Genomic DNA, 110,915 nt, shown 5'->3' with positions numbered 1-110,915 from the left:
GAACCTCGTGGCCAAGCTGCTCGGGCGGCTGAACTACGGGCTGTATGCGAGTCCGCAGTACCTGGCGCGCCGCGGCACGCCGTCGTCGCCTGAAGAGCTGGCCACGCACCAGTCCATCGTGATGAAGGAGCCTTCGGTGCGTTCGCAGGTGCTGCTGGTGTCGGGCGCGTCGAGCTTTGCCTTCCAGCCCGAGCCCGCCTTCGAGACCAACGACCACTGGGTCATGAAGACTTTCTGTATCGACGGCCTGGGCATCGCGCTGCTGCCGGCCTTCTTCGTGCGGCCCGAGCTGGAGCAGGGCGTGCTGGTGCCGGTGCTGCCGCAGTGGCAGCCCGAGCCGCGGCGCATCTACTGTGCCTACCAACGGCAGCGCTACATGGGGCAGAAGCTGCGCTCGTTCGTCGACCTGATGGCGCGCTGCGTGGTCGACATCGATTCGTACAACTACTACGTCGGATCGTCCACGGCGCGGCGCCGCAGGACGGCCGCGAGACCATAATTGCAGTCCGCCAGACCCTCATCCATCATGAAGAAAATCCTCGTCCTCAACGGCCCCAACCTCAACCTGCTCGGCACGCGCGAGCCCGAACAGTACGGACGCGACACGCTGGCCGACGTCGAGCGCCTGTGCAAGGACACGGGCGCGAAGCTGGGCGTGGAGATCGAATGCCGCCAGTCGAACCACGAAGGCGTGCTGATCGACTGGATCCAGGAAGCCGGCCGCGAAGTGGCGGCGGGCAACATGCTCGGCGTGGTGATGAACCCCGGCGCCTACACCCACACGTCGATCGCGCTGCACGATGCGATCAAGGGCGCGAGCGTGCCGCTGATCGAGCTGCACATCTCCAACGTGCACGCGCGGGAAGAATTCCGCCACCACTCGTACATCTCGCCCGCGGCGAAGGGAATCATCGTGGGGCTGGGCGTGAAGGGCTACACCTTGGCCATCGCGGCCCTGGTGCCCTGACCCTCGTACTTCTAGTAGAGCTGCTTCGGCGCCGTGGCCTTCCAGCTGCGGCTGATGCGCCCGGCGCTGTCGATGCTTTCGAGGTGTACGTCGAAGCCCCAGAGCCGCGCGACGTGCTTCAGCACTTCTTCCGCCCCGTCGTGCAGCGGCAGGTTGTTGCGCTGCGTGTGACGCAGCGTCAGCGAACGGTCGCCGCGCGTGGCCACGCTCCATACCTGGATGTCGGGCTCGCGGCTGCTGATGTCGTACTGGCGTGACAGCGATTCGCGCAGCGCCTGGTAGCCGCTGTCGTCGTGGATGGCGGATACCTCCAGCTCGGCCTCGCTCTGGAAGTCGCGGATCGAGAACAGGCGGAAGTCGCGCATCGTCTTCGGGCTCAGGAACTGGCCGATGAAGCTCTCGTCCTTGAAGTTGCGCATCGCGTAGTCGAGCGTCTTGAGCCAGTCGCTGCCCGCGAAGTCGGGGAACCAGCGGCGGTCTTCCTCGGTCGGCTTCTCGCAGACGCGCCGCAGATCGGTGTACATCGCGAAACCCAACGCATACGGGTTGATGCCGCTGTAGGCGCGGTGTCCCACCGGCGGCTGGAAGATCACGCCCGTGTGCGAACTGAGCCATTCCATCATGAAGCCGTCGGCCAGCTGGCCGCGGTCGTACATGGTGTTGAGCAGCGTGTAGTGCCAGAAGGTGGCCCAGCCTTCGTTCATCACCTGGGTCTGGCGCTGCGGGTAGAAGTACTGCGCGATCTTGCGCACGATGCGCACCACCTCGCGCTGCCAGGGTTCGAGCAGCGCGGCGTTCTTCTCGATGAAGTAGAGCAGGTTCTCCTGCGGCTCCGACGGAAAGCGTTTTGACGAATCGGACTCGGCCGCCTGCTCGCTCTTGCGCGGCAGCGTGCGCCACAGGTCGTTCACCTGCTGCTGCATGTGGCGTTCGCGCTCGGTGCGCTGGGCGCTTTCTTGCGCCAGCGAGCGCTTCTGCGGGCGGCGATAGCGGTCGACGCCGTAGTTCATGAGCGCGTGGCAGGAGTCGAGCAGTTCCTCGACCGCATCGAGGCCGTGACGCTCCTCGCATTCGGCGATGTAGTGCCGTGCGTAGACGAGGTAGTCGATGATGGACGACGCATCGGTCCACATGCGGAACAGGTAGTTGCCCTTGAAGAAGCTGTTGTGGCCGTAGGCCGCATGCGCGATCACCAGGGCCTGCATGGCCATGGTGTTTTCTTCCATCAGGTAGGCGATGCACGGATCGGAGTTGATGACGATCTCGTAGGCCAGCCCCATGTGGCCCCGGCGATAGTTTTTCTCGGTGGCGATGAATTGTTTGCCGTACGACCAGTGGCGATAGATCATCGGCATGCCCACGCTCGCGTAGGCGTCCATCATCTGTTCGGCCGTGATGACCTCGAGCTGGTTCGCGTACACGTCGAGGCCATAGCCCTTGGCAGTCTTGGCGATCTCGGTGTGATATGTCTCGATGAGGTCGAATGTCCAGTCGGAAGGGCTGGGCAGGCGTTCGAGCCGGGGGGGGACGATGATGGCGCTCATGACGTGACCCCTTCCTTCTTGAACAGGTCGCGGAAAACCGGATAGATGTCTTGCGCGTCGGACACCTTGCGCATGGCGAAGTTGGGCGCGACGCCCTCGAGCTGCTGGTACTCCTGCCACAGGTTCTGCTCGGTCTCGGCCACCTGCACGTAGGCGTAGTAGCGCACCACCGGCAGGATGTTCTCGACCAGCAGCTCGCGGCAGCGGCCGCTGTCCTGGTGCCAGTTGTCGCCGTCGCTGGCCTGCGCGCCGTACACGTTCCATTCGCCGCTGGGGTAGCGCGCCTTGATGATCTCGTCCATCAATACCAGCGCGCTCGACACCACGGTGCCGCCGGTTTCGGTGGCGTGGAAGAACTCTTCTTCAGTCACCTCCTGCGCCTGCGTGTGATGGCGCAGGAACACGAGGTCGATGGTCTCGTAGTGCCGCGTGAGGAACATGTACAGCAGCATGAAGAAGCGCTTGGCCATGTCCTTGCGCGCCTCGTCCATCGAGCCCGACACGTCCATGAGGCAGAACATCACGGCCTTGGCACTGGGCACCGGCGTCTTCACGCGGTTGCGGTAGCGCAGGTCGATGGGGTCGATGTAGGGCACGTGCCGCATGGTGCGGCGCAGCTCGGCGATGCGCTCTTCGGTCTCGCGAATTTCCTTCTGGATGAGCGCTGAAGTGACCTGCGGATGCAGCTTCAGGTGTTCGAGGTGCGCTTCCAGGCGCTTGAGCTCCTTGCGCGGTTCGCCGCCCAGCGCGATGCGGCGGGCGAGCGCACCGCGCATCGAGCGCACCACGTGCAGGTTGTTGGGCGAGCCGTCGCTGGTGAAGCCGGCGCGGTGGCTCTTCCACTCGGGCACGTCGGCGATCTGCGTGCGAATGAGGTGCGGCAGCGCGAGGTCGTCGAAGAACACGCGCATGAACTCTTCGCGCGTGAGGCGGAAGACGAAGTCGTCCTCGCCTTCGCCGCTGTCGCTGGCCTCGCCGCTGCCGGAGCCACCGCTGCCCCCGCCTTCGGGGCGCTTGATGCGGTCGCCTTTCAGGTACTCCTGATTGCCTGGGTGCACGTACTCGCGGTCGCCGCCGCGTGCATGGCCGAACACCGGTTCGGACACGTCGTGGCGCGGCAGGGTCACGTCTTCGCCTTGCTCCAGTTCGCGGATGTTGCGGCCGCTGACGGCGCGCCTCACCGCTTCCTGGATCTGCCCCTTGTAGCGCCGAAGGAAGCGCTCGCGGTTGCCAATGGACTTGTTCTTGCCCGATAGCCGGCGGTCGATGATCTGCTGCAGGATGGCCACGATGTTGTCAAAGCTCCTTGCAAAGAGAGAACGAACGAAGGGTCGTCTTTTTATGAACTCTTGCGCACCCGCAGATACCACTCGCAGAGCAGGCGAACCTGCTTGGCCGTGTAGCCCTTCTCGACCATGCGGGTCACGAAGTCTTCGTGCTTCTTCTGTTCGTCGGCGCTGCTCTTGGTGTTGAAGCTGATCACCGGCAGGAGCTCTTCGGTGTTGGAGAACATCTTCTTCTCGATCACCGCGCGCAGCTTTTCGTAGCTGGTCCACGCCGGGTTGCGCCCCGCGTTGCCGGCCCGTGCGCGCAGCACGAAGTTGACGATCTCGTTGCGGAAGTCCTTGGGGTTGCCGATGCCGGCGGGCCGCTCGATTTTTTCGAGTTCGCCATTGAGCGAGGCGCGATCGAACACTTCGCCGGTGTCGACGTCGCGGAACTCCTGGTCCTGGATCCAGTAGTCGGCGTAGGTGACGTAGCGGTCGAAGATGTTCTGGCCGTACTCGCTGTAGCTCTCGAGGTAGGCGGTCTGGATCTCCTTGCCGATGAACTCGGCGTAGCGCGGCGCCAGCAGCTCCTTGATGTAGCTGATGTACTTCTGCTCGATCTCGGGCGCGAACTGCTCGCGCTCGATCTGCTGTTCGAGCACATACATCAGGTGCACCGGGTTCGCGGCCACTTCCGAGCTGTCGAAGTTGAAGACCTTCGAGATGATCTTGAAGGCGAAGCGCGTGGACACACCGCTCATGCCTTCGTCGACGCCCGCGTAGTCGCGGTACTCCTGGATCGACTTGGCCTTGGGGTCGGTATCTTTAAGGTTCTCGCCGTCGTACACCTGCATCTTGCTGAAGGTGCTCGAGTTCTCGGGCTCCTTCAGGCGCGTGAGCACCGAGAGCTGGGCCATCATGCGCAGCGTTCCGGGTGCGCAGGGCGCCTGGGCCAGCGACGAGTTGCGCACGAGCTTCTCGTAGATCTTGATTTCTTCCGAGGCGCGCAGGCAGTAGGGCACCTTGACGATGTAGATCCGGTCGAGGAAAGCCTCGTTGTTCTTGTTGTTGCGGAAGGCCTTCCACTCGCTCTCGTTGCTGTGCGCGAGCACGATGCCGTCGAACGGGATGGCGCCGAAGCCTTCGGTGCCCTTGAAGTTGCTTTCCTGCGTTGCCGTGAGCAGAGGGTGCAGCACCTTGATGGGCGCCTTGAACATTTCCACGAACTCCAGCAGGCCCTGGTTGGCCAGGCACAGGCCGCCGGAGTAGGCGTAGGCGTCCGGATCGTCCTGGGCATAGGTTTCGAGCTTGCGGATGTCGACCTTGCCGACCAGCGAGGAAATGTCCTGGTTGTTCTCGTCGCCGGGCTCGGTCTTGGCGACGGCGATCTGCCGCAGCACCGACGGGAAGCGCTTGACGATCTTGAACTGGCGGATGTCGCCGCCGTACTCCTCGAGCCGCTTGACGGCCCAGGGCGAGAGAATTCGATTCAGGTACCGGCGGGGGATGCCGTATTCTTTTTCAAGGATCTCGCCGTCTTCGAGCGTGTCGAAGAGGCCGAGCGGGGATTCGTTCACCGGCGAGCCCTGGATGGCGTAGAAGGGCACGTGCTCCATCAACTGCTTCAGGCGTTCGGCGATCGAGCTCTTGCCGCCACCGACCGGGCCCAGCAGGTAAAGGATTTGCTTCTTTTCTTCCAGCCCCTGGGCTGCGTGTCGGAAATAGGACACCACCTGTTCTATGGCGTCTTCCATGCCATAGAACTCCTTGAACGCCGGATAGATCTTGATGACCTTGTTGGCGAAGATGCGCGAAAGACGGGGGTCGTTGCGCGTGTCGACCAGCTCCGGGTCGCCGATGGCCTTGAGCATGCGCTCGGAGGCAGTGGCGTAGGCCGTGGGGTCACGCTTGCAGATATCCAGGTAGTCCTGCAGCGAGATGACTTCCTCGCGGGTGCGCTCGTAGCGGGCGGCAAAGTTGCTGATCACATCCATGGTCACGCCTCCATCAAGTCAGTGGGCTTTTAGCCCGATGGCGTGCAGCAAAGGCCTTGCGCAACATTTAAAGGTGTGCCTGCCCATGGCTGCATGCCGCGGAAAACTCCCTTACAACAATCTGCTAACAATCAGCATAAAGCAAAGATTGAACCCGGCAAATCATTTGTTAATTCAGAACCACACGGACGAGTAAAGTTCAACGAAAAACAAGGAACAAATTTCCGGATTTCAGTTAAATTCAAAGGCTCGCTTTCCCAATTCTCCCCGGGTGAAAACACCTATGCCAAATGGCTATCGTCCGTTTTTGCCTTTTCTCCGGGAAAGCATCGCCTATTGAGCCTCGGGGCTCAAAAAAACGGGCGTCTCCTGCAATAACGCGCGGTCTGTCGTTTGGTTTATTGCACAGCCAAAAAAAATATAAAAGCAATCCTCGCGCCACTTTTTGATGGGCCGCTTGCGCGTGTTGGCGTGGGAAGGAAGCTTGGGCGCGGGTCGGCATGTACCGCAGAGGTGCAGGACGCACTGCCAATGTGCCTGCTACGGGCCTGGGAGGCCTGGATGCACCAGTCCGGCGACTCCAGCATGACAAAGGGCCGCTAAGCGGCCCTGGTTGGAGGTGGTGGCATCCACTGAAGTGAAGCCCCCGGCGTTACATATCTCAGATGGAGAACAGGTCCGACCTGTAACGCTGGCGCCGGATGAGGCAGGGATTCAGGCAGCCGGCCAGTCCCTGCACGCCTTTGGTGCTCACAAGCCAGCTCAGCTGAAGAATTCCTTCGCCTTGTCGAACCAGCCCTTGTCGGTCGGGCTGTGCTTCTCACCGCCCTTCTTGAGCGACTCGTCGAGGTCCTTCAGCAGCTTGCGCTGGAACTCGGTGAGCTTCACAGGCGTCTCGACGCGCACGTGGCAGTAGAGGTCGCCGGGGTAGCTCGAGTTGACGCCCTTGATGCCCTTGCCGCGCAGGCGGAACTGCTTGCCGCTTTGCGTGCCTTCGGGAATGTCGATGGCCGCCGCGCCCTTGAGCGTGGGCACGTTGATCTCGCCGCCCAGCGCCGCCGTGGTCATGCTCACGGGCACCACGCAGTGCAGGTTGTCGCCGTCGCGCTCGAAGATGTCGTGCTTCCTGAGCCGGATCTCGATGTACAGGTCGCCCGGCGGGCCGCCGTTGACGCCGGGCTCGCCGCTGCCGGTCACGCGCATGCGCTGGCCGTCGTCGATGCCTGCGCGGATCTTCACTTCGAGCGTCTTGTTGCGCTTGATCTTGCCCTGGCCGTGGCACACGGTGCAGGGCTCGGGAACGATCTTGCCGCTGCCGTGACAGGTAGGGCAGGTCTGCTGCACGCTGAAGAAGCCCTGGCGCATCTGCACCGCGCCCGCGCCGTGGCAGGTCGTGCAGGTGATGGGCTTGGTGCCGGGCTTCGCGCCCGAGCCATGGCAGGTGTCGCACTCGTCCCAGGTGGGGATGCGGATCTCGGTGGTCTTGCCTTCTGCAGCCTCTTCGAGCGAGATCTCCATCGCGTAGCTCAGGTCGCTGCCGCGGAACACCTGGCGGCCGCTGCTGGTGCGGCCTCGGCCGCCGCCGCCGAATACGTCGCCGAAGATGTCGCCGAAGGCTTCCGCGAAACCGCCGAAGCCTTCCGCGCCCGGGCCGCCGCGCATGTTGGGGTCGACGCCGGCATGGCCGTACTGGTCGTAGGCCGCGCGCTTCTGTCCGTCGGACAGCATTTCGTAGGCTTCCTTCACCTCCTTGAACTTGGCCTCGGCCTCCTTCGAGGTGTCGCCGTGGTTGCGGTCGGGATGGTGCTTCATCGCAAGCTTGCGATAAGCCTTCTTGATTTCTTCCTCGCTCGCGTTCTTGGGGACGCCGAGGGTTTCGTAGTAGTCGCGTTTGGTGGCCATGGCAGGTCGATCAGCAGATCAGGGAAGCAGCGGGAACTCGGGTAACTTGAAGCGAGAAAGGCTGGAGCACCTTTTCAGGTGTTCCAGCCTTGCTCAAGGGACTGAAGATCAGCCCTTCTTGACTTCCTTCACTTCGGCGTCGACCACGTTGTCGTCGGCCTGCGCGCTTGCAGCAGCTTCCGCGCCACCCGGGCCGGAGGCGGCCGAGGCGCCGGCCGCGGCCTGCGATTCGGCGTACATCTTCTCGCCCAGCTTCTGGCTTGCGGTCATCAGCGTGTTGGTCTTTTCCTCGATCGCGGTCTTGTCTTCACCCTTGAGGGCTTCTTCCAGGTCCTTGATCGCTGCTTCGATCGCGTCCTTCTCGGCGGCTTCGAGGCTTGCACCATGTTCGCCCAGCGACTTCTTCACGCTATGCACCATTGCCTCGCCCTGGTTGCGCGCCTGCACGATTTCGAGCTTCTTCTTGTCGTCTTCGGCGTTGAGTTCGGCGTCCTTCACCATCTTCTGGATCTCGTCCTCGGACAGGCCCGAGCTCGCCTTGATGGTGATCTTGTTTTCCTTGCCGGTGCCCTTGTCCTTCGCGCCGACGTGCAGGATGCCGTTGGCGTCGATGTCGAAGCTCACCTCGATCTGCGGCGTGCCGCGCGATGCCGGCGGAATGCCTTCAAGATTGAATTCGCCGAGCGCCTTGTTGCCCGCGGCGATGTCGCGCTCGCCCTGGAACACCTTGATGGTCACGGCCGGCTGGTTGTCTTCGGCGGTCGAGAAGGTCTGCGCGAACTTCGTCGGGATCGTCGTGTTCTTGGCGATCATCTTCGTCATCACGCCGCCCATCGTTTCGATGCCCAGCGACAGCGGGGTCACGTCGAGCAGCAGCACGTCCTTGCGGTCGCCCGAGAGCACCTGGCCCTGGATGGCGGCGCCGACAGCCACGGCTTCGTCGGGGTTCACGTCCTTGCGCGGCTCCTTGCCGAAGAAGGCCTTCACCTTGTCCTGCACCTTGGGCATGCGGGTCATGCCGCCGACCAGGATCACGTCGTTGATGTCGCCCACGCTGATGCCGGCGTCCTTGATGGCCACGCGGCAGGGAGCGATGGTGCGCTCGATCAGCTCGTCGACCAGGCTTTCGAGCTTGGCGCGGGTGAGCTTGATGTTCAGGTGCTTCGGACCCGAGGCATCGGCCGTGATGTAGGGCAGGTTGATGTCGGTCTGCGCGCTGTTCGACAGTTCGATCTTGGCCTTTTCAGCGGCTTCCTTCAGGCGCTGCAGGGCCAGCACGTCCTTGCTCAGGTCGACGCCCTGGTCCTTTTTGAACTCGCCGATGATGTAGTCGATGATGCGCTGGTCGAAGTCTTCGCCGCCCAGGAAGGTGTCGCCGTTGGTCGACAGCACTTCGAACTGCTTCTCGCCGTCGACGTCGGCAATTTCGATGATCGACACGTCGAAGGTACCGCCGCCGAGGTCATACACGGCGATCTTGCGGTCGGCCTTGTCCTGCTTGTCGAGGCCGAAGGCCAGGGCAGCAGCGGTGGGCTCGTTGATGATGCGCTTGACGTCCAGGCCCGCGATGCGGCCGGCGTCCTTGGTGGCCTGGCGCTGGGCGTCGTTGAAGTAGGCCGGCACCGTGATCACGGCTTCGGTCACGGTTTCGCCGAGGTAGTCTTCGGCGGTCTTCTTCATCTTGCGCAGGATGTCGGCGCTGACCTGTTGCGGGGCCATCTTCTTGCCGCGCACTTCCACCCATGCGTCGCCGTTGTCGGCCTTGGCGATGGTGTAGGGCATCAGGTCGATGTCCTTCTGGACTTCCTTTTCCTCGAACTTGCGGCCGATCAGTCGCTTGATCGCGTACAGCGTGTTCTTGGGGTTGGTAACGGCCTGGCGCTTGGCCGAGGCACCGACCAGCACTTCACCGTCTTCCTGGTACGCGACGATCGACGGCGTGGTGCGCGCACCTTCCGAGTTCTCGATCACACGCGTGGTGTTGCCTTCCATGATCGACACGCACGAGTTGGTGGTGCCGAGGTCGATGCCGATGATCTTTGCCATGTTCTTTACTCCTGAAAGCCTGAAAAATATGTTGTTATGAACTTGTGGATAACCCGTCGCGATTCAAGGTATGAAGCGGGGATTTCCTGTGGGAATCTTGTGTGCCGGCGAACGCTGGTGTGCGTTGCTTACTTCGGCGCGCTGACCGTGACCAGCGCCGGGCGCAGCACGCGCTCGTTGATGGTGTAGCCCTTCTGCAGCACGCTCACCACGGTGTTCGGCTCCTGGTCGGCGGGCACCACCGAGATGGCCTGGTGTTGGTGCGGGTCGAACTTGGTGCCGGGTGCGGGGGCCACTTCGATCACCTTGTTGCGTTCGAGCGCGCTCTTGAGCTGGCGCAGCGTGGCTTCGGCGCCTTCGCGGATCTGCTCGGGGGTGGCGTCCTTGATGGCCAGGCCGGCTTCGAGGCTGTCGGTCACCGGTAGCAGGCTCTCGGCAAAGGCCTCGACGGCGAACTTGCGGGCCTTGGTGATCTCGTCGTCGGCGCGGCGACGGGCGTTCTGCACATCGGCCTGGGCGCGCAGGTACTGGTCGGCCAGTTCGGCATTCTTGGTCTGCAGGGCGGCGAGCTCGCCTTGTGCCACGGCCAGGGCGTCGAGCGCCTCGGCTTCATTGGCGGCGTGCGCAGCCTCCAGTTCTTCGGGGCTTGGCTCGCCTTGCAGCATTTGAGAATTCTGTGCGGATTGTTGCGGGTCAGACATTTTTCAAAGAACCGGCGTGTGCCGGAAAACAAACGTTAGCCAGCCACATGGGGCTGGCCCAAAGCATTTCAAGCGAAAAAACGCGGCCAAAAGGGCCGCGGAGGCATGAAAAAGGCCCGGAATCGGGCCTTGGAGCCGTCGGCTCGAATGCTCAGTGTGCGTCCAGGAGCTCGACGTCGAACTTCAGCGTGGCGTTCGGCGGGATCACGCCGCCGGCGCCGCGAGCGCCATAGCCCAGCGATGCGGGAATGATCAGCGTGCGCTTGCCGCCGATCTTCATGCCGGCCACGCCTTCGTCCCAGCCCTTGATGACCTGGCCCGCGCCCAGCGAGAACGCGAACGGGTCGTTGCGGTCGCGGCTCGAATCGAACTTGGCGCCTTGCACGCCGTCGTTGTAGAGCCAGCCGGTGTAGTGCACGTGCACGTGCTGGCCGGCCTTGGCTTCGGCGCCGGTGCCGACTTCGGTGTCTTCGTATTGCAGGCCGGAGGGAGTGGTGGGCATGAGAAACGCTCCTTGCGTCGATGTGAGATCAGTGGATCGAAGGCGCGGAGTTTACCGATGCCGGGCAGGCAGGCCTGTGGTCCGTCAGCTCTGGCTGGTGTCGTCGGAAGGGGGCGCGGGTGTGGACGCAGGTGCCGCCACCGGGGCCGGAGCGGGTGCGGCCGCTGGGGAAACCGGCGCGGCGGGCGATGCGACCGCTGCGGGTGCCGCTGCTTTCTTGAGTTGTCCCAGTTGCCATTTGCCGGCAAAAGCCTGCAGGTCGGAAAGGCGCTTGAGCAGGTCCTGGCCGCTGAGCGTGAGGCTGTAGCCGTCGCTGCCGTGGCCGACGATGCCGGCTTCGCGCAGTTCCTTGATGCGGGTGTTGAGCGTGTTGGGAGTGATGCTGCCCACGCTGTCCTGAAGCAAACGGAAGGTCTGCGCATGGCCGTCGCGCAGGGCCCAGAGCACGCGCAGCGCGTAGCGGGCTTCGAGCAGGGCGAGCAACTGGCTGACGGCTGCGTTTTCCTTGGTACTCATCGACATCATCTCCTCGAAGCGTTCTTGTGGTTGGTATGAACCGTCTCGTTGGCCGGCGACTATAGCGCAATCGATGAGGATGCTACTAGTTTTATAGCTGTCAGGGCATGCTGCATGCGGGTTGTGAGACAAACACTCACAAATTGGTGTAGTTGGCCATGGCTTCGCCCAGGCGGATCGCGCGGGTGGGCGACCAGTCCTGGTTGAAGGCCAGCGCGGGCGCCGGGAACAGCATGACGACCGTCGACCCGAGCAAGAAACGGCCCATCTCGTCGCCCTTGCGGATGTCGATCTGCTGGTCGGTGTAGTGCCACTCGCGCAGCTCGCCCACGCGCGGCGGATTGACCACGCCGTGCCATACGGTGGCCATGCTGCCGACGATGGTGGCGCCCACCAGCACCAGCACGAAGGGGCCGTGCGCCGATTCGAAGACGCACACCACGCGCTCGTTGCGCGCGAACAGGCCGGGCACGCCGCGCGCCGTGGTGGGGTTCACCGAGAACAGGTCGCCCGGCACATGGATCATGCGCACAAGCCGCCCGTCGCAAGGCATGTGGATGCGGTGGTAGTCCTTGGGGCTCAGGTACAGCGTGGCGAAGCTGCCGTGCGCGAACTTCGCGGCCAGCGTAGCGTCGCCGCCGACCAGTGCGGTGGTCGTGTAGTTGTGGCCCTTGGCCTGGAAAATCTGGTCGCCCTGGATCGCGCCGAACTGGCTGATCGCGCCGTCCACGGGGCAGACCAGGTCGGCCTGCGCGAGCGGCCGCGCACCGGGCTTGAGCGCGCGCGTGAAGAACTGGTTGAAGCTCTTGTAGTGCTGGATGTCCGACTCGAGCGCCTCGCCCATGTCCACGCCGTACTTGGCCACGAAGCGCCGGATGATCCACGTCGTCACGGCGCCCCGTTCCTTGCCCGCAACCCAGCCGGCGAAATTGGTCAGGGCCTGCTTGGGGAACAGGTATTGGGGCAGTACGGCAGAGCGGTCGGACACGTGGGGAAGGCCTGGAATGCGGAATCGGAGGGGCATTCTATAAAGCGCTTCTTCCTCGGGGCGTAGGAAGCTTCCCTTGGTTCGCCCGGCCCGCAGTCAGCCGGTCAATCGGCCTTGATGCCTGCCGCCTTGATCACCTGCGCCCACTTCTCCACCTCGGCCTTCTGGAACGCCGCGATCTGCGTGGTGCTCAGGTCGGTCGGCTCCATGCCGAAGCCCTTGAGCTTGTCCTGCATCTCGGGCGTCGCGAGGATCTTGCGGATCTCGGTGTGCAGCCTGTCGACGACCGGTGCAGGCGTGCCCGCAGGCACGAAGATCGCCTGCCACGACACCACCTCGAAGTCTTGCAGGCCCGGCACGCCCGACTCGGCCACCGTCGGCACGTCGGGCATCGAGGCCAGGCGCTTCGACGATGTGACGGCAATCGCGCGCAGCTTGCCGCTCTGGATGTGCGGACCCGCGACCACCGTGGTGTCGAACATCATGTCGACCTGTCCGCCGATCACGTCCTGGATCGCCGGGCCGCTGCCCTTGTACGGAATGTGAGTGAACTTCACGCCCGACTTGAAGGCCAGCAGTTCCAGCGCCAGGTGCTGCGAAGTGCCCGTGCCGGCCGAGGCCGACGAGAGCCCGCCCGTTTTGGCCTTGCTGGCCGCGATCACGTCCTTCAGCGTCTTGTACGGGCTCGCCTGGTTCACCACCAGCACCACCGGGTTGGTGCCGATCAGCGTCACCGGCGCGAACGACTTCTGCGGGTCGTAGCCGATCTTCGGATACAGGCTCACGTTGATTGCGTGCGAGCTGATGGTGCCGCCGATCAGTGTGAAGCCGTCCGGCGCCGCACGCGCGCCGACTTCCGAGCCCACGCTGCCGCCGGCGCCGCCCTTGTTGTCGATGATCACGCTGGTGCCCAGCACGGTGCCGAGCTTCTGCCCGATCAGCCGGCCCAGCACGTCGGTGGTGCCGCCCGCGGGAAAGGGCACGAGGTAAGTGATGGCCTTGCCCGTCGGCCAGTTGTTGCTGCTCTGCGCGAAGGCCACCGGAAGACCGGCGGCGAGCGAAGAGGCGAGGGCGGTGCGAATGAGTGTGCGGCGTTGCATGCGAAGGTCTCCTATTGATGTGTGGTGCGGCGCCCGTCAGGGCATGTCGACGATCTCGATCCAGTTCGGGTTCTTGCCCACGTCCAGGTGCTGGGGCTTGCCCAGCGCACCGGTGGCGGCGTCGATGGCGTAGAGCGAGATGCCGTTCGACTCCTGCCCTGCGGCAATCAGGTAGCGGCCGGTGGCATCGATGGCGAAGCCGCGCGGTGTTTTCTCGGTCGGGGTCTGCCCGAGCGGCTGAAGCTGCCCCGTGGCGGCATCGACCTTGAATGTCGAGAGGGTGCTCGACGTGCGCTCCGACGCGTACAGGTAGCGCCCGTCGGGTGTCAGGTGCAGGTCGGCGGCCCAGGGCTTGCCGGTGAAGCCGGCGGGCAGCGTGGTCGTGCTCTGCTCGAGCTTGAGCGTGCCGCGCGCGGCATCCCACGCGAACACGTGCAGCGCCGCGTCGAGCTCGTCCAGCAGATAGACGTGCCGCTGCGCCTTGTCCCAGACGAAGTGGCGCGGGCCCGCCTTCGCGGCGGTGGTGGTCAGCGGCGGATCGTTGGGCGACAGCAATCCTTTCTCCGCATCGAAGCGCCAGCTCGACACGTTGTCGCCGCCGAGGCTGGTGGCGAGCACGAAGCGGTTGCTCGCGTCCGCATGGATCGCATGCGCATTGGGCCCGGTCTGGATCAGCTGGTGAATGGGGCCCACCGCGCCGTCCTTGCCGATGGCATTGACCGTGATCTTGCCGCCCTGGTACGAGGCCGCGAAGAGCCACTTGCCGCTCGCGTCCAGGTCGATGTTGGCCATGCTGTCGGCCAGCGGCGCTTCGCCGAGCTTCTGCAGTTTTCCGGTGGCGCCGTCGATCGACAGCGCGGTCACGCGAAACGGCTGCGAGCGCAGCGCGGCATACAGCATGCGCTTGTCATGGCTCACCACCATCGGCATCACGGTGCCGCCGACGTTCAGCGTCTGAACGGGCTTGAGCGCGCCCTGGGCCCGGTCGAGTTCGAGCACCGAGATCTCCTGGCTGTCGGCGTTCGACACATAGACCCAGGTCGCGGCCGAGGCCTGGCCGATGGCGGCCAGCCACAGCAGCGATGCGATGGTTGTTTTCTTCATGGCTGTGCGGCTCAGGGCTTGATGTTGAGCTTGGTGATGAGCTGCTTGAAGTACACGTTGTCCTTCGCCAGCGTTTCCTTGAACACAGCGCCGTCGGTGTAGACATAGCCGAGGTTCTGCTTGTCCATTACCTCGTGCATCAGCGGCTCGGCGGCGGTCTTCGCGGTGATCTCGCGCAGCTTCGCCATCACTTCGGGCGGCGTGTTCTTCGGCGCGCCGAGGCCGCGCCAGGTGCCGATCGACAGGTCGATGCCGCGCTCCTTGGCGGTAGGCACTTTCTCGAAGCCCTTCACGCGCTTGTCGGCCATCACCATCAGCACCTTGAGCTTGCCGCCCTGCACGTGCGTCGTCACCTCGGCCGGGCTCACCGCCACGGCTTCGATGTGGCCGCCGAGCAGCGCCAGCACAGCGGGTGCTGCGCCCTGGAACGGAATGTGGCCGAACTTGGCGCCGGTCTTGTCTTCCAGTGCTGCGGCGGCAAGGTGCCAGATCGAGCCGTTGCCCGAATTGCCCACGCGCACGCTCTCCGGTGATTTCTTCGCGGCGGCGAGGAATTCCTCGATGGTGTTCCATGGCGCATCGGCCTTCACCGTGATCGCGGCCGGGTCGGCGTTGAGCTGTGCGATGGGCTGGAAGTCGTCGTAGTTGAACTTGGCCAGGCCCAGGTGCGGCAGCGTCAGCAGCTCGACCGTGAGCACCGCGAGCTTGTAGCCGTCGGGCTTGGCGTTGATCACTTCCGTCCAGCCGATGGCGCCGCCCGCGCCGGGGCGGTTGACGATCACGATGCTCTGCGAGATGTGCTTGCGACTCGCTTCGGCGAATGCGCGCGCCAGGCCGTCGGTGCCGCCGCCGGGCTGGTAGGGCACCAGCAGCTCGATCGTGCGGTTCGGAAAATCGGCCTGCGCCGCGGCCGGCGCGGCCAGCCCGAGCGAGAGCGCGGCCGTGGCCGAGAGGGCGGCGATGCCGCGAAGAAGTTGGCTTCTCTTCATGATGTCTTTGTCTCCGTTGTTGATCTGATCCTTCAGCCCCGGGGGTGTTTCCTCTGTGGGCTTCCTCACTGTCCTCGCGCGTCAGGGCATGTACTGGCCTCCGTTCACCTCGATCACCTGCCCGGTGACATAGCCCGAGAGCTGTTCCGAGGCGAGATAGAGGAAAGCGCCCACGCATTCCTCGGGCTCTCCGATGCGGCCCATCGGAATGCTGGCGCGGAAGTTCTCCAGCATCGCGGGCGTCGAGAAGCGGTCCTGGAACGGCGTCTGGATGACGCCCGGTGCCACCGCGTTCACGCGGATGCGGTCACCCACCAGTTCCTTCGCCAGGCCGTGCGTCGCCGTGCTCACGAAGCCCTTCGAGCCCGCATAGAGGTACGCGGCCGGCCCGCCGCCGGTGCGCGCCGCGACCGAGGTCACGTTGATGATGTTGCCGCCGCCCTGCGTGCGCATCAGCGGAACCACCTCGCGGCAGAACGCGAGCACCGAGCGCGCGTTGATGTGCATCACCTCGTCGAACAGCGCATCGTCGAACTCGGCGATGGGCACGCGCTTGACCAGGCTGCCGGCGTTGTTCACCAGCACGTCGATGCGGCCGAACTGCGCCGCGGCCTGCTTCACGCAGTCGCGGATTGCGGCCGTGTCGCGCACGTCGGCCTTCAGCGCGAAGGCCGTGCCGCCGGCCGCACGGATGGTGTCGACCACGCGGTTCGCTGCGTCGGCCGAGCTGTTGTAGTGCACCGCCACGCGCATGCCGCGTGCGGCGAATGCGATGGCCACCGCGGCGCCGATGCCGGTGCTGGCACCGGTGACGAGCGCGGTCTTGTCCTTGAGGTCTTCCATGTCGTCGCTCCGTGTCTGAAGGGAATGAAAAGAGTCAGGTGACCGGGGCCGGGTTGAACAGCACCAGCGCGTTGTGCAGCTTCCAGTGCTCGGCCCAGGTTTTCTTGCGGCCGCTGGCCACGTCGAGCATCAGGTGGAACATCTCCCAGCCGATGTCCTCGATGGTGGCGTCGCCATCGGCGATGCGGCCCGCGTTCACGTCCATCAGGTCGTGCCAGCGGCGCGCGAGGTCGCTGCGCGTGGCGACCTTGATCACCGGCACTTCGGCCAGCCCGTAGGGCGTGCCGCGGCCGGTGGTGAACACGTGCAGGTTGATGCCGGCCGCCAGCTGCAGCGTGCCGCAGATGAAGTCGCTGGCTGGCGTGGCGGCGTAGATCAGGCCCTTCTGCGATGCCTTCTCGCCGGGCGCGAGCACGCCGGTGATGGGGGCCGAGCCCGACTTGACGATGGAGCCCATCGCTTTCTCGACGATGTTCGACAGCCCACCCTTCTTGTTGCCCGGCGTGGTGTTGGCGCTGCGGTCGACGCGGCCCTTCTCCAGGTAGGCGTCGTACCAGGCCATCTCGCGGATCATGGCCTCGGCCACCTCGGGCGTGGATGCGCGCGAGGTGAGCTGGTCGATGCCGTCGCGCACCTCGGTCACTTCCGAGAACATCACGGTGGCGCCGGCGCGCACCAGCAGGTCGGTGCAGAAGCCCACGGCGGGGTTGGCGGTGACGCCCGAGAAGGCGTCGCTGCCGCCGCACTGCACGCCCACCACCAGCTCGCTGGCGGGCACGGTTTCGCGCCTGCGCTTGTTGAGCCGCGCGAGGTGCTCCTCGGCCTGCCGCATGACCGAATCGATCATCGACATGAAGCCGACGTGCTCGTCGTCCTGCAGGCAGACCACGTCGAGTTCCGCGTCACCTTGCTTGCCTTCGGCTTCGCCGCGCTTGTCGACGATGGGAATGCTCCCCGGCGGCAGCAGGCGCTCGGGCTGCAGCTTCTCGCAGCCCAGGCTCACCACCATCACCTCGCCGCCGAAGTTCGGATTGAGGCTGATGTTGCGCAGCGTGCGAATCGGCACGATGGCATCGGGCGCATCGATGGCCACGCCGCAGCCGTAGGTGTGCGCCAGCGCCACCACGTCGTCGACGTTCGGGTACTTGGGCAGCAACTCGGCCTTGATGCGCTGCACCGCGAAGTCGGTCACGCCGGCCACGCACTGCACCGTCTGCGTGATGGCCAGGATGTTGCGCGAACCCACCGAGCCGTCGGCGTTGCGATAGCCCTCGAAGGTGTAGCCCTCCAGCGGCGGCAGGGCAGGGGGCTTAACCGTGGCGATGGGCAGGCCGTCGAGCTCAGGCGCGGTCGGCATGCGCATCACGCGCTCGTGCACCCAGCTGCCGCGCGGCAGCGCCTTCAGCGCGTAGCCGATCACCACGTCGTAGCGGCGGATGGCGTCGCCTTCGGCCAGGTCGACCAGCGCGACCTTGTGGCCTTGCGGCACGTTGTCCGCCAGCCGAAGGCCGTCGGCGAACTCCGCGCCGGCCTTCAGCCCGCCGTCGTTCGCGACGATGGCCACGTTGTCTGCCGCGTGGATGCGGATGTAGAGCGGTGGGCGGGTGGGTTCGGACATCGTGGGCTCCTTGCTTACTTCACGACCATGAACATGCTGGGCAGCCAGGTCGAGAACGCGGGAACGAATGTGACTACTCCCAGCGCAAAGATCAATGCCCCGTAGAACGGCCAGATGGTCTTCATCACCGTGCCCACCGACACCCCGCCGATCGCGCAGCCGACGAACTGCGTCGTGCCCACCGGCGGCGTGTTCAGGCCCAGCGCGCAGTTGATCAGCATCACGATGCCGAACTGCACCGAGGTCATGCCGTAGTGCTGGGCGATGGGCAGGAAGATCGGCGTGCACAGCAGGATGGTGGCCGCCATGTCCAGGAAGGTGCCGAGCACGAACAGGATGATGTTGATCAGCAGGAAGATCACCCATGGCGTGCTGGTTACCTGCGACAGCATCTCGCCCGTGAGTTCGGCCACGCCGTACAGGCTGATGAGGTAGCCGAAGGTGCTGGAGATGCCGATCAGCAGCAGGATCACGCCCGTGGTGCGCACCGCCTTCGAGGCCGCCTTGATGAAGTGTTCCCACTTCAGCGTGCGGTACACGAAGATCGTGAGGCCCAGCGCATACAGCACGGCCACCGCCGCAGACTCGGTTGCCGTGAACACGCCCGACAGGATGCCGCCGAGGATCAGCACTACGATGAACAGGCCGGGCAGCGCCGCCGCGAACGAGCGCGCCACGATGGACCAGCCCGGGAAGCTGCCGGCCGGATAGCCGCGCTTCACCGCCACCAGGTAGGCGGCCGCAAGGTTGCTGATGGTGAGCACGGCAGCCGGCAGCAGCGCCGCCAGGATCAGCGCCGCGATCGACACCTTGCCGCCTGCTGCCAGCGAATAGATGATCAGGTTGTGGCTGGTCGGCATCAGCGCGCCGACCAGTGCCGCATGGGTCGTCACGTTGACTGCGTAGTCGGCGTGATAGCCCTCCTTCTTCATCATCGGGATCATCACGGCGCCCATGGCCGAGACGTCGGCCACAGGCGAGCCCGAGACGCCGCCGAACAGCGTGCAGGCCACCACGTTCGACATGCCGAGGCCGCCGCGCACGTGGCCCACGAGGTCGCGCGCCAGGTTGACGATGCGGTCCGCGATGCCGCCGTAGAGCATCAGCTCGCCGGCGAAGATGAAGAACGGAATGGCCAGGAACGAGAAGATGCCCATGCCGGAGGTCATCTGCTGGAAGCCGACCGCCAGCGGCAGGCCTTCATAGAGCAGCGTGGCCAGGGCCGACAGGCCGATGGAAAAAGCGACCGGCACGCCCAGCAGCAGGAAGAGCGTGAACGAGATGCAGAGAATGAGCAGAGGAATGGTCATGGTGGCTCAGGCCCAGGCAGGTTCGACTTCGCGGCCTTGGGCGAGCGCGATGATGTGTTCGATGGAGAACATCACGATGAGGACGCCCGACACGGCGGCGGGCACGTACTTCCAGCCCTCGGAGATCCAGAGCGTGGGCAATCTGTAGTCCCACACCGATTCGGCGAGCGAGGCGCAGTTCCAGGCCATGGCAATGCCGAACAGCAGGATCAGTGCGTGGATGAGGTATTCCATCTTCAGCCGCAGCCAGTCGGGCGCGAGCACGAGGAAGGATTCGAGTCCGATGTGGCCCGCGTCGCGCACGCCCACGGCCACGCCGAGCATGGTGACGTAGAGCACCAGCAGCAGCGCGAGGCTTTCGGCCCAGGTGGGGGTGTTGTTCAGCACGTAGCGGCCGAACACCTGCCAGCTCACGGCGCAGATCACTGCGACGAGGCCGAAGATGCCCAACCACATGCAGGCACGTGCGAGGGTGCGGCAAAGTTTGGTGTACATAGATTTTCTTTGCCCTTCCCCCGAGGGGGAAGGAGGGGAGCGGGTCGAGTCGACGAGGGCGGGCTTACTTCGTGTCCTGCACGCGCTTGACGAGGTCCTTCAGCTTCGCGTCGGTGATGAACTTGTCGTACACCGGCTTCATTGCTGCCTGGAACGGAGCCTTGTCGACTTCGATGATCTCGGCGCCGCCGGCCTTCACCGTGGCCAGCGACTTCACTTCACGCTCTTCCCACTGCTTGCGCATGTAGGGCACCGATTCCTTGGCGGCCTGGCGGATCCAGCCCTGCTCTTCGGTCGAGAGCTTGTCCCACACGCGCTTGGAGAACAGCAGCATCTCGGGCGCCATGGAGTGCTCGGTCTTGCTGTAGTACTTGGCCACTTCGAAGGCGCGCGCGCTTTCATACGTGGGGTAGTTGTTCTCGGCGGCGTCGATCAGGCCGGTCTTCAGGCCCGTGTAGACCTCGCCCATCGGCATTGGCGTGGCGTTGGCGCCCATGGCTTCGAGCATCGACACCCACAGGTCGGACTGCTGCACGCGGACCTTCAGGCCCTTCATGTCGGCGAAGGTGCGTACCGGCTTCTTGGCCGTGAACATCGAACGCGCGCCGCTGTCGTAGTAGGCCAGGCCGATGAAGCCCTGCTTCTCGCACGACTTCAGGATCTCTTCGCCGATCGGGCCGTCGAGCACCTTGTGCAGGTGGTCGACCGAGCGGAACAGGAAGGGCATGGTCGGCACCTGCGTCTCGGCGCAGATGTTGTTCATGGGCGCGATGTTCACGCGCACCATCTGCAGCGCGCCGATCTTGGTCTGCTCGATCGTGTCTTTCTCGCTGCCGAGCGAACTGTTGTTGAACACCTTGATGCTGTGCTTGCCGCCCGACAGCGCCTTCAGGCGCTCGCTCATGAACTTCACCGCGGTCACGGTGGGGTAGTCGTCGGGGTGGATGTCGGCCGAACGGAACTCGGTGGCGTGTGCAGCCAGTGTGGTCAGCGCGGCTGCGGCGCACGCGGAAAGTGCGATCAGGGTCTTGGTGAATTTCATTTGTCTCATCCTCTGCTTGGTGGTTGTCGAAAAAGGTTCTTCAGATGCCGAAGGCCGGTTCGGGAACGCCCGTGATGCCGGTGCCGGGCCGCAGCGCGAACACGCCGCCGGCCAACGGCTGGTCCGACAGGTCGATGCCGCCGGGGCGGATCGAGGTGACGAACAGGGTGTCGAGGGCCGAGCCGCCGAAGGCGCACATCGCGGGCTTCTTCACCGGCACTTCGAGCGAGCGGTCGAGCCGGCCGTCGGGCGTGAAGCGGTGCACCAGGCCCGCGTCGTTGCCGCAGACCCAGTAGCAGCCGTCGGTATCCATGGCGGCGCCGTCGGGGCGGCCGGGCAGGGGCTTCATGTCGATGAACAGGCGGCGGTTGCTTGGCGCGCCGGTTTCCGTGTCGTAGTCGAAGGCCCAGACGGCCTGCACCGTGGGGTGCGAATCCGAGAGATACATCGTGCGGCCGTCGGGGCTGAAGGCCAGGCCGTTGGGCACGATGAGGTCGTCCAGGCGCAGAGCGGCGCTCTTGTCACCCTTGCCGTAGCTGTAGAGGCGGCCGACGCGTGCGCCCGCCGCCATGTCCAGCAGCATCGTGCCGGCCCAGAAGCGGCCCTGGCGGTCGCAGCGGCCATCGTTGAAGCGCGTGGCCGGGGCTGCGTGTTCGACCGGGGCGAGCGAGGTGGCGGCCAGCGTGCCGTCGGCCTTCGGCTTCAGCGAGAACAAGCCGCTTTCCATGCCGGCGATCCATTCGCCCGGCGCATCGGCGCGCGGCGCGATGCAGGCGATCATTTCGTTCGCCGTCCACTGCGCGTGGCCTTCGCTCGCGTGCCAGCGGTTCAGTGTGCGCGCGGGAATATCGACCCAGTAGAGCGCCTGTTCGATTGCGTGCCACACCGGGCTCTCGCCGGTGCCGTTGCGTGCATCGAGAACGAGCTCAGCTTGCATCGCCGAAGGGGCCCTGTGCGGTGAAGGCGCCGCCCTGGTAGATCGCGTTCGGATCGGTCGGCGCGACGGGCGGCTGTGCCTCGACCTTGTCGCGGAACACCTCCGAGCTGTCCTGCGGCACGAAGCCCAGGTGCGCGGCCGCACTGTTGTCCCACCACACGTCGCGGTTGTTCGACATGCCGTAAACCACGGTGTGCTTCACGTCAGGCGTGAACAGCGACTTCTCGATCAGCGAGGTCAGGTCGCGGTAGCTGAGCCAGGTGCTCATCATCCGGCGGTTGGCGGGCTCGGGGAACGAGGAGCCGATGCGGATGCTCACGGTCTCGATGCCCCAGCGGTCGAAGTAGAACTGCGCCATGTCCTCGCCGAAGGACTTCGACAGGCCGTAGTAGCCGTCGGGCCGGCGCACGGTATGCGCGTCGATGTGCTCGCTCTGCTTGTAGAAGCCGATCACGTGGTTGGAGCTGGCGAACACCACGCGCTTCACACCGTGGCGGCGCGCGGCCTCGTAGACGTTGAAGATGCCCTTGATGTTGGCTTCGAGGATTTCCTCGAAAGGCCGCTCGACCGAGACGCCGCCCAGGTGGACGATGGCGTCGCAGCCTTCGAGCAGCGCATGCACCGCGGCCTTGTCGGAAAGATCGCAGGGCACGACTTCCTCGTGCGCATCGGCGGCCGGGGCCAGCGACGCGATGTCCGACAGGCGCAGCACGTTCGCATAGGGCTTGAGCCGCTCGCGCAGCACCTTGCCCAGGCCGCCGGCCGCGCCGGTCAGGAGGAGGCGGTTCATCTTGTTGTCGTTCATCGTTGCCTGTCCATACACGGAAGAGTCATGGTTTCCGAGGGCCCGCCGTCACGGTGCTTTTCTGAAAGCGGCCGGTACGATGCCGACGGAGCAAGGTCGAAAGGGCGCTGCATGTCGGTGCCGTGGAGACCGGAAAGCCGCTGGCGGAATGGCCGGCGGCGCCGGGAGTTGAGTGATAAGTTATCTGTTGTCGTACAACTAGTTTGAGGATTATCATCGTGGCCATGGTTCAGACGACTGCGGGTAATCCCTTGATATCGGAAGCGGAGGCGCCGGCGGAAACGGCGTCTGCTGCTTTCGTGGGCCGTCCGCGCCAGCGCGCACGCGGCCTGGCGCATGGGCTGGTGGAAGACCTGGGCGAGAAGATCCGCAACCAGTCGCTGCGGCCCGGCGACAAGCTGCCGACCGAGTCGGCCATCATGCAGGCCTATGGCGTGAGCCGCACCGTGGTGCGCGAGGCGCTGTCGAAGCTGCAGGCCGGCGGGTTGGTCGAGACGCTGCACGGCGTGGGCACCTTCGTGCTGCAGCCGCGGGCCGGTGGGGTGTTTCGCCTCGATCCCGGCGAGATCGCCGCCTCGGTCGACGTACTGGCCGTGCTGGAGCTGCGCATCAGCCTGGAGACCGAATCGGCCGGCCTCGCCGCCACCCGCCGCACCGACGAGCAACTGGTCGCCATGCGCCAGGCGCTCGACGACTTCGAGCACAACGTGGCAGTGGCGGGGGACACGGTGGCGCCCGACTTCCGCTTTCACCTGCAGATCGCGCAGTCGACCGGCAACCCGTATTTCGCCGACATCATGCGGCACCTGGGCACCACGCTCATTCCGCGCACGCGCATCAGCGCCATCCGAACGCACGAGGGCGGTGGCGCGCCTTACCTGAGCCGCGTCAATCGCGAGCACGAAGAAATCTACGCGGCCATCGCGCGCCGCGATCCCGAGTCGGCGCGCGCTGCCATGCGCATCCACCTGACCAACAGCCGCGAGCGGCTGCGCATGGCGCAAGAAGCCGCGCAGCAGAAGGCGAAAGCCGATGCGGCTGCCGGCACGGGTGCGGCCGCACCGTCGCCTGACGACGCTCCCTCCCGCTGAGTTTTTCTTGTCTTGCCCGCTGGACAAGTTGTTTTTCTAGTTGTACGATGACTGATAACTCGCACGACCAGCCGTGCGCAGCCATGACGACCATCGAACAACAGGAGGCAGCATGTCCATCAACCGACGCGGCGCACTTGGCGCCGCACTGGCCACGACGCTGGCCGCCAGCCTGCCCCTGCGCGCCATTGCGCAGGGCACGCAGGGCGGCACCGGCAACTGGCCCTCGAAGCCAATCAGGATCATCGTTCCGTACCCGCCGGGCGGCTCGTCCGACATCATTGCGCGGGCCATCAGCCAGCCGCTGTCGGAGGCGCTGGGCCAGTCGGTAATCATCGACAACCGCGCGGGCGCCAACGGCAACCTCGGCGCCGACCTGCTGGCCAAGGCGCCGGCCGACGGCTACACGCTGATGCTGTGCGACCTCGGCGCGCTGGCCATCAGCCCGTCGCTGTACCCCAAGCTGCCTTTCGATCCGTCGAAGGACCTGCGCAGCGTTTCCATGCTGGCCTACTCGCCGCACCTGCTGGTGGTGCACCCCTCGGTGCAGGCCAGCACGCTGAAGGAACTGGTCGAGCTCTCGAAGAAAAGCGATCTCAACTTTGCCGTTACCGCCAGCGGCAGCACCGCGCATCTCGCGGGCATCGAACTGCAACGCAAGGTCGGCGCCAAGTGGGAATACGTGCCCTACAAGGGCGGCGTGCAGGCAGTGCTCGACACCGTGTCTGGCCAGACGCAGGTGCTCATGAACGGCATGCTCGCGACCTACCCGCAGGTGCAGGCAGGCAAGCTCAAGCTGATTGCCGTGTCCAAGGCCACGCGCATGCCGCTGATCGGCAGCGTGCCCACCATCGCGGAGCAGGGCGCGCCCGGCTACGAGTCGGGCACGTGGCAGGGCGTGGTCGCGGCGCGCGGCGTGCCTGACGCGGTGATCGCCCGGCTCAACAAGGAACTGGTTCGCATCATCCGCACGCCCGACATCCGGGCCCGCCTCGCGGGGCAGGGCGCCGAGGTAGTGACCATGACCGCGCCCGAGCAAGACCAGTTCTTCGCCAAGGAGCGCGCGCGCTGGGCGCAAGTCATCAAGGAAGCCAACGTCAGGCTCGACTGACCGCCTGCTTCACCCCTTTTTTCTTTTCTCAAATCTTCACTGGACGATTCCCGATGAACCCGCAAGAACTCAAGACCATCATGGGCTCCGGCCTGCTCTCGTTTCCGCTGACCGACTTCGACAGCAACGGCGACTTCAACCCGGCGGGCTATGCCAAGCGCCTCGAATGGCTCGCCCCCTACGGCGCGAGCGCGCTGTTCGCGGCCGGCGGCACGGGCGAGTTCTTCTCGCTCACCGGCGAGGAGTACCCCGGCATCATCAAGACCGCAGTGGACACCTGCCGCGGCGTGGTGCCGATCATTGCCGGCGCCGGTGGTCCCACGCGCTTTGCCATCCAGTGCGCGCAGGCCGCAGAGAAGGCCGGCGCGCACGGCATCCTGCTGCTGCCGCACTACCTCACCGAAGCCGGCCAGGAAGGCCTGGCCGCGCACGTCGAAGCCGTGTGCAAGAGCGTGAAGTTCGGCGTGATCGTCTACAACCGCGCCACCAGCCGCCTGAAGCCCGACACGCTGGCCGGCCTGGCCGAGCGCAACCCCAACCTCGTCGGCTTCAAGGACGGCGTGGGCGACATCGAAGCCATGGTCGCCATCTATCAGAAGATGGGCGACCGCTTCGCCTACCTGGGCGGCCTGCCCACGGCCGAGGTCTATGCCGCGGCCTACAAGGCAATGGGCACGCCGGTGTATTCGTCGGCCGTCTTCAACTTCATTCCGAAGACCGCCATGGATTTCTACAAGGCCGTTGCCGCCGACGACCTGCCGACGCAGCATCACCTGCTGAAGAACTTCTTCATGCCCTACCTCGAGCTGCGCAACCGCGTGCCGGGTTATGCGGTGAGCATCGTCAAGGCCGGCGCAAAGATCGTCGGCCACGACGCAGGCCCCGTGCGCGCACCGCTCACCGACCTGAAGCCCGCGGAGATGGAACAGCTCAAGGCGCTGATCGACGCGCTCGGCCCGCAGTAAGCCTGCAGCGTCGAACACCACAAACAACAACGGAGACAAGACGCCATGTTCCTCAAGAAGTTTTTCCTGATCGCCGCTTCGGCAGCCCTGTTCTCGGCCTGCTCGATGATGCCCGCGGGCAGTGCGGCACCGGCCGCACCCGAAGTGGCTGCCGCCGCTGAACGCCTGCGCATCGCGATGGTCGACCCAACCCCTGCCGCACTCGGCGCGCTGGTGTCCGACGACCTGAGCTACGGCCACTCGGGCGGCAAGGTCGACACCAAGGCCAGCTTCATCAGCGACCTGCTCGACGGCAAGTCGGACTTCGTGTCCATCGCCATCACCGAGCAGACCGTCAAGGTGGTCGATGCCAACACGGCCATCGTGCGCCACACGCTCACGGCCGACACCAACGACTCGGGCAAGCCCGGCAAGGTGGCGCTGAAGATCCTCGGCGTCTGGCAGAAGCAGGGCGGAAGCTGGAAGCTGCTCGCCCGCCAGGCCGTGAGGATCTAGTCCGCATGAAGAAGAGACTCCTTCTTGCCGCGGCCCTCGCAGCTGCCTCGACCGCGCTGCTGCCCCTGCATGCCTCGGCGCAAGCCGATGCATGGCCGCAGCAGAAGCCGGTGACCATCATCGTGCCGTTCCCGGCCGGCGGCTCCACCGACATGGTGGCGCGCGCAATCGCGCTGCAGATGCAGACCAAGCTCGGCGGCAGCTTCGTCGTCGACAACCGGCCTGGCGCCACAGGCACCATCGGCACCGGCTTCGTCAAGCGCGCGGCGCCTGATGGCTACACGCTGCTGGTGTCCTCGCTCGGCGCCTTCGTCGTCACGCCGCACCTGCAAAAGAGCGTGCCCTACGACGCGACCAAGGACTTCGACTACATCAGCGTGCCCGTGCAGGCGCCCAACGTGCTCGTCGCCAACGTCGCGCGGCCCGAGCACACGGTGGCCGACGTGCTGGCGCTGCTGCGCAAGACGCCGGGCAAGGTCTCGTTCGCGAGCTCGGGCAATGGCTCGTCCGACCATCTCTCGGCGGAACTCTTCTGGCAGCAGACCAAGACCGAAGGCGTGCACGTGCCCTACAAGGGCGGCGCGCCGGCGGTCAACGACCTGCTGGGCAACCAGGTCGACTTCTCGTTCCAGAACGTGAATGCCGTGCTGCCGCACATCCGCGCGGGCAAGCTGCGCGCCATTGCCGTTACCGGCGACAAGCGCTCGCCCGTGCTGCCCGACGTGCCCACGCTGGCCGAAGCCGGCGTGAAGGGCGCGGAGGTCTATTCGTGGCAGGGCATGGCCGCACCCAAGGGACTGCCGCCTGCCGTCAAGAAAAAGCTGAGCGACGCCGCGATTGCCGCCATGCAAGACCCCGAGACGAAGAAGCGCATGCTCGACCAGGGCCTGGAGATCGTCGCCAGCACGCCCGAAGAATTCACCGCCTTCCAGTTGCGCGAATGGGCGCGATGGAAGACATTGATCGACACCCGCCACATCACCGCAGACTGAGGCACCGAGCCCGAAGATGACAAGTCCTGAATCCGTTGTTTCCAAAGTCGTGTCGGGCGCCCCCGTCGTCACCGGCATGCGCGTGGTTCCCGTCGCGGGCCACGACAGCATGCTGATGAACCTCAGCGGCGCGCACGGCCCGTTCTTCACGCGCAACCTGCTGATCCTGACCGACAGCGCCGGCCACACCGGCGTGGGCGAAGTGCCCGGCGGCGAGAAGATCCGCCAGACGCTCGAAGACGCGCGCGACCTCATCGTCGGCCAGCCCATCGGCCGCCACAACGCGGTGCTCAACAGCCTGCGCAGCGCCTTTGCCGGCCGCGACAGCGGCGGCCGCGGCCAGCAGACCTTCGACCTGCGCGTGACCATCCATGCGGTGACGGCCGTCGAGGCCGCGCTGCTCGACCTGCTCGGCCAGTTCCTCGAAGTGCCCGTGGCGGCCCTGCTCGGCGAAGGCCAGCAGCGCGACGCGGTGCAGATGCTCGGCTACCTCTTCTACGTGGGCGACCGCAAGAAGACCGATCTGCCGTACGAGACCGACCCCAACGCCGACAACGACTGGTTTCGCCTGCGCCACGAAGAAGCGATGACGCCCGAAGCCATCGTGCGCCTGGCCGAGGCCACACATGCGCGCTACGGCTTTACCGACTTCAAGCTCAAGGGCGGCGTGCTGCGCGGCGAGGAAGAGGTCGAGGCGATCCGCGCGCTGCACGAGCGCTTTCCGAAGGCGCGAGTCACGCTCGATCCGAACGGCGGCTGGCTGCTGCAGGACGCGATCCGCCTGTGCCGCGACCTGCACGGCGTGATGGCCTATGCAGAAGACCCGTGCGGCGCCGAAGGCGTGTTCTCCGGCCGCGAGGTGATGGCCGAGTTCCGCCGCGCCACAGGCCTGCCCACCGCCACCAACATGGTCGCCACCGACTGGCGCGAGATGGTGCATAGCCTCTCGCTGCAGTCGGTCGACATTCCACTGGCTGATCCGCATTTCTGGACCATGCAGGGCTCGGTGCGCGTGGCGCAGTTGTGCCAGGCCTGGGGCCTGACCTGGGGCTCGCATTCGAACAATCACTTCGACGTGTCGCTGGCGATGTTCACGCACGTGGCGGCGGCTGCGCCGGGCAAGGTCACGGCCATCGATACGCACTGGATCTGGCAGGATGGCCAGCGCCTGACGAAAGCGCCATTGCAAATCGAAGGCGGCTTCGTGAAGGTGCCGACGCGTGGTGGCCTGGGCATTGAACTCGACATGGACGAAGTCGAGAAGGCGCACCAGCTGTACCTGAAACATGGCCTCGGCGCGCGCAACGACGCGCAGGCGATGCAATATCTCATTCCCAACTGGACTTTCGACAACAAGCGCCCGTGCATGGTGCGCTGAAGGAAACGACGCAATGCAGAACTTCGACAACCTCATCGCCGGCGAATGGCGTGCTGGCGCAAGCTACAGCCCCAACGTCAACCCGAGCAACCTGTCCGACGTGCTCGGCCAGTACACGCAGGGCGATGCCGCCCATGTCGACGCCGCAGTGGCAGCCGCCACCGCAGCGTTCCCGGCCTGGGCCACGGGCAGCGTGCAGGCGCGCTCCGACGCGCTCGACAAGATCGGCAACGAGATCCTGGCGCGCAAGGAAGAGCTGGGCACGCTGCTGGCGCGCGAAGAAGGCAAGACCAAGGCTGAAGGCATTGGCGAGGCCACGCGCGCGGGTCAGATCTTCAAGTTCTTCGCGGGCGAATGCCTGCGCCTGTCGGGCGAGTTGCTGCCTTCAGTGCGCCCCAACATCGGCGTGGAAATCACGCGCGAGCCGGTCGGCGTGGTCGGCCTCATCACGCCGTGGAATTTCCCTATTGCCATTCCCGCCTGGAAGATCGCGCCGGCACTGGCCTTCGGCAATTGCGTGGTGCTCAAGCCTGCCGACCTCGTGCCGGGCAGCGCCTGGGCTCTCTCCGAAATCATCAGCCGCTCGGGCATTCCGGCCGGCGTGTTCAACCTCGTGATGGGGCGCGGCAGCGTGATCGGCGAGGCGCTGGTCAACCACCCGGGCATTCATGCGATCAGCTTCACCGGCTCGGTGGGCGTGGGCCGCAACATCGCGATCCAGTGCGTCACCAAGCACAAGAAGGTGCAGCTCGAAATGGGCGGCAAGAACCCGCAGGTGATTCTTGACGACGCCGACCTCGCGCAGGCCGTTGAGCTCAGCGTGCAGAGCGCGTTCTACTCGACCGGCCAGCGCTGCACGGCGTCGAGCCGCCTCATCGTCACCGAAGGCATCTATCCGAAGTTCATCGCCGCCATGAAGGAACGCATGGCGAAGATCAAGGTGGGCGACGCACTTGCGCAGGGCACTGACGTGGGCCCGGTCTCGTCGAAGTCGCAGCTCGAGCAAGACCTGAACTACATCGAGATCGGCCAGAGCGAAGGCGCCACGCTGGCCGCCGGCGGTGAACGCCTGAAGCTGGAGACCGACGGCTACTACATGTCGCCGGCCCTCTTCAGCGAATCGGCCGCGGCCATGCGCATCAATAAGGAAGAAATCTTCGGCCCGGTGGCGAGCGTGATCCGCGTGAAGAACTACGAAGAGGCGCTGGCCACGGCGAACGACACCGAGTTCGGCCTGTCGGCCGGCATCGCCACCACCTCGCTGAAGTACGCCACGCACTTCAAGCGCCACAGCCAGGCCGGCATGGTGATGGTCAACCTGCCGACGGCAGGCGTGGACTATCACGTGCCGTTTGGCGGTCGCAAGGGCAGCAGCTACGGTCCGCGTGAGCAGGGCCGCTATGCGCAGGAGTTCTTCACGACGGTGAAGACGGCCTACACGCTGGCCTGATCGCTCTTCAGGCGGGTGGCAGCGAGCTCGGCGGGGCTCGCCGCCTGCGCCGCATCAGGTACTCCACGAGCTCGAAGATCCCTTCGCTCAGCAGCGCCAATGCGGCTGCCGGCAGTGCGCCCGCCACGAGCAGCTCGCGGTCGTTGAGCGCCAGCCCCGTCACGATGCGCTCGCCGAAGCCGCCCGCACCAATGAAGGCCGCGATGGTCGCCGTGCCGATGGCAATCGCAGTGGCGGTGCGCACGCCCGCCAGCAGCGTTGGCAGCGCCAGCGGCAGCAGCACCAGCTGAAGGCTCTGCGGCGGCGTCATGCCGAGCGCGGTGCCGGCGAGCCGCAGGCCGTTGGGCACTTCGGCCAGGCCCGTCACCGTGTTGCGCATGATCGGCAACAGCGAATAGAGCGTGAGCGCAATCAGCGCGGGCAGCGCGCCGATGGCGCCCAGCATCGAGATCAGCACGGCCAGCAACGCGAGTGACGGCACGGTCTGCAGCAGGCTCGCAAAGCCCAGCACCACAGCGCGCAACCGCACATGCGGAAACACCAGGATCGCGATCGGCACGCCGATCAGGATGGCGATGCCGACCGACAGCGCCACCAGCACCAGGTGCTGCCGCGCAAGCTTCCACAGGTCGGGCCCGAACAGCTTGGCCATGAAGCCGCGGCGCGCTTCCTGCGGCTGCGCCTTCGCATCCTTGCCTGTGCTCGCCAGGAAGTCGCGCGCGATCACGTCGAAGGGCACGCTCAGCAGCTCGGCGCGCGCGTTCATCGCGATCATCGCGTGCTCGTCGACCTTGCCTTCGAGCGTCTGCAGCGCGGCCCAGGCCCTGGGCAGTCGCGTGGGCAGGTCGAGCTTGTAGAGCACCACGGCGTCGTAGCGCGGAAAGTATTTCTTGTCGTCTTCCAGCACGCGCAGGCCGAGGTGGTCGATCTTGGCGTCGGTGGTGTAGATGTCGATCACGTCGATCTGCTTGGCGGCCACGGCGTCGTAGGCCAGTCCGTGGTCGAGACCGGTCGGCACCTGCGTGAAGCCGTAGCGGTCGGCCAGGCCCTTCCAGCCATCCGCGCGGCCGATGAATTCGTTCGACAGGCCGAGCTTGAGTTCGGGGTGTTTCGCCAGGTCGCTCAGCGTGCGCAGGCCCAGCCGCTCTGCATCGGGCGCGCGCACCGCGAGTGCGTAGCCGTCGTTGAAGCCCAGCGGAATCGCCACGCCCAGGCCCATCGGCGCGAGTGCCGCGTTCATGGCCTCGCGCGTGTTGGCCGGCGAGCCCTTGAGGATTTCGAGCGCGATGGTGCCGGTGTATTCGGCGTACATGTCGATGGCGCCCGAGCGCAGCGCCTCGTAGACGATGGCCGTGTTGCCCAGCCCCTGCCGCACGACGGGGGGCGATGCAGTGTGTGGCGCCGCCGTCTGCGCCAGCAGCTCGGCCAGGATGTACGACTCGGTGAAGCGCTTGGAGCCGACGCGCAGCGTCTCGTCCGCGGCCCGAGCGGCGCCGGACGCGGCAAGCCAGGCAAGGGCGAACAACAGGGCGGCGCGCCAGAGGCTGCGGGGCAGATGCATCCGGGCCAGTGTATAGACAACGCCCCGTTCGGCGTACCCGTCAATCTCCTACACGCCGTGGTGCGCGGTGCCGATGCGGCGGGCCGCCGATCGGCCCCACAGTCGATGGCCATGAAGACCCAACCCAGGAAAGACAAGCTCCCCGGCCCCGACGTCCACGGCCTGCGCGAACTGCCGGGTGTGCAGGTAGACGGCTACAGCCTGCAACTGCGCGACAAGGACGGCTTCGTCGGCGACCAGGCCAGCCAGACGGCCTTCCGCGAACTGCTCGAACGCTGGCGCAAGCGCCGCCGCAGGAAGGGGAAAGACCCGCTGGGCCTCTCGCATTCGCGCGACCTGAGCAAGAGAGAGCTCGACCAGGCGCTGCAGGAAAAGAAGGCGTCCGAAGCCACCGACGTGATGCATGCAGCCATCGAGGAGTTCGCGCAGGAGCTGGCCTTCGTGATCCAGCGCTTCATGCGCCAGCCCTCGTGGCAGAAGGTGCAGCGCATCGTGATCGGCGGCGGCTTTCCCGAGAGCGACGCGGGCGAGCGCGCCATCCTGCAGGCCGGCGCCATCCTCGAAGAGATGGGCCTGCACGTGCAGATCGGCCGCCTCTCGCACGATGTGGACGACGGCGGCCTGATCGGCTGGGCGCATCTCGTGCCGCCCCACATGCTGAAGGGGCACGACGCGATCCTCGCGGTGGACATCGGCGGCACCAACGTGCGTTGCGGCATCGTGAAAACGCGCCACCGCAAGGCGCCCGACTTCTCGCTCGCGAAAGTGGTGCGGCGCGAGAAATGGCGCCATGCGGACGAGGACCCCAACCGCGGCGGCATGGTCGATCACATCGCCGGCATGCTCGAGGACATGGTGCTCTACAGCGAGCGCAAGAAGATCCGGCTGGCGCCCTTCATCGGCATCGGCTGCCCGGGCCTGATCCGGCAGGACGGCTCGATTGCGCGCGGTGCGCAGAATCTGCCGGGCGACTGGGAAGGCCACGCCTTCCACTTGCCGAGCCAGCTGTGGCGCCGCATGCCGATGATGGGCTCCGGCCCGACGCTGGTGTTGATGCACAACGACGCGGTAGTGCAGGGCCTGAGCGAGCTTCCCTTCATGCGCGACGTGCGGCACTGGGGCGTGCTGACCATCGGCACGGGGCTGGGCAACGCGAGCTTCACCAACCGGCCCTGAGGCCGGGTCGCATTACAGGTCTTCGGGCCGCAGGCCTTCGATGCGCATGCTTGCGGAAGCGGTGGCGACGTTGCCTGCCGCATCGATGGCGCGCACTTCGATGTTCGCGGCGCCGGGCCTCTTCGGCGTCCACGTGCAGATGTACGGCGCGGCGTGCAGCGTGCACGCGGTCTTGCCGTCGACGACGAACTTCAGCTCGGCCACGGCCACGTTGTCGGATGCCGTGGCGGAAAGCCTTGTCGCCATGCCTGCCGCGGCGGTTGGCGGCGGGGCCAGCGCAACTGTCGGCGCCACCGTGTCGGAAGGCGCATTGACGATCACGTTGGCGGAGGCCACGGCGGCGTTGCCAGCCGCGTCGATCGCGACCACGCGGATCGTCTGGACGCCGGGCGCGGTCGGCGTCCAGCTGCAGGTGTAGGGCGGGGCGGTGAAGGTGCAGATCGGGATGCTGTCCCGGCCCAGCACCTTGACGCCCCATACGCCCGCGTTGTCCACCACGGCCGGCGCGATGGTGGTGGGTTGGCCCACCACGGCCATGGAAGGCGCGGCCAGCGAAACGGTCGGCGGCGTCGCGTCGGTGCCGCCGAGAGCCAGGTCGATGGTGAACATCGGCTGGCCCTGCACGGCCTTCTGCTCGAACGCATCGAAGATGGTGAACCAGCTCGCACCGGGGGCGCGGTTGGCGGCGCGCGCCTTGACCAGCAGCGTCGTCTTGCCGACGGCGAAGCAGCTGAAGCCGCAGTTCCAGTCGAACACGAAGCGGCCCGACGCATCGGCCACGCCGGTCACCAGCATGACCAGCGGCTTGCCGGCCCCGGGGTCGCGCCACACCGACACCTGCGCGCCGGGCAGCGCGGCGCCGGTGTCACGGTCGGTCACGCGCACCTGGGTGCCGGTGGTGGCCGCCATGAACTTCGAGCTGCCGAGCTTGGGCCAGTCGGTCCAGTCGGTGTCGATGTTGGCCTTGGTGCCGGCCGTGAAGCGGATCATCTCCAGCGTGGCGATGCGGTTGGCCGCAGGGTCGCGGCGCTGCTCGAAGACGGTGCCCAGCAGCGGGTCGAGCCGCCAGTGCTGGCGCGTCCACCAGTAGCGGTCGTTGTCGTTGGCCAGGGCGAGGTCGACGATGGGCGCGACGCCGGTGGTGTCGGCCACCGCAACGCCGTTGTAGTACTCGCCCGCGCCGGCGCCGAACACATGCTCCAGCTCGTGCAGCAGGGTCTTGAGCTGGCGGGCGAGGTAGTCCTTCTCGGTGGACTCGGGCGCGCCGGGGCTGGGCGCGCGCGACAGGCGCAGTGGGTCGTGGATGGCGATCCAGTTCAGGTTCCAGGTCACGCCTTTCTGCGGAAAGGTCCAGCTGGTAGACAGCCCGCCGTGGCTGTAGCCGCGGGTGGACTTCGATATGCACACCACCACTTCGCCGTTGACCAGGCCGTTGTAACTGCACTGCGGCGCGGTGGCGGGGGCTGCGAGCTGCAGGTCGGCGGCGGGGTCGAAGGCAAAGCTGCGCACGGTCTCGCGCGTGAACACCGTGTTGACGTCGGCCACGTACTGCGCGAGCCGGCGGGCGGCTTCGGCGGGGCCGATGTCGGTGACCAGCTCGGGGTCGACGATGAACTTCAGGCGATGGGTGCTGGAGGCGGCCCGGCCGACTTCGTCCATTGCGGCGAAGGCGGGCACCATTCCAGAAAGCGCGAACAGAGCTGGTAGCACGAACGCCAGACTCGCGAATGCACGCAGCGAGAAGAAAGCTCGCATCGGTTTTCCCCCGGGGCAGGGGCGCAGGACTCAAACGGATGACGCCTCGGTCGGCCTTTTCAGGGGCCGGGCCCAGGCGAGCTGCCCCGCGATGCAGGGGGTGCCGGAAGATCCGTTCACGCTTGCCCGATGACGAATCAGTGGGCAGGCAGGCTTGTCAATCCCGGAAACCGGTGGGTATTTTAGTCTGCATGTTCAACTTGTTTCAATTGTGTTGCATTTGTGCTTCTGACGCCACAGTGTCACCACCCAGCGCCTTGTAGACCGCCACCAGGCCCACCGAGAGACGGCTGGTGCTCTGTGCCTGGTCGCGCTGCGCCTGCAGCAAGGTGCGGCGCGCATCGAGTTCAACGCCAAAGTCGGTGAGCCCGCCCTTGTAGCGAGCCGCCGCCAGCACCAGCGCATCGCGGCTGCGGCGTTCGCGCTCGGCCAGCTCGACCTGGCGTTGGCCCTCGGCGGCGTAGGCGTTGAGGGCTGAATCGATCTCGTGCCAGGCCTTGAGCACGGTCTGCTGGAACGCCACGGCCGCTTCCTGCTGCTGCAGTTCGCGCAGTTCGATGGTGGCGCGGCGGCGGCCGTTGTCGAAGATCGGCAGGCTGATCGACGGGCCCACGTGCCACTGCCGGCTGCCCCAGTCGCCGAAGCGCTCGCTGCCCACCGATTCGTAGCCGAAGCCGGCGCCCAGCGTCACGCGTGGATAGAGGTCGGCCACGGCCACGCCGATGCGGGCTGTGGCGGCGTGCAGCTGCGCCTCGGCGGCTGCGATGTCGGGGCGGCGGCGTGCGAGCTCGGCGGGCAGGCCCAGCGTGAGTGCGGGCAGCGCGGGGGCGTCTGGTGTGTCGCCAGTGGCGGTGTCTGCCAGCTCGGTGTTCAGTGCGCCAGGCGCGGCACCGGCCAGCAGCGTGATGCGGTTCATTGCATCGGCCTCTTGCTGCAGCAGCGCGGGAATGCGTGCGCGCAGCTCGGCCACCAGCGCACGCTGGCGCACCGGGTCCATGTCGGTGACGAGGCCACCGTCGGCGCGTGCCTGCACCAGTTCGAGCGACTCGGCGGCCGCTGCGATGTCGGCGCGCGCGATGCGCAGTTCGCGCTGTGTGCCGCGCAGCTCGAAATAGTTGCGCGCCAGTTCGGCCTGCACGCTGAGCCGGGCCTGCTGCAGCAGCGCAGCCGATGCGCTCGAGTCGGCATCGGCCGCCTCGATGGCGCGGCGCACGCGGCCCCACAGGTCGATTTCCCACGAGGCGTCGAAGCCGGCCTGATAGAGGTTGTAGGGCTCGCTGAGCGTGCGGATGAGCTGGTCGCGGTTGGAAACCGACGAGCCCAGCGCGTCGATCATCCGTGTGGCGGAGCCGCTCTCGCTCTGGCGCTGCCGGGTGACGCCGGCGCTCGCATTCAGCTGTGGACCCTGCTGGGCCGCGGTGGTGGTGCGCTGCACGCGGCTTTGCGCGAAGCGCAGGGCGGCGGTCTGCAGGTCGGGGTTGCTCGCGAGCACCATGGCCTCGAGGCGGTCCAGCACCGGATCGTTGAAGGCCTTCCAGTCGCCAGATGCGACGCCGCCAAAGGAACCTTGCCGCTCCGCACCAAGCAGCGCGGGCGAACCGCCATGCCATGCAGACCAGTCGGCGGGAGCGCGGGCTTCGGCCGGCTTGTGGTCGGGTCCCACGGCGCAGCCGACAAGAATGAAAGCGAGAGAGAGCGTGGCCGCGACGGAAGAATGAGGAAATGGAAGGGGCATGACGTGCTCCCGTTATCAGACAAGACGATTGCGGAACAGCCACGCCGCCAGCGGCAGCGTGATGGCGGCGATGACGGCAAGCGGAATCAGGTTGTGCCAGACCGTGCCCAGCCCCACGCCTTCGAGGTACACGCGCTGCACCAGGTCGATGGCAAAGCGCAGCGGGTTGGCCAGCGTTGCCACCTGCAGCGCGTGCGGCATGTTGCGCACCGGCGTGGTCAGGCCCGACAGCAGCATCAGCGGCATCAGCAGCACGAAGGCATAGAGCATGGCCTGCTGCATGTTGGCCGACACAGCGGAGATCGACAGGCCGATGCCCACGCTCGCCACCGTGAAGAACAGCAGCCCTGTGTACAGCGTGACGAGCGAGCCCGCCATCGGAATGCCGAACCAGAAGAGCGCCACCAGCAGGATCAGCGACGACTGCACCAGTCCCACCAGCACCGGCGGCAGCGCCTTGCCGATCATGATTTCGAGCGGCGACATCGGCGTTACCAGCAACTGGTCGAAGGTGCCTTGCTCGCGTTCGCGCGCCACCGACAGCGCGGTGAGCAGCAGCGTCTGCAGCATGCTGAGCGCGGCGATCATGCCGGGCAGCAGGTTCCAGCGCGTTTCGAGATTCGGGTTGAACCACGCGCGCGATTCCACGACCAGCGGCGACGGCGGTGCGCCCACGCGCGCGCGCAGCTCGGCGTTGTAGCGCTCGACCACCGCACTCACGTAGCCGGCCGCCGAGCCCGCGGTGTTGGAGTTGCGCGCATCGAGGATCAGCTGGATGGCCGCCGTCTGCCCCGCGCTGAGCTGCTGCTCGAAGTTGGCGGGTATCTGTATGACCAGCAGTGCCTTCTCGGTGTCGATCACCTCGCGAATGTCGGCCTGCGAGCGCAGCGTGGCCACGCGGTGGAATACGCCGGTGCTGTCGAGATGCGCAATCAGCTCCGTCGAGGCGCCGTTGTGGCTCTGGTCGAGCAGCGCATAGGGCACGTTGGTGAGGTCGTAGGTCGCGCCGTAGCCGAAGACCAGGCTCTGCATGATCGCCGGTGCGATCAGGATGGCGCGCGTGGCCGGGTCCTTGAGGATGGTCAGCAGCTCCTTGCGGCAGAGGTTGGCGACGCGCAGGAAGAAATCGATGAGGGCGTTCATGGCCGGGGCTTTCAGTCGAGGCTCTTGCGCGTCACCGCACGCGCCACCAGCAACAGGCCTACCGCATACGCCATCAGGATCGCGCAGTTGCGCCAGATCAGCGGCCAGACGTCGCCCGCGAGAAACAGCGTCTTGATGAGGTCCATGAAGTAGGTGGCCGGCAGCAGGTGGCCGATCACCCACACGGCGGTGGGCACGTTGCGCAGGTCGAACAGGAAGCCCGACAACATCATCGAGGGCATGAAGGTCGCGATCAGCGCCACCTGGCTCGCGAGAAACTGGTTGCGCGTGACCGACGAGATCACCAGGCCCAGGCTCACCGCCACGATCAGGTACAGCATCGAGCTGAACACCACCACGACCAGCGAGCCGTACATGGGCACCGCGAACAGGTAGCGCGCCGAGAGCAGGCACAGCGCAAGGCCCAGCATGCCGACCGCGAAGTACGGAATGATCTTGGCCAGCAGAATCTCGACCGGCCGCACGGGCGTGACGAACAGCGCCTCCAGCGTGCCACGCTCCCACTCGCGCGCCATCACCAGTGCGGTGAGAAAGGCGCCGACCAGCGTCATGATGAGCACGATGAGTCCCGGCACCAGATACCAGGTGCTGGTGTTCGCGGCGTTGAACCACATGCGCTGCTCCACCGTGACGCTGCCGACGAGCGGGGCGTCGGCGCCGGAGGCGTTGCCGCTCCTGTCCATCTGCCGGATTGCCGATTGCGCGAGGGCGCCTGTCACGTACGCCTGGATGATGCTCGCGCGCCCCGCGTCGGAGCCGTGCACGATGAGCTGCACGCGCGCATTGCCGGCAGCCAGCGAGCGCGAGAAATCGGAAGGCACGCGCACGATTCCGTCGACCTTGCGTTCGCGCATCAGCTCTTCGGCGTCGTGCATTGAGCCCAGCAGCACCGGCGCGATGGTGGGCGAGAGCTGCAGGCCGGCGATGGCCTCGTGCGCGGTTGGCGATGCGTCTTCCATGACCACCGCCACGGGTGCGTTCTTCACGTCGAGCGACATGCCGTAGCCGAAGATCAGGATCAGCACCATCGGCAGCAGGATGCCGATGGCCAGGTTGCTGCGGTCGCGCAGCAGCTGGCGGAATTCCTTGCGCGTGAGGGAGATCAGGCGGGACCGGAAGCCGCTCATGCCGTCACCTCTGTCTTTGTTTCTTGCCGTGCCTTCTCGACGATGCCGATGAAGGCCTGTTCCATGTCGATGCGCCTGCCGCTGTCTTCCTCACCGCCCAGCGCCTGCGCGCGCACTTCCTGCGGCGTGCCGATGGCCAGCACCTTGCCCGCGTCCTGGATCACGATGCGGTCGCAGTACTCCGCTTCTTCCATGAAATGCGTGGTGATGACGACTGTGGTGCCGCCTTCGGCCAGCGCCGTGATGCGCCGCCAGAACTCGCGGCGCGCGAGCGGGTCGGCACCGCTGGTGGGCTCGTCGAGGAACAGGATCTCGGGCTCGTGCAACAGGCCCGTGGCCATGGCCAGGCGCTGCTTGTAGCCGCCGGGCAACTGACCGCTGGGTACGTCGAGCGAGTGGGCCAGGTCGAACTGGCGCAGCACCGTGTCCATGCGCTCGCGCAGCTTCGCGCCGCGCAGGCCGTAGGCGCCGCCGAAGAACGAGAGGTTCTCGCGCACAGTGAGGTTGCCGTAGAGCGCGAACTTCTGCGAGACATACCCGATGCGCTGGCGCGCCTGCGCGCGGGCATGCCGCAGATCGACGCCGGCCACGCGCAGCTGGCCGCCGCTGGCGGGCAGCAGGCCGCAGAGCATGCGGAAGGTGGTGGTCTTGCCCGCACCGTTGGGGCCGAGCAGGCCGAAGATCTCGCCGCGCCGCACCGAGAAGCTGGTGCTGGCCACCGCCACGAAGCCGCCGAAGCGGCGTACGAGGTCCTTGACTTCGATGACCACTTCGCCGGGCTGGCCTGTGTTCGGTTGCGAAGTGGCCATGCTGGTGGCCGGGGTGGCGTCGGCGTTGGGCGATGGCTGCGCACGCAGCAGCGTCATGAAGCCGTCTTCGAGGCGCGGCGCGACCGGCTCGGTGCGCACGCCTTCGAGCAATGCATCGAGCCGCGCATCGTCTGTCTCGCTGCGGCGAATGAAGCGCACCTCGCCACCTTGCGGCACCGCATCGATGATCTCCTGCCGCGCGTCGAGCAGGCGGGCCTGCAGCAACCGTGGAGGCTCGCCGTCGGGCGGTGTCGCGATGAAGCAGAGGCCGTGTGCCCGGTCGCGCAGTTCGCTGGGCGCACCCTGCGCCAGCAGCTTGCCGCCATGCAGCACGAACACATGGCTGCAGCGCTCGGCCTCGTCGAGGTAGGCGGTGCTGACGATGACCGAGAGCTTTTCGTCGTCTACCAGCTGCTGCACGATCTGCCACAGCTCGCGGCGCGAGAGCGGGTCCACGCCCACGGTCGGCTCGTCGAGCAGCAGCAGGTCGGGCGAGCGCACCAGCGTGCAGGCCAGGCCCAGCTTCTGCTTCATGCCGCCCGAGAGCTTGCCGGCCGGGCGATCGGTGAAGCGGCCCAGGTCGGTCATTTCCATCAGCCGCGCATAGCGTTCGCGCCGCTTGTCGCGGGGCACGCCGTGCAGGTCGGCGTAGAGGTCGAGGTTCTCCTGCACGCTCAGGTCGTCGTAGAGGCCGAAGCGCTGCGGCATGTAGCTGATGCGGTCCTGCACGGCCTGCGGATCGGCCGATACGTCGATGCCGAGCACGTGCAGCTCGCCCGCGTCGGCGCGCATCAGGCCGGCCATGAGGCGCAGCAGCGTGGTCTTGCCGGCGCCGTCGGGACCGACCAGGGCGGTGAGCGTGCCGGCGGGCACTTCGAGCGATACGTCGTCGAGCGCGAGCACGGGTTCTTTCGACGCTTTCAGCAGAAAGCGCTTGTGCAGCGAGCGTCCGGCCACGGCCGGCCCGGTGATCGGCATCAGGTCTTGCCGGTGGCGGGCGACAGTTGGAGCCGCACAGTGGCCGGCATGCCGAGCCGCAGCCGGTCTTGCGGGTCATCGACCATCACGCGGATCTCGTAGACGAGGCTACTGCGCAGTTCCTCCGTCTGCACGGTCTTGGGCGTGAACTCGGCCACCGACGAGATGTAGCCGACCTTGCCGGCGATGGCTTCGCCGGGCTGGCTGTCGGTGCTCACGCGGGCGTCCTGCCCGGCGCGCACGCGGCCGAGGTCGGGCTCGGCCACATAGGCGCGCACCCACTTGGGATCGGTGATGGCGAGCGTGAAGGCCGGGCGCTGCGGCGAGGCCATGTCGCCGGGCTCCAGCAGGCGGGCGCGCACGACGGCGTCGATGGGCGCCTTGAGCTCGGCCTCGGTGAGCTGGTGGTTCATGAGCTCGAGCTCGGCGCGGGCCGATTCGAGCTGGGCAATCGCCTGGCCGATGTCTTCCTTGCGCGGGCCGGTGATGACCAGCTGCTGTGCCTTGCGGGCGTTGTCGAGCTGCGCCAGCGCCACTTTGCGCCTGGCCTGTGCGCTGTCGAGGTCCTGCTGGCTCACGGCGCGGCCGGCCGTGCTGGCGCCGATGGCCTGCAGGCGCGTGAGCTGCTGCTGTGCGAGATCGGCATCGGCCTGCGCGCCGGCCACCTGGGCATTGGCCTGTGCCACTTCTTCGGGGCGGCTGCCGGTCTTCAGGCGCAGCAGGGCCTGTTCCTGCACGCCGATGCGCGCCTGCGACTGCGCGACGCGCAGCACCAGCGAGCGGGTGTCGAGCCGGCCGAGCACCTGCCCGGCGCGCACGCGGTCGCCCTCGCGCACCGTCAGTTCGGCCACGCGATCGTTGGCGTTGAAGGCCAGCGAGACCTGGCGCAGGTCGACGTTGCCGTACAGCACGAGCTGGTCGGAGGGCGTGGCGGATCGGTGCGTGTACCACCAGCCGCCCACCGCCGCGACGATGGCCACGGCGGCGATGGCAATGAGGGGCTTCTTGTTCATGGCGTGTGTGTCCTGACGAGGCTGCTACCCGGAAGTCGGTGCGATGTTATCAAATTGAAATTTGAATTTGAAGTATTCTTTTGTTTGGGTTAGCCTCGGGGCATGGCAACCCGCACTCCGCGTACCGACGGCAACACCACGCGCCTGCACATCCTCGAAACCGCCGGCCGGCTGTTCGCGGCGCAAGGCTTCGCAGAAAGCACCAGCAAGGAAATCTGCACCCGCGCCGGCACCAACATGGCCGCCATCAACTACCACTTCGGCGGCCGCGACGGGCTCTACGAGGCGGTGCTGGTCGAAGCGCACAAGCAGCTGGTGAGCCTCGACGAGCTGATGGCGCTGTCATTGGAGTCGACCGATCCGCGCCTGAAGCTGCGCGCCTTTCTCACGCACATGGTCGAGATGAGCGCCCAGCCGAAGGCGCCGTGGGGGTTCCGCGTGGTGTTGCGCGAGGCGCTGTCGCCGTCGCCTGCCATGCCGGCGCTGATACAGCGGGCTGTGCTGCCCAAGGCCAGGCTGATGCGCGGCATCGTCGGGGAGATCATGGGCTTGCCCGACGACCATCCATCGGTGCAGCGCAGCCTGCTGCTGACGGTGCTGCCGTGCCTGGTGATGACGGTGGCGCCCAAGGACCTGAGCAGCAAGGTGCTTCCGGCCCTGAAGGACACGCAGGCCCTGGCCGAAGAAGTTGTGCGCTATGTGCTCGCGGGGCTCGATGCCGTGGCGAAGGAAGCCAAGGCGGCCGAGCCGTCCGCAGCGCCTAAAGCTGGAAAGCGACGGTGAGCAGCAGCCCCTCGGCCACGTCGCGCATCAGCCCCGGGCGTCGCGCACGATAGGGCTCGCCGGCCGAGGCGGTGGTCTCGATCCACTCGGCCAACCATTCGATGTCTTCATGGCCGTAGAACACGACGGCCGCCTCGTGGTTCAGCAGCAGGCTGCGCAGGTCGAGGTTGATCGAGCCGCACATGGCGAGTTCGTCGTCCACCACCACGGCCTTGGCATGCGCCATGAACGGCAGCATGCTGAAGCTCACGCCCGCGCGCGCCAGATCGCGCATGGCGCGTGCACGCACGAAGTCGGCGAGGCGATGGTTCGACTGCGCGGGCATCGCGATGGTCACCTGCACGCCGCGCCGCGCGGCCAGCCGCAGTGCATCGCGCAGGCCGTCGCCGGGCACGAAGTAGGGCGTGATCGCGAGCACGCGGTGCTCGGCGCGAAAGCATGCGTCGATCAGTAGTGCATGCGCCGTGTCCTCGGTCTGGTCGGGGCCGCTCGGCAGGAACTGCGCCATGGCCGTGCCCGGGCCCGGGGGCACGTCGTCGGCGGTGATGGCGCGGGCCTTGCGGCTGCGCACCGAGGCCCAGTCGTGGTCGAACTGGCGCGCTGCCGCCGCGGCCACGCTGCCATGCAGGTCGAACGACAGGTCGCGCCAGGCCTCGGGGTGCTTGTCGTTGCCGGTGAAGTATTCGCCCGCGAGGTTGCGCCCGCCCGACCAGAGCCAGCCGTCGTCGGCGATGGTGAACTTGCGGTGGTTGCGCAGGTTGCGCGGGCCGATGCGGCGCAGGCTGAAGAAGGGGCGGAACACGGCCACCTCGCCGCCCGCCACACGCAGCCGGTCGAAGTGATGGCGCGGCAGCGACAGCGCGCCGAAGCCGTCGAGCAGCACCCGCACCTTGATGCCCTCGCGCGCCCGCTTCGCGAGCCGGTCGATCACCGCGTGGCCGAGCGGGTCGTCGCCGATGATGAAGGTGCACACGTCGATGCGCTCGCGCGCGCCGTCGATCACCTGCCACAGCGCATCGCGCGCGGCCTCGCCGTCGGCATGCATGCGGATCGCGCAGCGCCCCGGCGGCGCGAGGCCGAAGCTCTCGATCAGGTCGGCAGCCCAGTGGCCCGGCGGCACCGAGCGCGGCGGCCTGGGCGACCCCGCCGGACGCAGCTTGCGCTGGCCGAACAGCAGGTACATCGGCAGGATGAAGTAGGGCATCAGCACCAGCCCCATGACCCAGGCGATGGCCGTGGTGGGGGCGCGCTGCTCGCGGCGCGCACGCGTGGTCAGCACGTAGACCAGCAGCGCGAAAGTGACGACGAGGAAATGCTGCGAAGGAGAGGGCAGCCAGTCGAACTCTTTGGTCGGCATGGACCGATGATGCCTCAGCGTTGCAGGAAGGCCGGCACGCCGCGCCCTTCAGAGGCCAGGAACCGCATCATCGGATCGACCACCGCACGCACAGCGGGCCGGTCGCCTACGCGCGTGCGCCAGGCCAGCAGGCGTGGCGTGGCGTCGGTCATGCCGGCGCCCTTGCGGTCGGCGAACACATAGGCCATGTAGAAGGCGATGTCGGCGAAGGAGTAGGGGCCGGCCAGGTACTCGCGTGTGGCCAGCAGGCCTTCCATCTTTTCGTAGAAGCGCGCGCAGCCGGCGCAGGCCGTGACTGCCGCGGCGCTCTGCATGTCGTGCTGCAGGCCGAAGAGCTTGATGACGTTCGGGAAGAAGACCTCGTCGGACTTCTGCTCCAGCTGCCGCGCGCGGGCCCGTTCGGCAATGCCTTCAGGCCACAGCGCAAGGCTGGGATAGCGGTCTTCGAGGTACTCGAAGATCTGCGTCGAGTCGAACAGCGAGACCTCGTCGTCGACCAGCACGGGCACCTGCTGCTTGACGGGGTTGACCCGAAGCACCTCGGGGTGCTTGGGCTCGTAGGCATCGTCCTTGGTGAAGGGCACCATGACCAGTTCGAAGGGCACGCCTTTTTCGCGTGCCGCGATCTCGACCTTGGCGCCGAACATGCTGAGGGGGCCTGAGTAGATGTGAGTCGTCATGCCCCCGACTTCACCAGAAACGGCGCGTCAGGTCGAGCCCCAGACCTCCTGCGCGGTCTCGACCACCAGGCGCAGCTTGTTGCGCTGCGCTTCCACCGCGATGTTGTTGCCGTGCACGGTGCTGGAGAAGCCGCACTGCGGCGACAGCGCGAGCTGGTCGAGCGAGGCGTACTTGGCAGCGTCCTCGATGCGGCGCTTGAGCTCGTCCTTGTCTTCCATCTCGCCGAACTTCGTGGTCACGAGGCCGAGCACCACGGTCTTGCCCTTGGGCAGATAGCGCAGCGGCTTGAAGTCGCCCGAGCGGGCGTCGTCGTATTCCATGAAGTAGGCGTCGAGGTCCATCTCCTTGAGCAGCGCCTCGGCCACGGGCTCGTAGTTGCCGGCCGCGGCGTGCGTGCTCTTGAAGTTGCCGCGGCACAGGTGCATGGCCAGCAGCATGCCCGGCGGTTTCTGCGCCACCACCTTGTTGATGAAGGCGGCATAGCGGTGCGGCAGTTCGTTCGGGTCGTCGCCGCGCTTGCGGGCGGCTTCGCGCATGTGCTCGTCGCAAAGGTAGGCGAGGTTGGTGTCGTCCATCTGCACGTAGGTGCAGCCGGCGGCGGCCAGCGAGCGCAGCTCGTCGCCGTAGGCCTTGGCCACGTCGTCGTAGAACGCCGGGTCGAGCTCGGGGTACGCCTCCTTGCTGATGCCGGCGCGGCCGCCGCGGAAGTGCAGCATGGTCGGCGAGGGGATCGTCACCTTGGGCGTGCGGCCCGCCGAAACCTGGCTCTTGAGGTACTGGAAGTCGGCGAGTTGGATGTCCTTGACGTGGCGCACCTTGTCGAGCACGCGCATCGCGGGCGGAGCGAGCTCTTCAGTGCCGTCGGGCTTGCGGATGGTGACCGGGATGTCGGTCTTCACGCCGCCGAGCTGGTCAAGGAAGTCGATGTGGAAGTAGGTGCGGCGGAACTCGCCGTCGGTGATGCTCTTCAGGCCGATGTCTTCCTGGAAGCGGACGATCTCGGTGATGGCCTTGTCTTCGACGAGGCGAAGCTGTTCGGGCGTGATCTCGCCCTTGGCTTTCTGTTCGCGGGCATCGAGCAGGTATTTGGGGCGCAGGAAACTGCCCACGTGGTCGTAGCGGGCAGGCAGGGCGGCGTGCTGTGACATGGATGACTCCGTCGTGATTTGGGGAACGAGCGGAACATCGTATCGCCTTCGAAATGCCGATGTCTGTATACAGATATCTCAGTGTTTACCCTCGAAATGCTTCAAAATACTGGAAATTTCAGGTTTTCTGTATACATTGAGTATTCATGAAAACGCCCACGACCGCCTTTCCTCTGAACGCCTGGTATGCCGCCGCCTACGACGTCGAAGTGCGTCACGCGCTGCTGCCGCGCACGATCTGCAACCAGAAAGTGGTGCTGTTCCGCCGCACCGACGGCCAGGTGGCCGTGCTCGAAGACGCCTGCTGGCACCGGTTGATGCCGCTGTCGCTGGGCCGCCTCGAAGGCGACGAACTGGTCTGCGGCTACCACGGCCTCGTCTACAACAGCCAGGGCCGCTGCACTCACATGCCGAGCCAGGAAACGCTGAACCCCTCGGCATGCGTGCGCAGCTTTCCGGTGGTCGAGAAGCATCGCTTCGTGTGGATCTGGCCAGGCGATCCGGCCAAGGCCGACCCGGCGCTGGTGCCCGACATGCACTGGAACGACGACCCGGCCTGGGCCGGCGACGGCAAGATGATCCGCGTCAACTGCGACTACCGCCTCGTGGTCGACAACCTCATGGACTTGACGCACGAGACCTTCGTGCACGGCTCGTCCATCGGCAATCGCGAAGTGGCAGAGGCGCCTTTCGTGGCCACGCACGGCGACCGCTCGGCCACCGTCACGCGGTGGATGGAAGACATCGACCCGCCGCCGTTCTGGGGCAACCAGATCCGCCACGCACGCGGCTACACCGGCAAGGTCGACCGCTGGCAGATCATCCGTTTCGAAGGCCCGTGCACCGTGAACATCGACGTCGGCGTGGCCGAGGCGGGCAGCGGCGCGGTGCCCCAGGGCAGCAACCCCGGCGACCGCAGCAAGGGCGTCAACGGCTACGTGCTCAACACCATCACGCCCGAGACCGACAAGACCTGCCTCTACTTCTGGGCCTTCGCGCGCAACTACTGCCTCGGTGAGCAGCGCCTCACGCACGAGCTGCGCGAGGGCGTCGCCGGCATCTTCCGTGAAGACGAGCTGGTGCTCGAAGCGCAGCAGAGGGCGATGGACGACCACCCCGATCACAAGTTCTACAACCTCAACATCGACGCCGGCTCGATGTGGGCGCGACGCCTGATCGACCGGATGATCGAAAAGGAAAAGCCCGCGCGCGCCGCGATCCCGATCCGGCCCGCCCAGAAGGAAGCCGCGTGAAGGTCGCTGCCGTTTCCACCGCCGCCGAGCCCGGCGACAGCGGCAGTTCGCAGGCCGTGAAGGCGCAGCTGCGGCTGCGCGAGATGATCCTCGCGGGCGAGCTGCCCGGTGGCGCGCGCATTGCCGAGGTTGCCATCTCCGAGCAGCTCGGCGTGTCGCGCACGCCCGTGCGCACCGCGCTGATGCGGCTCGAACAGGAAGGACTGCTCGAAGCGTTGCCCAACGGTGGCTATGCGGTGCGTACTTTCTCCGAGCGCGACGTGGCCGATGCCATCGAGCTGCGCGGCACGCTCGAAGGGCTGGTCGCCCGGCTTGCGGCCGAGCGCGGCGCGGCGCCCGTGGTGCTGCGCGAAGCGCGCGCCTGCCTGCAGCGCATCGACGAGCTGCTGCGCGAGCCCGCGCTCGACGACGCGGCCTTCTCGCGCTACGTGACGCACAACGAGCGCTTCCACGCACTGCTCTGCGAAATGGCGGGCAGCCCCGTCATCGCGCAGCAGCTCGAGCGCGTGATCAACCTGCCGTTCGCGTCGCCCTCGGGCTTCGTCATCGTGCAGGCCAACTCGCCGGCCGCACGCGACATGCTCGTGATTGCGCAAGACCAGCATGTGCAGGTGCTCGACGCCATCGAGTCCGGCGAAGGCTCGCGCGCCGAGGCGCTGATGCGCGAGCACAGCCGCATCGCACGGCGCAACCTGCGCGATGCGTTGCACGGCACGCCGACCGCCGCGCAGCGCCCGCTGCCGGGTGTGCAGCTGATCCGCCGGCGCGGCTGATCGGTTTCTTCTTTTTCTCTCCTCTTTCGTGTTGCTCCCCCGATGAAAAGCGATCTTCAATGGATGCAGGCGCAAGTCGTTGCGCTGCGCGACGTCACGCCCACCGTGCGCGAATTCGAACTGCGCCCCGATGGCGGCTTTGCCGAATCCCATGAGCCCGGCGCCCACCTGCAGGTGCAGGTGCTGACGGCGCAGGGCAAAGTGCAGACCCGCTCGTACTCGCTGGTGGGCGAGGGCGACGGCCAGTGCTGGCGCATCGCCGTCAAGCGGCTCGACGACGGCCGTGGCGGTTCGCTCGCGATGTGGCGACTGGCCGTGGGCGACCGCCTGCAAGTGAGCGCGCCGCAGAACCACTTTCCGCTCGACCTCTCGGCTCCCGGCTACCTGCTGGTGGCGGGCGGCATCGGCATCACGCCGCTGGTACTGATGGCGCAGCGGCTGGGCGCACATGCAAGGCGCACCGGCGTGCCGGTGAAGATGCTGTACGGCGCGCGGCATGCGGGCGAGCTCGGCTATCTGTCGCATCTGCAGGAAGCACTGGGCGAGGGCGTCGAAGCGCATGAAGGCTCGGCCCCCATCGACTTCGCCGCCGCCATCGCGGCACTGCCGCCCGGCGGCCAGCTCTACACCTGCGGCCCGGTGCCGATGCTCGAAGCCGTCAAGCGCGCGTGGCACGCAGCCGGCCGTGCCATCGAAGACCTGCGCTTCGAAACCTTCGGCAGCAGCGGCCGCCTGGCCACGCAGTCATTCCAGGTACGAATTCCCCGGCACGACCTGGCCATCACCGTGCCGGCCGACTGCACGCTGCTCGAAGCCCTCGACGCAGCCGGCGTGCAGACGCTCTCGGACTGCAAGCGCGGCGAATGCGGCCTGTGCGCCATGGACGTGATCGCCGTCGACGGCGAGATCGATCACCGCGACGTGTTCCTCAGCGAGCACGAGAAGAAGTCGACCACGCGCATCTGCGCCTGCGTGTCACGCGCCGTGGGCACTCTCACGCTCGACTCCGCCTACCGCGCCGACAGCTGACCCGCGCGCTCCGCAGGCCGCCTTGCGCGATGATCGCGCAGTTCATTTGGCAATCGCGCAACAAAGGTCAACGGGAATGGCCGGCTAGGTGATTGCCTGCTTCGCCGGATGTTGCAAAGTGTTGAAAATAGCCCCGATTCGCGTTCCGCCCCTCAAAGGAAAAAACATGCAAAGACGCCATCTCATCCAGACCGCCGCCCTCTCGGCACTTGCGCTTTCAATGTCGCTGGCCAGTGCCCAGGACGCCAACAAGTTCAAGATCGGCCTGATCCTTCCGATGACCGGCCAGTCGGCCTCCACCGGCCGCCAGATCGAAGCCGCCGCGCGCCTGTACATGGCCCAGAACGGAGACACCGTGGCCGGCAAGAAGGTAGAGCTGATCGTCAAGGACGACACCGGCCTGCCCGACGTGACCAAGCGCCTCGCGCAGGAGCTGGTGGTGAACGACAAGGTCAACGTGCTGGCCGGCTTCGGCCTCACGCCGCTGGCGCTGGCCGTGGCGCCGATTGCCACGCAGTCGAAGACGCCCGAAGTGGTGATGGCTGCGGCCACTTCGAGCATCACCGAGGCTTCGCCCTACATCATCCGTTCGAGCTTCACGCTGCCACAGGTGTCGGTGGCCATGGGCGACTGGGCGCCTAAGAACGGCGTGAAGACGGTCGTCACGCTGGTGGCCGACTACGGCCCGGGCAACGACGCCGAGAAGTTCTTCAGCGAGCGCTTCCAGCTCAACGGCGGCAAGGTGCTCGACAAGCTGCGCGTGCCGCTGCGCAACCCCGACTTCGCGCCGTTCCTGCAGAAGGTGCGCGACGTGAAGCCCGACGCGCTGTTCGTCTTCGTGCCCTCGGGCGCGGGCGCGGCGGTGATGAAGCAGTTCCTCGAACGCGGCATGGACAAGGCCGGCATCAAGATGATCGCCACCGGTGACGTGACGGATGACGACCAGCTCAACGACATGGGCGACGGCGCGCTGGGCGTGGTCACCTCGCACCACTACTCGGCCGCGCACCCCTCGGCGCTGAACAAGAAGTTCGTCGAAGCCTTCGAGAAGGCCAACCCCAAGATGCGCCCCAACTTCATGGCCGTGGGTGGCTATGACGGCATGCGCGTGATCTACGAAGCGCTCAAGACCACCAAGGGGCAGGGCGGCGGCGAAGCGCTGCTGGCTGCCATGAAGGGCCAGGTCTTCGAGAGCCCGCGCGGACCGGTGCTGATCGATGCGCAGACGCGTGACATCGTGCAGGACGTGTACCTGCGCAAGGTCGAGAAGAAGGACGGGCAGCTCTACAACGTCGAGTTCGATGTGATCAAAGGCGTGAAGGACCCAGGTAAAGCCAAGTGAGGCTTGTCTCTGGGGGGCGTTGTTGTTCGGGGGCGCGATCACGCCGACGGGGTACCTTGCTCCGCGAATGTCCCCCGGCCTTCGGCCTCCTCCTTTATTTCGCTGCGCAAGGCACCCCATCGGCGTGATCTTTCAGAGCAGTCGTTGATCGGCCGGCATAAGCACGCACCCCGAACGAAACGAACAGCCCCAGAAATAGCTTCGTAAAAAACACGACATGCTGACCATTCTTTTCGACGGCATCGCCTACGGCATGCTGCTCTTCGTGCTGGCGGTAGGCCTCGCCGTGACGCTCGGCCTGATGAATTTCATCAACCTCGCGCATGGCGCTTTCGCCATGGCGGGTGGCTACCTCACGGTGTTCGCGATGCAGAAGTTGGGCATGCCCTTCCTGGCCTGCCTGCCGCTCGCATTCATCGTCGTCGCGCTGGCCGGGGCCTTGCTCGAACGCACGCTCTACCGGCCGATGTACGGCAAGCCGCATCTCGACCAGGTGCTTTTTTCCATCGGCCTTGCCTTCATGGCGGTGGCGGCCATCGACTACTTCGTGGGCTCTTCGCAGCAGAACGTGCAATTGCCCGAATGGCTGCGCGGGCGCACCGAGATCGGCGACGGTGCGCTGCTGCTGGGCATGGGGCACTACCGGCTCTTCATCATCGGTGTGTGCGCGGTGCTCACCGTGGTGCTGCAGCTCATTCTCTCGAAGACGCGTTTCGGCAGCCGGCTGCGCGCCGCGGTCGACGACCCGCGCGTGGCGTCGGGCCTGGGCATCAACGTGAATATCGTGTTCCTGCTGACCTTCGCCGTGGGCTCCGGGCTCGCGGGGCTGGGCGGTGCGCTGGGTGCGGAGATCCTCGGCCTCGACCCGACATTCCCGCTGAAGTACATGATCTATTTCTTGATCGTGGTGTCGGTCGGCGGCACCTCGTCGATCACCGGGCCGCTCGCGGCGGCACTGCTGCTTGGCATTGCCGACGTGGCGGGCAAGTACTTCATTCCGAAGATGGGTGCATTCACCGTCTACCTGCTGATGATCATGATCCTGATGTGGCGGCCCCAGGGCCTGTTCACTCGCAAGGGAGGCCGTTGATGAGTGCGCCTTCCACCACCGAGTTTCAGTCGGCCCTGCTGCGCAAGGCGCGATGGCACCCGCTCGAATTCGTGGCTTGGGCCATGGCCTTCGCGCTGCCGCTCGTCATGCCTTCGCACTCGCTGCTGGTCAACGAGATCGCCATCGTCGCGCTGTTCGCGATGTCGCTCGACCTGATTCTTGGCTATACCGGCATCGTGTCGCTGGGCCATGCCGCCTTTTTCGGCTTCGGCGCGTATGCCGCGGCGCTGTTCGCCAAGCTCGTGATGCCGGACCCGACCGTGGGGCTGGTGATCGCGACCGTGCTGTCGGCATTGCTGGGCCTCGTGGCGAGCGTGACGATCTTGCGCGGCAGCGACCTCACGCGGCTGATGGTCACGCTCGGTACCGCGCTGCTGCTGCTCGAACTCGCCAACAAGCTCGACTGGCTCACCGGCGGCGCCGACGGCCTGCAGGGCGTGGTGATGGGGCCGGTGCTCGGCCTGTTCGAGTTCGACCTGTACGGCCGCACGGCCGCCTGGTATTCGCTGGCCGTGATGCTGGTGCTGTTCCTCGTGATGCGCCGGCTCGTGCATTCGCCGTTCGGCGCCACGCTCAAGGCCATCCGCGACAACCGGCTGCGTGCCATGGCAATCGGCATTCCGGTCGTGTCGCGGCTCGTGGTGATCTACACCGTGGCGGCGGGCATCGCCGGCGCCGCGGGCGCGCTGCTGGCGCAGACCACCGGCTTCGCCTCGCTCGACGTGCTGGCCTTCGACCGTTCGGCCGACGTGCTGCTGATGCTGGTCATCGGCGGCGTGGGCTGGCTCTATGGCGGCGTGGCGGGTGCCATCGTGTTCAAGCTGCTGCAGACCTGGCTGTCGGCCGTGACGCCGCAGTACTGGATGTTCTGGATCGGCCTGATCCTGGTGCTGCTGGTGCTGGTGGGGCGCGACCGCCTGCTGAAGCCGTGGACATGGTTCGGCTTGGGCGGCAAGAAGAAGGGCGGTGCGGCATGACCGACACCGTGCTCTCGACCCACGGCCTCGTGATGCGCTTCGGCGGCATCACGGCCACCAACAACGTGACGATGGAACTCAAGCGCGGTGCACGCCACGCGCTGATCGGCCCCAACGGCGCGGGCAAGACCACGCTGATCAACCAGCTGACGGGCGTGCTCACGCCCACCGAAGGCCGTATCACGCTGCTGGGCGAAGACATCACCACGCTCGCGCCGCACAAGCGCGTGGCGCGCGGACTGGTGCGCACCTTCCAGATCAACCAGCTCTTCGACTCGATGACGCCGCTCGAAACGCTGGCGCTGGTCGTGTCGCAACACCAGGGCATCGGCGCGCAATGGTGGCGGCCGCTCGGCGCCAGCAAGGCGATTGCCGAGCGCGCGGGGCAACTGCTCGAACAGTTCCACCTGGGCGATGTGGCGCAGCAGCAGGTGAAGCACCTGGCCTATGGCAAGCGCCGCCTGTTGGAGATTGCGATTGCGCTGGCCTGCGAGCCGCGCGTGCTGCTGCTCGACGAGCCCGTGGCGGGTGTGCCCGCCGGCGAGCGCGAAGAACTGCTGCAGACCGTGGCCGCGCTGCCCGCCGACGTGTCGGTGCTGCTGATCGAGCACGACATGGACCTGGTGTTCAGCTTTGCCGACCGCATGACGGTGCTGGTCAACGGCACGCTGCTGACCGAGGGCGACCCCGAAACCATCGCCAACGATCCGAAGGTGAAAGAGGTCTATCTGGGCCACGGGGAGAGCGCCCATGTCTGAGCTGCTGCGAATAGAAAACCTGAGCGCCGGCTACGGCGAGGCCGTTGTGCTGCACGACGTGGCGTTCGCGCTCGGCGAAGGCCAGACGCTGGCGCTGCTGGGCCGCAACGGCACGGGCAAGACCACGCTGATCAACACGCTCGCGGGCGCAACGCGCCAGCACGGCGGCAGCATCACGCTGGGCGGCCAGGCGCTGCACAAGCTCGCGCCGCATCAGCGCGCGGCAGCCGGCATCGGCTGGGTGCCGCAGGAGCGCAACATCTTCAAGTCGCTGACGGTGCACGAGAACCTCACCGCGGTGGAGCGGCCGGGCAAGTGGAGCCCGCAGCGTGTCTACGAAATGTTCCCGCGCCTTGCGGAGCGCAAGACGAACCTGGGCACGCAGCTCTCGGGCGGCGAGCAGCAGATGCTGGCCGTGGGCCGTGCGCTGGTGCTGAACCCGAAACTGCTGCTGCTCGACGAGCCGCTCGAAGGGCTGGCGCCGATCATCGTGGAAGAGCTGCTGCGTGCCATCCGCCGCATCACGCAGGACGAGGGGCTGGCCGCGATCATCGTGGAGCAGCATCCGCAGGCCATCCTCGCGATTTCCGACGAAGCGGTGGTGCTCGACCACGGCACCATCGTGCACACCGACAAGGCCGCGACATTGCGCACGCAGCCTGAAGTGCTCGACCGCCTGTTGGGCGTCGCGCGCTAGACGAGCTCCGCCAGGCGCGCCTTCCAGTCTTCCGCGCGGCCGAGCCATGGGCCGATGTCGATGCGGCTGGCGCGGCCATCGGGCTGCGTCAGCACGAAGGTCGGAAAGCCCTGGCCGCCAGCGCGCTGCAGGAACTGGCGGCTTTCGGCGAAGTGCCGTGCGGTCGATTCGCCTGACAGGCGCTCGAAGGCCGACGCGAAGGCTTCGGCGTCGAAGCCGAGTTCGGCGGCGATCGCCTTCAGCACCTGCTCATCGGCGATGCGCTGGCCTTCGACGTAGTGCGCCCGCTGCAGGCGATGGATCATGTCCAGCCCGCCGCCCGCCCGCAGCGACTCTGCCGCGAGGATGGCGGTGGTCGGCGGCTCGGAGTCCATCGTCGCGCCGGTGTCGCGCAGCAGTCCCTCGAAGTAGCCCTCACCGAAGGGCTGGCCCGTGAGTTCCGCGATGCGCTGGTCGTGCGGCATCACGTACTCGCGCCACTGCGGTGTGATCGAGCGGCGGTTGGCGCCGGTCATCATGCCGCCGCCATGGAACTCGACCTTCAGGCCGGGCACGCTGCGCGCCGCGTCGACCAGCGGCGCGGCGGCATAGCACCAGCCGCACAGCGGGTCGAAGATGTAGTGGAGCGTGGCGCCTTCATTCGCGCCTTCGTTCATTGCGGCCATTTCATTTCTCCCTTGATGACCTTGGCGCCGAGTTCCAGCGACGAGGCGTCTTCCAGCTTCGGGTAGCGCTTCTTCATTGCGGCGATCAGGGCAGCCGAGTCCTTGGCCTTGGCGGCTTCGGTTTCGAAGGCCTGCAGATAGCTTCGCGTGAATTTCACCGAGGCGAGCGAGTAGGGCGTGCTGCCGTCGGCATTCGGCAGGTAGTGGCCGGGCACCACGGTCTTCGGGTGCAGCGCTTCGATGCGGCCCAGCGCCTTGATCCAGTCGCGGCGCGATTCAGGCGTCTGCGTGTCGGCCACCCACACGTGGATGTTGGCCGACACTGGAATGCCGCCGACCACCGCCTTCAGCGAGGGAATCCACGCGAAGCTGCGCTCGGGCGTGGGGCCGTCGAGGCCGACGACCTGGATCTTGCGGCCTTCGAGCGGGAGGCTGTCGCCGGCCAGTGCTTCGGGCACGACCAGCGCCTTGGGCGCGTTGTCCTTCAGGATCGGTCCCCAGTGCGCGAGCTTGCCGTCCTTCGAGGCCTGGATGGCGGCCACGGTCTGGGGCGTGGCGACGATCTTCGCGTCGGGGAAGGCGGCCTGGATCACGTCGAGGCCGAAGTAGTAGTCGGGGTCGCTGTGGCTGATGTAGACCGTGGTGAGCTTCTTGCCCGTGGCCTTGATCTTCTGCACCAGCGCCTCGGCGTCGTTGCGCTGGAACTGCGCGTCGATCAGCACGGCTTCGGTCTGCCCGGTGACGATTTCCGAGGAGACCGGAAACATCGACTTCGTGCCGGGGTTGTAGACGTCGAGCTTGAGCGGCTGGGCAGCCTGCGCGGCGAGCGGGGCGAGGCTCAGGGTGGTGGCGAGGGCGGCGGCGGAGAGGAGGGCTCTGCGGAACATGCGGTGGTCTTTCTGTGTGCGGTGTGAAGGAGTGACTGCTCTGACCTTTCGAATGTAGGTTGCGTGAATCGAAATAAAAACCTGCTCCAGGGCAATGAATAGTTTCGGATTTCGGTCGAATTGGGTGCTTGGCCGTCAATCCGTGGCGCGCCGCTCCAGGTGCGCGACCAGCAATTGAGCGGACGGCGACAGCGCCGCCTCACTGCGGAAGCAGATCGCAAAACGCCGCCGCGCCCACGCATCGGTAAGCGGCATCAGGCGAAGGCCGAAGGCATCGGTGAAGGGCCGCGCGACCTCCGCAGGCACCACGCTGATTGCCAGCCCGGCGCGCACCACGCGCAGCGCCGCATCGAAGTTGGACACCAGCACGCGGTAAACCAGCGGCTTGCCTACCACTGCAGCCTCGCGCGCAAGCATCAGTTGCACTGCGCTGAGCGCGGGCATGCCGACGAATTCATGGTCGAGCACCTGCTCGAAGCGCACGTGCTCGTGCTTCGCCACCGGGTGCGAGGGATGCGCGACGATGGCGAGGTGGTCGGTGCGGTAGTCGCGCCGCTCCAGGCCTTCGAGGTCGGCCGCGTCCCAGCACAGGCCGATGGAAGCGCTGCCCTCGCGGATGCCGCGCACGATCTCGGGGCTCACGCGCTCTTCCATGTCGACGCGGATGTTGCGGTGCGCCGGGTCTTGCAGAAAGTCGGCCACGTCCTCGGCCAGCGATTCGGCCATGACCGAGGCCGAGGCCAGGATGCGTACGTGCCCGCGCGCGCCGCCGGCGTAGGCGGCCATGTCGCGCTCGATGCGATTCACGCTGCCGAGCATCGCGCGGGCGTGCTCCAGCAGGGTTTCGCCGGCCGGCGTGGGCAGCACGCCGCGGCGCTTGCGCAGCAGCAGCGGTGTGCCGACGGCTTCTTCGAGCTGGGCCAGCCGCTTGCTGATGGCCGAGCCGACGATGCTGGCCTGTTCGCCGGCGCGCGCGATGCTGCGCGTTTCGCAGACGGCGACGAACAGGCGCAGGGTGGTCAGGTCGAGATCTCTCATGATGTTCCGTTCTGGAATCGGATGGCTTCCAAAATATACCTTCTGGATCGAATCGGAACTTCTAACATCGATTCCGTACCCTCACGACGGAGACAAAGTCTTGATTCACGCCTTCCTGCCGCCGCGCGCGGTCGTCCGCGAAGTGGGCCTGCGCGATGGCCTCCAGAGCATTGCCCGCGTACTGCCCACCGAACGCAAGCTCGAATGGATCCGCGACGCGCACGCCGCCGGCCAGCGCGAGATCGAAGTCGGCTCGTTCGTGCCGGCGCACCTGCTGCCGCAATTGGCCGACACGGCCGAGCTGCTGGCGTACGCGAAGACGCTGCCGGGGCTCTTTGCCTCGGTACTCGTGCCCAACCTCAAGGGCGCCGAACGCGCTATTGCGGGCGAGGCCGACCTGATGGTCGTGCCACTCTCGGCCAGCCACGCGCACAGTCTTGCCAACCTGCGCAAGACGCCCGACGAGGTGGTGGCCGAGGTCGGGCGCATGCGCGCGGCGCGTGATGCGGCGGGCTCCAAGACGCTGATCGATGGCGGCGTGGGCACGGCCTTCGGCTGCACGCTGCAGGGCCATGTCGAGCCCGACGAAGTGCTGCGGCTGATGCAGGCGCTGCTCGACGCTGGAGCCGACCGCGTGAGCCTCGCCGACACAGTCGGCTATGCCGATCCGGCGATGGTGCGCAGCCTGTTCGAGCGCGCCTTGCGCATCGCGGGCGACCGGCTGTGGTGCGGCCACTTCCATGACACGCGCGGCATGGGGCTCGCGAATGCGTATGCCGCGCTGGAGGTCGGCATCACACGTTTCGACGCCTGCCTGGCCGGCATCGGCGGCTGCCCGCACGCGCCCGGCGCCAGCGGCAATGTCGACACCGAAGACCTCGTCTTCATGCTCGAGAGCATGGGCGTTGCGACCGGCGTCGATCTGCCGAAGCTGCTCGACCTGCGCCGACGCGTGGCGAGCTGGCTCGAAGGCGAAACCTTGCAGGGCACGGTGTGGCGCGCGGGCTTTCCGAAGACCTTTGCCGCGACGGCGGGAGTCACGGCGTGAGCGCGGCAAAGACCGGAGAAAAGCGACTGCCGCTCACCGGCATCCGTGTGGTCGAGTTCACCCACATGGTCATGGGCCCCACCTGCGGCATGGTGCTCGCGGACCTGGGCGCGGAGGTCATCAAGGTCGAGCCCATCGATGGCGACCGCACGCGACACCTGCTGGGCGCGGGCGCGGGCTTCTTCCCCATGTTCAACCGCAACAAGAAGAGCATCGCGCTCGACCTGCGGCACCCGCAGGGGCTGGAAGCCGCGCTGCGCCTGTGCGCCACGGCCGACGTGGTGGCGCAGAACTTCAAGCCCGGCACCATGGACAAGTACGGCCTGGGCTACGCCGCGCTCGGCAAGCTCAACCCGCGCCTCGTGTACGTCAACCACACGGGCTTCTTGCCCGGCCCTTATGAGCACCGCACTGCGCTCGACGAGGTGGTGCAGATGATGGGTGGGCTGGCCTACATGACCGGCCGCCCCGGTGATCCGCTGCGCGCGGGCACCAGCGTCAACGACATCATGGGCGGCATGTTCGGCGCCATTGGCGCGATCGCCGCGCTGATGCAGCGCGCCGAGACTGGCAAGGGGCAGGAGGTGCAGTCGGCATTGTTCGAGAACAACGTGTTCCTGGTCGGGCAGCACATGCTGCAGTACGCGATCACCGGGCAGGCCGCTGCGCCGATGCCCGATCGCATCTCGGCCTGGGCGCTGTACGACGTGTTCACCGTGAAGAACGGCGAGCAGATATTCCTGGCCGCCGTGAGCGACGCGCAGTGGAAGACCTTCTGCGACGCGCTGGGTTTCGACGACCTGAAGGCCGACCCGGCCCTGCGCACCAACAACGACCGCGTGCGCCTGCGGCCCACGCTGCTGGCCGACTTGCGCGAGCGCCTGGCAGGCCGCTCGGCGGCGGAGCTGTCGGCGATCTTCGAGGCCAGCGGGCTGCCTTTCGCGCCGATCACGCGGCCCGAAGACCTCTACGACGACCCGCACCTGAAAGCCACCGGCGGCCTGGCCGACATTCGCCTGCCGGACGGTGAGCGTGCCGGAGAAATGGCGCAGACGACGCTGTTCCCGATCACGCTCGGTGGCGAGCGCCTCGGTGTGCGGCTGCATCCGCCGACGCTGGGCGAGCACACGCGCGAGCTGCTGGCCGAACTGGGCTACGCGCGCGAGCAGGTCGATGCGCTGCACGCCGAATCGGCCGTAGCCTGAGCAGAGTGACTTTTCAAGAACATAAAGAGAGACAAAACCATGACCCAGACGCTTTCCTCGATGAACCGCCGCGCGGTGCTCGGCCTCGGTGCGTGCGCCGCCGCCGTGGCCGCATGCCCCGCGCTTGCGCAGGGCTCCGACAAACCCATCCGCTTCATCCTGCCGATCAGCGCGGGTTCAGGCGTCGACACCATCGCGCGCGCTGCATCGGTCGCGCTCGGCAAGGCCTTCGGCCAGCCGGTGGTGATCGAGAACCTGCCGGGCGCGGGCGGCATCACCGGCGCCGCGGCCATCGTCAAGGCCGCGCCCGACGGGCTCACGCTGGGCATGGTGTCGAACAACCATGTCATCAACCCGGCGGTGTTCAAGAAGATGCCCTTCGACGCGATCAACGATGTCACGCCGATCAGCGTGGTGGGCGCGACGCCGCTGGTGCTGGTGGTGAACCCGAAGCTGCCCGCGAAGAACGTGAAGGAACTGGTCGCGCTGCTGCGCGCGAAGCCCGAGGGCTACAACTACGCCTCGTCGGGCAACGGCACCATCATTCACCTGGCCGGCGAGATGTTCATGGACGAGGCGGGCGTGAAGGCGCGGCACATTCCCTACAAGGGCACCGGGCCGATGGTGACCGACATGATCGCGGGGCAGGTCGAGATGGGCGTGGTCGCGCTGCCGGCCGTGCAGCAGCACATCAAGAGCGGTGCGCTGCGCGCCATCGGCCTGTGCGGCGCGACGCGTTCGCCGGCTGCGCCGGACATCCCGACCATCGCGGAGCAGGGGCTGCCGAACTACGCGGTCGAAGGCTGGTTCGCGGTGATCGGGCCGCCGAAGATGCAGGCGGCCGATGTCCAGCGCGTGCACGACGCGGTCGCCGCTGCATTCACCAGCGCCGAAGTGCGCGATGCGATGGACAAGCAGGGCAACGTCATCAAGCCCACGACACCGGAGCAGGCCGCGAGCTACTTTCGCAGCGAGGCCGCGCGCTATGCGGCGCTGGTGAAGAAGGCGAACGTGGTGCTTGAGTGAGGAGCGGCTCTTACGCCGGCCCCACAGCGCGATAGAGGGCGCGCACGAAGTCCGACTGCGTGATCATCCCCGCGAGGCGTTTCTCGCCATCGATGATCGGGATGTGGTGGTGCCCGCCCTCGGAGAACAGTGGCACCAGGTCGACCACGGGCCGGTCGGCGCTGGCCACGCGCACCTGCCGCGTCATGATCTGGCCGACCACCTCGGGCTTGTTCGACATCACCGTGCGCGTGGCGCGGATCAGGTCGCGCAGCTTGCCGGCGATGCCCTCGTGATGCTGCAGGTCGAGCTGGCGGAAGAAGTCGGCCTGCGTGACGATGCCCACCACGCGGCGCGTGCGGTCGGTGATGGGCAGGGCCTTGATGCGGCGCTCGTGCATCAGCGCCCACGCTTCCTGCAGCGGCGTGCCGAACTCCACCGAGACCGGCGTGCGCGACATGATGTCGGCGCAGTGCAGCGTGCCCAGCCGCCGCTTGTACGACTCGAGCTCGGTCTGCTGGATCAGCGATTGGAGGTCGTCGCGGCTGATGTCCAGCACCTGGTTGTAGCGGGCCAGCACGGCGTCGATGTCGGCCTGGCTGAAGCGCGCATCGGACGCAGGCGGGCGAGCCACCACCTGCACGTGCGGATAGCGCCGTCCGGTCAGCGAGTTGTAGGCCACGCCGGCCAGCACCAGCAGCAGCGAGTTGGTGAAGAAGGGGAAGAGGGCGGACGAGAAATGCGTGGTGTGCGTCAGCACCGCGAGCAGGGCCGCGGCACCGCCCGGCGGGTGCAGGCAGCGTGCGCTGAACATCAGGCCGATGGCAGCAGCCACTGCAACGGCGGCGCCCAGCGCCAGGTCGGGAATCCAGTTGGCAGCCGCAATGCCGACCACCGCCGACAGCGTGTTGCCGCCGATGACCGACCACGGCTGCGCCAGCGGACTGGCCGGCACAGCAAACACCAGCACGGCGCTGGCACCCAGCGGCGCGATCAGCCAGACGGAGGCGGCGAGCGGGCCGGCCATCCACCGGCACAGCAGCGCCGTGACCAGCAGGCCGAGGCCCGCACCCGCCACCGCGCGCAGGCGCTCGCGGGCATCGACGGTGGTGCGGCCTGGCAGCCAGGCGCGCGCATGAGTCAGGAATGCTTCGAAGCGCATCGGAAACTCGCCCGCGCTCTCAGCCTTCGTGCGCCACCATGCGCCCGATCTCTGGCCAGCGGTCATGCAGCCACACCCAGGCGACAAGGCCGATGGCGAGCATGCCCATGGAGGTCAGTGCCAGCGCGAGTGTCGAATGCATCACCAGCGGCGCCACCGCGCCGGCCACGATGCCGTTGGCAGTGGAGCCGATCACGGCCTGCAGCGAAGAGGCCATGCCGCGGCGCTCGGGGTGCAGGTCGAGCACCAGCAGCGTGACCACCGGCACCATCAGCGCCCAGCCGAAGGCGAACACCGCCAGCGGCCACAGTGCCCAGGCCACGTGCGCCTGGAAGAAAGTGTTGGCCACCACGTTGACCACCGAGGTGGCCAGCATGATGACGAAGCCGTCGCGGATCTGCCGCTTGGGCGCGACCTTGCCGGCCATGCGGCCGCTGGCGCGCGCGCCGAGCATGATGCCGCCGATGGTCAGCAGGAAGAACCAGAAGAACTGCTGCGGCTGCAGCGCGAGGTGGTCGCCGAGGAATGCGGGCGCGGCCAGCACGTAGAGGAACATGCCGTTGAAGGGCACGCCGCTTGCGAAGGCCAGCAGCAGGAAGCGCGGGTCGGAGCACAGGTCCCAGTAGCCGCGCATCAGGTGCCGCACCTGGAAGGGCTGGCGGTGGTCCTTGTGCAGTGTCTCGGGCAGCAGCTTGTAGTTGGCAGTGAACAGCACCACGCCCACCGCCACCAGAAACCAGAACACTGCGTGCCAGCCCGCGTGCACGAACAGGAAGCCGCCCACGATGGGCGCGATGGCCGGTGCCACGCCGAAGTAGATCGTGACCTGGCTCATGACCCGCTGCGCCTCGGCAGGCGGGAACATGTCGCGGATCACCGCGCGCGAGACCACGATGCCGGCGCCGGTCGAAAGGCCCTGCAGCCCGCGGAACAGCACCAGCTGCGTGATGTTCTGCGAGAGCGCGCAGCCCAGCGAGGCCAGCGTGAACACGGCCAGGCCCCACAGCACCACGGGGCGGCGGCCGAAGCTGTCCGACAGCGCGCCATGGAACAGGTTCATGAACGCGAAGCCGAACAGGTAGGCCGAAAGCGTCTGCTGCATCTCGGCCGGCGTCGCGCCGATGGATTGCGCAATGCCCGAGAAGGCCGGAATGTAGGTGTCGATGGAAAAGGGCCCGAGCATGCCGAGCACCGCGAGCAGCACGGCAAGCGCCCAGCGCGGGGCCTGCCAGAGTTTGTCTGCATCGGGATTCATGAGGTTTGCTCCGTTCTTTTTATCGCGAAGGCCAAAAAAGAAAGCGCCCTTGCGGGCGCCTCCTCGTCGGGAAATACCGGGAGACCGGCTTAGAGCGTATCAATAAAGCTGCGCAGCTTGTCCGAACGCGACGGATGCTTGAGCTTGCGCAGTGCCTTGGCCTCGATCTGGCGGATGCGCTCGCGGGTCACGTCGAACTGCTTGCCGACTTCTTCCAGCGTGTGGTCCGTGCTCATTTCGATGCCGAAGCGCATGCGCAGCACCTTGGCTTCGCGCGGCGTGAGGCTGTCGAGGATGTCCTTGACCACGTCGCGCAGGCCGGCCTGCATCGCGGCTTCGATAGGAGCCGTGTTGCTGCTGTCCTCGATGAAGTCGCCCAGGTGCGAATCGTCGTCGTCGCCGATGGGGGTTTCCATCGAGATCGGCTCCTTCGCGATCTTCATGATCTTGCGGATCTTGTCTTCCGGAATCTCCATCTTCGCGGCCAGGATGCCGGCGTCGGGCTCGAAGCCGAACTCCTGCAAGTGCTGGCGCGAAATGCGGTTCATCTTGTTGATCGTCTCGATCATGTGCACCGGGATGCGGATGGTGCGCGCCTGGTCGGCGATCGAGCGGGTGATGGCCTGGCGGATCCACCACGTGGCGTACGTCGAGAATTTGTAGCCGCGACGGTATTCGAACTTGTCGACCGCCTTCATCAGGCCGATGTTGCCTTCCTGGATCAGATCGAGGAACTGCAGGCCGCGGTTGGTGTACTTCTTGGCGATGGAGATCACGAGGCGCAGGTTGGCCTCGATCATTTCCTTCTTGGCATCGCGCGAAGACGATTCGCCTTCGTTCATGCGCTTGTTGATGTCCTTCAGCTCGGACAGCGGCACCACCACGCGCGACTGGATGTCGGCGAGCTTCTGCTGCAGTTCCTGCACTGGCGGGATGTTGCGCGCGAGCACCGTGCTCCAGGGCTTGCCGGCGGCGGCCTGCTTCTCGACCCACTTCAGGTTCAGCAGGTTCGAGGCGATGCGATTGCCGTTCTTGTCGTAGCCGCTGAAGTCGCGGATGAACTCGTCCTGCGGGAAGCCGCACTTGTCCACGATGATGCGGCGCAGTTCGCGTTCCTTCTTGCGAACGTCGTCCACCTGCGTGCGCACCAGGTCGCACAGCTTCTCGATGGTCTTGGCGGTGAAGCGGATGGTCATCAGCTCGTCGGACACGGCCTGCTGGGCCTTGACGTACGCCGGCGTGCCGTAGCCTTCCTTCTCGTAGATCTTGTGGATCTTCTCGAACATGCTGGCGATGCGGTCGAAGCGATCGAGCGCTTCACGCTTGAGTTCCTCGAGCTTCTTGGTCAGGGCCTTGGAGCCGCCCTTGCCGTCGTCGTCGTCTTCCTCGTCGAATTCGTCGAAGTCTTCTTCGGCCACATAGTCGTCGGCCTCGTTGGGGTTCGAGAAGCCGTCGACGATGGTCGAGATGACGACCTTGCCTTCACGGATCGTTGCGGCCATTTCGAGGATCGCGGCGATGGTGGCGGGGGAGGCCGAAATGGCTTCCATCATGGCCATCAGGCCGCCTTCGATGCGCTTGGCGATTTCGATTTCGCCTTCGCGCGTCAGTAGCTCGACCGTGCCCATTTCGCGCATGTACATGCGGACCGGGTCGGTGGTGCGGCCGAATTCGCTGTCCACCGTGGAGAGCGCGGCTTCGGCTTCTTCCTCGGCTTCTTCCACCGTGGTGGCGGTGGGCGCGGTGTTGTTCAGCAGCAGGGTTTCGGCGTCGGGCGTCTGCTCGTACACCGCCACGCCCATGTCGTTGAGCATGGTGACCACGACTTCCATGGTCTCGGCGTCGACCAGCTTGTCGGGCAAGTGGTCGGAGATTTCGCCGTGCGTGAGGTAGCCGCGGGTCTTGCCCAGCGTGATCAGGGTCTTCAGGCGCGAGCGGCGCTTGGCCAGGTCTTCTTCGGAGAGCACGGTCTCGTCGAGGCCGAACTCCTTCATCAAGGCGCGTTCCTTCGCCTTGCTGATCTTCATGCGCAGCGGCTTGACCTTCTCTTCGGTGGTCGTCGCAACCGCGGGCTCGTCGCCGGCCAGGTCGTCCTCGATGTCCGACAGGTCGACGTCGCTCTCGGGGGCTTCCTTGTCAGCCTTGGGCTTGCGGCCGCGCTTGGCGCCGGTGGCGGGCGTGGCGGCGCCGGCGGCCTTGGGCGGGCGGCCGACTTTCTTGGCTGCGGGGGCGGCTGCTTTTTTGGGATCGTCGAGAGAGGTCGATTTCGTGGGCACGGTTTTCACTTTCGTTGCGGCTGCCGATTTGGATGCGGCGGCGGCCGTCTTGGTTGCCGGCTTCGCGCCGGCTTTCAACGGTTTTTCTGCTGCGGGCTTGGTGGCGACGCTTTTGGCAAGTGAAGGAGCAGGCTTCTTTGAACTGGGCATACGACCTCGTTACGGCAAGAAAGAACAAGCGGGATCACAGGCGCACCGTCACGCGGACAGCGCCACCACAGCCCGTGCACAGGCACGGACTAAAAACAAATGGGAAAGAGGAATTAATTCCTCAACAGGCAAGATGTCGGGCGAACATTTGGTATGCAGTCCTTGCGGTTATTGACCCTTTCCGCCGGAATTTACCGTTGGAGTGCGTTGCGCTAGGGGTCGGCCCGGAGGTGCTGCTGTCGCTCTTGCCTAATTTCGCCAGTTGCGAAGCCCTACATTATAGCGTGTTGCGCAAATTTCAAGCAGTTTCTGAACCCGAGGCGCGCAGACGGGCGCGCAATTCGAGCCGGCGGGTTTCCAGCGCCTTGTAGCGTTCCAGGGCTTTCGGGTCTTTTCCCACGGCGGCGATGGCCTCGCTCTGCTGGGCCTTGAGAAGGTCGTCGAGCATGAAATCGAGCACGCTGGAGAGTTCGCGGGCGGCGTCGGCCAAGTGCTGCGCCTCCTCGCCCTCGGGCACCGGACCGGCCTCGGAGACGGACATCAGCCGCTCGGCCAGCGGCTCGAAGTCGAGTCCGCGCATGCCTTCGCGCAGGGCCGCCCAGGGCTGGACGCCGTGCTCGTGCAGCTGGCTGTCGAGCCAGGTGAAGAGCGCGCCGTGCGAGCCGGGCAGGTCGCACAACATCACGTGGAGCTCGTGCGACAGGGCTTCCCATTGCGCCATGTTCGACAGCAGCAGCCGCACCGCCACATCCGGGCGGCTGGGCGGGGCACCGCGTCCGCGCAGGGGCTCGATGGGTTCCTCGAACTTGCCGCCCCAGCGCTTGCCCTTGACGAACTTGCGCGGCTGGAACTTGGGCTTGCTATCGCTTTCATAGCGCGGCGGTTCAAAGTCCTGCGGCGGGGGCATGTCCGGGTAGTAGTCGTCACCGCCACCACCGCCGCCGTAGCCGGAGGGCTCGCCTTGGCGCTGCGGCGCGGGTGCGCCGCCGGCCTTGCGCGGGCCCGGCGTGGAGGCCCAGAGTTCCGACAGCGCCGGCGCGTCGAGCTGCACCAGCGTCGCGATCTCGCTCAGCAACTGTCGCTTGAGGGCACCGTCGGGCATGGCGCTCCAGAGCGGGCGCACGTTGCTCGTCATGTGGGCGCGGCCCTCGGCGGTGGTCAGGTCGCAGCCTTCGCGGGCGGCTTCGAGCATGAAGCGCGACAGCGGCGTGGCCTCGTTGACGAAGCGGGCGAAGGCCTCGGCGCCGTGCTCGCGGATGAAGCTGTCGGGGTCGTGCTCGGCTGGCAGGAACAAAAACTTGATGCTGCGCACGTCGGTGGCGTAGGGCAGGGCACCGTCGAGCGCCTTGCGCGCGGCGCGGCGGCCGGCGGCGTCGCCGTCGAAGCTGAACACCACCGATTCGGTGAAGCGGAAGAGCTTTTGAACGTGCTCCGTGGTGCAGGCCGTGCCGAGCGTGGCCACCGCGTTCGGAAAACCGAGCTGGGCCAGCGCCACCACGTCCATGTAGCCCTCGGTGACGAGCGCATAGCCGCGGTCGCGGAAGGCGGCGCGGGCTTCATATAGGCCGTAGAGCTCGCGGCCCTTGCTGAACACCGGCGTTTCGGGCGAGTTCAGGTACTTGGGCTTCTCGTCGCCCAGCACGCGCCCGCCGAAGCCGATGCACTCGCCCTTCACGTTGCGGATCGGGAACATCACGCGGTCGCGGAAGCGGTCGTAGCGCTTGGCTTCTTCGTCGCTGAGCTTGCCTTCCTCGTTGTTGACGATCACCAGCCCGCTCTCGGCGAGCAGCGGGTCGTCGTAGTCGGGGAAGACGCTGGCCAGCGCGCGCCAGCCGGCCGGCGCATAGCCGATGCCGAACTGCTTGGCCACCTCGCCCGAGACGCCGCGGCCCTTCAGATATTCGATGGCACCGGGCGCCTGCCGCAGGTGCTTGCGGTAGGCGTCGCCGGCTTTTTCGAGCACGTCGGTCAGCGTGGCCTGCTTCTGGCGCTGGCTGGCGGCGCGGGCGCGCTCGGCGGGAGAGGCGTCGTCCTCGGGCACCTGCAGGCCGTACTGGCCGGCGAGGTCATGCACCGCCTCGACAAAGCCCATGCCCGCATGCTCCATCAGAAAGCCGATGGCGTTGCCATGCACCCCGCAGCCGAAGCAGTGATAGAACTGCTTGGTCGGGCTGACGGAGAAAGAGGGCGATTTCTCACCGTGGAACGGGCACAGCCCCATGAAATTGGCGCCGGCCTTCTTGAGCTGCACATAACGGCCGACGATCTCGACCACATCGGCGCGCGCGATGAGTTCCTGGATGAATGAAGCGGGGATGGTCATGTAGGCGAAGAGCGGCAAATCATACGCAAGCGGGCGAAGGCTGGCGGCCGGACGGCATACTGAAAGCGACCGGAATCCACGCATGACGACGCCCAAACCCCTGCAACACATCGCGCCGCTGCTGCGCCACCCCCTGAGATTCGCCTGGGATGCGCTCAAGGAATTTCGCGCCAACCAGGGGCTGCTGCTCGCAGGGGCGGTGGCGTACTACGCGCTGCTTTCCATCGTGCCGCTGCTGATCGTGAGCGTGATCGCGCTGTCGCACGTCATCGAGCAGGCCGAACTGCTGCGCACCATCGGACAGTACCTGGGCTGGCTGCTGCCGGGGCAGTCGAAAGCCATCGTGGCCGAACTGTCGAGCTTCCTGGACCACCGCGACGTGCTGGGGCCGGTGCTGCTGGTGACGATGCTTTTCTTCAGCTCGCTGGCCTTCAGCGTGCTCGAAAGCGCCATGGCGGTGATCTTTCACCACCGCAGGGCTGACCACAAGCGCCACTTCCTGGTGTCGGTGGCCATGCCCTACATCTACATCCTGTGCCTGTGCGTGGGGCTGCTGCTGGTTACGCTGGTGTCGGGCGCGTTGCAGCTGGTGGGGCGGGAAAGCGTCGACCTGCTGGGGCGCAGCTGGTCGCTGTCGGGCGTTTCGGGGCTGCTGCTGTACCTGCTGGGGCTGGGCGGCGAGATCTTCATGCTGACCTCGCTCTACCTCGTGATGCCGGCCGGGCGCATGTCGCTGCGCCATGCGCTGCTGGGCGGCGTGACGGCCGCGCTGCTGTGGGAGGCCACGCGGCGCGTGTTGATCTGGTACTTCTCGACCTTGTCGCAGGTGAACGTGGTCTACGGTTCGCTCACCACGGCCATCGTGGTGCTGCTGAGCCTGGAGATCGCCGCCACGCTGGTGCTGCTCGGGGCCCAGGTGATCGCGAACTACGAGCGCCTGGACCGCACCGGCAGCGCGAAGCCGCCGGCTTCCGAGGTCAGCGGGGAGCCAATCGAATCGCTCCGTCCAGGCGAATGACCTCGCCGTTGAGCATGTCGTTCTCGATGATGTGCTTCGCCAGCTTGGCGTAGTCCTCGGGCGTGCCCAGGCGGGAAGGGAAGGGCACGCTGGCGGCCAGCGCGTCCTGCACTTCCTGAGGCATGCCGAACAGCATGGGCGTGCCGAAGATGCCGGGGGCGATGGTCATGTTGCGGATGCCGCTGCGCGCGAGGTCGCGGGCGATGGGCAGCGTCATGCCGACCACGCCGCCCTTCGAGGCGCTGTAGGCCGCTTGGCCGATCTGCCCGTCGTAGGCTGCGACAGAGGCGGTGGAAATCAGCACGCCGCGCTCGCCCGTGGCTTCGGGCTCGTTCTTGCCCATGGCGTCGGCCGCGAGCCGGATCATGTTGAAGCTGCCGATCAGGTTGACCGTGACGGTCTTGCTGAACACGGCCAGTGCGTGCGGGCCGTTCTTGCCCACCGTCTTCTCGGCCGGCGCGATGCCGGCGCAGTTGACGAGGCCGACCAGCTTGCCAAGCTTGAGTGCGGCGGCCACGGCCGCCTGGCCGTCGGCTTCCTGGCTCACGTCGCACTTGACGAACACGCCGCCAATTCCCTTTGCAACGGCTTCGCCCTTGTCAGCCTGCATGTCGGCGATCACCACCTTGGCGCCGTTGGCGGCCAGCATGCGCGCCGTGCCTTCGCCGAGGCCCGAAGCGCCACCGGTCACGATAAAAACCTTGCCATCGATCTGCATTGAAGTCTCCTGGATGAGACCGGCATTATCGAAGACGCCTCGCCGGGCCAAAAAAAAGCCTCATCCGAGGATGAGGCCCTGAATTGGATCCGTGAGGACCCAAGGAGACAACTGGTGGTGGTCGGCGGCTTAGCGCTTGCGCGAAGCGGTCGCGGTCTTCGCGGCGGCAACGGCTTGCGTCGACACAGCGTTGAAGTTGGCTTCGGCGACGTCCGACGCTTGCTTGACGGCCTTTTGAACCGATTCGAAAGCGTTGTTGGCAGCAGCCACGGCGCTCTTCAGCACGGCAACGGCGGTTTCCGAACCGGCGGGGGCGTTCTTGGAAGCGCTGTCGACCAGGCCGACGAAGGCTTGCTGGGCTTCAGCAGCCTTGGCTTCGAAAGCCTTGGAGAACTCGGCGCCGGTGCCTTGGGCGATGTCGTACAGGTGACGGCTGTAGGCAGCGGTCTTTTCAGCCAGGGGCTGGAACAGGCTGGCTTGCAGCGTCAGCAGTTCTTGTGCGTCCTTGACGCTCAGGGCAGCCTGGGCGGTATTCTGGGCTTCGGCCAGGGCGGCCTTCGAAGCGGTCACGTTCAGTTCGACGAGCTTCTCGACGCCTTCGAAAGCCTTGGTGGTCAGGCCGAACAGGGTTTCGAGGTTTGCTTTTTGGGCGGCGAGGATTTGGTCAGCGGTCAGGGCCATTTGGGATCTCCAGAAGGGATGATTGAGTGGTCGGTTCACGTTGCGCTGTCTCGCCGTCTATGTTGCGGTGCAGCATGGCCTCAAGTATAGGCAGCTGAGTTTTGCGATCAAGGGGTTTTTGCTGCTCTGCAGCAATTTAGAAGCCGTCTTCTAAATTCGGCCGCCGGGCGGGCCCGTTCAAGTCCAAAGCCGCCTTCGACGGCAACGGCCGCTGGCAAAATGCCGCGCGATGAGCAGCGCCCCCACCAAACCCACCCCGCACGCGCGCAGCAGCTATCGCGCGTTTCGCAGTATCCCGACGCGCTGGGCCGACAACGACATGTACGGCCACGTCAACAACGTCGTCTATTACAGCTGGTTCGATACGGCGGTGAATGCTTTGCTGATCGAGCGCGGCGCGCTCGACATCCACCAGGGCCAGGTCATCGGCTTCGTGGTGGAGACGCAGTGCAACTACTTTGCGCCGATCGCGTTCCCGCAGACGGTGGAGGCGGGCATCCGGGTGGCCCAGGCGGGCCGATCGAGCGTGCGATACGAGATTGCGTTGTTCGCCGAAGGGGCTGACACCGCCGCGGCGCAAGGCCACTTCGTCCACGTCTACGTGGACCGCGCCACGCAGCGGCCGGTGGCGCTGCCCGAGGCGCTGCAGCGGGTGGTCGATTCGCTCAGGAACTGACCTGAGCAACCGAGGCCACCCGCCGCGAAGACCTTACATGGCCTTCTTCATGGCCTTGATGTCGGCCTTGCCCTGGGCTTCATCCGCCTTGGCCTGCTTCACGCAGGCGGTCTTGGCTTCGCCCTTCTGGTCGTCGCACTTTTCCTTCGCGACTTCGTAGGCGGCCTTCACCTTCTCTTCAGCCACGTTGCGGGCGTGGCTGTCGCTCGGCTGGTACTGCTGCTCGAGCTCCGCCTTGGCAACGTCTTCCTTGCCCTTGGCTTCCTTCTGGCAGACGTCCTTGGCGTTGTCCTTCATCGTGTCGCACTGGGCCTTGGCGACCTTGTAGTCGGCCTCGATCTTTTCCTTGGCGACCTTGTATTCGTCCTTGGTCATGGCGCTGGCCTGCGTGGCCACGAAGCAGGTGGAGGCGAGAGCCAGCATGAGGAGGTGCTTTTTCATGGTTGTTTTCCTTCGGGGAGTTGATGAAATCGAGGGGGGGCGCTCAGCGCTCAGTAGCGTTCGAACCAGAGTGCGTCCGGCGAGCGGCCGTCGCGCGATTCCCAGTCCTTGACCTGCTTTTCGGCTTCCTCGCGGCTGATGCCGTGGCGTTCCTGGATGCGGCCGAGCAGCTGGTCGCGCTTGCCAGCGATGACGTCGAAGTCGTCGTCCGTCAGCTTTCCCCATTGCTCCTTGACCTTGCCCTTGAGCTGTTTCCAGTTGCCTTCGATGGTGTCCTTGTTCATGCGAATCTCCTTTGAGACAGTTGATTCGACGGGCTGTGTTCGCCGCCGTGAAATCACTGTCGCGGGGCTGATTCACCCTCCCGGTAGGACGTGCTGTTCAGGCCCCGTAGGCAGAGGCCGACGCGCCCCGTGATAATCGAACGGCCGCCGAAAAGTTTGAGACACCGCGCCCAGCACCATGATCATTCACAGCCTGCTCGACACCGACCTCTACAAGTTCACGATGATGCAGGTGGTCCTGCATCACTTCCCGGGGGCCCGGGTCGAGTACCGCTTCAAGTGCCGCAACCCCGGTGTCGACCTGGCCCAGTTCGCGGGCCAGATCCGCGACGAGGTGCGCAGCCTCTGTTCGCTGCAGTTCCGCGATGCCGAGCTGTCCTACCTGCGCTCGATGCGCTTCATCAAGAGCGACTTCGTCGACTTCCTCGGGCTCTTCCGGCTCAACGAGAAGTACATCAACATCATTCCCCAGCCCTCGGGCGAGCTCGAGATCCGCATCAAGGGGCCATGGCTGCACACCATCCTGTTCGAGATCCCGGTGCTGGCCATCGTCAACGAGGTCTACTTCCGCAACACGCAGAAGAAGCCCGACATCGCCGAAGGCCGCCGCCGTCTCGAAACCAAGATCGCGCAGCTGCAGGACGCCGGCCTCGCCGACCTGAAGATCGCCGACTACGGCACGCGCCGCCGCTTCTCGAAGGACTGGCACGAAGAGGTGCTGCGCACTCTGACCGCCCGCCTCGGCGCCGTCACCTCGCCGCCGGTGCAGGCACCGCCCGGCACGCGGCTGCCGCAGCTCGCGGGCACCAGCAACGTGCTGTACGCCATGAAGCTCGGCCTGATCCCGCTGGGCACCATGGCCCACGAATACCTGCAGGCCTGCCAGGCGCTCGGCCCGCGGCTGCGCGACAGCCAGATCTTCGGTTTCGAGAGCTGGGCGCGCGAGTACCGCGGCGACCTGGGCATCGCACTGTCCGACGTGTACGGCATGAGCGCCTTCCTGCGCGACTTCGACCTGTACTTCTGCAAGCTCTTCGACGGCGCGCGGCACGACAGCGGCGACCCGTTCCAGTGGGGCGAGCGCATGCTGGCGCACTACATCGCCAACCGGGTCGACCCGCGCACCAAGACGCTGATCTTCAGCGACGGCCTCACGGTGCCGCGCACCATCGAGCTGTACCAGCAGTTCCGCGGCCGCTGCCAGCTGGCCTTCGGCATCGGGACCAACCTCACCAACGACCTGGGCTATGAGCCGCTGCAGATCGTCATCAAGATGATCCACTGCAACGACCAGCCGGTGGCCAAGCTGTCGGACACGCCGTCCAAGAACATGTGCGAGGACGAAAAATACCTGGCGTACCTGCGCCAGGTGTTCGAAATCGAGCAACCCCCGGCTTGAAGGCTGTACTGACCTGTCTGGTACGGTACAGCCCCCCATGCAAAAAACGATTCGACTGAAGGCGGCCGCGGTGTCGCTGCCGCTGCTTTTTCTTCCCGCCCTGGCCTCGGCCGCCGACTTCGACGGCGGCAGCCTCTCGCCGCTGTGGGGCGTGCCGTTTGCAGGCATCCTGTTGTCGATCGCGCTGTTTCCGCTGCTCGCGCCTGCGTTCTGGCACCACCACTACGGCAAGATCTCCGCGGCCTGGGCGCTGGCATTCCTGCTGCCCTTTGCCGCGGCCTTCGGCGTACAGCTTGCCGGTGTTCAACTCGTGCATGCGCTGGTGGCCGAGTACATCCCGTTCATCATCCTGCTGACGGCGTTGTTCACCGTGGCGGGCGGCATCCACATTCGCGGCAACCTGCATGGCGCACCCGGCCTCAACACGGCGATCCTCGCCATCGGCGCGGTGCTTGCGAGCTTCATGGGCACCACGGGCGCATCGATGCTGCTGATACGGCCGCTGATCCGCGCCAACGACAACCGCGTGCACAAGGTGCATGTGATCGTGTTCTTCATCTTCATCGTGTCGAACGCGGGCGGTGCGCTCACGCCGCTGGGCGATCCGCCACTGTTCCTGGGTTTCCTGAAGGGCGTGGGCTTCTTCTGGACCGCGCAGAACATCCTGCCTGAAACCTTGTTCATCCTCGGCGTGCTGCTGGCGCTGTTCTATGCCATCGACCGCCACTACTACCGCAAGGAAGGCGTGATGCCGGTCGATCCGACCCCCGACACGCCCGGCATCGGCTTCGACGGCGCTGCCAACTTCTGGCTGCTGGGCGGCGTGGTCGCGCTGGTGCTGCTCAGCGGCTTCTGGAAATCACCCGTGGCCTTCGACGTGTTCGGCACCGAGGTCGGCCTGCCGGGGCTGGTGCGCGACGTGGGGCTGGCGCTGATCGCGGTGGCCTCGTACAAACTCACCGCGCCCAAGGTGCACGCCGACAACCAGTTCGAGTGGGAGCCCATGGCCGAAGTGGCCAAGCTGTTCGCAGGAATCTTCCTGACCATCATCCCGGTGATCGCGATGCTCAAGGCCGGCACGCAGGGCCCGTTCGGCGCCATCGTCTCGGCCGTGACGCGCGCCGACGGCCAGCCCGATCCGGCGATGTACTTCTGGGCCACCGGCGTGCTGAGCTCCTTCCTCGATAACGCTCCGACTTATCTGGTGTTCTTCAACACCGCGGGCGGCGACCCGGCGGCGCTGATGACCACCTACGCCTCCACGCTGGCTGCCATTTCGGCTGGCGCAGTGTTCATGGGCGCCAACACCTACATCGGCAACGCGCCCAACCTGATGGTCAAGGCCATCGCCGAGAGCCGCGGGGTGCGCATGCCGAGCTTCTTCGGCTACATGGCGTGGTCGGTGGCCATCCTGGTTCCGCTGTTCGTCATTTGCACCTTCATCTTCTTCCGCTGACCTTCCTTCGCAGAGAGACAACATCATGAGCAAGCCCAAGATCCTGGTCGCGCGCGCGATCTTTCCCGAGACCATCGAACGCCTGTCGCAGCATTTCGAGGTCGAGTCGAACCAGTCGGACGAGAGCTGGAGCAAGGAACAGCTGATTGCCAGGCTGCAAGGCAAGCAGGGCGCCTTCACCACCGGCAGCGAGCGCATCGACGCCGCCGTGCTCGACGTCTGCCCCGACCTGAAGATCTGCGCCAACATGGCCGTGGGCTACAACAACTTCGACGTCGATGCGATGGCCGCGCACGGCGTGCTCGGCACCAATGCGCCCGACGTGCTGACCGAGACCACCGCTGACTTCGGCTTTGCACTGCTGATGGCCACGGCACGCCGCATCACCGAGAGCGAACACTTCCTGCGCGCGGGCAAGTGGCAGAAGTGGAGCTTCGACATGTTCGCGGGCTCCGACATCCACGGCTCGACGCTGGGCATCATCGGCATGGGCCGCATCGGGCAGGGCATTGCCAAGCGCGGCGCGCACGGCTTCGGCATGAAGGTGATCTATCACAACCGCTCGAAGCTCGACGCGGCGCTCGAAGCCGAATGCAAGGCCAGCTACGTGAGCAAGGAAGAGCTGCTCAAGACGGCCGACCACGTGGTGCTGGTGGTGCCTTACTCGCCGGCCTCGCATCACACCATCGGTGCGGCCGAGATCGCGCTGATGAAGCCGACCGCCACGCTCGTCAACATCGCGCGCGGCGGCATCGTCGACGACGCGGCCCTGGCCGTGGCCCTGCGCGAAAAGCGCATTGCCGCCGCCGGCCTCGACGTGTTCGAGGGCGAGCCCAAGGTGCATCCCGACCTGCTGACCGTGCCCAACGTGGTGCTGACGCCGCACATCGCCAGCGCCACCGTGCCCACGCGCCGCGCCATGGCCGACCTCGCGGCGGACAACCTCATCGCGTACTTCGGCGGCAAGGGGCCGCTGACGCCCGTGACGCCAGTGCCTGGCAAATAGGCAGAGGCGATACCGCAACCTTGGACACTTCACTGGTTCTTATTGCACTGGCCGTACTCGCGGTCATCCAGCTCGTGCTGGTGATCTGGCTGCTGGCCCGCCAGCAGGCCCCGGCCGACCACAGCGACCTGCTGCGCGTGCTGGCCGCGCTGGGCTCGGCCAACGAACGCACCGAGCGCGAGCTGCGCAACGACATCGGCGAAAGCTCGCGCGGTGCGCGGCAGGAAACCGCACAGGCCTTCGCCACCTTCCAGCAGGCGCTGGTGCAGCAGGGCGCCGAGGCCACGCGCACGCAGAACGCGCAACTCGATGCCTTCTCGCTGCAGCTCGCGTCACTGCAGAAGACGCTGGCCGACACGCTCAACACCCAGCTGCAGGGCCTGAGCGAATCGAACGCACGGCGCCTGTCGGAAGTGCGCGAGACGATGGAAACGCAGCTCGCGCAGCTGCAGCAGACCAACGCAGCCAAGCTCGACGAGATGCGCAAGACCGTCGACGAGAAGCTGCAGAGCACGCTCGAAGCGCGCCTTGGCGAAAGCTTCAAGCAGGTGGCCGACCGGCTCGAGCAGGTGCACAAGGGCCTTGGCGAAATGCAGACGCTGGCCGTGGGCGTCGGCAGCCTGCAGCGCGTGCTGACCAACGTGAAGACGCGTGGCATCTTCGGCGAGGTGCAGCTCGAAGCGCTGCTCGAACAGGTGCTCACGCCCGACCAGTACGCCAAGCAGATAGAGACCAAGCCGCGCAGCGGGCAGCGCGTTGACTTCGCGATCCGCTTTCCGGGCCGCGGCGATGACGGCGCGCCGGTGTGGCTGCCCATCGACGCCAAGTTCCCGCGCGACGACTACGAGCGGCTCATCGATGCGCACGAACGAGCCGATGCCGGGGGCGCCGAGCTGGCTGCCAAGGCGCTCGAAGCGCGCATCCGCACCGAGGCCAAGTCGATTGCCGACAACTACCTCGCGGCCCCGCACACCACCGACTTCGCCATCCTCTTCCTGCCCGTCGAAAGCCTCTACGCCGAGGTGCTGCGCCGGCCCGGCCTGATGGATGCGGTGCAGCGCCAGCATCGCGTGACGCTGGCCGGCCCGACCACCTTGCTCGCGATGCTCAACAGCCTGCACATGGGCTTTCGCACCCTGGCGCTGGAGCGGCAGGCGTCCGAGGTCTGGAAGGTGCTGGGCGCGGTGAAGACCGAGTTCGAGCGCTATGGCGAATGGGTCGCGCGCATCAAGGAGCAGGTGGCCAAGGCCTCGGACACGCTCGACAAGGCCGATACGCGCGCCCGGCAGATGCGCCTGGCGCTGCGCAAGGTCGAGGCGCTGCCCGAGGCGCAGGCCCAGGCGCTGCTGCCGCCCACGGCTGGCACTGACGCCGAATCCGACAGCGAGGGCGAAGACACCCCGTGAAAGGCTCCGAACTGTTGCGTGTCATCGGCGCCCAGGTGTGCCTGCACGCCACCATGGCCGGCATGCGGCTCGCCACGCCGCTGCTGGCACTTCAACAGGGGTACAGCGCGCTGGCGGTCGGCGTGCTGATCTCGCTGTTCGCGCTGACCCAGGTTTTTCTCGCCTTGCCGGCAGGGCGTTTTGCCGATCGATACGGCTTCAAGCGGCCGCTGTGGCTGTCTGTCATCGCGGCGGTTGTCGGCGCGGGGCTGGTGGTGATCTTCCCGATCTTTCCGGTGATGTGCGTCGCGGCCCTGCTGACCGGCGGCGCCACGGGAGCGACCGTCATCGCGCTGCAGCGGCACGTGGGGCGCTCGGCCACCGACCCGACACAGCTCAAGCGCGTTTTCAGCTGGCTCGCCATCGCGCCGGCCGTGGCCAATTTCGTGGGGCCGTTCCTGGCCGGCATGCTGATCGACCATGCGGGCCGTGCGCCTGCGGACATGCTCGCGTTCCGCATCTGCTTCGCCGTGATGGCGGCGCTGCCCATCCTCTGCTGGATGCTCGCGCGCGGCGCGCACGAGCCGCCGCCCACCGCCCCGGTGGCGGGCGCCAAGCCGACGCGCGCCTGGGACCTGCTGCGCGAGCCGATGTTCCGCCGCCTGCTGTTCGTGAACTGGTTGCAGTCGTCGAGCTGGGACGTACACGCCTTCGTGCTGCCGGTGCTGGGGCACGACCGGGGCATCAGCGCTTCGGTGATCGGCTCGATCCTGGGCGCCTTCGCCATCGCGGCGGCGGTCATCCGCGTGGTGCTGCCGGTGATTGCGTCGCGGGCATCGGAGCGCAGCGTGATCCTGAGTTCGACGGCGGTCACGGCGATGGTGTTCGCGATCTATCCGCTGCTGGACTCAGCCTGGACCATGGGCATCTGCTCGGTGGTGCTCGGGTTTGCGTTGGGTGCGGTGCAGCCGATGGTGATGAGCATGCTCCACCAGATCACGCCGCACACCCGCCATGGCGAGGCGCTGGGCCTGCGGCTCATGACCATCAATGCGTCGAGCGTGGCAATGCCGATGTTGTTCGGCTCGCTCGGCGCGCTGATCGGCATCGGTGGCGTGTTCTGGGTTGTTGGGGGCGTGGTGGCGATTGGCGCGCGTGCGACCTGGGGTCTCAAGGTCTGACGGGGCGAGGGTGCCAAATCCACGTTTCAAATGCGATTAATTCTCATCTGATTGACAATTTACTGACTTGAAGTCAGTATCGGCGCCTTCTTCAACGACCTTGAAGGCGTCCATGGACTCCCCCATTCAGGCTGCGGCCGACCCGCGCCGCCGTCTCGCGCTGGTTGCCGCGGTGTACCTCGGCAGCTTCATCGCCACGCTCGACGTGAGCATCGTCAACGTCGCGCTGCCCACGTTGCAGCGGGCGCTTTCCACCGACCTCGCCGGATTGCAGTGGGTGATCGACATCTACGCGCTGTGCCTCTCGGCCTTCATGCTGTCGGCGGGGCCGCTGGGCGACCGCTACGGCCGCAAGCGCGCGTGGCTGGCCGGCGTGGCTGTGTTCACCATCGGCTCGGCAATGTGCGCGATGGCCGGCAGCCTGCCGATCCTGCTGGCGGGCAGGGCGGTGCAGGGCGTGGCCGGCGCGCTGATGATTCCAGGCGCGCTGTCGCTGCTGGCGCATGCGTTTCCGGAGCCGGTCGCGCGGGCGCGGGTGATCGGCGGCTGGTCGTCGTTCTCGGCGCTGTCGCTGGTCCTCGGGCCGCTGCTCGGCGGGCTGCTGGTGGACCATGCGGGCTGGCAGAGCATCTTCCTCATCAACATTCCGATCAGGCTGCTCACGGTGGGGCTGGGGCTCTGGGGCATCAAGGAAAGCTCGCATCCCGAGCATGCCGCGCTCGACCCGGTCGGCCAGGTGCTCAGCGTGCTGTGGCTGGGCGCGCTGACCTACGGGCTGATCGCGGCGGGCGAGCATGGCTGGAGTTCGGTGCAGGCCTCGAGCGCACTGGCGGCGGCCGCCATCGGGCTCGCGCTGTTCCTGATGGTGGAGGCGCGCGTGGCGCGGCCATTGCTGCCGCTCGGGTTGTTCCGCGATGCGCGCTTCTCGGTCACCAATTTCGCGTCGTTCGTGCTCGGGTTCTCGGCGTACGCCAGCCTGTTCTTCTTCTCGCTGTTCCTGCAGCAGGTGCAGGGCTGGTCGCCCAGTGACACTGGCTGGCGGCTGGTGCCGCAGTTCGTTGCGACCGGCGTCGTGGCCTCGCAGTTCGGCCGTCTCGCGAAATGTTTCGACGTGCACACGCTGATGGTGGCGGGCTACGGGCTCATCGGCGGCGCGATGCTGCTGCTGACGCTGTTCTCCGCCGACACGTCCTATGCGTTGCTGGCGCTGCTGTTCGTGTTCCTCGGCGCGGGCACCGGCCTTGCCGTGCCGGCCACGAGCACGGCCGTGATGGCGTCGGTGCCGGCACAGCGTTCGGGCATGGCCTCGGCCACGATGAACGCGCTGCGCCAGGCCGGCATGCTGATCGGCATCGCGCTGCTCGGCACGCTGATGAGCACGCGCGCCACCTCGCTGCTTGCCGATGCGCTCGGGCAAGCGGGCCTGGCCAATGCGCGGCAGGTGGCTGCCGAGGCAGTTGGCCGGCATGACCTGGGCGCGCTGGCCTCGCTCGATGCGTCCACCGCGCACAGCCTCCTGGCCAGCGCACTGGCTGGGGGCTTCCACGCCGCCGTGGCTTGCGCCGGCATTGCCGGCCTGCTGGCGGCGGGGCTGCTCGTGAGCGTGCGGCCCCGTGCCGCCGCATTGCCCGCGCGCGCCTGAGGCTTCGTCCAGCCATGCCCGCCGCATACGTGCCGGTGCGCTTTCGTGCGCGTCTTCGTTCGATTTTTCCCAAGGAGCTTTTCATGACCCATCACGAACTCAGCCAATGGCCCCTCGTCATCAGCGTCTCGGCCGGGCTTCAGACACTCGAAGGCATGCAGGCCTTCACCGAGGACTGGAACCGCTGGCTCGACCGCGGCGAACCCTTCGCCTCTCTGCGCGTGTTCGCCGACGCCGATGCGCTGGTCCACCCCGAAGGCAGCGCGCAGAGCGCCAGGCAATGGCTGCAGGAGCGCGGCGCCGACATCCGCAGCCATATGATGGGCATGGCGAGCGTGGTGCCCGCCGACCAGTACGAGAAAATGCGCAAGATGAATGTCGAGAAACTCTTCGGCGTGCCCGCCAGCATCTTTGCCGACGCCGACGACGCACTGGTGTGGCTCGGCGAGCGCGTAATGGCGCCGCGCGGCCTGCCTTTCGATCTGGCGGCTGTGCGTGCGGTGATCCGCTCGGCCCGCCTGGCGGCAGCCGTTTCCTGAGGCAGCCGATGGTCAAGAGCAGCGACACCGTCACGATTCCCGCATCTCCCGAGGGAGAGGCCGCGCCACGCCGCCGCACCAAGGCACCCGAAACGCGCGCCGCCGCGTTGATGGACGCCGCCGAGCGCCTCTTCATCGCGAAGGGCATCGCCACCACCAGCATCGACGACATCGCGGCCGGCGCGCAGGTGGCCAAAGGCACCTTCTATCTGTACTTCCCGTCGAAGGAGGCGATGCTCGGCGCATTGCAGCAGCGCTTTGTCGACACCTTCTGCGCGCGGCTGCAGGAGGCCATGGACCGCCATCGGCCCGACAACTACCACGAGCGCCTGAAGGCCTGGGTCGAAACGGGGCTCGAAACCTATCTGGACAACGTCGCCTTGCACGACGTGGTGTTCCACGAGTACCGGCCCGAAGACCGCCGCATGCGCAACGACAACGCGGTCATCACGCAACTGGTCGGGCTGCTGAAGCAGGGCGATGCCGCCGGCTTCTGGGACGTGGAGGACGCGACCCTCACGGCCGTGATCCTCTTCAATGCGCTGCACGGCGTGGCCGACGACGCGGTGGCGGTGGGGCAGACCGGCGAGGCGGAGCGCAAGCGCCGCGCGCGCACGCTCACGAGATTCCTCGAGCAGGCGCTGCATCCGGCCGAGGATGACAGCGCCGACTGAATCAGACGCAACTCAGAGCTTGTAGAAGCGCTTGATTGCGCTCCACGCGTCTTCCGGCGCGTCGACGTACTCGAAGAGCTTCACGTCGCCCGGCGAGATCACGCCCTCTTCGACCAGGAAGTCGAAGTCGATCAGCCGCTTCCAGTAGTCCGAGCCGAACAGCACGATTGGCACCGGCTTCGACTTCTTCGTCTGCACCAGCGTGATCACCTCGAAGAGCTCGTCGAGCGTGCCGAAGCCGCCCGGGAACGCCACCAGCGCCTTCGCACGCATCATGAAATGCATCTTGCGGATGGCGAAATAGTGGAACTTGAAGCTCAGCGCCGGCGTGACGTACGGGTTGGCTTCTTCTTCCATCGGCAGCGCGATGGCCAGGCCGACGGAGAGGCCGCCGCCCTCGTGCGCGCCGCGGTTGGCCGCCTGCATGATGCCGGGGCCGCCGCCGGTGCAGATGAAGAGCTTGTCCTGCGGCTCCTTGTCGTTGCTGTACTGGGCGACCAGCTTGCCGAAGGCGCGCGCCTTCTCGTAGTAGTGCGAGTTGCGCGCGAGCCGGCGCCAGCGCTCGGACGCTGCTGCGTCACCGCTGGCATCGGCCTGGGCGATCATGGCGGCGGCGTCTTCCTCGCTGCGAAAGCGGGCGCTGCCGAACACCACCACGGTGTTCTCGATGCCATGGGCGCGCTGCTCGATGTCGGGCTTCATCAGCTCGAGCTGCATGCGGATGCCGCGCGTCTCGCGGCGCAGCAGGAATTCAGGGTCGGCGAAGGCGATGCGCGAGGGATCGGGGTCGAGCGGCAGGCCCTGGTCGGCATGGGACCGGAGCGTGGCCCAGGCATCGGCCAGGCGTTTGTCGTGAATGTTGTGCGTGTTGTTCATGGGGAAACCAGACAGAAGTACCTTGGAGATTGTGCAGCGTTGCAACCACCATGCCCACCAAACAAAAAAGGCTCCTTTCGGAGCCTTTTTCGAGGGTGTGGTCAGCGGTGAAGCCGAGACTCAGACGCGCTTGCGGTATTCGCCGGTGCGCGTGTCGATTTCGATCTTGTCGCCTTGCGAGACGAAGAGGGGAACCGGCACTTCGAAGCCGGTGGCGATCTTGGCGGGCTTGAGCACCTTGCCCGAGGTATCGCCCTTGACGGCGGGTTCGGTCCAGGTGATTTCTCGCTCGACGCTGGTCGGCAGTTCGACCGAGATGGCCTTGCCGTCGTAGAACACCACTTCGACAGCCATGCCGTCTTCGAGGTAGTTCAGGGCGTCGCCCATGTTTTCGGCTTCGACTTCGTACTGGTTGTAGTCGGCGTCCATGCAGACGTACATCGGGTCGGCGAAGTAGGAGTAGGTGCAATCCTTCTTCTCGAGCACGATCTGGTCGATCTTGTCGTCGGCCTTGAAAACCACTTCGGTGTTGAAGTTGGCGATCAGGCTCTTCATCTTCATGCGCACGGTGGCGGAGTTGCGGCCGCCGCGGCTGTATTCGGTCTTGAGGACAACCATCGGGTCCTTGCCGTGCATGATGACGTTGCCGGCGCGGATTTCTTGAGCGATTTTCATAACAGGGTCTCTGGATGTTGGCCGCTCGGTGCACGGGGCCATCGGCGACCGTCTCGATTATTTGGACGTTTGCCGCTATGTCTGGCCCCGCGGTACAGGTCCCGCGGCAGGTTTAGCGGAGAGCATCTCGGATCGATGAGATCCGGGCCGAAATCCGCAAAGCCCACTATTTTAGCTTTTTTGGGCGATCAGTTTCCGCAGTTGCGTGACCAGATCATCCTGCGCTAGCAGCCGCGTGCGGGCATCCAGGGCCGTTTCGCGCCACGGGCCCTGCGTTTCCGGTGCGGGCAGGGCGCTGTCGCCGAAGCCGTTCCAGGCGTGGTGAAAAAGCCGCAGCGAGGGCGGGGCGCCGAGCCAGTCCAGCCAGGCATTCAGCTTGACGTGGTGGGCATCGTCGTCCTGCGGGTAGATCTGCCAGACCAGCGGCGCGCCGGCCCAGAGGGCGCGCACCAGCGAATCTTCGCCGCGAACGAAGTTCAGGTCGCAGGCCCACAGCAGGTGGTCGAAATCGGGTTGCGTGAGGTGGGGAAGGTATGAAATTGATAGCGCACCGCGCCCGTGGGGCAATGGGGTGCTCGCAAAGCATGCCTGGACTGCCCGCGTGGCACGGCCCGCCGTCACCAGCAGGCGCGTGGGCTCTGGGCCTTCCGCCAGCCGGGCCAGCAGGGCGGCCAGCGCGGGCGGCTCGTAGCAGAAGAGCGACACCAGCCGCTCGTGGTTCTGCCACGGGATCTGCTGTGCAGCCAGCCACTGCGTGCGGTCGAAACGCGCCCGGCGTTCCATCAGATGGGGTTCCCGTAGCAGTCCTCCCGTAGCGGGGGTGAAGCCTGGATAGAAGAAGCGCTTCGTCAACCCGGCGCCAGGGCCCTTGAACACCGGCGAAGGCAGCCCGTGAAGCCGTTCCACATACGGCTCGGCCGACAGGTATTCGAGGTTGATCCATGCAAGGCCCGGCCCTTCGGCAAAGCGGGCGATCAGTTCCGGCGCCGGCTCGCAGCCGAAGGCTTCGATCAGCACATCGGGCGCCGGCCCTGCCACGGCCGCCTGAAGTGCGGCGGGATCGAGCCAGTCGATCACCTCCACGCCGTCACGGCCGGTGCGAGCCTTGGGCGCCATCCAGAGCAGAGCCGATGCGTCGTCGACCCACAGCCGCGCGCGTTCACCAATCGCTGCCAGCTGGCAGGCCAGCCTCCAGCAGACGCCGAGGTCGCCATGGTTGTCGATGACCTTGCAGAAGATGTCCCATTGCCTGGATTGCATGGCCGCGAGTGTGCCTGTCTTCGACTGCCGGGCCGCTGGCCGTGCTTGCTATGCTGACGGCACAACCACCACTGGAGAGAGAACCCATGAGGATGCAGACCCGTCGCCGCTCGCCCCTGTCCTTTCGTTCCGCGAGAACCGTGCTCGCCCTGTCGCTGGCCTTGTGCGGCATGGCCGGTGCGTCGGCCCAGACTTCGGCTCCTGCGCTCACACCGCAGCAGCAGCGCTTTCACGACATCTACAAAGAGCTGATCGAGATCAACACCACCCATTCGGTGGGCGACAACACCGTGGCGGCGCGCGCCATGGAAAAGCGTCTGGTCGATGCTGGCTTCGCGCCCGGCGACGTCCAGATCTTCGAACCCTTCCCGAAGAAGGGCAACCTGGTGCTGCGCTTCAAGGGCGACGGCAGCAAGAAGCCGCTGCTGTTGCTGGCCCACATCGACGTGGTCGAGGCCCGCCGCGAAGACTGGAAGACCGACCCCTTCAAGCTGCAGGAAACCGGCGGCTACTTCACCGCCCGCGGCGCCATCGACGACAAGGCGATGGCTGCGGCACTGGTCTCCGTGGTGGGGCAACTGAAGCAGGAGGGCTTCAAGCCCAAGCGCGACATCATCCTCGCGCTGACTGCCGACGAAGAGCGCGGCGATGCGCTCAGCAACGGCGCCTTCTGGCTCATCAACAACAAGCCCGAGCTGCTGCAGGCGGAATTCGGCATCAACGAAGGCGGAGGCGGCGAGCTGCGCGGCGGCAAGCCGAACCTGCACCGCATGCAGGTGGCCGAGAAGATGTACACCACCTACATGCTGGAGGCGCGCGACGTGGGCGGCCACAGCTCGGTGCCGACGAAGAACAACCCGATCTATGCGCTCGCAGCGGGCCTGGAGCGCCTGGGCAATTTCAGCTTTCCGGTGAAGCTTGCGGACGTCACCAAGACCTACTTCGCGCGCAGCGCACCGTTCGCCACCGGCCAGCTGGCCGACGACATGCGCGCGGTGGGCAACGGCAATCCCGATCCCGCAGTCATCGAGCGCATGTCGGCCAACCCGGCCTACAGCGCACAGTTCCGAACCACCTGCGTCGCGACGATGGTGCAGGCCGGCCACGCGGAGAACGCGCTGCCGCAATCGGCCAAGGCCACGGTCAACTGCCGCATCCTGCCGCACGACGACCCCGAGGAAGTGGAGCGCCTGCTGACCCAGGCCATCGGCAACGACAAGATCGTGGTGCGCAACCTGGGCAAGCCGCTGCGCAGCCCGGCGTCGCCGCTGAACGGCGACCTCGTGAAGACGGTGGAGTCGATCACGCAGCAGATGTGGCCTGGTGTGCCAGTGGTGCCCGCCATGAGCACCGGCGCCACCGACAGCCGCTTCATGCGCAACGCGGGCATCCCGATGTACGGCGTGACCGGCATGTTCCTGGAGCCGGCCGATGCGCGGGCGCACGGACTCGACGAGCGCATCGAGATCCAGCGGCTGTACGACGGCCGCGAGTTCCTGTATCGGCTGGTCAGCGAACTCGCGAAGTAGTAAGCGGCGCCTTCAAGACCCTCAGGGCGTGAAGGTATCGCCCAGCACGATGCCTTCGCGCCGCGGGTCGGCGCCGCCGGTCAGCACCGTCTTGCCACCGACGCTGGTGCGGATGACGGTGCTCACGCCGCTGGACTGCGCCGATACAGACACCTTGTGACCGAGCCCGATCAGGCCGGCGACCAGCGGATCGTTGAGGCCCGAGTTCGTCGCGTCGATGTTCGGATGCTCACCGCCGACGTTGGTGGTCGCGCTGTTGGAGGCGCCGAAGTCGACCAGTGAGGTGGCCTGCTGTGCGTCGAGCCCCCAGTCGAGCGCACCGACCACCGTCTTCACGACGAACTGGATGATGGTGCCGCCGCCGGGCGAGCCGGTGCCCATGACGAATTCGCCCATGCTTCCGTCGCTCTGCTTCTTGAACACCAGCGTCGGCGCCATCGTGCTGCGCGGGCGCTTGCCGGGCGCGACGCGGTTGGCCACCTTGATGCTGGGGTCGACCGTGTCGTTCGGATTGGCCGAGAAGTCGGTGAGCTGGTTGTTCAGCATGAAGCCCTGCGTCATGTGGAACGAGCCCAGCGTGCTTTCCACCGTGGTGGTCATCGAGACCACGTTGCCCTGCTTGTCGACGATGGTGAAGTGCGTGGTGCCGTGCTCCTCGGTCTTGTCGATGCCCAGCGGCACCGCGCCCAGGTTGCCGGCCTGCGCGACGCCCATGCTCTTCGTCAGGCTGATGAGGCTGGCGCGGCTCTGCAGGTAGGGCTTGTTGATCATCGTGTCGACCGAGCCGCCGGGCAGCGGGACGAAGTCGGTGTCGGCCACGTACTTGTCGCGGTCGGCGTAGGCCAGGCGCTCGGCCTCGCTCACCAGGTGCACGCCCATCACGGTCGGCTTGCCGCCTTCGATGTCGATGGCGGTCGGCTTGTACAGGCCCATGTTGAAGGTCTCGAGAATGCCCAGGCTCGCCACCACCGCGATGCCGCCCGAGGACGGCGGCGACATGCTGCACACGTAGTAGTCGCGGTAGGTGCCGCAGACCGGGTCGCGCCGCTTGGCCTTGTAGTTGGCCAGGTCGGTCAGCGTGGTCATGCCGGGTGTGATGGCCGAGCCGTCGTTCGCGGCGGTGGTGATGCCGATCTTGTCGACGATGCCCTTGGCGACGTCGCCCGTGTAGAAGGCGTTGGCGCCCTGCGTGGCGATGGTGGTCAGCGTCTTCGCGTAGGCCGGGTTCTGCAGCCGCGTGCCCAGCGCCTTCGGCGTGCCGTCGGCGTTGAAGAAGTAGGCCGTGGCTTCGGCGTCGCGCTTCAGGCTGGTGGCCGACGACGAGATGGCGGCGGCCATGCGTCCGCCGATCAGGAAGCCGTCGGAGGCCAGCGTGATGCCGTAGCCGAAGAGGTCTTTCCACGGCAGCTTGCCGTGATCCTGGTAGGCGAGATCGAGCATGCGCACTGCGCCGGGCGTGCCGATGGAGCGGCCGCTGGCGCGCGCGCCGCCGGGCAGAGGCGGCGTGGTGTCGGCACCGGTCGGGTCGATGTAGCGCAGGTAGTTCTCGTTGGCGGCGGCAGGCGCGGTTTCGCGGCCGTCGTAGGCCTGCACTTTCTTGGTCGCGGCGTCGTAATAGAGCATGAAGGCGCCGCCGCCCAGGCCGCTGGATTGCGGCTCGACCAGGCCCAGCACGGCCTGCACGGCCACTGCCGCATCGACGGCGCTGCCGCCGGCCTTCAGCACGTCGCAGCCGGCGCGGGTGGCGAGCGGATGGTTGGCCACCACCATGTAAGTCTTGGCATACACCAGCTTGTGGCCCGGCGCATAGCCCGACGCCGCCTCGGGTGCAGCCGGGTCGCCTGCGTCGCCCGAGCCGACCACCACGGATGAATTGCCTGTCGAGGTGAGGCAGCCGTTGTCGGGCGCGGGCGGCTGGTTGGCCGCGTTGATCGCGGCGATGGTTGCAAGAATCGTTGCCGTGTCTTGGGCGTCGTTTCTGGAGGCGCCACCACAGCCCGCCAGGCCCAGCGAGAGGGCGATGGGCGAGAGCGCCCACCAGACGCGTCTGTTGTTTTTGTTCATGTGGATTTCCCGGGTAGGTATGTTGAAAAACCACGGGCGCTCCTCGCGCCCGTAGCCATCTTCAGCACATTCCATTCCAGCAACGTCGGGGTTTGCGCGCAGGCGGGCGCCGCACCGCGTGCCGCGCGCCACAATAGCCGCCATGTCAGACGTGCATTCCGATCAATTGCTAAGCGAAGTCGCGGCCCTGCCGCAGCTGCCCGGCGTCTACCGCTATTTCGATGCGGCGGGCGCGGTGCTCTACGTGGGCAAGGCGCGCAACCTCAAGAAGCGGGTTGCCAACTACTTCCAGAAGAGCCACGGCGGCACCCGCATCGGCCACATGATCTCGAAGATCGTGCGCATGGAAACCACGGTGGTGCGCTCCGAGGCCGAGGCGCTGCTGCTCGAAAACAACCTGATCAAGACGCTCAAGCCGCGCTACAACATCCTGTTTCGCGACGACAAGAGCTATCCCTATCTCAAGATCGCGTCGCACCAGTTCCCCCGGCTGGCCTACTACCGCGGCGCGGTCGACAAGAAGCACCGGTACTTCGGTCCCTACCCGACCGCCTGGGCGGTGAAGGAATCAATCCAGCTGCTGCAGAAGGTGTTTCGCCTGCGCACCTGCGAGGACACCGTGTATGCCAACCGCACGCGGCCTTGCCTGCTGTACCAGATCAAGCGCTGCAGCGGGCCGTGCGTCGGCTATATCGCGCCCGAGGCCTATGCGCAGGACGTGGCCAGCGCCGAAGCCTTCCTGATGGGCGACACGCAACTCGTGCTCTCGAAGCTCGAACAGCGCATGACGGCGCATGCCGAGAAGCTCGAGTTCGAGCAGGCGGCCGAACTGCGCAACCAGATGTCGGCCATCTCGCGCGTGCTGCACCAGCAGTCGATCGAGATCGCGTCCGACAAGGACGTGGACATCCTGGCTGTGAAGGTGCAGGGCGGCAAGGCCTGCGTGAACCTCGCGATGGTGCGCGGCGGCCGGCACCTGGGCGACCGGCCATACTTTCCCGTGCACGTGGAAGACGCGGCGCAGATCCATCATGGCGAACTTGACGACGATGGAGACGATGCGCCGCCCGTTGCCGCCGACCCGATCGAAGTGCAGGTGCTCGAGGCCTTCATCGCGCAGCACTACATCGACGTGCCTGTGCCTGCCACGCTGGTGTTGAGCGAGCAGGTGAGCCGCGAGCTGATCGAGGCGATTTCGCAGCAGGCCGGCGCGCGCGTGACGGCGGTGTTCCAGCCGCACGAGCAGCGCCGGCACTGGCTGGAAATGGCCGAGACCAATGCCAAGCTGCAGCTGGCCCGGCTGCTGGCCGAAGAGGGCTCGCAGCAGGCGCGCACGCGCGCGCTGGTCGATGCGCTCGAATTGGCATCGGACGACCTCGACAACTTCCGCGTCGAATGCTTCGACATCTCGCACACCGCGGGCGAGGCGACGCAGGCCTCGTGCGTGGTGTTCGAGCACCACACCATGCAGAACCGCGAGTACCGCCGCTACAACATCGAAGGCATCACGCCTGGCGACGACTATGCGGCCATGCGTCAGGTGCTGCATCGTCGCTACGGCAAGCTGGCAGAGGCCATGGCAGCCGAGACCGATGCCTTGCCTCCGGGTGACGCCGAAAGCGACGACACAGACGCGCCGCCGAAGCCCCGGACCGCACGCATGCCCGACCTGGTGCTGGTGGACGGCGGCAAGGGGCAGGTGTCGATGGCGCGCGAAGTGTTTGGCGAGCTGGGTCTGCCGCTGTCGCTGATCGTTGGGGTCGAGAAGGGCGAAGGCCGCAAGGTCGGACTCGAAGAACTCGTGTTCGCCGACGGCCGCGAGAAGGTCTACCTGGGCAAGGACTCGGCCGCGTTGATGCTGGTGGCCCAGATCCGCGACGAGGCGCACCGCTTCGCCATCACCGGCATGCGGGCCAAGCGCGCCAAGGTGCGGGTGGGCGGCAGCCAGCTCGAAGACATTCCGGGCATCGGGCCGAAGCGGCGTGCGCGGCTGCTGCAGCGCTTTGGCGGCATCCGCGGCGTGGCTGCGGCAAGCGTGGAAGACATCGCGTCGGTCGAGGGCATTGCCTCCGACCTGGCGGAGGAAATCTACAAGGCGTTGCATTGAGGACGTGACCCCCGAAGGGGGTTACTTCCGCCATGACACAATCAAGCGATGTTCTGGACACTACCGACCATCATGACCTGGACGCGCATCGTCGCGATCCCTTTGATCGTCGGTGTGTTCTACCTGCCGATGGCCGAGCCGATGCGCAACCTGATCGCCACGGTCATGTTCATCGTCTTCGCGGCAACCGACTGGCTCGACGGCTTCCTGGCACGCCGGCTCAATCAGACCTCGGCCTTCGGGGCCTTTCTCGATCCGGTGGCCGACAAGTTCCTGGTGTGTGCCTCGCTGCTGGTGCTGGTGCACCTGAACCGGGCCGACGTGTTCGTGGCGCTGATCATCATCGGCCGCGAGATCGCCATCTCGGCGCTTCGCGAATGGATGGCGCAGATCGGCGCCAGCAAGAGCGTGGCGGTCCACATGATCGGCAAGGTCAAGACGACCGTGCAGATGATCGCCATTCCGTTCCTGCTCTATGACGGGCGCCTGTTCAAGGTGATCGACACCGGCGTCTGGGGCCAGTGGCTGATCTGGATCTCGGCCGTGCTCACCATCTGGTCGATGGTGTACTACCTGCAGAAGGCCATTCCGGAAATCCGGGCCCGCACCAAATGACCTCGGCGGCCACGGCCCCCGGCGGGGGCTGGCTGCGGGCGATGCCGGCGGTCTTCGTGCTGATCTGGAGCACGGGCTTCATCGTCGCGCGCTACGGCATGCCGTATGCGCCACCCCTCAAGTTCCTGGCCGTGCGCTTCGCCTTGTCGCTGGTGTGCTTCGGCGTGTGGGTCGCGCTGGCGCGGGTCGAGTGGCCGAGGCAGCGCGCGCAGTGGGGGCACCTGGCGGTCACGGGCATCCTGATGCAGGCGGGCTACCTGGGCGGCGTGTGGGCCGCGGTGCATGCCGGCATGGGCGCGGGGCTGGTGGCATTGCTGGTCGGCATCCAGCCGGTGCTGACGGCGGTGTGGATGTCGTTCAACGGCGGGCGCATCTCGGGCCGGCAGTGGGCCGGGCTCGTGCTGGGCTTTGCGGGGCTGGTGCTCGTGGTGTCGCGCAAGTTCGGGCAGGGCGCCGAGGTCAATGCGCTGACGATGACACTGGTGGTGATGGCGCTGCTGTGTATCACAGCGGGCACGCTCTATCAGAAGCGTTTCGTCGCGCCCTGTGACGTGCGCAGTGCCAGCGCCGTGCAGATGGCGGCGGCGCTGCTGGTCACGCTGCCGTTCGCTGCGCTGGAGTCTCAAGGCATCGAATGGAACGCGTACTCGGGCGGCGCGATGGCGTGGTCGGTGCTGGCGCTGTCGCTGGGCGGCAGTTCGCTGCTCTACATGCTGATCCAGCGCGGCACGGCGACGGCCGTCACGAGCCTGCTGTACCTGGTGCCGCCCTGCACGGCGGTGATGGCATGGCTGCTGTTCTCCGAGCCGATCACGCTGGTGACAGTGCTGGGCATTGCGCTCACCGCGGTGGGTGTGAGTCTCGTGGTGCGCAGCGGGCGCTGAGCGGCCGGTTTCTTAACGTGCGCCGGCCTTGCCGGGCTTCCAGGGCTCGCCGCGGAACTGCTCCACGAGGTGATCGACCAGCAGGCGCACGCGGCGCGGCGTCTTCGGCCGCCAGGGCGCGATCCAGTGGATGTCGGCTTCCGCCATCGCATATTGCGGCAGCACGCGCACGAGTTCGCCGCTCGCGAGTTGCGGTGCGATGTCCCACAGGCTGCGCAGCATGACGCCGTGCCCGGCCACGCACCAGTCGCGCACCATCTCGCCCGAGTTGCTGGCCAGCGGCCCTTGAACACGCACGCGCGCCGTGCTGCCGTCGCGCGCATGGCGCAGGGTCCAGAGCGCGTACTGGCGCTGGCTGGCATCGCCGTTCTCGCGGGCGACCAGGCAATCGTGCGAAGCCAGTGCCTCGACGGTGGCCGGCGTGCCACGGCGCTTCAGGTAGCCGGGCGACGCCGCCAGCACGCGCTGGTTGCGCGCGATGCGCCGCGAGACCCAGTCGGCCGCATGGCGCTGCTGCACGGCCCAGAGCCAGACCGCGCCGTCGTAGCCTTCGGCGCCGAGGTCGGGCAGCTGCTCGGTCAACATCAGCTCGATCTGCAGCGCGGGGTGCCGCGCCTGAAAGGCCGCCACCGCCGGTCCGAGCCAGCGCCGGCCGAAGCCGAATGTCGCGGCCAGACGGACTGTGCCGGTCAGCTCGTTCTGGCGTTCGCCGAGCTCGCTTTCGAGTGCGGCAAAGCCGTCGAGCAGCGTTCGCGCATGCAGGCAGACCGCCTCGCCTTCGGCGGTGACGCTGAGCCGCCGGGTGGTGCGGTCGAACAGGCGCTGGCCCAGGCGGGCTTCGAGCGCGCCCAGCCGCTTGGTGATGACGGAGGGCACGACATCGAGCGTGGCTGCCGCGCCCGCCAGGCTGCCGTGGTCGCGAATGGCCAGTACCAGTGCGAGGTCGCCGCGGTCCATCGAGGGTTGATTCATGCCAGATCAGAAAGTATGAATTGACTGATTGTTGCTTGATGATCGTGGAGGCGCAACGCACAATCGTTCCCGTGACGGCCTCTTTTCTTTCCCTTCCCACTTTCGACATCGAGCGCAACGGCGTGCGCATCCACGGCCGTATCGGCGGGAGCGGGGCTCCCTTGCTGCTGCTGCACGGTCATCCGCAGACACATGCGATCTGGCATCGCGTGGCGCCGGCATTGATGGAGCGGTTCACGGTGGTCGCGGTCGACCTGCGCGGCTACGGCGATTCGGGCCGGCCGGCGGCCGATGTCGAACACGCGGTCTACAGCAAGCGGGAGATGGCGCTCGATGCACTCGCCGCCATGCGGCATCACGGCTTCGAGCGCTTCGGCGTGCTGGCGCACGACCGTGGCGCGCGTGTGGCTCATCGGCTCGCGATGGACCATCCCGCAGCAGTCGAGCGCATGCTGCTGCTCGATATTGCACCCACGCTTGCGATGTACGAGCAGACTTCCGAAGCATTTGCCAAGGCCTACTGGCATTGGTTCTTCCTGATTCAGCCGCCGCCGCTGCCCGAGGCGCTGATTGCGTCCAACCCCGTGCGCTACGTGCGCAGCGTGATGGGCGGGCGGCATGCCGGCCTCGCGCCTTTTGCGCCCGAGGTGCTGGCCGAATACGAGCGCTGCGCCGCCATCGCGGGCACCGCCGAATCCATCTGCGAGGACTATCGCGCCTCCGCCACCATCGACCTCGTGCACGACCGCGAAGACATCGCCGCCGGCCGGCAGCTGGCGCAGCCGCTGCGCGTGCTGTGGGGCGAGCATGGTGCAGTCGGCAAGGCCTTCGACGTGCTCGCGCCGTGGCGCGACCGCGCCGCCGATGTGTCGGGCCGTGCGTTGCCGTGCGGCCACTACGTTCCCGAAGAGGCTCCGGACGAGTTGCTCGCCGAGGCCCAGGCATTCTTTCTACCTCTACAACACGCACACGCAGGAGCCAACTCATGAGCACCCACAGAATCGCAGTCATCGCCGGCGACGGCATCGGCAAGGAAACCATGCCCGAGGGCGTGCGCGTGCTCGATGCCGCGGCGCGCAAATTCGGCATCGACCTGAAGTTCGACCACTTCGATTTCTCGAGCTGGGACTACTACGAGAAGCACGGCCAGATGCTGCCCGACAACTGGAAGGACCAGATCGGCGGGCACGACGCCATCTTCTTCGGCGCGGTCGGCTGGCCCGAGAAAATTCCAGACCACGTGTCGCTGTGGGGCTCGCTGCTGATGTTCCGCCGCGAGTTCGACCAATACGTCAACCTGCGTCCGGCACGCCTGATGCCCGGCATCATCGCGCCCGTGGTGCGGCGCGACGGCACGCCGCGCGAGCCCGGCGAGATCGACATGTACATCGTGCGCGAGAACACCGAGGGCGAGTACTCCAGCATCGGCGGGCGCATGTACCAGGGCACGCCGCGCGAGATCGTGGTGCAGGAAACCGTGATGTCGCGCGTGGGCGTCGACCGGGTACTGAAGTTCGCGTTCGAGCTCGCTCAATCGCGGCCGAAGAAGCATCTGACCAGCGCCACCAAGTCGAACGGCATCTCGATCACCATGCCGTACTGGGACGAGCGCGTGGCCGAGATGGGCAAGAACTACCCGGGCATCACGCTCGACAAGTTCCACATCGACATCCTCACCGCGCACTTCGTGCAGCGGCCCGACTTCTTCGACGTGGTGGTGGCGAGCAACCTGTTCGGCGACATCCTGTCGGACCTGGGCCCGGCCTGTACCGGCACCATCGGCATCGCGCCGAGCGCCAATCTCAACCCGGAGCGCACCATGCCCTCGCTGTTCGAACCGGTGCATGGCTCGGCGCCCGACATCGCCGGCAAGGGCATCGCGAACCCGATCGGGCAGATCTGGTGCGGCGCGATGATGCTGGAGTTTCTGGGCCACAAACAGGCGCACGACGCCATTCTTTCGACCATCGAGAAGGTGCTCGCGCCCCAAAGCGGAGCACCACGCACCCCGGACATCGGCGGGACGGCCAGCACCAGCGACCTCGGCAAGGCGATCGCCGAGGCGCTTTGAAAAAGGAGTTCACGAAAGGCCCCTAAAATCGCGCGCTCCGCTGATCGGCATGGCTCTGTGTCTTATTGACACCCTGCAGACCAGTGGTTGTAATCCTCGCTGGCAGTGCGCTGCCGAGGCGTCAGGCCTGCCAGGCTCTTGAGTCGCACCGTTTGCGGCCAGGTCGCAGCTGACGGAAGCCGACCAACTTTTTTTCTACAAGGGGCCCTTGTGAACAAGACCGAACTGATTGAGCACATCGCAAAGAACGCCGATATTTCCAAAGCCGCAGCGACCCGTGCGCTCGAATCCACCATCGGCGCCATTCGTACCACGCTCAAAAAGGGCGGCTCCGTTTCGCTCGTCGGTTTCGGCACTTTCGCAGTAGGCAAACGCGCGGCCCGCACCGGCCGAAATCCCCGCACCGGCGACGCGATTAAAATCAAGGCAGCCAAGATCCCGAAGTTCCGTCCAGGCAAGGCGCTGAAAGACGCGCTGAACTAAGACGTTAGACTCGGAAAGTATTCCCGGTGGGGTGCTTAGCTCAGTTGGTAGAGCGGCGCCCTTACAAGGCGTAGGTCGGGGGTTCGAGCCCCTCAGCACCCACCACCACCCGATGCAAAGGCGAACCACAAGTTCGCCTTTTTTATTGCCGTCCGACAGCCGTCGAAAAAGAGTGTTCAAGCATGTTTGATTTCTTCCGCAAGTACAACAAGATCGTCATGATTTTCTTGTTCTTGCTGATCATTCCCTCGTTCGTGCTCTTCGGTGTCGAGCGCTACCAGGGCTCCGGTCGCGACGAGAAGGTAGCCCGCATCGAGGGCCACGACATCACGAAGCCCGAATGGGATCAGCAGCACCGCGTTGAGACCGATCGCATTCGCCAGCAGATGCCTACTGTTGATCCGACCGTGCTCGAATCGGATGCGTTGCGCTACGCAACGCTAGAACGCATGGTGAAAGAGCGGGTATTGGCGGCAGCAGCGAGCAAGTCAAACCTTGTGATTTCGGATGAACGCATGAAGCGTATCGTCGCCCAAGACCGGGGGCTCGACCGCTATTTCGATAGCGCGAACAAATTCAATGCCGAACTTTTTGCGCAGGAGCAGCGCCAATCGGTCGAGCAATACAAGGCCAACGTACGGGCACAGGCGAGCTTGCAACAGGTCGCGCAGGGCATTTCGGATACAGCCTTCACACCGCCGGCACTGGCCGCCACCACCATCAACGCCTTCTACGACAGCCGCGAAATCCAGGTGGCCCGCTTCAGCCCCGAGAGCTTCGCATCGAAGGTGACGGTGAGCGATGCCGACATCGAGACCTACTACAAGGACCACACGGCACAGTTTCAGGCGCCCGAGCAGGCCAGCATCGAGTACCTCGTGCTCGACCTCGAGGCGGCCAAGAAGAACGTCGTCGTGAACGAGGCCGACCTCAAGACCTATTACGAACAGAACGCCTCGCGCTTCGGCACCAAGGAAGAGCGCCGCGCCAGCCACATCCTGATCACCGCGCCAGCCAGCATGTCTGCCGCCGACCGCGAAAAGGCCAAGGCCAAGGCCGAGCAACTGCTGGCCGATGTGAAGAAGGCGCCCAACACCTTCGCCGACTTGGCCAGGAAAAACTCGCAAGATGATCTGACGGCGAAAAGTGGTGGTCAGCTTGACATGGGGCCAAAGGGGAGTCTCATTGCCAAGCCATTGGACGATGCTGTATTCGCGCTCAAGAAGGGCGAAATTGGCAACTTAGTCGAGTCAGAGTTTGGCTTCCATATCGTTCAGCTCAACGAGGTCAAACCAGCGCAGGTGCCGCCCTTCGAGCAAGTGCGCGCGACCATCGAGAACGACATGCGCTCGCAGCAGGCGACGCAGGAGTTCGCGAAGGCGGCCGAAGCATTCACCGATGCGGTCTACCAGTCGCCCGAGAGCCTCAAGCCGGCGGCCGACAAGCTGAAGCTCACGATCAAGACGGCCGACAACGTCGCGCGCCTGCCTGCACCGGGCGCTACCGGTCCGCTGGCCAGCCGCAACTTCCTGAGCGCGCTGTTCGCAGCCGACTCGCTCGACCGCAAGCAGAACACTGAAGCGATTGAAGTCGGCCCCAGCCAGCTTGCTTCGGGCCGCGTGACGAAGTACACGCCGGCGCATCCGGTGCCGCTGGCTGACGTGAAGGACAAGATCCGTGCGCAACTCGTCACCGAGCGCGCTGCGGTGCTGGCCAAGACCGAGGGCGAGGCCAAGCTCGCTGCGTGGACCGCCAAGGCAGACGGCGCGACTTTCGGCGCACCCGTGACGGTGTCGCGCCGCGACGCGCAATCGCAGCCGCTGCCGGTCATCGACGCCGCGCTGCGTGCGGATGGCTCCAAGCTGCCCGCGATCGTGGGCGTGGACCTCGGCGCGCAGGGCTATTCCGTGGTCCGCGTGACCAAGATTGTTCCGCGTACGCCGCCGCCACCCGAGCTCGCAAAACAGGAGCAGGCGCAGGTCGGCCAGTCCGTGTCCGCGGCTGAAGATGCCGCCTACTACAACATGCTGAAGGACCGCTTCAAGGCTGAGATCCTGGTGCCGAAGCCGGCAGAAACGCTGCCGACTGCTGCGGGCCGCTGATACACACGAGCGTCGCCAGGCAAAGCCCGAGCCAATCAAAGGCTCGGGCTTTTTTCATGGCCGCGCGAATTGGTCGCACGAGGGACAAGCGGCGTCTTCGCTTCTTGCCAGAATCCCGTGCATGGGAACCCTCTACCTCGTGCGCCACGGGCAGGCCAGCTTTGGCGCTGCCGACTATGACAACCTGAGCGAACTCGGACATCGCCAAGCTGTTCGCCTCGGTGAGTACTGGCGTGAGCGCGGCATGAAGTTCGATGCCGTCATCACCGGCACGTTGAAGCGCCATCGCCAGACGTGGGAAGGCATCGCCAAGGGCCTTGGTCTCGAGCGCGACGACGTGTTGCCGTGGCCCGGCCTCAACGAGTACGACAGCGAAGCGGTCATCGCCACCATCCACGAAGGCCAGCTGCAGAAGCCCGATTCGCCCGAGATGTACCGTCACCACTTCCGCCTGCTGCGCGAAGGGTTGAGCGCGTGGATGCAGGGCAAGACGGCGCCAGTCGGCATGCCGAGCTATGTCGACTTTCTGGCTGGAGTGACGACGGCGCTCGACCACGTGCGTGACAAGCACCATGGCGCGAAGGTACTGGTGGTGTCGAGCGGGGGGCCGATCAGCACGGCAGTGGGGCATGTGCTCGGTACGAGCGCCGAGACAACGATCGAGCTCAACCTGCGCATCCGCAATACGTCGGTGACCGAGTTCGCCTTCACGCCCAAGCGGCACATGCTCGTGACCTACAACACGCTGCCGCACCTGGATGGTCCGGCGTATGAAGACTGGATCACCTACTCCTGAAGGCTTGCCGCATCAGGCCTGCCAAACGCCGTAGCCGGCCTTGCGCAGCGCGATGCCGAGGTCGACCTCCATCAGGCGTGCGTCCTCGTAGGTCATCGGGTTGTAGCGTTCGTAGAGCGCGGGCAGCAAGCGAAGGCCGAACTCCTGCACGAAGGTGTTGGCCTGGATGCCGGCCTTGTGCTTGTCGAAACGGATGTCGGGGTCCAGGCCGGTCATGCCGACGTAGACGAAGGGCTTGCCGAGTTGGTAGTCGGGGTTGGCGCGCCTGAAGCGGCCGTTGTTCCATACGCGGTCGTCGAGTTCGACCACATAGACATGATGCTTGGCGCGTGGTTTGCGGGGCATCACAGTGGCCGTGCGCGCGGAGCGGCACGGCCCCTTTTTTGCATCAGCTCTTGCGCTTGATCAGGCCGTAGATGATGAGCAGCACGATCGCGCCCAGCACGGAGGCGATGAAGCCAGCGCCCTGGCCGGCGGTGTACCAGCCCAGCGACTGGCCGACGTACGTGACGATCAGCGAGCCTGCAACGCCGATGATGGTGGTGACGATGAAGCCCGCGGAGTCGTCGCCCGGTTTGACGGCCCGTGCCACAAGACCCACGACGAACCCGATCAGAATAGTCCAGACGATGCTCATGAAGAAATTCCTTTGGTGGTGAAGTGGTGGAAGTGGCCAGAAGCCATGCCCGTCTGCGCGGGCCGCATTCATGATAGCGGAGCGATATGCGTGTCGGTGCCGGCGACGCACATCGAACAGGCACACGAGAATTTGTGCCGGACTTCGTGACGTGGAGGCTGCGCCGCGTCCTACAGGTCCGCTGCCAGCGCCGCGATACACCGTTCGCATGCTCGAAAAACTGCCCGAAGTCATCGGCCAGGCGCTGCAGGGTGTGCGCGCCGGCCTGGACAACATCGTCTTCAACACTCTCGGCATGCGGGAAGGGATGGCCTCCATTGCGCTCACCAGTGTGGCCTTTGCGGATCATGCGCCGCTGCCGAGGCGCTATACCGCTGATGGCGAAGGCGTATCGCCGCCGCTCCAGTGGACCGGCTTGCCGGCTGGCGCGGCGTCGTTGCTGCTTATCGTGGAAGACGCCGATTCACCCACGCCGAATCCGCTGGTGCATGCCATCGTGGTGAATCTTGCGGCGGACAGCGGGGCGCTGGCCGAGGCTGCCATTCCCAGTCAGGGCAGTGAGGGCGCGGGATTGCACGTTGGGCGCAATTCGACACTGCAGGCAGCTTGGCTGCCGCCCGATCCGCCTCCTGGGCACGGGGTCCATCGATACGCGTTCCAGTTGTTTGCGCTTGGAAGCGTTCCGGAGCTTTCAGACACTCCCGGCCGTGACGAGATCGTCGATGCCTTGCACGAACACGCTATTGCCAGCGGACTGTTGATCGGCACGCACGAGAGATCCGATGGCTCGATCAAGATTCAGGAGGGTGTGACCCCGGGCGGGCCAATGGCGGCCGGGTGAAAATGTAGCTTTCAGGCCTCGCCATTGATTGCTGCCGTCAAAACCGCGATTTTTAACGCTACAATCGTAGGCTCTGCGGTGGCTGTAGCTCAGCTGGTAGAGTCCCAGATTGTGATTCTGGTCGTCGTGGGTTCGAGTCCCATCAGCCACCCCAAAAAATATCTCATATCTCCTTTGTGCTATTGCGCAATAGCGCTCAAAGGATCACAGCGCCGGGCTTGCCCCGGCGTTGCCATTTCTGGCCGCCGCAACTTCTTCTTCTGCCTGCGCGCCGCGGACTCTTTTCCCCATCTCACGTGCATATAACGCGTCCAAAGTGGTGCGCTTTATGTTGCGAGTTGTTGCATTAATGCAATGCGCCGCCAATTTTTTCGCGCGGTAAGGTACTTGTGGCAAATGTAAACTGAATTAAAATCCACCCGTTTTCAATTTCAGGAGTCCAACAATGGCTTCGACCCTCGCCGATATCAATTCCCAGATCAAGAAGCATGACGAGCAGATTGCGCAATTGCGCAAGCAGGCTGAAGACCTGCGCAACCAGGAACGCGCAGGCGTGGTTGAAGAGTTGCGCAAGAAGATCGCCGAATACGGTTTGACGGCTTCCGATCTGAAACTTACCGGCCGTGTGGGCGCGGCCAAGCGCAGTGCGGGAGCTGCTCCGGCCAAGGCTGCCGCCAAATACCGCGGCCCGACGGGCGAAACCTGGTCTGGTGGCCGTGGCCGCAAGCCGCGTTGGGTGACTGAGGCATTGGCCGCAGGCAAGTCGCTTTCTGATTACGAGATCAAGTAAGTGCCCCTGTTTTTGCTGGGCAGGTGCCCAATAAAAAAGCCCGCATGCGCGGGCTTTTTTATTGGGCGTTGAGGGGGACGCGCTCAGTTCACCATCACCAGTTTTCCTTTAACGCCGCGCGAACCCATGTGGGCGTATGCGGCCTTCAATTCCGCCATCGGCATCGTGCTGTCGATCACTGGCTTGATCTTTCCCTGACCGTACCAGTGCGCCAATTCCGCCATCATCTGTGCATTGGCCTTGGGTTCTCGCTTGGCGAAATCGCCCCAGAACACGCCGACCAGCGAAGCGCCTTTCAGCAGCGTCAGATTCAATGGCAGCGACGGAATCGGGCCGGACGCAAAACCGACGACCAAATAACGGCCGCGCCAGCCGATGGAGCGAAAGGCCGGCTCTGCAAAATCACCGCCCACCGGGTCGTAAATGACGTCCGGTCCTTTGCCATCGGTGGCGGCCTTGATGGCGTCGCGAAAACCGTTGGGCAGCGCATGCGTCGTGTAGTTGATCGTCGCGTCGGCGCCGATGGAACGGCAAAGCTCGCATTTCTCATCAGTGGAGGCGGCTGCGATCACCTTGGCTCCTGCAGCCTTTGCGATCTGGATGGCCGCCGTACCCACGCCGCCAGCCGCACCGAGCACCAGCACGGTTTCGCCGGCCTTGAGTTGCGCGCGGTCCATCAGTGCATGCCACGATGTGGCATAGATCATGATGAAAGCCGCCGCATCGACGTGACCGAAACCTTCAGGCAGTGGCATGCACAGGGCCGCGGGCGCCAGCGTATGGGTGCCGAAGCCGCCAGTGCCCGAAAGGCAGGCCACGTTCTGCCCGACCTTGAGGTGCGTGACACCATCGCCGACCGCCTGGACGACGCCCGCATATTCAGAGCCCGGCACGAAGGGGAGGGGCGGCTTCATCTGGTATTTGTTCTGCACGATAAGCAGATCGGGGAAATTCAGGCTCGCCGCCTTGATTTCGATCAGCACCTGACCCGGGCCCGGTGTTGGTGTCGGCAGTTCTTTCCAGGTCAGCGCGTCGACGCCGGTGGGGTTTTCGCAAAGCCATGCGTGCATGCTCGGGTCTCCTTCGGGTAGGTAATGTTCGGCCAATGAATGCGGGCGATGATAGGTGGCGCGGTGGGGTGGGCTTGTCCCTGCTGCGACGCACCCGACGCCTACAATCTGAGCGCATCCAGGACACCATGAAGATACTAATTTCCAACGACGATGGCTTTCAGGCGCCGGGCATCGTCGCGCTGCACGACGCGCTCAAGGACATCGCCGAGGTCGAGGTGGTTGCACCCGAGCACAACAACAGTGCCAAGTCGAACGCGCTGACCCTGGCGGCACCGCTCTACGTGCGCGAGGCGCACAACGGCTTTCGCTATGTGACCGGCACTCCAGCCGACTGCGTGCACATCGCGCTCAAGGGCCTGCTCGACTATCGGCCCGACCTGGTGGTTTCCGGCATCAACAACGGTGCCAACATGGGCGACGACACCATCTATTCGGGCACGGTCGGTGCGGCGATGGAGGCCTATCTGTTCGGCATTCCGGCCATTGCGTTCTCGCAGATCGAAAAAGGCTGGGCACATGTGGATGCGGCCGCCCAGGTGGCGCGTCGACTGGTGCAGCAGATCGAACGCGAACGCATGCTCGACGGCGGTGCTTTCCTGCTCAACGTGAACGTGCCGAACCTGCCTTTCGACGAGTTGAAGCCCGTCAAGGTCTGCCGGCTCGGCCGCCGCCACGCGGCTGAGAAGGTGATCACGCAGGACAGTCCTCGCGGCGAGACCATGTATTGGATCGCCGGCGCGGGCGGCGCCAAGGACAGCGGCGAAGGCACCGACTTCCATGCCACTGCAGCCGGCCACATCGCGCTGACACCGCTGCAGATCGACCTGACCGACCACGCCAATCTCGGCCAATGGCGCGAGACGGTGGCCCGTCTCGGCAACTGACATGGCCACACAGCGGCCCAGTTTCCCCGTTCGCCTGACACCTACTGCTTCTGCCGCCACGCGTGGGCGCATGCCCGCCGTGCCGGCCAAGCCCTTGGTGCACTCCACGCCCTCGATGGCGTCTGATGCCGTGCGCGCGCGCATGGTGCAGAGGCTCGCGGCACAAGGTATTTCCGATCCGCGCGTTCTGCGCGCGATGGGGGCCGTGGAGCGGCATCGTTTCGTCGACAGTGCGCTGGTCAACCAGGCGTACGAGGACACGAGCCTGCCGATCGGGTTGGGACAGACCATTTCGAAGCCCAACGTGGTGGCCCGCATGATCGAGCTGCTGATGGGTGCACCCGCACTGGCAGGAAAGCCGCAGGACAAACTGGGCCGCGTGCTCGAGATCGGCACCGGTTGCGGTTACCAGGCGGCCGTGCTGAATCATGTTGCGACCGAGGTCTACAGCATCGAGCGTCTGCGTGGCCTGCACGAGCGAGCGCGCGCCAACCTGCGGCACTTCCGTTTGGCCACGGTGCACCTGATGCTGGGCGACGGGATGGTCGGCTATGCCAAGGGCGCGCCCTATGCCGGCATCATTGCCGCGGCAGGCGGCGAGGCGGTGCCCGAGGCCTGGATTGCGCAGCTCGCGGTGGGCGGCCGCATCGTGGCGCCAACCCAATCAGCGAGTGGTGGTCAAGCCCTTGTCGTCATCGACAAGACCTCACGGGGACTGGAGCGGCTCATTCTTGAGGCGGTTCACTTTGTCCCCCTAAAATCGGGTATCGCTTGAAGGAATAACAAATGCAGGGTTTTGGCAATCGGAGTTGGTTCGCTGGCGTCACGTTGGCCTTTGTGCTCGTGATCGCGGGCTGTTCCACACCGCGTGGGCCGGCACCGGTCGAAGACCGCGGCACCATGACGCGCGCGCCAGGCGCAGCAGTGCCCGGCGGCCCGCCCATCACCACAGATGCCAACGGCAAGCCACTCGCCGGTATCGAAAACTATGGCAAGCCTGGCTACTACGCTGTGCGCCCGGGCGACACGATCCGCCGTATCGGCAATGAAACCGGCCAGCGCTGGCAGGACATCGTTCGCTGGAACAACATCGATAACCCAGACCTGATCGAAGTCGGCCAGGTGCTGCGCGTGATTCCGCCAGTTGGTTCGGGAACGGCTGTTGCGGCCGCGCCCGCGACGCCTCCGGCCACTTCTTCCGAAGGTGCGGTCACGAAGCCTGTGACGCCGCAGCCTGCGGTGGTGCCTACGACGCCTGCCAGCGGTGCGAGCAAGCCACCGGCCCCGGTTACGGCTTCCCCAGCCAGTCCTGGCAGCGGCAACTCGGGTGATGAAGACCTCGGCTGGATCTGGCCCGCCAGCGGTTCGCTGATCGCGGGTTTCGACGAAGCCAAGAACAAGGGCTACGACATCAGCGGCAAGGCGGGCGACCCCGTGCTGGCCGCCGCCGACGGTCGTGTGGTCTATGCGGGTGCGGGTCTGCGCGGCTATGGCAACCTGATCATCCTGAAGCACAACAACACCTACCTCACGGCGTATGCGCACAACCAGACGCTGCTCGTGAAGGAAGACCAGTCGGTTCAGAAGGGCCAGAAGATCGCCGAGATGGGCAACAGCGATGCTGATCGCGTGAAGCTGCATTTCGAGATTCGCCGCCAGGGCAAGCCCGTCGATCCTTCGCGCTACCTGCCCGGCCGGTGATGCCATGGCTGCCTCCCGCCCCCGCCGTACGCTGTTGCCTGTGCGCGGGTCGGCGGGCAGGGGCAGCAGCCCATCTTCCAGCAAGGGTCAGCGCGAGCTCACCAGCGAGAGCGCTGGTCCCCAAGAAGAAGGCGTAGATCCGTCGTCGACAGACACCGCGCTGCCCAATGGCGTCGCGAGCGAACTGATTGGCGGCGAGGGCGCGGATGCGCTGACCATCTACCTGCGCCAGGTCCGGCGCACCGAACTCTTCACGCCCGCGCAGGAATACCAGACTGCATGCGCCGCGCGGGCTGGCGACTTCGCCGCGCGCCAATCGATGATCGAGCACAACTTGCGGCTCGTGGTCAACATCGCCAAGAGCTACCTGGGCCGGGGCGTGCCGCTGTCCGACCTCATCGAGGAAGGCAATCTTGGCCTGATGCACGCCATCACCAAGTTCGAGCCCGAACGCGGCTTTCGCTTTTCCACGTATGCGACCTGGTGGATCCGCCAGTCTGTCGAGCGCGCCGTCATGACGCAGGCGCGTGCGATCCGGCTGCCGGTGCATGTGGTGCGCGAACTGCAGCAAGTTCTGAGGGCTCGCCGCACCCTCGAAGGCGACGCCGAATTCCTTGCGCACCGGCCCGACGGCGTGCGCGTGGAAGACATTGCTGCGCTGCTGGGCCGCGAGGTGCAGGCGGTGGCCGACCTGCTGGCCCTGTCCGAGGCCCCGCGCTCGCTGGATGCGGGCGATGCCCGGGGAGACGAGGGCTTCACGCTGGCCGATACCGTGGCTTCTGAAGACGAGCAGAGTAGTCCGACTGGCGTGGCGCACACGCACGAGGTGGAGCGCCTGCTCGACCAATGGGTGCACGCCCTCGATGCGCGCGAACGCGAGGTGCTGGAGGGGCGCTATGGCCTGCACGACCGCGAGCCCGAAACGCTGGAGGTGCTGAGCGTGCGCCTCGGCCTCACGCGCGAGCGTGTACGGCAGATCCAGAACGAGGCGCTGGCCAAGATGCGCCGCCAACTGGCCCGTTCGGGCGTGGGCCGCGACGCGCTGTTCTAGGGGGCCCGGCCACGCTGAGACAATCGGGGGATGACGGAATCCATCGAAGAAAAGAAAGTCCCCACGAATCCCGGCGAAGAATGGCTGCAGGTCGAGTCTCTCGACCTCGATGCGCAGGGCGTGGCGCACAAGGCCGACGGCATGGTCGTGTTCATCGAAGGCGCATTGCCTTTCGAGGAAGTGCAGTTCAATGTCCATCGCCGCAAGAACAACTGGGAGCAGGGCACGGTCACGACCATCCGCCGCGAATCGTCGCAGCGGGTGCGCCCGGGCTGCCCGCATTTCGGCCTGCACACGGGTGCCTGCGGCGGTTGCAAGATGCAGCACCTGGACGCGGCCGCCCAGGTGGCCGTGAAGCAGCGCGCACTGGAAGACAACCTGTGGCACCTCGGCAAGGTCAAACCCGACAACCTGCTGCGGCCGCTCGAAGGGCCGGCTTGGCACTACCGCTACCGCGCGCGTCTTTCGGTGCGCCATGTGGTCAAGAAGGGCACGGTGCTGATCGGTTTTCACGAACGCAAGAGCCGCTACCTGGCCGACATGCAGGTGTGCCCGGTGCTGCCGAAGCAGGTCAGCGAGATGCTGATGCCGCTGCGCGCGTTGATCGGTTCGATGGATGCGCGCGAGACATGCCCGCAGATCGAATTGGCCTGCGGTGACGCACCCGATTCCACGCGGCTCGGCACGATCGCTTTGGTGCTGCGTCACCTCGAGCCGCTCTCGCGTGCGGACATCGATCGGTTGAAGGCCTTTGCCGCGGGCAACGAAGGCGTCCAGTGGTGGCTGCAAGCCAAGGGGCCGGAAACCGTGAAGCTGCTGGAAGAGGGCGGCACGCCGCTGGCGTATCGGCTGCCGGAGTTCGGTGTCACGATGCCGTTCAAGCCCACCGATTTCACGCAGGTCAATCCGCACATCAATCGGGCGCTGGTGGGCAAGGCGCTGCGCCTGCTCGACGTGCAGTCGGACGAGCGCGTGATCGACTGGTTCTGCGGCCTCGGCAACTTCACCCTGCCGCTGGCGAGCAAGGCGCGCGAGGTGCTGGGCATCGAGGGCAGCGACACGCTGGTGGCGCGCGCGACCGACAACTTCAAGAGAAACCAGCCTGCAACCTCGGCCCGCCGTGCGTTGTCGCCTGCAACCTTCGTGGCGCGCAATTTGTTCGACATGACGCCGGCGATGCTGGTGGCAGATGGCAGCGCCGACAAGTGGCTGGTCGATCCGCCGCGCGAAGGCGCGTTCGCGTTGGCCAAGGCCATGGCCGACCTACACCAGCAGCCCGAGTTGCGCACTGATGGCTGGACGCCGCCCAAGCGCATCGTGTACGTGAGTTGCAATCCCTCAACGCTCGCGCGCGACGCCGGCTTGCTGGTGCACCAGGCGGGCTACCGCTGCACATTCGCGGGGGTGGTCAACATGTTTCCGCACACCGCGCACGTCGAGTCGATAGCGGTCTTCGAGCTGGAATGAAAAAGGGCCCCTCGGGGCCCTTTGTTCTGGTGAGCGCGATTCGCTCGCTTGTTCGTTCGTTCAGTCGCGCTCGCCGCCGAAGATGCCCAGCAGCGCCAGCAGACTCTGGAACACGTTGAACAGGTCGAGGTATAGCGCGAGCGTGGCGCTGATGTAGTTGGTTTCGCCGCCGTCCATGATCTGCTTCAGGTCATAGAGCATGTAGGCCGAGAAGATGCCGATGGCAGCCACCGAGATGACCAGCATGCCCGTGGTCGAACCAACGAACACATTGATGATGGCGCCGAACATCAGCACCAGCGCGCCGACGAACAGGAACTTGCCCATGCCTGACAGGTCGCGCTTGATGACCGTGGCCAGCGAGGCCATCACGAGGAACACGCCGGCGGTGCCGCCGAAGGCCGTCATGATGAGTTCCGAGCCATTCTTGAAGCCGAGCACCATCGCGATCAGGCGCGACAGCATCAGGCCCATGAAGAAGGTGAAGGCCAGCAGCACCGGCACGCCGGCGGCGGAGTTCTTGGTCTTCTCGATGGCGAACATGAAGCCGAAGGCGCCGCCGAGGAAGACGATGAGGCCCAGGCCACCGGTGAGCGAGCGGGTGATGCCGGTGCTCACGCCGACCCAGGCGCCCAGAACGGTGGGCAGCATGCTCAGTGCAAGCAGCCAGTAGGTGTTGCGCAGTACGCGCTGGCGTTCAGCCTGCGCCAGCGGCTGGCCGTAGCCTGTTGAAGTATCTAGGGTGGTAACGCGGTCGTTCATGGCCGGAGCTCCTGTGATTGCTGCAATGACGCAGTTGGGCGCATTCTAGGGGGCTGCAAGAGGGGGTGTCGCAAAGACCGTATGCGGGGTGTTCTCAAGCCCTTAAGACACCCCTGGCAGCATGGCCGTTATGCTGTCGGGTTTTCACGCAAACTGAGCTCATCATGAAGACCAAATCTTTCCTCGAACTCGCCGACGTCAAGGCCGTTGCCGCAGCGGCTGAAGCCGAGGCCCTGAAGAACAACTGGGCGGTGACGATCGCGATCTCGGACGACGCCGGCAACCTGCTCTGGCTGCAGCGCTTGGACGGCGCCGCGGCGCTGTCTTCGCACATCGCTCCTGCCAAGGCGCACACGGCAGCTATGGGCCGGCGCGAAAGCAAGGTCTACGAAGACATCATCAACGGCGGCCGCACGGCGTTCCTGACGGCTCCCGAAGTGCAGGGCTTGCTCGAAGGCGGCGTGCCTATCGTCAAGGACGGCCAGGTGATCGGCGCTGTTGGCGTGAGCGGCGTGAAGTCGAATGAAGATGCCCAGATTGCCAAGGCGGGCATTGCGGCTCTCGGCCTCTGAGTTTTTCTTCCGCACAAAGCAAAACGCCGACTTCGAGGTCGGCGTTTTCTTTTGGGCTGCTTCAGCGTGAAAAAAAGCTTGGCTAGTCGGCGAACCGTTGGCTAGCAAAAAACGACCCTTCGGAGATGAATCTCCTTGAGTCGCCCCACGATGAAACTTGCGCGAAGGGCGGGCTGGACGACTTACTTGGTCAGGATCAGCTTGCCGAGTTTGGTGGCTTGAAGCCGGTAGAGGGAACCGTTGTGCATGATGCCCACGGTCTTGCTTCCTTTCAGAAGCTCCGTGCTTTCGACCATCGGCACCGGACGCGTTGCCTGGATGGACGCATGGCCGCCACCCGACTGGTCGAGCGAAGGATGGTTCAGGACAGAAAAGGCATTCGGTGTGGCTGGCATCTGGAGTTCCCTTATCGAAGCGATGAGTGAATGATAATGATTCGCAATAAAAAGTCAATCGTCGCGATCAACTTTTTTTGGCTTGCGATTTCAGATCACTTCGCTTCAGGCTCCGTGATGAAGCCGATCTTGCGCACACCGGCTTCACGGGCTTCCGACATCGCCTTGGCCACGCGCTCGTAACGCACGGCCTTGTCGCCGCGGATATGCAGCTCGGGCTGCGGTTCCTTGGCGGCTTCGGCGGCGAGGCGGTTGGGCAGCTCGCTGTCGTCGATCTTCTGTTCGTTCCAGTAGTAGGAACCGTCAGCCGTGACGCTGAACAGGATGTTCTGCGGTTTGGGCTGCTCTGGCTCGCTGGAAGCGCGCGGCAGGTCGATGTTGACTGCGTGCTTCATCACCGGCACGGTGATGATGAAGATGATGAGGAGCACCAGCATGACGTCGACCAGCGGCGTCATGTTGATCTCGTTCATCACCTCATCGGGTTCGTCTTGCGTTCCGAAAGCCATGATGCTCAGCCCTTCTTGAGCGGAACCACGATGGCATCGCCGCTGCCGCTCTGGACGCGGGCGCCGGTCACGAAGTAGGCGTGCAGGTCGTGGGCGAAGGCGTTGAGCTTGGTCAGCACGAACTTGTTGCCGCGCACCAGTGCGTTGTAGCCCAGCACCGCGGGAATGGCCACGGCAAGGCCGAGCGCCGTCATGATCAACGCTTCACCGATCGGGCCAGCCACCTTGTCAATGGTCGCCTGGCCGGCCGAGCTGATGCTCATGAGCGCGTGATAAATACCCCAGACAGTGCCGAACAGGCCGATGAACGGCGCGGTGGAGCCGACCGAAGCCAGGATCGCGAGGCCGGTCTGCAGTCGGGCGGTGAAGGCGTCGATGCCATTGCGCAGTGCGCGCGTGATCCAGTCGCTCACGTCGAGCGCATCGTGCAGATGGGCCTTGGTGTTGCGGTGGTGAGCAGCCGCCTCGCGGCCTTCAAGGGCCAGCGCGCGGAAGGGGTTGCTGTCGTCCTTGCCCAGTTTGTTCAGCGCGGTGGCGAAGTCTTCGCTGTGCCAGAAGTCCTGCGAATGCTTGGCAAGGCGCTTGTAGCGGACGACATCGAGTGCCTTGACGATGATCACGATCCACGACGCGAGCGACATGCCAACCAGCAGCACCGCCACGGCCTTGGTGACGAAATCGCCTTGATTCCAGACGTTCATCAAGCCAAATTGGGAATCCATACGAAGTTGCTCCAGAGAAAAATTAGTTCAGGACGTAATTGACGGGGGCGTCATAGGACATGGCCTGCACCACGCCGTTGACCTTGCCGGGCACAAACCGGCATTTCATGATGTATTCCACGGCCGCCTCGTCGAGGCGATCGAAGCCGCTGGATTTCTTGACCTCGGCGCTCTTGGGCAGACCGTCGACACCGACGAGCACCCGCACGATCACCTTGCCCTGTTCGCCGAGCCGTTTGCTCATGGCGGGGTAGGTGGCTTTCGGATTCTGAAGATAGTCGGCATTGCTCGACGGCAACTGCACGGCCGGTGGCGCCGGGGGGGCAGGTGGTGGCGCGGGCGGCGCCGGTGGAGCGGGAGGTGCCGGCGGCGTTGCCGGTGGGGGCGGTTCCGTGACGCCGACGGGCGCCATGGGCGCCGGCGTGGGCTTCGGCTCGCGAATGGCCTGGGGCCGCGGCGGAGGCGGCGCCTTGGTCACCTTGGGTTGGGGCGGTGGTGGTGGCGGCGGAGGCGGGTCCGCCTTCGGCTTCGGTGGCTCGACGAACTGGCTCAATATTTCGACGGGAATCACCACTTCAGCGGCGCGGCGCAGCAATCCGCTTTGAAGCGCCCAGAGCGCGGCCGCGTGAAACAGGATGACACCGCCGGCAATGACGACATTGCGCGAAAGGCCAAGGACGGATGGGGGGGGAGCAAAGCGGTCAGACACGATCAACCATTCGAATGCGGGCACCGCGAAAGGTGCCCCGATTGCAGCAAAACCGCTACGAAGACGCCACGCGCGCTACTTGCGAAAGATCCACCAGACCGAACCTGCGACCAGAATCAGGCTGCCGCCGAGTGCCGAGACGAGTTCCATGCCTTGCTTTCCTTGATGGAGTTGGCAAGCTGGATCGCTCTCGGACCCGAATCGCAATTCAGCGCGGCGACCGGATGCGAAGCGCTGCACTGCGCGACGATATCGCGCGCACAACCTTCACATTGACCACACTGGGTGGCCACGCCAAGTTCGAATTGCACTTCGTCAAAAGTCATGCCGGCCCGCACGTGGCGTGCGATTTCTCGGTCGGAGACTCGGCGGCAGACGCAAACGATCATGGCTGTGAAAGCGGCAGTTGGCTGGCTGTTGGATGTGGTCGATTATAAATAAGAATCCATCGCATTTGCAATAACTATGTGTTACTGATTCATGCAACATCTTGTTCCCCCGGAATCAGACCTCCGACCAGAGCCGCAGCAGGTTGTGATAGTGCCCGGTCAGCGCCACCGTTTCCTCGCATTCGTCGAGGCGCGCGCGCAGTTTCTGGATGTTCTGGTCGAGCTCGAACAGCATGCTGCGCTGCTGATCGTTTCGCACCATGCTCTGCAGCCAGAAAAATGAGCAGATCCGCGCACCCCGGGTCACAGGGTGAACGCGATGCAGGCTGCTGGCCGGGTAGAGGATGAGATCGCCGGCCGGCAGCTTCACTTCGTGCGAGCCGTAGGTGTCGATCACCTCCAGTTCGCCGCCCTCGTAGTCTTCGGGGTCGCACAGGAAGAGGGTGCACGACAGGTCAGTGCGCAGTTGTTGACCACTGCCGGGCAGAGCACGGACCGCACCGTCGACATGAACGCCGTAATGCTCGCCCCCCTCGTAGCGATTGAACAGCGGCGGCACGAAGCGCGACGGAAGCGCTGCCGAGAAAAAGAGCGAGTGCCGGGCCAGCGCGGCCAGCACGATGTTGCCCAGCTCCCGGCCGACGGCCGACTGTTCCGGCAACTGGCGATTGCGCTTGACCTGCGCGCCTTGTGCGCCGACCGTCTCGCGCCCGTCGGTCCATTGCGTGGCGTCGAGCGCGGCGCGCATTTCGCGCACCTGGTCAGGGCTCAGCACTTCGGGCACATGCAGCATCATTTTCAGGAACTCCGCAAAGAGAAAAGCCCCGGCGCGGGCCGGGGCTCGAGTTTCGCACCGCACCGGGCGAACCCGGCGCGCACAAGGACCGTCAGAACGCGAAGTTCGCGGTGATCTTGGCCGAGCGCGGCGTGCCCGGCGTGTAGCGGTAGCCGCTCTTGTTGATGGCCGCCACGTAGTCCTTGTCGAACAGGTTGTACAGGTTCAGCTGGATGTCGATGTTCTTGTTGATGCGATAGGAGGCCATCGCATCGAACACCCAGTACGAATCGACGTACGCCGGCGTTCCCACCGCACCGTCGGTGCCGCGCTGCAGCTTGCCGTTGTAGCGGGCGCCGCCGCCGACAGTCAGGCCGAACGGGAACTGGTAGGTGGTCCAGAGCGTGAAGGCCTTCTTCGGCGTGTAGGCGAGGGCGGTCGAGCCATCGGCCAGCACCGAGGGGCCGCTCGCCACACGGGTGTTCATGGTGGTGAAGCCCGAGCTCACGCCCCAGTTATCGGTCAGCGCGCCTGATACGCCCAGCTCGACGCCCTGCACGCGCTTCTTGCCGGTCTGGAAGTACTGCTGCGAGACCGCGTCCTGCACGACTTCGTTGCTCACGTCGGTGCGGTACAGCGCCGCCGTCAGGGCCACGCGCTTGTTCATCACGTCCCACTTGGTGCCGACCTCGTAGGTCTTGGCCTTCTGCGGCAGGAAGTCGGTGCGCCCGGCGCTGTTGCCGGTGCCGCTGGCGGCCAGCTGGAAGTTGGCGCCGCCCGGCGGCTGTGCGGCGGTGCCGTAGGCCGCGTAGACGCTGCTGTTCTCGGTGGGCTTGTAGACCAGGCCGATCTTGCCGGAGAGCAGGTTGTCCGACAGCTTCAGGTTGGTCGGCGTGATCGTCGAGGTCTGCGGGCCGTTGCCGGTGCGTGCCAGCGTCAGCGCGGTGGCGTTGTACGTGGTCGAGTAGTGGTCATAGCGCAGGCCGGCGGTCAACTGCCATTGCTCGTTGAACTTGAGCGTGTCGAAGGCGTAGAGGCCGATGGTGTCGGTGCTGCCGTCCGAGCCGGTGCCGTTGGCAATGCGGTTGTAGCCGCTCACGTACGGGTTCGGGTTGTACAGGTTGGCGGCTGGCCACGAACCGGCTGCTGCCAGCGTGGTGCCTACGCTGGGGTAGCCCGCAGCGTAGTAGTTGTTGGCGGTCTGCTTCTCGCGGATGAATTCGAGGCCGCCGTTGAACGAGTGGCTGATGCTGCCGGTGTTGAACTTGGCCGACACGCTCGTCTGGTTGGTGAAGATCGTGTTTTCCTGGTCCTTGTTGGTGGGCAGGTTGCGCGTGACGGTCCAGCTGGCGGGAATCGTGGGGATCACCGTGTTGAGGAAGCCCGCGTTCGCGGCCGGCAGTTGGCCGACACCGGTTGCCGACGCCGTGAGGCCGCCGCCCATGAACGACGTCAGCATGTAGTCCTGCGAGGTCTTGCCGTAGCGCGTGGTGTTGCGGATGGTGATGTCGGGCGTCAGGTCGTGCTCGATGCGCGCGGTGAACATGTCCGCGGTCACATTGTCGAAGTCCGAGCTGGTGCCGTAGAAGTTGCTCGAATCCACGCGCGCGGCGGCGTTCAGGTAGGTGCGGCGCGCCAGGCCGCGCGTGATCGCGGTGGCGTCAGGCGTGCTGTAGCCCGGCAGGCCGATGGTGGGCACACCGCCATCGG

Annotated in this window: 105 protein-coding genes, 2 tRNA genes and 1 pseudogene (2 of these 108 cut by a window edge); 52 read left to right on the top strand and 56 right to left on the bottom strand. The window is 65.9% G+C overall.

Annotation, left to right across the window (positions count from 1 at the left end; all coding sequences use genetic code 11):
* Window positions 1–499, top strand: partial view of a LysR family transcriptional regulator gene (locus BMW87_RS18050; protein WP_093077773.1) — the 3' portion only. Its footprint begins 470 nt before the window's first position; the window shows 499 of its 969 coding nt (coding positions 471–969); its start codon lies beyond the left edge, outside the window; the stop codon is at window positions 497–499.
* A 27-nt stretch (window positions 500–526) separates the two neighbouring features.
* Entirely contained in the window at window positions 527–967 is a 441-nt protein-coding gene (aroQ, locus tag BMW87_RS18045) for a type II 3-dehydroquinate dehydratase (protein ID WP_093051415.1), read from the top strand.
* A gap of 11 nt (window positions 968–978) precedes the next feature.
* Here the strand turns inward: aroQ and BMW87_RS18040 are convergent, their stop codons facing one another.
* The 19 genes from BMW87_RS18040 to BMW87_RS17950 form a co-directional block, all read right to left on the bottom strand.
* Window positions 979–2,511 carry a SpoVR family protein gene (locus tag BMW87_RS18040; protein WP_093051412.1) on the bottom strand — a complete coding sequence of 511 codons (1,533 nt, stop codon included), beginning with the start codon at window positions 2,509–2,511 and terminating at the stop codon, window positions 979–981.
* Complete coding sequence (locus BMW87_RS18035) at window positions 2,508–3,800, bottom strand: YeaH/YhbH family protein (protein WP_093051409.1); 1,293 nt, start codon at window positions 3,798–3,800, stop codon at window positions 2,508–2,510. Before BMW87_RS18035 ends, BMW87_RS18040 begins: the two co-directional genes overlap by 4 nt.
* Before the next feature lie 50 nt (window positions 3,801–3,850).
* Window positions 3,851–5,773: a PrkA family serine protein kinase gene (locus BMW87_RS18030; protein WP_093051862.1), complete on the bottom strand. Its 1,923-nt coding sequence runs from the start codon at window positions 5,771–5,773 to the stop codon at window positions 3,851–3,853.
* Window positions 5,774–6,535: 762 nt separating this feature from the next.
* Window positions 6,536–7,675: a molecular chaperone DnaJ gene (gene dnaJ, locus BMW87_RS18025; RefSeq protein ID WP_093051406.1), complete on the bottom strand. Its 1,140-nt coding sequence runs from the start codon at window positions 7,673–7,675 to the stop codon at window positions 6,536–6,538.
* Window positions 7,676–7,783: 108 nt separating this feature from the next.
* Window positions 7,784–9,721 carry a molecular chaperone DnaK gene (gene dnaK / locus BMW87_RS18020; RefSeq protein ID WP_093051403.1) on the bottom strand — a complete coding sequence of 646 codons (1,938 nt, stop codon included), beginning with the start codon at window positions 9,719–9,721 and terminating at the stop codon, window positions 7,784–7,786.
* Window positions 9,722–9,849: 128 nt separating this feature from the next.
* Window positions 9,850–10,422: a nucleotide exchange factor GrpE gene (gene grpE, locus BMW87_RS18015; protein ID WP_093051400.1), complete on the bottom strand. Its 573-nt coding sequence runs from the start codon at window positions 10,420–10,422 to the stop codon at window positions 9,850–9,852.
* Between the two features lie 151 nt (window positions 10,423–10,573).
* Window positions 10,574–10,924, bottom strand: a complete 351-nt coding sequence (locus BMW87_RS18010) for an FKBP-type peptidyl-prolyl cis-trans isomerase (RefSeq protein ID WP_013540334.1) — start codon at window positions 10,922–10,924, stop codon at window positions 10,574–10,576.
* Between the two features lie 84 nt (window positions 10,925–11,008).
* The gene (locus BMW87_RS18005; protein ID WP_093077949.1) at window positions 11,009–11,440 is read right to left on the bottom strand and encodes a winged helix-turn-helix transcriptional regulator; all 432 of its coding nucleotides are present in this window, start codon (window positions 11,438–11,440) and stop codon (window positions 11,009–11,011) included.
* Between the two features lie 136 nt (window positions 11,441–11,576).
* On the bottom strand, window positions 11,577–12,428 hold the full coding sequence (gene asd / locus BMW87_RS18000; RefSeq protein ID WP_093051397.1) for an archaetidylserine decarboxylase: 852 nt from the start codon (window positions 12,426–12,428) through the stop codon (window positions 11,577–11,579).
* A gap of 104 nt (window positions 12,429–12,532) precedes the next feature.
* Window positions 12,533–13,528 carry a Bug family tripartite tricarboxylate transporter substrate binding protein gene (locus tag BMW87_RS17995; RefSeq protein WP_093077771.1) on the bottom strand — a complete coding sequence of 332 codons (996 nt, stop codon included), beginning with the start codon at window positions 13,526–13,528 and terminating at the stop codon, window positions 12,533–12,535.
* Between the two features lie 36 nt (window positions 13,529–13,564).
* The gene (locus BMW87_RS17990; protein WP_093077770.1) at window positions 13,565–14,632 is read right to left on the bottom strand and encodes a lactonase family protein; all 1,068 of its coding nucleotides are present in this window, start codon (window positions 14,630–14,632) and stop codon (window positions 13,565–13,567) included.
* Between the two features lie 11 nt (window positions 14,633–14,643).
* Window positions 14,644–15,621 carry a tripartite tricarboxylate transporter substrate binding protein gene (locus tag BMW87_RS17985; RefSeq protein ID WP_093077768.1) on the bottom strand — a complete coding sequence of 326 codons (978 nt, stop codon included), beginning with the start codon at window positions 15,619–15,621 and terminating at the stop codon, window positions 14,644–14,646.
* 81 nt (window positions 15,622–15,702) lie between these two features.
* Window positions 15,703–16,464, bottom strand: coding sequence for an SDR family NAD(P)-dependent oxidoreductase (locus BMW87_RS17980; protein WP_093077767.1), 762 nt, complete (start codon window positions 16,462–16,464; stop codon window positions 15,703–15,705).
* A 34-nt stretch (window positions 16,465–16,498) separates the two neighbouring features.
* Window positions 16,499–18,082: a galactarate dehydratase gene (gene garD, locus BMW87_RS17975; RefSeq protein ID WP_093077765.1), complete on the bottom strand. Its 1,584-nt coding sequence runs from the start codon at window positions 18,080–18,082 to the stop codon at window positions 16,499–16,501.
* Between the two features lie 14 nt (window positions 18,083–18,096).
* Window positions 18,097–19,392: a TRAP transporter large permease gene (locus BMW87_RS17970; RefSeq protein ID WP_093051379.1), complete on the bottom strand. Its 1,296-nt coding sequence runs from the start codon at window positions 19,390–19,392 to the stop codon at window positions 18,097–18,099.
* 6 nt (window positions 19,393–19,398) lie between these two features.
* Window positions 19,399–19,887, bottom strand: coding sequence for a TRAP transporter small permease (locus tag BMW87_RS17965; protein ID WP_093051376.1), 489 nt, complete (start codon window positions 19,885–19,887; stop codon window positions 19,399–19,401).
* 64 nt (window positions 19,888–19,951) lie between these two features.
* Complete coding sequence (locus BMW87_RS17960) at window positions 19,952–20,929, bottom strand: TRAP transporter substrate-binding protein (protein ID WP_093051373.1); 978 nt, start codon at window positions 20,927–20,929, stop codon at window positions 19,952–19,954.
* A 40-nt stretch (window positions 20,930–20,969) separates the two neighbouring features.
* A complete protein-coding gene (locus BMW87_RS17955) occupies window positions 20,970–21,866 on the bottom strand; it encodes an SMP-30/gluconolactonase/LRE family protein (protein WP_093077764.1) in 897 nt (298 codons plus the stop codon).
* On the bottom strand, window positions 21,856–22,671 hold the full coding sequence (locus BMW87_RS17950) for an NAD-dependent epimerase/dehydratase family protein (protein ID WP_093077762.1): 816 nt from the start codon (window positions 22,669–22,671) through the stop codon (window positions 21,856–21,858). Before BMW87_RS17950 ends, BMW87_RS17955 begins: the two co-directional genes overlap by 11 nt.
* A gap of 224 nt (window positions 22,672–22,895) precedes the next feature.
* On the opposite strand from BMW87_RS17950, the gene BMW87_RS17945 reads away from it, so the two are divergent.
* The 7 genes from BMW87_RS17945 (at window position 22,896) to BMW87_RS17915 (ending at window position 30,153) form a co-directional block, all read left to right on the top strand.
* Window positions 22,896–23,762 (top strand): FadR/GntR family transcriptional regulator, encoded by an 867-nt coding sequence (locus BMW87_RS17945; protein WP_093077947.1) that lies wholly within the window; start codon window positions 22,896–22,898, stop codon window positions 23,760–23,762.
* Window positions 23,763–23,874: 112 nt separating this feature from the next.
* Entirely contained in the window at window positions 23,875–24,873 is a 999-nt protein-coding gene (locus BMW87_RS17940; RefSeq protein ID WP_093051361.1) for a Bug family tripartite tricarboxylate transporter substrate binding protein, read from the top strand.
* Window positions 24,874–24,926: 53 nt separating this feature from the next.
* The gene (kdgD, locus tag BMW87_RS17935) at window positions 24,927–25,838 is read left to right on the top strand and encodes a 5-dehydro-4-deoxyglucarate dehydratase (RefSeq protein ID WP_093051358.1); all 912 of its coding nucleotides are present in this window, start codon (window positions 24,927–24,929) and stop codon (window positions 25,836–25,838) included.
* A gap of 45 nt (window positions 25,839–25,883) precedes the next feature.
* Complete coding sequence (locus BMW87_RS17930) at window positions 25,884–26,333, top strand: nuclear transport factor 2 family protein (protein ID WP_093051355.1); 450 nt, start codon at window positions 25,884–25,886, stop codon at window positions 26,331–26,333.
* Window positions 26,334–26,338: 5 nt separating this feature from the next.
* Window positions 26,339–27,325 (top strand): Bug family tripartite tricarboxylate transporter substrate binding protein, encoded by a 987-nt coding sequence (locus BMW87_RS17925; protein WP_093077761.1) that lies wholly within the window; start codon window positions 26,339–26,341, stop codon window positions 27,323–27,325.
* A 16-nt stretch (window positions 27,326–27,341) separates the two neighbouring features.
* Window positions 27,342–28,703 (top strand): glucarate dehydratase, encoded by a 1,362-nt coding sequence (gudD, locus tag BMW87_RS17920; RefSeq protein WP_093051348.1) that lies wholly within the window; start codon window positions 27,342–27,344, stop codon window positions 28,701–28,703.
* A 13-nt stretch (window positions 28,704–28,716) separates the two neighbouring features.
* Window positions 28,717–30,153, top strand: a complete 1,437-nt coding sequence (locus BMW87_RS17915) for an aldehyde dehydrogenase family protein (protein ID WP_093077759.1) — start codon at window positions 28,717–28,719, stop codon at window positions 30,151–30,153.
* Between the two features lie 7 nt (window positions 30,154–30,160).
* Here BMW87_RS17915 and BMW87_RS17910 read toward each other — a convergent pair whose 3' ends face one another.
* Complete coding sequence (locus BMW87_RS17910; protein WP_093077758.1) at window positions 30,161–31,714, bottom strand: ABC transporter permease/substrate-binding protein; 1,554 nt, start codon at window positions 31,712–31,714, stop codon at window positions 30,161–30,163.
* Between the two features lie 105 nt (window positions 31,715–31,819).
* On the opposite strand from BMW87_RS17910, the gene BMW87_RS17905 reads away from it, so the two are divergent.
* Window positions 31,820–32,890, top strand: coding sequence for an ROK family protein (locus BMW87_RS17905; RefSeq protein WP_371127349.1), 1,071 nt, complete (start codon window positions 31,820–31,822; stop codon window positions 32,888–32,890).
* A gap of 12 nt (window positions 32,891–32,902) precedes the next feature.
* Here BMW87_RS17905 and BMW87_RS17900 read toward each other — a convergent pair whose 3' ends face one another.
* The 6 genes from BMW87_RS17900 to BMW87_RS17875 all read right to left on the bottom strand — a co-directional run bounded on the left by BMW87_RS17900 (window position 32,903) and on the right by BMW87_RS17875 (window position 41,471).
* A complete protein-coding gene (locus BMW87_RS17900) occupies window positions 32,903–34,570 on the bottom strand; it encodes an Ig-like domain-containing protein (protein ID WP_256216815.1) in 1,668 nt (555 codons plus the stop codon).
* Between the two features lie 280 nt (window positions 34,571–34,850).
* Window positions 34,851–36,380 carry an efflux transporter outer membrane subunit gene (locus tag BMW87_RS17895; RefSeq protein ID WP_093077755.1) on the bottom strand — a complete coding sequence of 510 codons (1,530 nt, stop codon included), beginning with the start codon at window positions 36,378–36,380 and terminating at the stop codon, window positions 34,851–34,853.
* 15 nt (window positions 36,381–36,395) lie between these two features.
* On the bottom strand, window positions 36,396–37,523 hold the full coding sequence (locus BMW87_RS17890) for an ABC transporter permease (protein WP_093077753.1): 1,128 nt from the start codon (window positions 37,521–37,523) through the stop codon (window positions 36,396–36,398).
* Window positions 37,524–37,534: 11 nt separating this feature from the next.
* On the bottom strand, window positions 37,535–38,671 hold the full coding sequence (locus BMW87_RS17885) for an ABC transporter permease (protein WP_093077752.1): 1,137 nt from the start codon (window positions 38,669–38,671) through the stop codon (window positions 37,535–37,537).
* Window positions 38,668–40,458, bottom strand: a complete 1,791-nt coding sequence (locus BMW87_RS17880) for an ATP-binding cassette domain-containing protein (protein WP_093077751.1) — start codon at window positions 40,456–40,458, stop codon at window positions 38,668–38,670. The genes BMW87_RS17885 and BMW87_RS17880 overlap by 4 nt, the downstream gene beginning before the upstream one ends.
* Entirely contained in the window at window positions 40,458–41,471 is a 1,014-nt protein-coding gene (locus tag BMW87_RS17875; RefSeq protein WP_093077750.1) for an HlyD family secretion protein, read from the bottom strand. Before BMW87_RS17875 ends, BMW87_RS17880 begins: the two co-directional genes overlap by 1 nt.
* 102 nt (window positions 41,472–41,573) lie before the next feature.
* Here BMW87_RS17875 and BMW87_RS17870 point away from each other — a divergent pair, with 102 nt between their 5' ends.
* Window positions 41,574–42,254: a TetR/AcrR family transcriptional regulator gene (locus BMW87_RS17870; RefSeq protein ID WP_093077749.1), complete on the top strand. Its 681-nt coding sequence runs from the start codon at window positions 41,574–41,576 to the stop codon at window positions 42,252–42,254.
* Here BMW87_RS17870 and BMW87_RS17865 read toward each other — a convergent pair.
* The 3 genes from BMW87_RS17865 to BMW87_RS17855 are packed head-to-tail and all read right to left on the bottom strand — an operon-like array spanning window position 42,232 to window position 45,440.
* Entirely contained in the window at window positions 42,232–43,611 is a 1,380-nt protein-coding gene (locus BMW87_RS17865) for a phospholipase D-like domain-containing protein (protein WP_093051318.1), read from the bottom strand. The two genes, BMW87_RS17870 and BMW87_RS17865, sit on opposite strands and share 23 nt — an antisense overlap.
* 14 nt (window positions 43,612–43,625) lie before the next feature.
* Window positions 43,626–44,291 (bottom strand): glutathione S-transferase family protein, encoded by a 666-nt coding sequence (locus BMW87_RS17860; protein WP_093077748.1) that lies wholly within the window; start codon window positions 44,289–44,291, stop codon window positions 43,626–43,628.
* A gap of 27 nt (window positions 44,292–44,318) precedes the next feature.
* Window positions 44,319–45,440: a 5-methyltetrahydropteroyltriglutamate--homocysteine S-methyltransferase gene (locus tag BMW87_RS17855; protein WP_093077747.1), complete on the bottom strand. Its 1,122-nt coding sequence runs from the start codon at window positions 45,438–45,440 to the stop codon at window positions 44,319–44,321.
* Between the two features lie 146 nt (window positions 45,441–45,586).
* Here BMW87_RS17855 and BMW87_RS17850 point away from each other — a divergent pair, with 146 nt between their 5' ends.
* From BMW87_RS17850 to BMW87_RS17815, 8 genes are all read left to right on the top strand, one after another.
* On the top strand, window positions 45,587–46,693 hold the full coding sequence (locus BMW87_RS17850; RefSeq protein ID WP_093051309.1) for an aromatic ring-hydroxylating dioxygenase subunit alpha: 1,107 nt from the start codon (window positions 45,587–45,589) through the stop codon (window positions 46,691–46,693).
* Complete coding sequence (locus tag BMW87_RS17845) at window positions 46,690–47,466, top strand: GntR family transcriptional regulator (RefSeq protein WP_093077746.1); 777 nt, start codon at window positions 46,690–46,692, stop codon at window positions 47,464–47,466. The genes BMW87_RS17850 and BMW87_RS17845 overlap by 4 nt, the downstream gene beginning before the upstream one ends.
* A gap of 42 nt (window positions 47,467–47,508) precedes the next feature.
* Window positions 47,509–48,495, top strand: a complete 987-nt coding sequence (locus tag BMW87_RS17840) for a PDR/VanB family oxidoreductase (RefSeq protein WP_093077745.1) — start codon at window positions 47,509–47,511, stop codon at window positions 48,493–48,495.
* 166 nt (window positions 48,496–48,661) lie between these two features.
* Window positions 48,662–49,837: an ABC transporter substrate-binding protein gene (locus BMW87_RS17835; RefSeq protein WP_093077744.1), complete on the top strand. Its 1,176-nt coding sequence runs from the start codon at window positions 48,662–48,664 to the stop codon at window positions 49,835–49,837.
* A 217-nt stretch (window positions 49,838–50,054) separates the two neighbouring features.
* On the top strand, window positions 50,055–50,927 hold the full coding sequence (locus tag BMW87_RS17830) for a branched-chain amino acid ABC transporter permease (protein WP_093077743.1): 873 nt from the start codon (window positions 50,055–50,057) through the stop codon (window positions 50,925–50,927).
* A complete protein-coding gene (locus BMW87_RS17825) occupies window positions 50,927–51,925 on the top strand; it encodes a branched-chain amino acid ABC transporter permease (protein ID WP_093077742.1) in 999 nt (332 codons plus the stop codon). Before BMW87_RS17830 ends, BMW87_RS17825 begins: the two co-directional genes overlap by 1 nt.
* On the top strand, window positions 51,922–52,683 hold the full coding sequence (locus BMW87_RS17820; RefSeq protein ID WP_093051289.1) for an ABC transporter ATP-binding protein: 762 nt from the start codon (window positions 51,922–51,924) through the stop codon (window positions 52,681–52,683). The genes BMW87_RS17825 and BMW87_RS17820 overlap by 4 nt, the downstream gene beginning before the upstream one ends.
* Entirely contained in the window at window positions 52,676–53,380 is a 705-nt protein-coding gene (locus tag BMW87_RS17815; RefSeq protein WP_093077741.1) for an ABC transporter ATP-binding protein, read from the top strand. Before BMW87_RS17820 ends, BMW87_RS17815 begins: the two co-directional genes overlap by 8 nt.
* On the opposite strand, the gene BMW87_RS17810 is transcribed toward BMW87_RS17815, so the two are convergent.
* The 3 genes and pseudogenes from BMW87_RS17810 to BMW87_RS17800 all read right to left on the bottom strand — a co-directional run bounded on the left by BMW87_RS17810 (window position 53,377) and on the right by BMW87_RS17800 (window position 55,970).
* Entirely contained in the window at window positions 53,377–54,045 is a 669-nt protein-coding gene (locus tag BMW87_RS17810; protein ID WP_093077740.1) for a DsbA family protein, read from the bottom strand. The genes BMW87_RS17815 and BMW87_RS17810 overlap by 4 nt on opposite strands.
* Window positions 54,039–54,932 (bottom strand): annotated as a pseudogene (locus tag BMW87_RS17805) (MBL fold metallo-hydrolase); the annotation flags it as partial. The gene BMW87_RS17810 and the pseudogene BMW87_RS17805, both read right to left, overlap by 7 nt.
* Window positions 54,933–55,067: 135 nt before the next feature.
* On the bottom strand, window positions 55,068–55,970 hold the full coding sequence (locus BMW87_RS17800) for a LysR family transcriptional regulator (protein ID WP_093077736.1): 903 nt from the start codon (window positions 55,968–55,970) through the stop codon (window positions 55,068–55,070).
* 100 nt (window positions 55,971–56,070) lie between these two features.
* Here BMW87_RS17800 and BMW87_RS17795 point away from each other — a divergent pair, with 100 nt between their 5' ends.
* The 3 genes from BMW87_RS17795 to BMW87_RS17785 are packed head-to-tail and all read left to right on the top strand — an operon-like array spanning window position 56,071 to window position 59,249.
* Entirely contained in the window at window positions 56,071–57,018 is a 948-nt protein-coding gene (locus BMW87_RS17795) for a hydroxymethylglutaryl-CoA lyase (RefSeq protein ID WP_093077735.1), read from the top strand.
* Window positions 57,015–58,223, top strand: a complete 1,209-nt coding sequence (locus tag BMW87_RS17790; protein WP_093077733.1) for a CaiB/BaiF CoA transferase family protein — start codon at window positions 57,015–57,017, stop codon at window positions 58,221–58,223. The genes BMW87_RS17795 and BMW87_RS17790 overlap by 4 nt, the downstream gene beginning before the upstream one ends.
* 39 nt (window positions 58,224–58,262) lie before the next feature.
* On the top strand, window positions 58,263–59,249 hold the full coding sequence (locus BMW87_RS17785; protein ID WP_093077731.1) for a tripartite tricarboxylate transporter substrate binding protein: 987 nt from the start codon (window positions 58,263–58,265) through the stop codon (window positions 59,247–59,249).
* 10 nt (window positions 59,250–59,259) lie between these two features.
* Here the strand turns inward: BMW87_RS17785 and BMW87_RS17780 are convergent, their stop codons facing one another.
* From BMW87_RS17780 to rpoD, 3 genes are all read right to left on the bottom strand, one after another.
* A complete protein-coding gene (locus BMW87_RS17780; RefSeq protein ID WP_093077730.1) occupies window positions 59,260–60,390 on the bottom strand; it encodes an HPP family protein in 1,131 nt (376 codons plus the stop codon).
* A gap of 19 nt (window positions 60,391–60,409) precedes the next feature.
* Window positions 60,410–61,645 carry a multidrug effflux MFS transporter gene (locus tag BMW87_RS17775; protein ID WP_093051261.1) on the bottom strand — a complete coding sequence of 412 codons (1,236 nt, stop codon included), beginning with the start codon at window positions 61,643–61,645 and terminating at the stop codon, window positions 60,410–60,412.
* 89 nt (window positions 61,646–61,734) lie between these two features.
* Window positions 61,735–63,921 (bottom strand): RNA polymerase sigma factor RpoD, encoded by a 2,187-nt coding sequence (gene rpoD, locus BMW87_RS17770; protein WP_256216814.1) that lies wholly within the window; start codon window positions 63,919–63,921, stop codon window positions 61,735–61,737.
* Here rpoD and BMW87_RS35505 point away from each other — a divergent pair.
* Complete coding sequence (locus tag BMW87_RS35505) at window positions 63,914–64,246, top strand: hypothetical protein (protein ID WP_256216812.1); 333 nt, start codon at window positions 63,914–63,916, stop codon at window positions 64,244–64,246. The genes rpoD and BMW87_RS35505 overlap by 8 nt on opposite strands.
* A 123-nt stretch (window positions 64,247–64,369) precedes the next feature.
* Here BMW87_RS35505 and dnaG read toward each other — a convergent pair whose 3' ends face one another.
* A complete protein-coding gene (gene dnaG, locus BMW87_RS17765) occupies window positions 64,370–66,394 on the bottom strand; it encodes a DNA primase (protein WP_093077946.1) in 2,025 nt (674 codons plus the stop codon).
* 82 nt (window positions 66,395–66,476) lie between these two features.
* Between dnaG and BMW87_RS17760 the strand changes: the two genes are divergently transcribed.
* On the top strand, window positions 66,477–67,412 hold the full coding sequence (locus BMW87_RS17760; RefSeq protein ID WP_093077728.1) for a YihY/virulence factor BrkB family protein: 936 nt from the start codon (window positions 66,477–66,479) through the stop codon (window positions 67,410–67,412).
* Here BMW87_RS17760 and BMW87_RS17755 read toward each other — a convergent pair.
* The gene (locus tag BMW87_RS17755; RefSeq protein ID WP_093077726.1) at window positions 67,372–68,130 is read right to left on the bottom strand and encodes a 3-hydroxyacyl-CoA dehydrogenase; all 759 of its coding nucleotides are present in this window, start codon (window positions 68,128–68,130) and stop codon (window positions 67,372–67,374) included. The two genes, BMW87_RS17760 and BMW87_RS17755, sit on opposite strands and share 41 nt — an antisense overlap.
* Before the next feature lie 129 nt (window positions 68,131–68,259).
* On the bottom strand, window positions 68,260–68,811 hold the full coding sequence (locus BMW87_RS17750) for a phasin family protein (protein WP_093077725.1): 552 nt from the start codon (window positions 68,809–68,811) through the stop codon (window positions 68,260–68,262).
* A 229-nt stretch (window positions 68,812–69,040) separates the two neighbouring features.
* Between BMW87_RS17750 and BMW87_RS17745 the strand changes: the two genes are divergently transcribed.
* Window positions 69,041–69,487 carry an acyl-CoA thioesterase gene (locus tag BMW87_RS17745; RefSeq protein WP_093077723.1) on the top strand — a complete coding sequence of 149 codons (447 nt, stop codon included), beginning with the start codon at window positions 69,041–69,043 and terminating at the stop codon, window positions 69,485–69,487.
* A 33-nt stretch (window positions 69,488–69,520) separates the two neighbouring features.
* Here BMW87_RS17745 and BMW87_RS17740 read toward each other — a convergent pair whose 3' ends face one another.
* Window positions 69,521–69,928 carry a hypothetical protein gene (locus BMW87_RS17740; RefSeq protein WP_093051242.1) on the bottom strand — a complete coding sequence of 136 codons (408 nt, stop codon included), beginning with the start codon at window positions 69,926–69,928 and terminating at the stop codon, window positions 69,521–69,523.
* Between the two features lie 50 nt (window positions 69,929–69,978).
* Window positions 69,979–70,212 (bottom strand): CsbD family protein, encoded by a 234-nt coding sequence (locus BMW87_RS17735; RefSeq protein WP_093051239.1) that lies wholly within the window; start codon window positions 70,210–70,212, stop codon window positions 69,979–69,981.
* A gap of 178 nt (window positions 70,213–70,390) precedes the next feature.
* Here BMW87_RS17735 and pncB point away from each other — a divergent pair, with 178 nt between their 5' ends.
* From pncB to BMW87_RS17695, 8 genes are all read left to right on the top strand, one after another.
* Window positions 70,391–71,611 (top strand): nicotinate phosphoribosyltransferase, encoded by a 1,221-nt coding sequence (pncB, locus tag BMW87_RS17730; RefSeq protein WP_093051236.1) that lies wholly within the window; start codon window positions 70,391–70,393, stop codon window positions 71,609–71,611.
* 37 nt (window positions 71,612–71,648) lie between these two features.
* Complete coding sequence (locus tag BMW87_RS17725; protein WP_093077722.1) at window positions 71,649–73,067, top strand: sodium:proton antiporter; 1,419 nt, start codon at window positions 71,649–71,651, stop codon at window positions 73,065–73,067.
* 25 nt (window positions 73,068–73,092) lie between these two features.
* Complete coding sequence (locus BMW87_RS17720; protein WP_093077720.1) at window positions 73,093–74,073, top strand: 2-hydroxyacid dehydrogenase; 981 nt, start codon at window positions 73,093–73,095, stop codon at window positions 74,071–74,073.
* A gap of 20 nt (window positions 74,074–74,093) precedes the next feature.
* Window positions 74,094–75,479: a DNA recombination protein RmuC gene (rmuC, locus tag BMW87_RS17715; protein ID WP_093077718.1), complete on the top strand. Its 1,386-nt coding sequence runs from the start codon at window positions 74,094–74,096 to the stop codon at window positions 75,477–75,479.
* Complete coding sequence (locus BMW87_RS17710) at window positions 75,476–76,639, top strand: MFS transporter (RefSeq protein WP_093077717.1); 1,164 nt, start codon at window positions 75,476–75,478, stop codon at window positions 76,637–76,639. Before rmuC ends, BMW87_RS17710 begins: the two co-directional genes overlap by 4 nt.
* A 112-nt stretch (window positions 76,640–76,751) precedes the next feature.
* On the top strand, window positions 76,752–78,281 hold the full coding sequence (locus tag BMW87_RS17705; protein ID WP_093077715.1) for an MFS transporter: 1,530 nt from the start codon (window positions 76,752–76,754) through the stop codon (window positions 78,279–78,281).
* 83 nt (window positions 78,282–78,364) lie between these two features.
* Window positions 78,365–78,820: a hypothetical protein gene (locus BMW87_RS17700; protein ID WP_093077944.1), complete on the top strand. Its 456-nt coding sequence runs from the start codon at window positions 78,365–78,367 to the stop codon at window positions 78,818–78,820.
* A gap of 8 nt (window positions 78,821–78,828) precedes the next feature.
* Entirely contained in the window at window positions 78,829–79,494 is a 666-nt protein-coding gene (locus BMW87_RS17695; protein ID WP_093077714.1) for a TetR/AcrR family transcriptional regulator, read from the top strand.
* A 12-nt stretch (window positions 79,495–79,506) separates the two neighbouring features.
* Here the strand turns inward: BMW87_RS17695 and BMW87_RS17690 are convergent, their stop codons facing one another.
* From BMW87_RS17690 to earP, 3 genes are all read right to left on the bottom strand, one after another.
* Complete coding sequence (locus BMW87_RS17690; RefSeq protein ID WP_093077712.1) at window positions 79,507–80,370, bottom strand: LOG family protein; 864 nt, start codon at window positions 80,368–80,370, stop codon at window positions 79,507–79,509.
* Window positions 80,371–80,490: 120 nt separating this feature from the next.
* On the bottom strand, window positions 80,491–81,045 hold the full coding sequence (gene efp / locus BMW87_RS17685) for an elongation factor P (protein ID WP_007830687.1): 555 nt from the start codon (window positions 81,043–81,045) through the stop codon (window positions 80,491–80,493).
* Between the two features lie 171 nt (window positions 81,046–81,216).
* A complete protein-coding gene (gene earP, locus BMW87_RS17680; RefSeq protein WP_093077710.1) occupies window positions 81,217–82,305 on the bottom strand; it encodes an elongation factor P maturation arginine rhamnosyltransferase EarP in 1,089 nt (362 codons plus the stop codon).
* A gap of 86 nt (window positions 82,306–82,391) precedes the next feature.
* On the opposite strand from earP, the gene BMW87_RS17675 reads away from it, so the two are divergent.
* Entirely contained in the window at window positions 82,392–83,834 is a 1,443-nt protein-coding gene (locus tag BMW87_RS17675; protein ID WP_093077708.1) for a M20/M25/M40 family metallo-hydrolase, read from the top strand.
* A 21-nt stretch (window positions 83,835–83,855) separates the two neighbouring features.
* Here the strand turns inward: BMW87_RS17675 and ggt are convergent, their stop codons facing one another.
* Window positions 83,856–85,898 (bottom strand): gamma-glutamyltransferase, encoded by a 2,043-nt coding sequence (gene ggt / locus BMW87_RS17670; RefSeq protein ID WP_093077707.1) that lies wholly within the window; start codon window positions 85,896–85,898, stop codon window positions 83,856–83,858.
* A gap of 142 nt (window positions 85,899–86,040) precedes the next feature.
* On the opposite strand from ggt, the gene uvrC reads away from it, so the two are divergent.
* From uvrC to BMW87_RS17655, 3 genes are read left to right on the top strand one after another with little or no spacing between them, the layout of a single operon-like run.
* Window positions 86,041–88,005 carry an excinuclease ABC subunit UvrC gene (gene uvrC / locus BMW87_RS17665; protein WP_093051205.1) on the top strand — a complete coding sequence of 655 codons (1,965 nt, stop codon included), beginning with the start codon at window positions 86,041–86,043 and terminating at the stop codon, window positions 88,003–88,005.
* Window positions 88,006–88,053: 48 nt separating this feature from the next.
* The gene (pgsA, locus tag BMW87_RS17660; protein ID WP_093051202.1) at window positions 88,054–88,620 is read left to right on the top strand and encodes a CDP-diacylglycerol--glycerol-3-phosphate 3-phosphatidyltransferase; all 567 of its coding nucleotides are present in this window, start codon (window positions 88,054–88,056) and stop codon (window positions 88,618–88,620) included.
* Window positions 88,617–89,504, top strand: a complete 888-nt coding sequence (locus BMW87_RS17655; protein ID WP_093051199.1) for a DMT family transporter — start codon at window positions 88,617–88,619, stop codon at window positions 89,502–89,504. Before pgsA ends, BMW87_RS17655 begins: the two co-directional genes overlap by 4 nt.
* A gap of 12 nt (window positions 89,505–89,516) precedes the next feature.
* Here BMW87_RS17655 and BMW87_RS17650 read toward each other — a convergent pair whose 3' ends face one another.
* Window positions 89,517–90,476: a LysR substrate-binding domain-containing protein gene (locus BMW87_RS17650; RefSeq protein ID WP_093051196.1), complete on the bottom strand. Its 960-nt coding sequence runs from the start codon at window positions 90,474–90,476 to the stop codon at window positions 89,517–89,519.
* 38 nt (window positions 90,477–90,514) lie between these two features.
* Between BMW87_RS17650 and BMW87_RS17645 the strand changes: the two genes are divergently transcribed.
* From BMW87_RS17645 to BMW87_RS17620, 6 genes are all read left to right on the top strand, one after another.
* Entirely contained in the window at window positions 90,515–91,465 is a 951-nt protein-coding gene (locus BMW87_RS17645) for an alpha/beta fold hydrolase (protein WP_371258819.1), read from the top strand.
* Window positions 91,462–92,547: a tartrate dehydrogenase gene (locus tag BMW87_RS17640; RefSeq protein ID WP_093077705.1), complete on the top strand. Its 1,086-nt coding sequence runs from the start codon at window positions 91,462–91,464 to the stop codon at window positions 92,545–92,547. Before BMW87_RS17645 ends, BMW87_RS17640 begins: the two co-directional genes overlap by 4 nt.
* Before the next feature lie 210 nt (window positions 92,548–92,757).
* On the top strand, window positions 92,758–93,030 hold the full coding sequence (locus tag BMW87_RS17635; RefSeq protein ID WP_007830705.1) for an HU family DNA-binding protein: 273 nt from the start codon (window positions 92,758–92,760) through the stop codon (window positions 93,028–93,030).
* 29 nt (window positions 93,031–93,059) lie between these two features.
* Window positions 93,060–93,135 (top strand) — tRNA-Val (locus tag BMW87_RS17630).
* 77 nt (window positions 93,136–93,212) lie between these two features.
* Window positions 93,213–95,132 carry a peptidyl-prolyl cis-trans isomerase gene (locus BMW87_RS17625; protein WP_093077704.1) on the top strand — a complete coding sequence of 640 codons (1,920 nt, stop codon included), beginning with the start codon at window positions 93,213–93,215 and terminating at the stop codon, window positions 95,130–95,132.
* Window positions 95,133–95,253: 121 nt separating this feature from the next.
* On the top strand, window positions 95,254–95,928 hold the full coding sequence (locus BMW87_RS17620) for a histidine phosphatase family protein (protein ID WP_093077702.1): 675 nt from the start codon (window positions 95,254–95,256) through the stop codon (window positions 95,926–95,928).
* Between the two features lie 12 nt (window positions 95,929–95,940).
* On the opposite strand, the gene BMW87_RS17615 is transcribed toward BMW87_RS17620, so the two are convergent.
* Both BMW87_RS17615 and BMW87_RS17610 read right to left on the bottom strand, forming a co-directional pair.
* Entirely contained in the window at window positions 95,941–96,273 is a 333-nt protein-coding gene (locus tag BMW87_RS17615) for a hypothetical protein (protein ID WP_093051185.1), read from the bottom strand.
* A gap of 43 nt (window positions 96,274–96,316) precedes the next feature.
* Window positions 96,317–96,565: a GlsB/YeaQ/YmgE family stress response membrane protein gene (locus BMW87_RS17610; RefSeq protein WP_007830716.1), complete on the bottom strand. Its 249-nt coding sequence runs from the start codon at window positions 96,563–96,565 to the stop codon at window positions 96,317–96,319.
* A gap of 208 nt (window positions 96,566–96,773) precedes the next feature.
* On the opposite strand from BMW87_RS17610, the gene BMW87_RS17605 reads away from it, so the two are divergent.
* The 3 genes from BMW87_RS17605 to BMW87_RS17595 all read left to right on the top strand — a co-directional run bounded on the left by BMW87_RS17605 (window position 96,774) and on the right by BMW87_RS17595 (window position 98,196).
* Window positions 96,774–97,406 carry a YbhB/YbcL family Raf kinase inhibitor-like protein gene (locus BMW87_RS17605; protein ID WP_093077701.1) on the top strand — a complete coding sequence of 211 codons (633 nt, stop codon included), beginning with the start codon at window positions 96,774–96,776 and terminating at the stop codon, window positions 97,404–97,406.
* Between the two features lie 78 nt (window positions 97,407–97,484).
* Window positions 97,485–97,560: transfer RNA gene (locus tag BMW87_RS17600), tRNA-His, on the top strand.
* Between the two features lie 291 nt (window positions 97,561–97,851).
* Window positions 97,852–98,196 carry an H-NS histone family protein gene (locus tag BMW87_RS17595; protein WP_093051178.1) on the top strand — a complete coding sequence of 115 codons (345 nt, stop codon included), beginning with the start codon at window positions 97,852–97,854 and terminating at the stop codon, window positions 98,194–98,196.
* Between the two features lie 83 nt (window positions 98,197–98,279).
* Here the strand turns inward: BMW87_RS17595 and BMW87_RS17590 are convergent, their stop codons facing one another.
* Window positions 98,280–99,266: an NADPH:quinone oxidoreductase family protein gene (locus BMW87_RS17590; RefSeq protein WP_093051175.1), complete on the bottom strand. Its 987-nt coding sequence runs from the start codon at window positions 99,264–99,266 to the stop codon at window positions 98,280–98,282.
* Window positions 99,267–99,394: 128 nt separating this feature from the next.
* On the opposite strand from BMW87_RS17590, the gene surE reads away from it, so the two are divergent.
* Genes surE through rlmD form a run of 5 tightly spaced genes read left to right on the top strand, consistent with a single transcriptional unit; the run spans window position 99,395 to window position 104,372 of the window.
* A complete protein-coding gene (gene surE / locus BMW87_RS17585; RefSeq protein WP_093051172.1) occupies window positions 99,395–100,153 on the top strand; it encodes a 5'/3'-nucleotidase SurE in 759 nt (252 codons plus the stop codon).
* A 1-nt stretch (window position 100,154) separates the two neighbouring features.
* A complete protein-coding gene (locus BMW87_RS17580; protein ID WP_093077699.1) occupies window positions 100,155–100,928 on the top strand; it encodes a protein-L-isoaspartate(D-aspartate) O-methyltransferase in 774 nt (257 codons plus the stop codon).
* Between the two features lie 11 nt (window positions 100,929–100,939).
* The gene (locus BMW87_RS17575; protein ID WP_093051166.1) at window positions 100,940–101,854 is read left to right on the top strand and encodes a peptidoglycan DD-metalloendopeptidase family protein; all 915 of its coding nucleotides are present in this window, start codon (window positions 100,940–100,942) and stop codon (window positions 101,852–101,854) included.
* Between the two features lie 4 nt (window positions 101,855–101,858).
* Window positions 101,859–102,905, top strand: a complete 1,047-nt coding sequence (locus BMW87_RS17570) for a sigma-70 family RNA polymerase sigma factor (RefSeq protein ID WP_093077698.1) — start codon at window positions 101,859–101,861, stop codon at window positions 102,903–102,905.
* 30 nt (window positions 102,906–102,935) lie between these two features.
* A complete protein-coding gene (gene rlmD, locus BMW87_RS17565) occupies window positions 102,936–104,372 on the top strand; it encodes a 23S rRNA (uracil(1939)-C(5))-methyltransferase RlmD (protein WP_093077696.1) in 1,437 nt (478 codons plus the stop codon).
* 60 nt (window positions 104,373–104,432) lie between these two features.
* On the opposite strand, the gene BMW87_RS17560 is transcribed toward rlmD, so the two are convergent.
* Window positions 104,433–105,134: a Bax inhibitor-1/YccA family protein gene (locus BMW87_RS17560; protein ID WP_093077694.1), complete on the bottom strand. Its 702-nt coding sequence runs from the start codon at window positions 105,132–105,134 to the stop codon at window positions 104,433–104,435.
* 164 nt (window positions 105,135–105,298) lie between these two features.
* On the opposite strand from BMW87_RS17560, the gene BMW87_RS17555 reads away from it, so the two are divergent.
* Window positions 105,299–105,706 carry a GlcG/HbpS family heme-binding protein gene (locus BMW87_RS17555; protein ID WP_093051154.1) on the top strand — a complete coding sequence of 136 codons (408 nt, stop codon included), beginning with the start codon at window positions 105,299–105,301 and terminating at the stop codon, window positions 105,704–105,706.
* Between the two features lie 182 nt (window positions 105,707–105,888).
* On the opposite strand, the gene hemP is transcribed toward BMW87_RS17555, so the two are convergent.
* The 7 genes from hemP to BMW87_RS17520 form a co-directional block, all read right to left on the bottom strand.
* Window positions 105,889–106,101, bottom strand: coding sequence for a hemin uptake protein HemP (hemP, locus tag BMW87_RS17550; protein WP_093051151.1), 213 nt, complete (start codon window positions 106,099–106,101; stop codon window positions 105,889–105,891).
* Between the two features lie 95 nt (window positions 106,102–106,196).
* The gene (locus BMW87_RS17545; RefSeq protein ID WP_007830740.1) at window positions 106,197–106,610 is read right to left on the bottom strand and encodes an ExbD/TolR family protein; all 414 of its coding nucleotides are present in this window, start codon (window positions 106,608–106,610) and stop codon (window positions 106,197–106,199) included.
* 5 nt (window positions 106,611–106,615) lie between these two features.
* Entirely contained in the window at window positions 106,616–107,332 is a 717-nt protein-coding gene (locus BMW87_RS17540; RefSeq protein WP_093077692.1) for a MotA/TolQ/ExbB proton channel family protein, read from the bottom strand.
* A 22-nt stretch (window positions 107,333–107,354) separates the two neighbouring features.
* Window positions 107,355–108,065 (bottom strand): energy transducer TonB, encoded by a 711-nt coding sequence (locus tag BMW87_RS17535; protein WP_093077691.1) that lies wholly within the window; start codon window positions 108,063–108,065, stop codon window positions 107,355–107,357.
* A gap of 92 nt (window positions 108,066–108,157) precedes the next feature.
* Entirely contained in the window at window positions 108,158–108,430 is a 273-nt protein-coding gene (locus BMW87_RS17530) for a (2Fe-2S)-binding protein (RefSeq protein WP_093051142.1), read from the bottom strand.
* Between the two features lie 115 nt (window positions 108,431–108,545).
* Window positions 108,546–109,226, bottom strand: coding sequence for a Fe2+-dependent dioxygenase (locus tag BMW87_RS17525; protein WP_093077689.1), 681 nt, complete (start codon window positions 109,224–109,226; stop codon window positions 108,546–108,548).
* Window positions 109,227–109,317: 91 nt separating this feature from the next.
* Window positions 109,318–110,915, bottom strand: the 3' portion of a protein-coding gene (locus BMW87_RS17520; protein WP_093051136.1) for a catecholate siderophore receptor Fiu. 799 nt of this gene lie beyond the right edge of the window; only the last 1,598 of its 2,397 coding nucleotides appear in the window; its start codon lies off the right edge, out of view; it ends in the stop codon at window positions 109,318–109,320.

Origin of the sequence: Variovorax sp. OV084 (genome assembly GCF_900111625.1) — a bacterium.
Lineage (GTDB): Bacteria > Pseudomonadota > Gammaproteobacteria > Burkholderiales > Burkholderiaceae_C > Variovorax.
The sequence above is the reverse complement of the archived record's forward strand: the minus strand, read 5'-3'. Positions and strand labels throughout refer to the sequence as shown.

Bases quoted from the DNA above. Each gene is read 5' to 3' on its own strand.
- aroQ (WP_093051415.1), top strand. From the start codon at position 527: ATGAAGAAAATCCTCGTCCTCAACGGCCCCAACCTCAACCTGCTCGGC.
- BMW87_RS18040 (WP_093051412.1), bottom strand. From the start codon at position 2,511: ATGAGCGCCATCATCGTCCCCCCCCGGCTCGAACGCCTGCCCAGCCCT.
- BMW87_RS18030 (WP_093051862.1), bottom strand. From the start codon at position 5,773: ATGGATGTGATCAGCAACTTTGCCGCCCGCTACGAGCGCACCCGCGAG.
- dnaJ (WP_093051406.1), bottom strand. From the start codon at position 7,675: ATGGCCACCAAACGCGACTACTACGAAACCCTCGGCGTCCCCAAGAAC.
- dnaK (WP_093051403.1), bottom strand. From the start codon at position 9,721: ATGGCAAAGATCATCGGCATCGACCTCGGCACCACCAACTCGTGCGTG.
- grpE (WP_093051400.1), bottom strand. From the start codon at position 10,422: ATGTCTGACCCGCAACAATCCGCACAGAATTCTCAAATGCTGCAAGGC.
- BMW87_RS18010 (WP_013540334.1), bottom strand. From the start codon at position 10,924: ATGCCCACCACTCCCTCCGGCCTGCAATACGAAGACACCGAAGTCGGC.
- BMW87_RS18005 (WP_093077949.1), bottom strand. From the start codon at position 11,440: ATGAGTACCAAGGAAAACGCAGCCGTCAGCCAGTTGCTCGCCCTGCTC.
- BMW87_RS17995 (WP_093077771.1), bottom strand. From the start codon at position 13,528: ATGCAACGCCGCACACTCATTCGCACCGCCCTCGCCTCTTCGCTCGCC.
- BMW87_RS17990 (WP_093077770.1), bottom strand. From the start codon at position 14,632: ATGAAGAAAACAACCATCGCATCGCTGCTGTGGCTGGCCGCCATCGGC.
- BMW87_RS17985 (WP_093077768.1), bottom strand. From the start codon at position 15,621: ATGAAGAGAAGCCAACTTCTTCGCGGCATCGCCGCCCTCTCGGCCACG.
- BMW87_RS17980 (WP_093077767.1), bottom strand. From the start codon at position 16,464: ATGGAAGACCTCAAGGACAAGACCGCGCTCGTCACCGGTGCCAGCACC.
- garD (WP_093077765.1), bottom strand. From the start codon at position 18,082: ATGTCCGAACCCACCCGCCCACCGCTCTACATCCGCATCCACGCGGCA.
- BMW87_RS17970 (WP_093051379.1), bottom strand. From the start codon at position 19,392: ATGACCATTCCTCTGCTCATTCTCTGCATCTCGTTCACGCTCTTCCTG.
- BMW87_RS17965 (WP_093051376.1), bottom strand. From the start codon at position 19,887: ATGTACACCAAACTTTGCCGCACCCTCGCACGTGCCTGCATGTGGTTG.
- BMW87_RS17960 (WP_093051373.1), bottom strand. From the start codon at position 20,929: ATGAAATTCACCAAGACCCTGATCGCACTTTCCGCGTGCGCCGCAGCC.
- BMW87_RS17955 (WP_093077764.1), bottom strand. From the start codon at position 21,866: ATGCAAGCTGAGCTCGTTCTCGATGCACGCAACGGCACCGGCGAGAGC.
- BMW87_RS17950 (WP_093077762.1), bottom strand. From the start codon at position 22,671: ATGAACGACAACAAGATGAACCGCCTCCTCCTGACCGGCGCGGCCGGC.
- BMW87_RS17945 (WP_093077947.1), top strand. From the start codon at position 22,896: ATGGTTCAGACGACTGCGGGTAATCCCTTGATATCGGAAGCGGAGGCG.
- BMW87_RS17940 (WP_093051361.1), top strand. From the start codon at position 23,875: ATGTCCATCAACCGACGCGGCGCACTTGGCGCCGCACTGGCCACGACG.
- kdgD (WP_093051358.1), top strand. From the start codon at position 24,927: ATGAACCCGCAAGAACTCAAGACCATCATGGGCTCCGGCCTGCTCTCG.
- BMW87_RS17930 (WP_093051355.1), top strand. From the start codon at position 25,884: ATGTTCCTCAAGAAGTTTTTCCTGATCGCCGCTTCGGCAGCCCTGTTC.
- BMW87_RS17925 (WP_093077761.1), top strand. From the start codon at position 26,339: ATGAAGAAGAGACTCCTTCTTGCCGCGGCCCTCGCAGCTGCCTCGACC.
- gudD (WP_093051348.1), top strand. From the start codon at position 27,342: ATGACAAGTCCTGAATCCGTTGTTTCCAAAGTCGTGTCGGGCGCCCCC.
- BMW87_RS17915 (WP_093077759.1), top strand. From the start codon at position 28,717: ATGCAGAACTTCGACAACCTCATCGCCGGCGAATGGCGTGCTGGCGCA.
- BMW87_RS17910 (WP_093077758.1), bottom strand. From the start codon at position 31,714: ATGCATCTGCCCCGCAGCCTCTGGCGCGCCGCCCTGTTGTTCGCCCTT.
- BMW87_RS17905 (WP_371127349.1), top strand. From the start codon at position 31,820: ATGGCCATGAAGACCCAACCCAGGAAAGACAAGCTCCCCGGCCCCGAC.
- BMW87_RS17900 (WP_256216815.1), bottom strand. From the start codon at position 34,570: ATGGTGCCCGCCTTCGCCGCAATGGACGAAGTCGGCCGGGCCGCCTCC.
- BMW87_RS17895 (WP_093077755.1), bottom strand. From the start codon at position 36,380: ATGCCCCTTCCATTTCCTCATTCTTCCGTCGCGGCCACGCTCTCTCTC.
- BMW87_RS17890 (WP_093077753.1), bottom strand. From the start codon at position 37,523: ATGAACGCCCTCATCGATTTCTTCCTGCGCGTCGCCAACCTCTGCCGC.
- BMW87_RS17885 (WP_093077752.1), bottom strand. From the start codon at position 38,671: ATGAGCGGCTTCCGGTCCCGCCTGATCTCCCTCACGCGCAAGGAATTC.
- BMW87_RS17880 (WP_093077751.1), bottom strand. From the start codon at position 40,458: ATGCCGATCACCGGGCCGGCCGTGGCCGGACGCTCGCTGCACAAGCGC.
- BMW87_RS17875 (WP_093077750.1), bottom strand. From the start codon at position 41,471: ATGAACAAGAAGCCCCTCATTGCCATCGCCGCCGTGGCCATCGTCGCG.
- BMW87_RS17870 (WP_093077749.1), top strand. From the start codon at position 41,574: ATGGCAACCCGCACTCCGCGTACCGACGGCAACACCACGCGCCTGCAC.
- BMW87_RS17865 (WP_093051318.1), bottom strand. From the start codon at position 43,611: ATGCCGACCAAAGAGTTCGACTGGCTGCCCTCTCCTTCGCAGCATTTC.
- BMW87_RS17860 (WP_093077748.1), bottom strand. From the start codon at position 44,291: ATGACGACTCACATCTACTCAGGCCCCCTCAGCATGTTCGGCGCCAAG.
- BMW87_RS17855 (WP_093077747.1), bottom strand. From the start codon at position 45,440: ATGTCACAGCACGCCGCCCTGCCTGCCCGCTACGACCACGTGGGCAGT.
- BMW87_RS17850 (WP_093051309.1), top strand. From the start codon at position 45,587: ATGAAAACGCCCACGACCGCCTTTCCTCTGAACGCCTGGTATGCCGCC.
- BMW87_RS17840 (WP_093077745.1), top strand. From the start codon at position 47,509: ATGAAAAGCGATCTTCAATGGATGCAGGCGCAAGTCGTTGCGCTGCGC.
- BMW87_RS17835 (WP_093077744.1), top strand. From the start codon at position 48,662: ATGCAAAGACGCCATCTCATCCAGACCGCCGCCCTCTCGGCACTTGCG.
- BMW87_RS17830 (WP_093077743.1), top strand. From the start codon at position 50,055: ATGCTGACCATTCTTTTCGACGGCATCGCCTACGGCATGCTGCTCTTC.
- BMW87_RS17825 (WP_093077742.1), top strand. From the start codon at position 50,927: ATGAGTGCGCCTTCCACCACCGAGTTTCAGTCGGCCCTGCTGCGCAAG.
- BMW87_RS17820 (WP_093051289.1), top strand. From the start codon at position 51,922: ATGACCGACACCGTGCTCTCGACCCACGGCCTCGTGATGCGCTTCGGC.
- BMW87_RS17815 (WP_093077741.1), top strand. From the start codon at position 52,676: ATGTCTGAGCTGCTGCGAATAGAAAACCTGAGCGCCGGCTACGGCGAG.
- BMW87_RS17810 (WP_093077740.1), bottom strand. From the start codon at position 54,045: ATGGCCGCAATGAACGAAGGCGCGAATGAAGGCGCCACGCTCCACTAC.
- BMW87_RS17800 (WP_093077736.1), bottom strand. From the start codon at position 55,970: ATGAGAGATCTCGACCTGACCACCCTGCGCCTGTTCGTCGCCGTCTGC.
- BMW87_RS17785 (WP_093077731.1), top strand. From the start codon at position 58,263: ATGACCCAGACGCTTTCCTCGATGAACCGCCGCGCGGTGCTCGGCCTC.
- BMW87_RS17780 (WP_093077730.1), bottom strand. From the start codon at position 60,390: ATGCGCTTCGAAGCATTCCTGACTCATGCGCGCGCCTGGCTGCCAGGC.
- BMW87_RS17775 (WP_093051261.1), bottom strand. From the start codon at position 61,645: ATGAATCCCGATGCAGACAAACTCTGGCAGGCCCCGCGCTGGGCGCTT.
- dnaG (WP_093077946.1), bottom strand. From the start codon at position 66,394: ATGACCATCCCCGCTTCATTCATCCAGGAACTCATCGCGCGCGCCGAT.
- BMW87_RS17760 (WP_093077728.1), top strand. From the start codon at position 66,477: ATGACGACGCCCAAACCCCTGCAACACATCGCGCCGCTGCTGCGCCAC.
- BMW87_RS17755 (WP_093077726.1), bottom strand. From the start codon at position 68,130: ATGCAGATCGATGGCAAGGTTTTTATCGTGACCGGTGGCGCTTCGGGC.
- BMW87_RS17750 (WP_093077725.1), bottom strand. From the start codon at position 68,811: ATGGCCCTGACCGCTGACCAAATCCTCGCCGCCCAAAAAGCAAACCTC.
- BMW87_RS17745 (WP_093077723.1), top strand. From the start codon at position 69,041: ATGAGCAGCGCCCCCACCAAACCCACCCCGCACGCGCGCAGCAGCTAT.
- BMW87_RS17740 (WP_093051242.1), bottom strand. From the start codon at position 69,928: ATGAAAAAGCACCTCCTCATGCTGGCTCTCGCCTCCACCTGCTTCGTG.
- BMW87_RS17735 (WP_093051239.1), bottom strand. From the start codon at position 70,212: ATGAACAAGGACACCATCGAAGGCAACTGGAAACAGCTCAAGGGCAAG.
- pncB (WP_093051236.1), top strand. From the start codon at position 70,391: ATGATCATTCACAGCCTGCTCGACACCGACCTCTACAAGTTCACGATG.
- BMW87_RS17725 (WP_093077722.1), top strand. From the start codon at position 71,649: ATGCAAAAAACGATTCGACTGAAGGCGGCCGCGGTGTCGCTGCCGCTG.
- BMW87_RS17720 (WP_093077720.1), top strand. From the start codon at position 73,093: ATGAGCAAGCCCAAGATCCTGGTCGCGCGCGCGATCTTTCCCGAGACC.
- BMW87_RS17705 (WP_093077715.1), top strand. From the start codon at position 76,752: ATGGACTCCCCCATTCAGGCTGCGGCCGACCCGCGCCGCCGTCTCGCG.
- BMW87_RS17700 (WP_093077944.1), top strand. From the start codon at position 78,365: ATGACCCATCACGAACTCAGCCAATGGCCCCTCGTCATCAGCGTCTCG.
- BMW87_RS17695 (WP_093077714.1), top strand. From the start codon at position 78,829: ATGGTCAAGAGCAGCGACACCGTCACGATTCCCGCATCTCCCGAGGGA.
- BMW87_RS17690 (WP_093077712.1), bottom strand. From the start codon at position 80,370: ATGAACAACACGCACAACATTCACGACAAACGCCTGGCCGATGCCTGG.
- efp (WP_007830687.1), bottom strand. From the start codon at position 81,045: ATGAAAATCGCTCAAGAAATCCGCGCCGGCAACGTCATCATGCACGGC.
- earP (WP_093077710.1), bottom strand. From the start codon at position 82,305: ATGCAATCCAGGCAATGGGACATCTTCTGCAAGGTCATCGACAACCAT.
- BMW87_RS17675 (WP_093077708.1), top strand. From the start codon at position 82,392: ATGAGGATGCAGACCCGTCGCCGCTCGCCCCTGTCCTTTCGTTCCGCG.
- ggt (WP_093077707.1), bottom strand. From the start codon at position 85,898: ATGAACAAAAACAACAGACGCGTCTGGTGGGCGCTCTCGCCCATCGCC.
- uvrC (WP_093051205.1), top strand. From the start codon at position 86,041: ATGTCAGACGTGCATTCCGATCAATTGCTAAGCGAAGTCGCGGCCCTG.
- pgsA (WP_093051202.1), top strand. From the start codon at position 88,054: ATGTTCTGGACACTACCGACCATCATGACCTGGACGCGCATCGTCGCG.
- BMW87_RS17655 (WP_093051199.1), top strand. From the start codon at position 88,617: ATGACCTCGGCGGCCACGGCCCCCGGCGGGGGCTGGCTGCGGGCGATG.
- BMW87_RS17650 (WP_093051196.1), bottom strand. From the start codon at position 90,476: ATGAATCAACCCTCGATGGACCGCGGCGACCTCGCACTGGTACTGGCC.
- BMW87_RS17645 (WP_371258819.1), top strand. From the start codon at position 90,515: ATGATCGTGGAGGCGCAACGCACAATCGTTCCCGTGACGGCCTCTTTT.
- BMW87_RS17640 (WP_093077705.1), top strand. From the start codon at position 91,462: ATGAGCACCCACAGAATCGCAGTCATCGCCGGCGACGGCATCGGCAAG.
- BMW87_RS17625 (WP_093077704.1), top strand. From the start codon at position 93,213: ATGTTTGATTTCTTCCGCAAGTACAACAAGATCGTCATGATTTTCTTG.
- BMW87_RS17620 (WP_093077702.1), top strand. From the start codon at position 95,254: ATGGGAACCCTCTACCTCGTGCGCCACGGGCAGGCCAGCTTTGGCGCT.
- BMW87_RS17615 (WP_093051185.1), bottom strand. From the start codon at position 96,273: ATGCCCCGCAAACCACGCGCCAAGCATCATGTCTATGTGGTCGAACTC.
- BMW87_RS17610 (WP_007830716.1), bottom strand. From the start codon at position 96,565: ATGAGCATCGTCTGGACTATTCTGATCGGGTTCGTCGTGGGTCTTGTG.
- BMW87_RS17605 (WP_093077701.1), top strand. From the start codon at position 96,774: ATGCTCGAAAAACTGCCCGAAGTCATCGGCCAGGCGCTGCAGGGTGTG.
- BMW87_RS17595 (WP_093051178.1), top strand. From the start codon at position 97,852: ATGGCTTCGACCCTCGCCGATATCAATTCCCAGATCAAGAAGCATGAC.
- BMW87_RS17590 (WP_093051175.1), bottom strand. From the start codon at position 99,266: ATGCACGCATGGCTTTGCGAAAACCCCACCGGCGTCGACGCGCTGACC.
- surE (WP_093051172.1), top strand. From the start codon at position 99,395: ATGAAGATACTAATTTCCAACGACGATGGCTTTCAGGCGCCGGGCATC.
- BMW87_RS17580 (WP_093077699.1), top strand. From the start codon at position 100,155: ATGGCCACACAGCGGCCCAGTTTCCCCGTTCGCCTGACACCTACTGCT.
- BMW87_RS17575 (WP_093051166.1), top strand. From the start codon at position 100,940: ATGCAGGGTTTTGGCAATCGGAGTTGGTTCGCTGGCGTCACGTTGGCC.
- BMW87_RS17570 (WP_093077698.1), top strand. From the start codon at position 101,859: ATGGCTGCCTCCCGCCCCCGCCGTACGCTGTTGCCTGTGCGCGGGTCG.
- rlmD (WP_093077696.1), top strand. From the start codon at position 102,936: ATGACGGAATCCATCGAAGAAAAGAAAGTCCCCACGAATCCCGGCGAA.
- BMW87_RS17560 (WP_093077694.1), bottom strand. From the start codon at position 105,134: ATGAACGACCGCGTTACCACCCTAGATACTTCAACAGGCTACGGCCAG.
- BMW87_RS17555 (WP_093051154.1), top strand. From the start codon at position 105,299: ATGAAGACCAAATCTTTCCTCGAACTCGCCGACGTCAAGGCCGTTGCC.
- hemP (WP_093051151.1), bottom strand. From the start codon at position 106,101: ATGCCAGCCACACCGAATGCCTTTTCTGTCCTGAACCATCCTTCGCTC.
- BMW87_RS17545 (WP_007830740.1), bottom strand. From the start codon at position 106,610: ATGGCTTTCGGAACGCAAGACGAACCCGATGAGGTGATGAACGAGATC.
- BMW87_RS17540 (WP_093077692.1), bottom strand. From the start codon at position 107,332: ATGGATTCCCAATTTGGCTTGATGAACGTCTGGAATCAAGGCGATTTC.
- BMW87_RS17530 (WP_093051142.1), bottom strand. From the start codon at position 108,430: ATGATCGTTTGCGTCTGCCGCCGAGTCTCCGACCGAGAAATCGCACGC.
- BMW87_RS17525 (WP_093077689.1), bottom strand. From the start codon at position 109,226: ATGATGCTGCATGTGCCCGAAGTGCTGAGCCCTGACCAGGTGCGCGAA.